We start from the raw sequence: 115343 nt of genomic DNA, 5'->3' as shown, positions 1-115343 counted from the left end.
CGTTGGGTCGGCACCGAAGAACGCGGTACCGACGATGGCCACGGCGGTGGCACCGACGATGCACAGGAACATCCAGAAGATACCGATGCGACGGCCGTTCTTTGCCTCGTGGGTGTTGGTCAGCGCCATGTAGCGCACCACGATGTGTGGCTGGCCAAAGTAGCCCAAGCCCCACGCCAAGTTACCGATAATCGCGGCGATGGACACACCGGAAATCATGTTGAAGTAGTCCGGGTTGCCGTTGTCCCAAGGGCCGTAAGCCTGGGTGGTGGCCCAGTCAGTAAGCGATGCGGTGTCCGACAGGGTGAAGTAGGCAACCACTGGAACGATCAGCAGCGCCAAGAACATGATGGTGCCTTGCACCACGTCGGTGTATGCCACAGCCATAAAGCCACCGATGAAGGTGTAGGCCACGGTAACGAATGCCACCAGCATCATGCCGGTCAGGTAGTCGCCACCGAAGGTCGATTCGAAGTAGCGGCCACCGGACACCATGCCGGAGGAAATGTAGAAGGTGAAGAACACCAAAATAATGACCGCCGATGCGACACGCAGAACGTGCGTTTTGTCGTCTAGGCGGTTTTCAAAGAAGGATGGCAGCGTAATCGAGTTGTCTGCAATCTCGGTGTAGGAGCGCAGTCGCGGAGCAACCAGCTTCCACGATGCCCAGCAACCGATCAGCAGACCGATGGCGATCCACAGTTCCGACATGCCGGTAACAAACAGGGCACCAGGAAGACCCATGAGCAGCCAGCCGGACATATCTGATGCACCGGCCGACAGGGCGGCGGTGAATGGTCCGAGCTTACGGCCAGCGAGCATGTATTCGTCATACTCGTCGGTCTGGCGATAGCTCCAATAGCCAATTGCGAGCATCGCCAACATGTAAATAATGATGGCGAGGATGAACCAGTTACTTTCCGTCATCCTTGTCCTTTCCTCGGGCAGCAAAACCGCACGCGGTCCAGCGCGCGGGCACCCTTATTCGGTTAATTTTCCATAAATAGGGTGTCTACACAGGATAAGAATTGCAAAGAATAAGCGCTGGAAAACGGAAAATTTGAAACCCCACGGAAATCTAACAAGCGCGATTTCGTGGGGTTTTGCCGGAAATGTGACAATTAGGTCACAATATTTCCAGCTGCATCGTTTAGGTCACTTTCTTCCGAAAGTTCCGCTAGGCACATTGCTGCTGCGCATAAGCGAAAATTTACGCCAGCTCGTCCGTAATGGCCTTATTAAAGGCCGGTAGATCGCCTGGGTTTCGGGAAGTAATCAGGGTGTAGCCGCCATGCTGACAGATGCGGACTTCTTCATCTGCCCAGTCGGCGCCAGCGTTGGTCAAGTCCAGTTCCAGCGATGGATAGGACGTGAGCATTTTTCCCTTTGCCAAACCGGAATTAATCAGTAGCCATGGTCCGTGGCAGATGGCGGCAACAGTTTTGCCAGCATCCGCAATGCCCTTGACAACTCGCTGCGCATCCTTATCCATGCGCAACGTATCCGCGTTGAGCGTGCCGCCTGGGATGACCACTGCGGCAAATTCGGTTGGGTCGACGTCGGCCAGCTTCGCATCGGCGGCTACTTCTGGGCCTAGTTCCTTGTCGGACTTCAGGGTTTGGATCGTGCCGCCATTTGGGGTGGCGACGGTGGTTTCGAATCCGGCTGCCTGCATCGCTTCGATGGGCTTAGTCAGCTCATCGGCCTCGGTGCCGTAGTTGGTGGAGATGATCAGTGTTTTCTTTACAGTCATGTTTACTGCTCCTCTCTGATCCCGACGATACCCATCCCCAGCAATCTCGCCAGCACCACATGTACTACCGCAGCAGCCGCCCCAATTCGGCCGCTAGCGCACTGAGTTGCTGCTCACTATGGCTTGCCATCACAGTTATCCGCAGAATCGCTTCACCCCGTCGCACCGTCGGATAGCGAATTGCCGGAATGAAAAACCCCGCGGCCCGCAGCTGCTCCGCCACCGTCATGGCGACAGTTTCATCGCCGATTGGCACCACGATGATTGGCCCATCCCCGGCTGCCGAAGGCAGCACGCCAACGTCATAAAGCAACTGCCGCAACCGAAGTGCATTGTGCTGCAACCTGCCGACGTGGCTTGGTACTAACCGCAGTGCCGCACGAACTGCGGCGGGGACGGCGGCGGGTGCGGCGGTGGAGAAAATATAGCTGCGGGCCCGGTTGCGAAGCAGGTGCGCAACCGGCGCGCTGGCAAGCACAAAACCGCCCTCCACGCCGAGGGCTTTGGATGCGGTCCCCACCAAAATGTCCGGTAGGTCAGTGCCGAAATGTTCCGCAATGCCGCGACCAGTTTCCCCGAGGGTACCGACGCCGTGCGCGTCGTCAATCATCAACCAAGCGCGATGCACCCGCGCTAGTTCCTGTAGTTTCGGCAGGTCAGCGACGTCCCCGTCCATAGAAAACACGCCGTCGGAAATAATCAGCGCGCGCCCTAGGCCACGGCTTGCAAGCTGCTCCGCCAAGACGTCGTAGTTGCGGTGCGGGAAAATTTTTGTGCTTATTGACGCCACGGTGCGGCTGGCCATCCGGCAGCCATCGATGATGCTGGCGTGGTTCAGCGCGTCCGAGAAAATCGTGACGGGCTCGTTTGTGCTGGCAGCGAGTTCGGCGAGCACGGTGATGGTGGCCAGGTTTGCCTGATAGCCGGTGGTGAAGAATACGGCGGCGGGGGCACCGAAGATGCTGGCAAGGTCGTGTTCTAGTGCTGTGTGTTGGCAGGTGGTGCCAGTGGTGAGCCGGGAACCGCCGGATCCAACGCCGTAGCTGTTGATGGCGTCGATGGCAGCCGCTGTGACCTGTGGATGTTCGGCGAGACCGAGGTAGTTCGAGGAGGAGAACAGCTCGATTTCGCGGCTTGGCGCATCGGTAGAAGACAGCGTCGTGTGCGCGGTCTGTGCGGCGGCGAAGGTCGCGGCGTTGCGCTCTAACCCAGCTTCGCGCCAGCGGGCGTTGCTCGCTTCCGCAAGCGCGGTGAGGTCAGCGCTGGGTGCAGTGGGCCCAACACTCATGGGATGCGTGCTTCCAGCTGGTCAAACCCTTCGACGACGACGGGCGCGTTTTCCAGCCAGTCAATAGTGTCGGCGACTGTTGCCTCGTCGCGCGGACCGTTATAGATGAAAACGCGGGTGCCGATCGCTTCTCCGGCCTGTTTGATATTCGGCAGGCTGTAGAAGTGTGTGGCGTCAGCGGCGTAGCCGATGGTGAAGTCAATGTCGTCGCTAATGCACAGTTCAGCAAGGATATGTGGGTGCGCCGCCACCTTGGAGGCCAAAGCCATCGCTTCGGCGCGGTGCTGCTTTTCGGGGCTGAGCTGTGGGATGGCATGGTCCATGGTGCTGACGCGGACGCCGCGTTCGAGGTCTGGTTCCAGGTGCTCGCCGGTCATTGCGTCAATAAGCATTGCCCCGCGCAACCCCGTGACTGTCCGCAACTTTTCCAGGATGACCTCGTGGTTGGCGCGGACGCCGAGGTCGGTAAGGAGGCGGCGGATGAAGTCATCGGCGGTGGCTGGGGTGGCGTTGCCGGTGCGGTGCAGCGGTAGGCAGGGCACGCGGGTGATGTCGGTGTCGGCGAGCGCTGTCAGGGAAATGTTGACGGCGTCGGGGCGGCCGTTGGGGTGGCCGAGGGCGCGGGTGGTCATGGCCTGGACGATGCTGGCGATGTCGTGAGCTGCCACGATTCTTTCGGCGCCGGAAATGTGGCGGCTGCCCGCACTGGCCCTCATTTTGACGCTAAAACTACTCATGAAGCAAAACTTTAACACTGTTCAAGTGGAAAGTTGAACACTGTACAATTTTGACATACCCCCACCTACACACCGCCACGAAACACGAAAAAGCGCCTGCGCGAAGAGTTTTCACTCAACACACAGGCGCTCGACGCGGAGACGAGAGGATTCGAACCTCCGGCCCGCCGCAAAGCAGGCAACTCCTTAGCAGGGAGCCCCATTCGGCCACTCTGGCACGTCTCCAATTGCATTCAATTATGCAGTTAGTACAGGTTAGGAACCTGCCAGGAAAGTCTACACAACCACTGCCCTAGCCACCAAAATGCCCCGCCCGAAACCGGCAGGGCACCTCAGCACACATGGTTAACCAGCAGCAACCGTTAACCAGCAACAACTACAGCATCTGGCCGCAGCGCTTGCAGCGTCGTCATACCACCAGATAGGGAGGACGAATCAAAGCCAGCCTGGTCCAGAACGCGGTGTGCAATCGCCGAGCGGATACCCGCGGCACAGAACACGCGAATTGGACGACCAGCAGCAGCTTCCCGCACTTCGTCAATGCGGTCTCGCAGCTCAGTGTGTGGAATATTCAGCGCGCCCGGAAGCCCGGTTTCTGCTACTTCCTCCTCGGTTCGCACGTCCAACATCAGCGCCTCTGCCCGCGCCGTATCCAGGTCCCGCGCGTCCCAAATCTTCACGGTACCGTCCAGCACATTCGAGCCGTACATACCGACAAAGTTCACCGGATCCTTCGCCGACCCATATGGCGGAGAGTAAGCCAGATCCAGGTCAATAAGCTCTGGTGCAGTGGCACCAAAGCGCATCGCGGTAGCCAAAACGTCAATACGCTTATCAACGCCATCGGGCCCCACACCCTGCGCGCCGAGCAACTTGCCGGTCTGCGCATCGACATGCACGGCCAGGTGCATACCTTCCGCACCTGGGAAGTAGCCAGCATGCTGCAGTGGGTGCAGGTGCAGGGTGAAGTAGTCAATGCCCGCCGCGTCCAGGGAACGACGGTTTGCGCCGGTCATTGCCGCAGTGAGCTTGCCGACGCGAACAATTGCTGTGGCCAGCGGCTGCGGAATCTGATGCGCTGCTTCCCCGCGAACGATAAAGTCCGCAACTTGACGGCCAGCACGGTTCGCCGGGCCAGCTAGCGCCACTGGGCGACGAGCGCCGGTGACTGCGTCAGTGCTTTGGGTCGCGTCACCAACAGCAAAGATATCCTCCAGGTTGGTGCGGCCATGCTGGTCAACGACGATGGCACCGCGTTCGGTTTTCACGCCAGCTGCTTCAAACACTGCAGTGTCTGGGCGCACACCAATTGCCATGACAATAACGTCGGCTGCTACTTCAGTGCCGTCGGCCAGCACCACAGTGTCTTCCTCGGCACCGACCTTAATCTTTTCGGCGGCCACACCGGTGTGTAGCTTAATGCCGAGACGCTCAGTTTCTGCAGTGATGAACGCAGCGAGTTCGTCATCTAGTGGCGGCACAACATGCGGCGCCATTTCCACGATGGTGGTGTCCAGGCCTTCCATGGCGAAAGCTTCAGCAGCTTCAATGCCGATGAAACCGGCGCCAAGGACCACGGCCCGGCGCGCACCGGATTCCACTTGGTCGCGCAGCGCAATGGCATCGTCGACGGTGCGCAGAGTACGCACGCGAGGGGAATCTAGGCCTTCAATTGGCGGCTCGAAGGCTTTCGCGCCCGGGGACAGCACCAGCTTGTCGTAGCTGATTTTCTGCTCACCGTCTGGGGTTTGGACGGTGACTTCCTTGGCTTCAGCGTCAACGCCGGTGACGTCATGGAATGGGCGAACATCGAGGTTCAGCGACGCTTTGAGGTTCTCTGGGGTTTGCACTAATAGCTCAGCTTTGTCGGTGATTTCACCGCCGACGTAGTACGGCAAGCCACAGTTGGCGAAAGATACGTGTTCGCCACGTTCTAGGACAATGATTTCCGCTGATTCATCAAGGCGGCGGGCACGAGCTGCGCAGCTCATGCCACCTGCAACACCACCGACAACAACAATGCGCATAGACAATCTCCATTCGAGTTGGTCGCTTACAATTCTGCCCTAGTTAGCGCTGGAGCTACCGGGTTTTATTGCGCCGGATGGCCTGAGTCACTCGTTTCAACCAAATTCGGGGGTATACCCTGGCCGGTATCCCGCTGTGTGGCACTGTCCGAGTGGATACCCTTCTGAGCTGCCCACTTGTGGCGCTCCGCATCCGAGCGACGCTTATTCCGCAGCATGCTGATACCGATAGCTAGGCCAATGACCACCGGCACCCAGACCTTGGAATAGGTGATGAGGAAGTCCAACCACGCTGGTATCTCTGGCAGACTCCACGACGGCCAAGAAATCTCTGGCACAGGCAGCGTCATCTGCGGCAAGGTCGGTGTCGGCAACTCCATTTGCGGCCATGCGGGCCTCTGTGGCCAGTTGATTCCCCATTCCGGCAGGAAACTGAGCAGCCACTCAATGAACCGACCTATAAGCGGGCCAAGCACAATCACCGCCAGAGCCCAGCCACCTTTACCCATCCCCGCCATCAGCGGGAACAGCACCCGCTTCACCGCACTGGACTTCATCGCCTGATTGCGCTTTTCACCGCGGCTACCTTTCGGCGGGATGAACTCAACCACCGTTGATCCTTGGCGGAAATTGATATTGGTGATGTCGCCGAAAGTGTTCTTATACAACCGCAGGTGCGGCTTTTCCCGGTCGACAGTCCCAGAGCCATCATGCAGCTTGCTCAGCGTTTTCTGCTTCCGCAGCGGAACCTTGCCATCCAGCACTCGGTCCCCACGGAAATAGACTTCCCCACCAGCTTTGATCTGCATTCGCGACGGTGGGTCCTGCAGCCGCGCTTTGGCCCGTTCCCGCATGCCCGCGCTTAGCGACGGAGCTTCCGCGCGAATCACTTCGCCATCGTCATCAAGCTTCGGTTCGCCCGGCCAGTCCGGGTATTTTTCCAGAAACTCCCAGTCAAAGCCGCGCTCTACCTCAATCAAGCCCAGCTTCGGATGGTCCAGCTGCCAAACCTCCATCAGCTCGCCGCCTTCGCGCCGAGCCAACCACCGATTGCGCACAGCGGCACCAGACCAAGCAGATAAATCCAGGCCGCGTCGTTGTAATACATTTTCACCGACAGCCAGAAGGTCACACCCAGCAGAATCGGATACATCCAGGTTTGCCGGAACACATATCCGTCAATAAGCCCACAGACCAGGGCCATCACCGGCAACAGCACCACCATCATTGGGGCCGCGCCGCCACCGCCCAACACGCCGACGAAATATGGCAGCACTAAAAACCCCAGCAGCATCGGCAGGTAGGTGAGGTGTTGCTTGGCGGTGCGCTCGTCGTCACTGTCCTTCTTGACGTCGGTTTCGTCCGCAAGTTCTTCTAGTGTTCTCGCATTCTGCGCCGCTTCGGTCATGCAACAACCATACGACAAAAACCCCAAACCGCAGCAATAACTGCAGGTCAGGGGTTAATTTGCGGAAGTGGAGGGATTTGAACCCCCGGATAGTTTCCCATCGCTGGTTTTCAAGACCAGTGCATTCGGCCGCTCTGCCACACTTCCTTGCGCGTTCATGCGTCGGCTCATTCTAAACGATCTACCCCAGCCATGACTAATTCCCCGCCACCGCGCCGTCCGCTCACCTACGCTGGAAGCCATGAAGGCAATCGTCCAAACAGACATTTCTGATAAAACTGCCCTGAACTGGCAGGAAACTTCCGATCCGATCTGCCGCCCTGGCGAAGTGATCATCGATATCCACTACACCAGCGTCAACCGCGCGGACCTCCTGCAGGCGATGGGCTACTACCCGCCACCGCCAGGCACCACCGACATCATCGGATTGGACTGCTCGGGTGTCATTTCGGAGGTTGGCCCGGATCAGCCGGAGGGCAGCAATTGGCAGGTCGGCGACCAGGTGTGTGCCCTGCTCGCGGGCGGTGGTTATGCCGAACGCGTTGCCGTTCCTGCAGGTCAGGTCATGCCGCTGCCGGAGGGCTACGACCTAGAAAAAGCCGCTGCTGTCCCCGAGGTCGCCTGCACCGTGTGGTCGAACCTCGGAATGCTCGCCCAGCTCAGCGCCGGTGACACAGTCCTCATTCATGGCGGTTCCGGCGGTATCGGCAGTTTCGCCATCCAGGTAGCGCACCTCAAGGGCGCCACAGTTGCCGTCACCACAGGCACCGCAGAGAAGCTGGAGTACTGCAAGCAGCTCGGCGCGGATATCCTCATCAATTACCGTGAGGACGATTTCGTCGACATCATGCAGGAGCACGGCGGCGCCGACATTATTTTGGACATCATGGGCGCCAAATACCTCGACCGTAATATCCGCGCCCTCGCGAAGGACGGCACCATCGTCGTCATTGGCCGACAAGGCGGCAACAAGGCCGAACTCAACCTGGGCCTGCTGCATGACAAACGCGCCTCCATCCGCACCACCAAACTCCGCGACCGCAGCGTCCCCGACAAGGCAGAAATCTGCCGGGAGACGGTGGCCAATGTATGGCCATTGCTTAATGACGGAAAGATCGACCCGAATTTGCACACTGTGCTGCCGATCCAAGAGGCATCAGATGCGCATAAGCTACTGGCGTCCGGCGGTGTCACCGGCAAGATCGTGTTGCAAGTTCCGCGGACCTAACCCGTTGGCATAACTCTTAAGGAGCATTGTGTTGCGTTTTCTTTGGAATTTCTTCATCCGCACTGCCGGCACCGCATTGGCATTGTGGCTGGTCACTCTGATTTTCTCTGGGGTGCAAGTCAGTGCGCCGGACGGTGCTAGCAACCAGGAAAAGATTCTGGTGTTCCTCGGCATCGCCTTGGTCATTGGGTTCTTGAACGCAGTGGTCGACCCGATTTTGAAGGTGATCGGCTTCCCAATCACTTTCCTCACTTTGGGGCTATTCGCCCTGGTGATTAACGCCATTGTGTTCTGGCTGGCCGAACCGGTGTCGAATGCTTTCGGTCTTGGCCTAGAAGTCAATGGTTTCTGGGCAGCGCTTTGGGGCGCCATCCTGTTGTCGCTGGCGCAGTGGCTGATCAGTCCGCTGACCGGCGCACTACGCAGCAAGGAGTAAGTCACTCCCAGCGGCGGGGCCAGTGAACCTAAGCCAGCGAAGCTACCGCGCGGAGCAAATGATCAACGTCATTGGTGGTGTTAAAGACAGATAGCCCCACCGTGACGGCTCCGCCAACATCCCCGGCCCCCATTGCGTCAATAAGCGGGTTTGTGCCGGGACCACTGACCGTCGCAACCAATCCATTGTCCAGCAGTCGTTCTGCAACGCGGTCGGCTGGGACGCCGCGGACAAGGAAACTGATGCGTGGGATGCGTTCCAAGTTCGCCGGATCGGTGCCGGTAACTTCAACGTCGCCGTCAATGCCGAGCAGGTACACCACGCCGAGGCTGCGAAGCCCATCAATCAGGTAGCGGTCCAACTGCGAGAGGTAGCGGGTTGCCGCAGGCATCGACAGTTCCAGACGACGACGGCGCGTACCGCGAGCATCCGGGTTCAGCAACGCCAAATGGTCGATGCTGGTAGCAACCGCACCAAGCAACGTTGGCGACAGTCGGCCCAGCTCCAGCTTCCGCGCACCTTCCACATTCGGAGCAATCGCCCGGGACTTCATCCGGCGGAACACCGCAGGGTCACGGAAAATCAGCGCCGCAACATCCGGGCCGCCCCACGCCGCAGCATCCACTAACACCGCATCGGCGCCCAACCCGGCCAAACTAATCAACCGGTATGGCGCCACCGCCGACGCGTCGACCAGCACCAACGCCTGGCTACGGGCGCGCACCACATCAGCAGCCGAACGCACCGCAGTCAGCGCGCCAGTCAAACTATGCGCCGCTGGGATAGACACCAGGCGCGTGGACTCGTTCACCAAATCTTCGTACTGCCAATGCGGCAACGTGCCGGTCGACAGGTCAGCTTCAGCCATCCGCACCCGGGAACCGTACAGGTCGGCGGCGCGGCGCAGCGGCACCTGCACCTCAGCGTCGTCACTGCGGGAGAGCACCATTTCGGTGCCCATCCCCAGCCGCAACTGCATCGCATCAGCGAAATCAGCCATCAGCTGCTCACGGGAATGGCCCAGCACCACACCTTCGGCACTGGCACCAACCAAATCCGCGAACGCTGCCCGAGCCGTGGCATCCATGGATGCGCCAGCATGGTCCCCAGCAATAGGGGCCCGAGAGTGCAGGCCGGTCGCGGGTTCCGGGGCTAAGGTACGGCGTGACGTGCGCACAGAAGTCGAAACAACGGAGGACACCCGTTCCGGGGTCTGCGAACGTTCCTGCGCATTCAGGTACGTCCAGCCGTCAGCCAGCGAGACATAAAGCCCGCGGACAGCGGCAACGTCAAACACCACAAATACCCTTCTTCCACTCTCTAAAACTCACCCGAAAGGTTATCTCATTATCTCCCTAGTATGCCCGCCTCATACAACCAGTGCACTGTCCCAGGTAGGTTTAATGCCGTGACTGTTTCAGAAGACAACTCTTCCTCCGACACCGGCAATGGAAAAGCGCCCGATACTGGGCACCCATCCGCTGGTGGCGGTCAGGAAGCAATCGCCGCAATGGTCGCGCGCATGGTCAGCGATGTTGACACCGCAGAAGCCCCACCATCAAAGTCAAAAACTTTCGGGGCGGCCTGGCGAGACCTCGTCCGCGGCGTACAACAACGCCAACTCTGGATTGAGTTGGGTCTGCAAGACATTAAACAACGCTACCGCCGCTCCACGCTAGGCCCCCTCTGGATCACAGTTGCTACCGGCGTGATGGCCGCCGCTTTGGGCCTGCTGTACTCGGTACTGTTCCAGATTCCGCTGGGCGATTTCCTGCCGCATGTGACCGTCGGCCTGATTATTTGGGGCTTCATTTCCGGCTGTGTCAAAGACGGCTCGGAGATTTTCATTGAGAACGAAGGCCTGATTAAACAGCTACCGAGTGCCCTGTCGGTGCACGTCTACCGCTTGGTGTGGCGCCAGCTGCTGTTTTTAGCGCACAACATGGTCATTTGGCTGGTGCTGATTTTGGTGTTCCCACGACCATTCGGCATCGAACTATTGCTGGTCATCCCAGCAATGTTGTTGCTGCTGCTGAACGGCGCGTGGGTCACCATGTTCTTCGGCATTGTGGCGACCCGCTACCGCGATATTGCACCGCTGTTGGAGTCGCTGATTCAGCTGGCGTTTTACGTCACCCCAATTGTGTGGACCACCGAAACGCTCTACGCCCAGGGCGGCGAAGTTGCGCAGCGCGCCAAAATCGCGGAGCTCAACCCGCTGTACCACTACTTGGAGATCATTCGCGCGCCGCTTCTGGGTAACTCAACTGCCGCCTACCACTGGTGGATTGTGCTGGGCTGCACCGCTTTCGGCGTACTCATTACCTTGGTTGCGATGCGGCAGTGGCGTTCCCGCGTTGCCTACTGGGTTTAGTTCCGGGTCAAGTTTCGGGTTCAGGAGGACTCCACTTTCATGGTCAGCATTGACACCTACAACGCATGCGTCGACTTCCCTGTCTTCGACGCAAAAACCCGGTCCCTGAAGAAGGCATTCCTCGGCGCTGCCGGCGGTGCCATCGGCCGCAATGAACACAACCTTGTCGTTGTCGAAGCGCTGAAGAACATCAACCTGCATCTGCAGGAAGGCGACCGCGTCGGGTTGGTCGGCCACAATGGTGCCGGTAAATCCACACTGCTGCGACTGCTGTCGGGCATTTATGAGCCAACCCGTGGCTCTGCCCGCATCCGTGGCCGCGTCGCCCCAGTCTTCGATTTGGGTGTCGGCATGGACCCAGAAATCTCTGGCTACGAGAACATCATCATTCGCGGCTTGTTCCTTGGGCAGACCCGCAAGCAGATGATGGCGAAAATCGACGACATTGCGGACTTCTCTGAGCTCGGCGAGTATCTGAACATGCCGCTGCGCACCTACTCCACCGGTATGCGAATCCGTCTGGCCCTAGGCGTAGTCACCTCGATTGAGCCAGAGATTTTGCTTCTTGACGAAGGTATCGGCGCTGTGGACGCGGCCTTTATGGCCAAGGCCCGCGGACGTCTTAAAGAGCTGGTGGAACGCTCCGGCATCTTGGTGTTCGCTTCGCACTCCAACGAGTTTTTGGCGCAGCTGTGCGACACCGCCATGTGGATTGACCACGGTGAACTCCGCGCTGCAGGTTCCGTGGCCGATGTGGTCGGCCAGTACGAAGGGCCAGAGGCCGCGCAGCATGTCCGCAATATCCAGGCGGGTCTGAACTAGCTTCTCCCGCAACCGCCAAAAATAAGACACCAAGTCGTTCGCTGCTCCGCCGCGCTAACCGAGTTTTCGGGCGGCGGTGTGCCAGACTATTGGCATGAATTCAGGTTCTTCCGCACCGTCACAAAGCAACAAAATCGCAGCGGTGATTGTTACCCATCAGCGGGCTGAACAACTGCGCGATTCACTGGAAATTGTGTGCCGCCAAACGCTGCCCGTCGACTGGGTCGTTGTGGTCGACAATGGTGCGGAAAAGCAGGTTGAGCAGCTAGTTCGCGACATCGCTGGTGACCGCGGTGTGTACCTGCCGTCAAAACGCAACCTCGGTGGGGCCGGCGGCTTCGCCTACGGTTTCCTGCAAGCCCTCGCCCTTGGCGCGGAGTGGGTGTGGTGCGCCGATGACGATGGCCGCCCAGAAGATGAGACGGTGCTGGCCACCTTGCATGCGATGGCCGAGGCGAAGAACCTGGCGGAAGTCTCCCCAGTGGTGGTCAGCCTGAATGAGCCAGAGCGGCTGGCATTCCCGTTGCGCCGTGGCCTGCAGTGGCGTCGGATGCGTGCGGAGCTGACCCCAGAGGGCACGGAGGTTTTCCTGCCGGGCATCGCCAGCCTGTTTAACGGCGCCCTGTTCCGCGCCAGCACCCTCGACCAGCTGGGTGTGCCGGACTATCGTCTGTTCATCCGCGGCGACGAAGTGGAGTTCCACCGCCGTCTATCCCGTTCTGGTTTGCCGTTTGGCACTTGCCTGACCACGGCATACCTGCACCCGGATGGTGCCGACGAGTTCCGGCCGATTCTGGGCGGCAAAATGCACACGCAGTACCCAGACAATGAGTTCAAGCGCTTTTTCACCTACCGCAACCGCGGTTTCCTGATGAATCAGCCAGGGATGCGGAAGCTATTGCCGCAGGAGTACGCCCGGTTTGCGTGGTTCTTCCTGGTGCAGCAGCGCGATGTTGCCGGGTTCAAGAATTGGTTGCGGCTGCAGACGATGGGCCGCCGCGAGCATTTCCGTCGGCCACAGAATTAGGCGTGGCAACGAGGCCGTGGCCAAAGCCTTAGCGCACCTTGAAAATGACGGTGCGCTGCACGATGAAGTTCACAACCGTCGCTACGCCCTGCGCAATGACGAAGGACACGGTGTCTTTCCATACCCCGTCGAGCCCGAGGTCAATCAGCGGCTGGTTGGTGAATTTGTATAGCCCAACCTGCACGGCGAAGGTGGTCAGGTAGAGCACCGCCACGGCCGCGGCTTTCTTCCAGGATCCGTCGGATTGAAAGGTCCAGCGGCGGTTCATCAGGTACGCGGCGATGGTGCCGAGCACCCAGCCCATGGCTTTGGCCCAGGTGCGCTGAATCCCGAATGCTTGGAAAATCAGGGTGGAGCCGAAGTCGATGACGGCGGCGCCGATGCCGGTAATCAGAAAGCGGGTGGCTTGCACCTGCAGCGACAGGCCAGCGCCCTGCTGGGTGGTCTCTGGGTTATTCACAAACAGTCAGGCTACCGTGTGGCTGCTTAGCGTGTTGCTGCCGCGCTTGGCGAGTCCAGTTCCGGGTTGCGGAACACTTCCCGCAGCATCGCTACCCGGTCGACAGCCGCTGCGGGCTCCGGCCCGATGCACCCCAGGTCGATTAGTTTCTGCAGGGTGTGTGGGCACAGCGCGTCAATTGCTTGTTGACGTATTGGGGAGCCATCGTCTTCTACCCACCCGAGCGCAGCCATGGCGTATTCGGTGATTTCGGCGCGGTGATTCTCATCCGTCAGCGCGGCAAAACACAGCATATTGATGAACGCGGCGTCCCGGCCCGCCTGGTCGGAGGCATCTTCTAGGGGCAGTTCGGCGCATTCGTGCGCCAATTCCGGTGCGATATCTGATTCGCGGCGCAGGTCAAGGGCCTGCAGCAGCGGGATGAAGTCGAAAATGCCGGAGCGGGAAATCACGTCCCGCACTTCCGTCCTGGTGCTGTCCAGCACGGAGCGGATGGTGCGTTCACCGGTCAGGTTCGCGTTGATTTCGGCGATATCCGGTGCGGCGTCGAGGTCCGCGTAGGCAAGGTCGTCCAGGGTGCCTGAGAGGGTGCCGGTGAGCATGCCAGCGCCGCCGACGCAGAGTGCGTCTGGGGTTGCGCCGTCACGGGGGATGCTGTCGGAAACAAAGAGCTCAGCGTGGTGGCGCCCCCAGTGCCACACACCGGACATGTCCGTGTCGGGGAATACTTCACCGATCTGGGCATCATCGTCGACCTGCATATCGTCAACAAGCACGGCGCGCGGTAGGTCTGCGGCGGTGGGGGTGCTGGGTTGAGTATCGAAGGCTACTTGGAGGACGTGGCTGAGTTCAGCGATGGTGAGTTGGTTGTTGATGCCAATTTGGCGGTAGATTCCGGATGAGTTTCGAATGGCAGCGCTGATGATGAGCGTGGCCGGATCGAGGTCCGCGCGCACGCCGGGGAAGGCGATGACGTTATTTCGCGGCATGCCCCCAGCGTAGCTAGTTATCGGCGCCGAGGCCGCCCGCAAGTGGGTTGACCTGCGTTTTCTTCGGCATGCGGAGTACTTCGCGGAGAAATTCACGTCGAGTCCGCGACAATGGGCCACCCAAAGTCAGGCCATCTTCACCCACAATGCCAAGCTCCCGCAGCACTGTGGATGTCAGTGGCGTCGGCAGCGGTTCGCGCGCGGCCGCTGGGTCGGTGGTTGGGTCGGTGTCGGTGTCGTTGGACCAGCCGGCCCACGCCAGGCCTTCCATCGACAGGATGCGGGCAGGGCCATAGGGCAGCCCAATCAGGCTGAGGAGTTTCAGCCAGGCGGCGTCGTTAGCTCGGCCGGAGCGCTCTAGTGGCAGTTTCCGGGCGATGTGGCGCAGCAGGCGGCCAGGTTTGCGGTGCAGTTGCGCGCCCAGTGGGGTGAAGGCGCCGGTGTCGTCCAGCAGGTCCATGGCGGTCAGCGCGGCCTGGACGTCAGATGGGATGCGCACGCCGGAGCCTGCTTGTTCCAGGGCGCTGCGCAGTGGTTCGACCAGGGTGGCGCGTTGTTNTTTGGTGGCGTGGGCTTTGCGGCCGGGTTCGACGAAGGAAATGAGCTGTGCCAGTTCCCACATTCCGGTGCGCAGTACGAGGTCTTGCAGGCCTGGTTTGGTCGATTGCAGGGTTTCCATGACCCAGCGTTCGGCGTCGAGTTCGCGGTTGACGCTGGCGATGTCGAAGGGCATGCCGCCTTTGTGGGCTGGGATGTCGCCGGCTCCGTCAATAAGCAGGGTGGATGGTTGGCCGGCGGTGACGTTGGCTACGTGCACGGTGATGGTGGCGCGCAGTGGTTCGTCGAAGTCGTGCAGGAAGGTGAGGCTGTCGCCGGGTTGGGCGAGGAGTTCGCCGACGGTGAGCAGTTCGGAGGGAGTGCCGGAGGCTTGGTGGCGCTCGAGGGAACCAGCGGGCATGACGGTGGCGTCGGCGGCGGGTTCGCAGTCGTGGCACGGTTGCCGGAAGGCGTGGGGTGCGGTGTCGGCGAGGGAGAGGACGGTTTGCACGATGCGGCCGAACCGGGTCATGGTCATGCCGATGGGTACCCGCAGTCGGCGCCACACTTTGTCGGTGACGTCCTGCCCAAGAGTGCTGGTGTCGACTGCGATGTGCAGGACGATGGCGTTTTGGGCGTCGTCGGGCGCGGCGGCACTGTGCATTCGCAGTGCGCGCTGTGGCTGGTTGTCACTTACCGGTGACCAGCCATTGGGGTTGGCCCCCGACCCGTTCTCTGTCATGTGTTGAAGTTTAAAGCCGGTTGCACGAGTTGGCAGTTCGGGTGTGTCGTGTTAGCGCCGTGGCCGGGGGTACCCAGGTTGGTCACAGTGCAGTTACGACGCGGTGACCAGCGGGAAGTATTCCGGTTCATCGGGCCGGGCGGGGCCAAACTCTGCCAGGTACTTCCGGCGGCGCCGCACGGACACAATGTCCAACCAGGTGCCGATGAGCTCGCGCCATGCCATCGCCCACGCGTGTGCCGTTTTACCTGCCGCTTCACCGTGGTACGCGGCGTCGAGTGGTGTTAGGTCTGGCACTTTCGGGAATCGTGGCAGCGAAATCGCGTTGCCCGATTCCTTGTAGTTTTTCGCCGCCGCCGTCATGTCGTCGATGTAGGTGCGCAGCGCCGCGACGGTAGCCACTGGGTCCACGAAGTCCAGCTCCGGCAGCGCATCTGGTTGCGTGTCTGTGAGGTCAGCCAGTGCGGTGTGTGCGGCGTCGGTGGCATGTACTGGCGTCAGTGTCAGTAGGTCCTTGAGCTTTGTGACGTTATCGGCCCCAGCTTGTGCCCCTGATGCTTCAAGCGGCGGAGCATCGATGGTGAGCAACCAGGCGCCGGAGAGCCGTCCGGTGGTGATGTCGGTGGTGAGCTCGATGTGCCAGACCGCGAATGTGGTGGCACCGGTGCCGCTGTCGGTGGCGTCGATGACAGCAAGGGTGCGTGGCGTGTCGAATTCGAGTGCAGGCACGGACTAGCTTTCAGTGGTTGCGGTGTACTCGTCGAGCTTTTCTTCTAGGACGAGCAGCCCGTAGGTGGCCGCGGCGTAGCCAAAGGCCATGAGGGTGTGGGGTTTGTGGACACCTCGGCGGCGTAGCTTCTTGGCAATGGCGGTTTCGGCTTTTTCTTCCAGCCACATCATGCCGGTGGTGAAAGCTGCGATGGAGCCACCGAGGATGGTGAGGGTGGCGGCTGGGGAGAGCTGGTCCGCTTCGAGGGTGCCGGCAGAGGTGTCGAGAACGCTGTCGATCGCTTCTTTGAAGTCGCTGTCGCCATCCCCGTCGGAATCTTCGAATGGACTGAATTGGGTGGCAGCGTAGGCGGCGGTGAATACGGCCAGCAGGCCAACCCGAGTCAAGCGCTTGGCGGTCTTGTTCTGGACGTAGTCAGGAACTGCTTCGTACAGGCCACTGATGACGGAAGTAGCCAGGTACGTCGCGTGGCGGGCCAGTGCAGATTTCGCGGGCGGGTTAGCTGCTGGAGTGGTGTTACCAGGGTTTCTCATAGCCCTAATAGTAACGTCATTTCCATGTTTGGATTTTTCAAAAAGAAGCAGGCTGAGCCGCAGCATATTGCCGCACAGCGGACGAATACGCCGCTCAGCGGTGAGCTGACTCGAATGGTGGCCCAGGAGTTGCCGTTGCTCGATTCCGCAGACCGGGGCCGTGTGTATCGAATTTTAGAGGAGTACGAGGGGCCGACGATTACTGCTCAGGAAGATTTGCCAGCTGAGCTGCGGGAGATTCTCGGGCTGGACTAGGCGACTAAGGTTTAAGCATTGCATAGAGCAAAAGTCCCAGCACATGGCTGGGGCTTTTGGTTGCGGTACTTGCCTCGACAAGAAATGCGGTTGCTTGTACGCAACAGCTCATCAATTGCTAGCCATGTGAGCAGACCACTCTGGCAGCAACTGGATATAGCAAAACCCTAATAGCCGTAGCTATTAGGGATTTTAAGCGCTCAACTTAAGCAGCGCCGGACAGCAGGCCCTTGACAGCATCCCACAGGCCGGTGACGCCGGTGGACAGAACGTCGGCAATGGACTTGATGAATTCGGTGATGTTTTCAAGCATGTTGAATCCTTTCGAAAGGTGTTACCCCATCCGGTTTCGGTGGAGCTCTGAATAAATACAACCAAGCTCAACGTTGAGAAGCAAACGCCGGATCTTGATGTAACAGACGCTTAATTGTTATCGATGCAACTCGATTAACTTCCGCACCACTAGCCACAGACAACTCCTCTATCTGCAACTTTGTCCCAAAAGCCCCGATATTAGCCGAGCAAGACAGTCTCACAGCCGCCACAAACGAAATTAGAAAAGCTTGCTGACCAAAATAATCGAACATCCCGAAAACATGCAGGTCACTATACGTAAATGCACTCGATGCAATTATTCTATGAAGAATCTCACAGTCATGACTGAAGAGCTAATTCTTAGCCGCCAAATAGACTTCGGAAACAACTTTTCCACAAAGAAAAGGCCCTAATAGCCGTCAGGCTATTAGGGCTTAACCCAGCTCGTAATTAGGAGAGCAGGTCCTGCAGTGCGTCCCACAGCTCGTCAACGCCGGTGGACAGCAGGCCGAAAACTTCATCAACGAATGCAACGATGTTGGAGATCATAATAATCCCTTTCAAAAATAGACTCCCCCAGCCGAGGTTCAACTGGGCTTCACACCTATAGAATCAAGTTATCGTCACACATGCAAATACAAAAAAGCCCTAGCGTACAGCTAGGGCCCCTATTTGCGGTACTCAAGTCGACAAGCGCTACTGCCTAGCAGACCAATTTAGCAGCATCTGACATAACTCAGCCCCAATAACCCGAGGGTTATTGGGGCTGAGTTATTTAGCCTAGGAGACTACCTTAGGAGAGCAGGTCACCCAGTGCACCCCAGACGCCTTCGACGCCAGAGGTCAGCAGGCCCCACAGGCTTTCAATGAATTCAACGATACCAGTCAGCATAGCATTTACCTTTCGTAATTTTCTTCCCCAGCAAGCTTCCCGCTGGGCTTGACACCGATAAAACCAAGCTTTGCAAAGCGACGCAACTGCCAAATCCCAAGGTAACGCCACCGCGACATCTATCGATGCAACACATTTCTCACCCTTAATGACGCCATTTGAAGCACGTCCTACCTGCAGAAACAGAAATGAACTCCATACCCTTTACCCCCAAATAGGACAACACAAGCACTGCTTCTACTTTCAGAATATTAACGGCCATAAACCCTCCACCCCCTCTTGGCAAACATGCAGCTCAAGACGGTTCGCGGCTCACGCAAACGTAATCCTAGTGATATGTATCACACATCTGAGTGTTGGAGGTATTTTCTTCGCGAAAACCCAACTACGTCGCCAATAAATTGCCACAATGCAGACATGCCTATGCGCCTGCCCCTATTTCACGGCCCTGCCTTGCCGGTCGTCACACCACCGGACGCCGCTGGCAGCCCTGCCCCTCGGCCACGAGTCCTTGTCACCGGCGCTTCCTCGGGAATTGGCTGGGCCGCCGCAGAACAGCTCCGCGACGCCGGCTACCAGGTCATCGGCACCAGCCGTCGCGGCGCGGATGCTCCACACCCCAAAGGCATCACCATGCTGCCACTCGATATGGAAGACACTGATTCCATCGAAGCGCTCGCCACGAAGCTTCACTCCCCGGAAGCTCTTGCAGCCCACGGCCCACTTGCCGCCATCGTCGCCAATGCGGGCGAAAGCCAAGTCACCAGCGCCGAAGACATCCCCCTCGAAGACCTCAACCGCCTGTTTCAAGTCAACGTGTTAGGCCAAATCCTACTCGTCAAAAAGCTCCTACCTGCACTAAGGGAAGCCCAGCGCGGACGCATCATCCTCATTGGCTCCATGCTGGGGTGGCTTCCACTGCCTTACCGCGCCACTTATGTCTCCACGAAGGCAGCCATCCGCGGCTACGGTCTGGCGCTGCGTGGGGAAGTCGCAAAATTTGGCATTGGGGTCACCGTCGTCGAACCCGGGGCCATCGCAACTGGACTATCGCAACGCCGCACCATCTACGTGCCGGAAAGCTCCGCCCACTACGCATACGCCCGCACCATGTTGGAAAACCTCGACGCGAACGAGGCGAAAGGGCCACCGCCCGAAGTCATCGCAGAACTGTGCGTCCGAGAAATCCAGGCGAAGCGGCCACTAGCGCTGGCATCACGCGGTTCCATGGCACCAATTATCGGGCCGCTGGCGCGCATTTTGCCGACCCAAACCACGTTGGCACTCATCCGGCGGTTCCACGGGCTCGGAAAATAGAAACGCCACAGTTTCTTAATTAATCCTTATATATAAGGTGCACATGCGGGTACCCCACTGCCCCGCCCTCCACCCGCACTTTGCCGCCCGGCGCGAGTACGATCGACAGCGATGACCAAATCAACGGGCACGACCAGCACCGACGCTTCGACCGGTGCCTACGGGGCCTTGAACACAGAAGCGCAGACCCTGACCGGCTGGGGCCGAACCGCCCCAACAACTGCAGAAGTTCTGTCCACCTCTGACGTAGAAGTCATTGCCAACGCCGTCAAACTCGTCGCCGAACAAAACGACGACAAGCCAGCTCACCTGCGCCGCGGCATCATCGCACGCGGCATGGGCCGCTCCTACGGTGACCCAGCTCAAAACTCCGGCGGCCTCGTCGTGGACATGCAACCACTGAACCGCATCCACTCCATCGACCCAGACACCGCACTGGTTGACGTCGATGGCGGCGTGACCCTGGACCAGCTGATGAAAGCAGCCCTGCCCTACGGCCTGTGGGTTCCAGTGCTGCCCGGCACCCGCCAAGTCACCATCGGCGGCGCCATCGGCCCAGACATCCACGGCAAAAACCACCACTCCGCTGGCTCTTTCGGCGACCATGTGGTGTCCATGGAGCTGCTGGTCGCCGACGGCCGCATCCTGCACTTGGAACCAAACGGCACCAGTGACGACCCAGATGGTTCCCTGTTCTGGGCCACCATCGGCGGTATGGGCCTGACCGGCATCATTGTCCGCGCCGTCATTAAGATGACCCGCACCGAAACGGCCTACTTCATTGCCGACGGTGACCTGACCGGTGACCTGCAGGAAACCATCGACTTCCACTCCGACGGTTCCGAACACAACTACACCTACAGCTCCGCCTGGTTCGACGCGATTTCCCCAGAACCAAAGCTCGGCCGCGCCGCAATTTCCCGCGGTAGCCTGGCCACCCTCGACCAGCTGCGCGAACTGTCGCCGAAACTGGCGAAGGACCCACTGAAGTTCAACGCCCCACAGCTGGTGACCGTTCCGGATATCTTCCCGAACTTCACCATGAACAAGCTGACCATGATGGCCGTTGGTGAACTGTGGTGGATTAAGTCCGGCAAGTACCGCAACCAGGTGCAAAACCTGACGCAGTTCTACCAGCCGCTGGACCTCATCGGCGAATGGAACCGCGGCTACGGTTCCCGCGGTTTCCTGCAGTACCAGTTCGTGGTGCCACGCGAGGCCGTTGACCCATTCAAGGACATCATCCGCGACATCCAAAAGTCCGGCCACTACTCCGCACTGAACGTGTTCAAGCTCTTTGGCGAGGGCAATAAGGCACCGCTGTCCTACCCAATGCCGGGCTGGAATGTGTGTGTCGACTTCCCAATTAAGAAGGGCCTCGGCGGCTTCCTCGACGAGCTCGACCGCCGGGTCATGGAATTCGGTGGCCGCCTGTACTTGGCGAAGGAATCGCGCACCAGCGCCGAGGACTTCCACAAGATGTACCCAGGAATGCAGGGCTGGCTAGACACCCGCCGCGCCATCGACCCAACCGGCGTGTTTGCATCCGATATGTCCCGCCGCCTGGAACTGAATTAGCCCGCGCGCTAGCTAAAAGGAGAAACATGAAAAATGCTGTAGGAAAGCCGCAGACAGTCCTGCTTCTTGGCGGCACCAGCGATATTGGTCTGGCAATCGTCAAAAAGTACCTCGAGCGCGGACCATTCCGCGTAATCCTGGCCGCTCGGGCAAATTCTTCGCGTATTGACGCTGCGAAGGACACCATGACCGCCGCCGGCGCTTCCGAAGTGGACGTTCTGGACTTCGACGCCACCGACTACACATCCCACCCAGCTGTCATTGATGCAGCATTCGCCAAGGGGGATGTTGACGTCGCAATTGTCGCCTTCGGTCAGCTCGGTGACCAGGAAGAACTGTGGCAAAACCAGGCTGCTGCCGTCGAACATGCGCAGACTAACTTCACTGGCCCAGTGTCGGTGGGTGTGCTGCTGGGCAACAAAATGCGTGACCAAGGCCATGGCACCATCATCGCGCTGTCGTCGGTCGCTGGCACCGTGGTGCGCCGCGCCAACTTTGTGTACGGCTCCACCAAGGCCGGTATGGATAGCTTCTACCGACTGCTCGGCGAAGCGCTGCGCGGCACTGGTGTGACCGTCACCGTGGTTCGCCCAGGTCAGGTCCGCACCACCATGACCGAAGGTCTGGAGGAAGCACCACTGACGGTCAACGCGGAAGATGTGGCCGAGGCTGCCGTTCGCGCATCCGACGACCGGAAGCCAGTGGTGTGGGTTCACCCACTATTCCAGCCAATCATTGGCGTACTGTCCCATGTGCCGCAAGCAATCATGCGGAAGCTGCCGTTCTAAGCAGCTACCCAGGGCGACCGCGCTGAGCCGCTTCGGCTCGACGGGAAGGATTGTGCAAATATTGAGCCATGAATTCTTCCCCCGCCAGCGCTGAGCTTTCCGACGGCATCAACCCGAAGCCGCGGGAAGTGACCCCGGAATACACCATTTCGGAACACGACCGGCTGAGCATCCCGCAGTTCCTCACTGCGGTGCTCCTAGCCACGGTCGGCGGCGGCCTGTTGGCGCTCATCGGCTGGTTCGTCCTGAGCAAAACGAACCTACCGTCCTTTAACTCCTCCTACCTCACACGCTCCGTCACCACCGCCTGCCTGTCCATTTTGGTGCTAGCGGTGTCCGTGGTGCTGTACCACTGGGTGAAAAACCGCCCCGGCCACTCCAAGCTCGCGGAGCTGCTCAGTTATGCGGTGCTCTACCTTGCGCCCGCCGCGATGGTCACCATCGTGTTGGGGATTCCACTATCCGGCACCCGCCTGTATCTCGACGGCATCAGTGTCGACCAAGGTTTCCGCACGCAGATCCTCGGCCGGATGACCTCGGAGTTGTCCCTAGCCGACGTAGCGTATGTCGACCTGCCGTCCTTCTACCCGCTTGGCTGGTTCTTCACCGGCGGCCGGTTTGCGAACCTGCTCGGGCTTTCTGGTTGGGAAGCCTTCCAACCATGGGCAATTGTCAGCCTCGCTATGGCCGCCAGCCTGCTAGTCCCGATTTGGCAGCGCCTGACCGGCTCGCTGCCACTGGCCTCCGCCATCAGCTTGACGACCACCGCCATCATGCTGACCACCAACTCGGAGGAACCGTACGCCGCAATTGTGGCAATGGGCATGCCAGCAGCCGCACTGATCGGTGCCCGCGCACTGTCCGGCAGACGCGTCGCCATCGCGGGTATCACGCTGTACCTTGGCATTTCCGCCACTTTCTACACGCTCTACACCGCAGTTGCTGCGCTAACGGTGGTCGTGGCGGCCGCCGCGGTGGCACTGACCACCCACAGCCTCAAACCACTCATCCGCCTTGTGGTCATCGGCACCGGCGCAGTCCTCATCGCACTGACGGTGTGGTTGCCTTTTGTTCTTAAAGTCCTCTCTGGTGCCCCAACTTCCAACGAAGGCGGCGCCACCCACTTCCTGCCCGAAGGCGGCTCCCAGGTTCCGCTGCCAATGTTCGCCTTCTCGGTGCTCGGCATGCTGTGTCTGCTCGGGTTGATTCACCTGATGGTTCGCATGACCGACTGGGACATCCGCGCTCTCGCCACCGCCCTGATGATGCAGTACTTCTGGGTCATCGCTTCAATGATCTCCACCCTCGGTGGCTCCACGTTGCTTGGCTTCCGCCTGTCGACCCCAATCACCATGACGTTGGCGACCGCCGGTGTCGGCGCTGCCGCTGCGCTGCATTACGTTGATTTTCAAAAATTGTGGCCGGACATTGTGCGCCGTCGCGTCACTAAGCCCATTAATGCCGCGCTCTTGGTGGTACTTTGCCTGGCGGGGCTGGGGTACGTGCAATCCATTCCGTCTCGGATTTCCGGGCCAATCGAGTTGGCGTACACCGACTCTGACGGCAACGGTGAGCGCGCCGACAAGTGGCCAGCCGATGCGGCGGTGTACTACGCCGACATCAATAAGGTCATTGCAGAGGCCGGCCTGCCAGTGACCGACACCGTGGTGCTTACCGACGAATACAACTTCGTCGCATACAACCCCTACCGCACCTACCAAGCGTTCACCAGCCATTATGCCAACCCGCTCGGCGAATACGACGCCCGCAACCTAGCGATTAGAAGCTGGGCAAACCTGAAGACCTCCACCGAGCTTATTGACGCAATGGAAGCTGCCCCGTGGCGGGCACCTGACGTGCTCGTGGTTCGCGGGCAAACCGACCAGCCGGAGCAGCCACTGATGCTGGACCTTGGTGTGGACATTCACCCGAACTATCCAAATGTGCGCTTTGAACGCGTGATGCTGCCGCAGACCTTGTTCGAGGGGCATTGGGATGCCACGCAGGTCGGGCCGTTTGTGGTGTTGGTGCGCAAATAGCCGGGCGGCTTGCCGGGTCTGGATTTAGTGCCAAGTGCTCTAGACTCTTACTTTGTGTCAGCACCAACTCAGAATCTCCAGACTAAGGATGACCAGCCACCGGCGCCGCGACATTTCACTGTCACGAAGCCGCCGCGTTGGCTCACCACCACGGCGATCGTCTCTGGACTCGTCGGGTTTTTGTGCTTCATCCTGTTGCCCATCCTGCCGATCAACCAGACGCAGACTTCCTTCACCTGGCCGCAGGACGGCAAGCTGAATGACGTGTCCGCGCCGCTGACCGCCTACGCGCCACAGGAGTTTGACGCTACTGTGCCGCTGGCGCTGGCGAAGGAGCTGCCGGACGGCCAGTTCACGCTGCTCAGTTCGTTGCCGGATGACTCGGAAGATCCAGCGGAAAACGGTCTGCTGGTGCGCTCGCTCGACGAGGGCGTGACCGTGCTTAGCCGCGGCAAAGTCATCCTCGACATTGACTCCGACACCGCCAAAGGCCTGCCCGATGACGCAGTGCTGACTGTGCACTCGGATGTTGATGGCACCCGCGCGGAAGTTGCTGGGGCGACGAATAAAGATGGGCAGCCGCTAGCTGGCGGCAGCGACGAAGATGTCCGCCCAACCCTCACCGGTATTTTCACTGACCTACCGAAAGATAAGGCCGACAGCGCGATTGCGGACGGCCTGAATGTGCAGGTTGAGATTGACTCGCGCTACACCTCCTCCCCGACGGTGATTAAGTACATCGCCATCTGGCTGGGTCTGCTGATGGTGCTGGTGTCCCTGTGGGCGCTGCACCGCCTCGACCTTCTCGATGGTCGTAAGGCTCGCCGATTCCTGCCACACAACTGGTTCAAGGTGTCGCTGCTCGACGCTGTGGTTGTCGGCATTTTGGCGGTGTGGCACTTCATCGGTGCGAACACTTCCGACGACGGCTACCTGCTCGGCATGGCGCGGGCATCGCACGAATCCGGCTACATGGCGAACTACTACCGCTGGTTCGGTGTGCCAGAGTCACCATTTGGTGCGCCATACTACGACCTGCTGGGCTGGATGACGTACATTTCCACCTCGTCGCTATTCATGCGCCTTCCTGCGCTGATTGCCGGCATTTTGGTGTGGTTCCTGCTGTCGCGGGAAGTCATTCCGCGCCTTGGCCGCGACATCGGCCAGCGCAAGGTGCCGTACTGGACTGCAGCGTTCATCATGCTGGCGTTCTGGCTGCCGTACAACAACGGTCTGCGTCCGGAACCAGTCATTGCGCTCGGCGCCCTGCTGACGTGGGTGTCGATTGAACGCGCCCTAGCCACTGGCCGTCTGCTCCCTGCCGCACTGGCCGTGATCTTCGCGACGATTTCCCTAGGCGCCGGCCCAACCGGCCTGATGGCAATTGCGGCGTTGGTCGCTGGCCTGTCCGGTCTGATTCAGATTGTCGTTCGCCGCTTGGCACACTTCGGTGGCGGCGAGAGTACCGGCACCGCGACAAATACTCGTTTGGTGGCCGCGCAGGTCATGCCATTCTTGCCTGCTGGTACTGCAATCTTGATTGCCGTGTTCGGCGACCAGACACTGCGCACCGTGCTCGAATCGATTCGAGTGCGCGGCCTGATTGGCCCGTCGCTGAGCTGGTACGAAGAACCGCTGCGCTACTACTGGCTGGTGCAGCCAAGTGTGGACGGTTCCTTCACCCGCCGGTTCGCAGTGTTGTTCATGTTCGCCTGCGTCGCCATTGTGCTGATGTCAATTCTGCGGAACGGCCGCGTGCCCGGCACCGCTGCCGGTCCAGCATCGCGCCTGATTTTCGTGGTGTTCGGCACCATGTTCTTCATGCTGTTCACCCCAACGAAGTGGACGCACCACTTCGGTGTTTACGCCGGCATTGCTGCGGCCATTGCTGCGGTTGCGGCGATGGCAGTGGCTGCGGAATCGCTACGTTCGTCGCGCACCCGCACTTTCATTTTCGGCGGGCTGCTCGCACTGTTCAGCTTCTGCCTTATGGGCATTAACGGCTGGTGGTACGTCTCCTCCTACGGTGTGCCATGGTTCGACAAGACCATTCAGCTCAAGGGCATTGAAGCAGGCAACGTCCTCATTGGTGTGTCCCTCCTGGTGCTGTTTGCCGGCGCTATTCAGAGCTTTGTGACGGATGTCCGCGGCGAGAAGCGTGCTAAGCGCTCGCCAAATGTGCAACGTCGTATCGCCGCGATTAGCTCCGCACCAATCGCATTGTTTGCCGGTGCCGTGGTGCTGTTCTCGGTGCTGTCGCTGACCAAGGCCGTGGTGTCGCAGTACCCTGCCTACTCCGTGGGTCTGGGCAACTTGCGGGCAGCCACCGGCAATATCTGCCAGCAGGCAGAGTCGGTGCTGGTGGAAAAGGATGTCAACGAAGGCTTCCTGAAGCCAGTGCAGGGTGAGCTGAAGGATTCGTTGGCAACTGACGGTGCCCGCAACTTGGGTCCGAATAATATTTCCTCGACCCTATGGGCCGAAGGTGTGGGCATTAAGCCTGGCCAGGCGAACACCGAGAATCAGAACTTCGGTGGCCCGAAGATTGCGACCGGTGGTTCTTCCGGTACCCAGGGTGGCCGCTTGAGCGAACCTGGTGTCAATGGTTCCTACGCTGCGTTGCCGTTTGGTTTGGATCCGAAGAAGGTGCCAGTGATGGGTACATTCTTCGCCTCCGACCAGCGTTATGCAGCAGGTAACTCCGAGTGGTTTGAAATGCCGGAGCGTAAGGAAGACTCACCACTGATGGTGATTTCTGCGGCTGGCCGGATCAATTACCACGACATTAACGGTGTGGAGCAGTACGGCCAGAAGCTGGTGGTGGAGTACGGCAAGAAGTCCGATTCGCCAGAAGCCGCCGAAACTGGTGGCTACCAAATCACTGGTTTCTACGAGCCGATGGACATTGGTCCGAAGCCGTCCTGGCGTAACCTGCGTATTCCGATGGATGCCATCCCAGAGGACGTGGACGTGGTGCGGATCCGTGTGGAAGACGCAGACCTGAACCAGGATCAGTGGTTGGCGTACACCCCGCCACGAGTGCCGGAAATGCAGTCCCTCAATGAGTTTGTTGGCTCGGATGAGCCAACGCTGCTGGACTGGGCTGTGAGCTTCCAGTTCCCTTGCCAGCGACCATTTACTCACTTTGGTGGTGTTGCTGAAATTCCGAAGTTCCGAATTGCACCGGACCGAGAACTGAAGGTGTCGTCGACCGATACCTGGCAGTCGCGGAAGTCCGGCGGTCCGCTCGGCTACATCGAGGCGAACACCTATGGTGTGGCAATCCCGAGCTACTTGGAGCACGACTGGGCTCGTGACTGGGGTTCGATTGAGCGTCTGGTGCCACGCACCGATGCCGAAGGCGATGAGGCAACTCCGGCGAAGCTGGATGAGCGCCAAGAAACCCGCTCGGGTCTGTGGACGCCAGGCACCATGCGCGTCTACGAAGAATAGGAGCTCACCGGTGAGCAACTAGCTGCCTGATAGGGGTACGAAAAAGCGGCGGTGGACCTGATTGGTCTGCCGCCGCTTTCGTCTCTGAGCTACTGGTTTGGTTGCTGTCCCCAGCCTGGTGCGCCCACAAATTCTGCGTGGTCCGCCTCAGCAATGACGTTGTCCTCTGCCGCTGTATCCATAGCTCGCGCATCACGCAGAGCCCGGCGCCAAGCCAGCACATACAGTGCCAGCGTTGGCACATACACAGTCAGCGGCCAGGCGATGTGCACGTAGCTGTCCGGTTCCACCGGCCACTGAATATTCCAGGCAAAGTGCAGCCCGAACCCGATCAGCCAGCCCAGTGCAATCCGGCCGAACATTTGGCCGCGGTTGGTAGAAGCTAGCAGCGCATACCCAAAGAGGGCGCCAACAATCCCGGTCCACATGGCGTGCATCCCTGGGCCGAGCAGCATGCGCAGTCCCCACATTTGCGCGCCGCCATAAATGTCAGAAGTTGCGTGCGTGTAGCCGCCCATCCCGCCGTAGAGAATGTTCTCCAGCATTTCGAACCCCAGGCCAATGGAGGTACCCAACAGCAGCCCATGCCATGGCCGATTCCAGATCTGTGGGAATGCCAGCATAATGACGATTACGCCGAGGGCTTTCGCGGTTTCTTCCGGCCACGCTCCCGCGAAGCTGTACACCAGCGGCGTTATGTCCGCCCATTCCATAATCGCTTGCCACGCGGTTGCTGATGGCAGCAAAATCACCATTGTTCCGCCGGAACCCCACGCCATTCCCGCCAGCGCAAGCCACACTGCTTTGGCTTTCTTGTCTGGCCACAGCCGGGTTCGGGCCATCAGCCAGAGCACTACTCCACAAATCAGTGCGGCCAGCGCCACGCCCATCGCAACAACGGGGAGAATTGTTGGCACTTCCATGCCAATCAGGACCAGCGCTACAACTGTTCCAATGACCGTCATCAGCCAAAACAGCAGCAGAAATAGCTTATTTGGTTGCCGCTCTTGCACTAGCTCGGCCTGCACTACTTCGGTCTGCATTAGTCCTCCTCCAGTCGCGCGTTAGCAATCAGCAAACTCTCGTGCGAGTTCAGGTCCATCGGATCACCGGACTGCAGCGTCGCGGTGACCACGGAGCCGGGCTTGTCAGTGCGGATAAAGCCCATCACCACGGTGTCTTCTGATTCCATCCCGAACCCGCCAGCCGATGGAATAACTTCGCTGACCAGTACCTTCAGTCGGTCATCGCCGGGTACATCCCGCTGCTCAAATTCAACATCGTCATAGGCATTGTTGTGGGTCAGCGCCCGCAATGTCCGTCGCAGCACAAGTTCGTTGTCCTGCTCGTCAAAGCCTTCGCGCCAATCCGTCAAAAAGCTCCATTTTTCGGTCGGTTTCCCACCGGCGCAGTGCACTCGGCGGTCTTGCAGTACTTCGCCGAGCTGGGTGTAGCACTCATAGCCGGCGTCGCCGAGGTCAACGGAAACAGTCCATCCCGCCGCGATGCCACCGAGCACCGCGACGGAACTTTTGTCAGATTTCGGTTCTTCGGTGTTCACACCCAGCGCATTTTGCAGTGCGTTTGGCCCCAGCAGCATCGCTACGGCCACCGCAACAGTCAGCAAAAAAGCTGGCCACGGCGATTTCTTGGCCTTGCTAGGTTGTTGTATTTGCATAGCCACGACAATACTTACGTTTCCGTCACTAGGCTGTTTGGTATGACTTCCTCGTTAGCTGCAGCCCTGAATCAACCCGCCGCCAAGGATGACCTCTTTCGCGCCGTGAATGGCCGCTGGATTGCCACCCACCGCATTCCTGCTGACCGCGCCGTCGATGGTGCGTTTTATGCCCTGCGCGATGCTGCCGAACTGGCGGTCCGCAAACTCATCGAATCGGCGGGCCCAGAGACCCGCGTCGGCAAGCTCTATGGCTCTTTCATGGACACCGACCGCATTGAGGCCGCTGGAATCAATGTGCTTATTGACGATGTTCAGGCGCTCAGTGACCTTAATGCGGACAGTTTCGCGGAGGTGCTTGGTCGGTTGGACCGCGTCGGGGTGTCTGGCGCGGCGGCGTACTACATTACGAAGGCATCAGACAGTGAGCTAGAGACGCTCTACCTGCTGCAAAGCGGTCTTGGGCTGCCCGATGAGGCGTACTACCGCGAGGAAGCGCATGCGGAAACCGTGCAGAAGTACCGGTCGCATGTGCGCCGGATGCTCACCCATTTTCTTGCGGCTGGCGGCGAGAACATGTTCGCGCTGGGCACCGATGTTGGTGATGCGGCGCAGCGGATTGTGGCGTTGGAGACGAAGCTAGCACACGGCCACTGGGATGTGGTGGCTAGCCGCGATGCGATGCGCACCTACAACCCGACCGATGTCGCGGACCTGCCGGATGGTTTTGATTGGGCTGGTTGGCTGGCGGCCGCCGGTGTCGCTACTGAGCGCATTGTCGTGATGCAGCCGTCCTTCCTGCAGCATTTCGCGCAGCTGGTGCAAGACGTGCCGATGGACGATTGGCGACTGTGGGCGCTGTGGCGGGTGCTGCAGGCGCGCGCCGCCTACTTGCCGGATGTGTTTGTGCAGGAGAATTTCGCGTTCAATGGCAAGGTGCTGTCCGGCCAGGAGGAGCTGAAGCCGCGGTGGAAGCGCGCCGTGGCGCTGTGCGAGGGCCTGATTGGTCAGGACATTGGGCAGGCGTATGTGGAGCGGCACTTCCCGCCGGAAGCGAAGTCGCAGATTGATGAGCTGGTCAGCTACCTGATTGATGCCTACCGCGAGCGCATCACGAAGCTGCCGTGGATGACGGATGAGACCCGTGGCCGCGCGCTGGAGAAGCTGGGCCAGTTCCGGGCGAAAATCGGTTACCCGGATAAGTGGATTGACTACTCCACTTTGCAGCTTAGCGACGATTTGTTGGCAAATGTCCGGGCTGGCAACGCTTTTGAGCATGACCGTCAGGTGCGCAAGCTGGGCAAGCCCACTGACCGTGATGAGTGGTTCGCCACCCCGCAGACCGTCAACGCGTTCTACAACCCGACCGTCAATGACATCACTTTCCCAGCGGCCATTCTGCAGTACCCATTCTTCGACCCGAACGCGGACATGGCGTGGAATTTCGGCGCGATTGGCGCGGTCATTGGCCACGAAATTGGGCATGGTTTCGATGACCAGGGTTCCCACTATGACGGTGCCGGCAACCTGAACGACTGGTGGTCGGAGGAAGACCGTAAGGCGTTTACCGAGCTCACCGATGGTTTGGTCGCGCAATACGAAGGTCTGGTGCCCGCGGTACTTGCGGCGCAGGACCGCACCGATGGTGTCAACGGCAAGTTCACCTTGGGTGAAAACATTGGTGACCTCGGCGGGCTCGGCATTGCCGTGGTTGCTTATCGACGTTGGCTCGCGGCGAACGGTAAGACTTTCGCGGACACGAAGATCATTGACGAGCCTGGCTTCGGGCCAACCAATGGACTGCAGCGATTCTTCCTGTCGTGGGCGCGGGTGTGGCGTACAACAATTCGCCCAGAAATGGCGCTGCAGTACCTGTCGATTGACCCGCACTCGCCAGCGGAATTCCGCTGCAATGTTGTGGCATCGAATGTGGCTGAGTTTTATGAGGCTTTCGATGTTGCCGAAGGCGACGGGATGTGGCTGGCACCAGAAGACCGTGTGGTCATCTGGTAGTTAGTTCACGCCGAACACATCACGGGAGTAGAGCTTGTCGGACACGTCGGCAAGCTCATCGGTGGCGCGGTTGCACAGAATCAGGTCAGCTTCCGCCTTGAACTCTTCAAGGTCCTTCACCACACGGTCCCGGAGGAATTCCTCACCGTCCAGCAGCGGTTCGTAAATAATCATTTCGGCGCCGGTGGCTCGCAGACGTGCCATCACCCCTTGGATGGAGGAAGAGCGGAAGTTATCTGACCCGGATTTCATAGCCAGGCGGTACACACCGATGACCTTCGGCTGACGGCGCAGCACATCCTTTGCAATAACATCCATGCGACGCTCATTGGATTCGACAACGGCGCCCATGATGGACTGCGGGATTTTCTCGTAGTTTGCCAGCAGCTGCTTGGAGTCTTTCGGCAGGCAGTAGCCGCCGTAACCAAAGCTTGGGTTGTTGTAGTGGTCGCCAATCCGCGGATCTAGCGACACACCGTCAATAATTTCGCGGGTGTTCAGTCCGCGCTGCATGGCGAAAGTGTCCAGCTCATTGAAGAAGGACACGCGTAGTGCCAAGTACGTGTTTGAGAAGAGTTTAATCGCCTCAGCCTCGGTGCTTCCGGTAATCAGTACCTGGGTGTCGTCATCAAGCGACGCTTCCTTCAGCAACCCACCAAACTCGGTCGCCAACTCCTGCGGGCCGGACACAATGATTCGGCTCGGGTGCAAGTTATCGTGCAGCGCGCGGCCTTCGCGGAGGAACTCTGGGCTGAATAGGATGGTCAGGCCAGGGAACTTTTGGGAAGTCTCGCCGGTGTAGCCGACAGGGACAGTCGACTTGATGACAACTGCAACTTCCGGGGCGTGTGCTGCGATTTCAGCCAGAACTGCCTCGACGGTGCTGGTGTCGAAGTAGTTGGTCTCTTCGTCGTAGTTCGTTGGGGTCGCAATCACCGCGAACTTTGCGCCCGCCAGGGCTGCCGCCAGGTCAGTGGTGGCCGTCAGATCGAGGTCCTTTTCGGCGAGGAACTGCTCGATCTCGGTGTCCTGGATGGGCGAGCGCTTGGAGTTGACCAGGTCAACACGATTCTGGTCAATATCTACAGCGGTGACCGTGTGACGCTGCGCGAAGAGGACTGCAGATGCAAGTCCGACGTAGCCAAGGCCGACAACGACAATTTTCATGCGCTTCGGATGCCTTTCCAGGGTTGGTAGCGAGTTTTGCCTAATGCCCAAATCTTACCGACCCAGCGAAAAGTGGCATGTCGAACGAAAAATGACCTCCAGTTTTAAGTCTTAAGGCATAGACACCACTTGTCTACATGGATAGACTTTGAGTGTGACAAAGCATAGAGACCTGCTCAAGGTTCAGTAAAAATGTCTACATACACAGCTGCAGCAGAACGTTCTGAGGGCTGGTGGGGCGTCCACCTCGTGGAAGAGCCTGGGCTATATACGCAAACTCGACGTCTGGACCAAATTCCAAAGATGGTTCGAGATGCATTAAAGCTCTTTCCCGAATTGGAAACAGACCCTGATCAAGCAGAAATCATTGTCCGAGTGTTGGGTGATATCGAATCCCAAGCACGATTGGCCCGAGAGAGGATGGAACAAGCCAAGGCGGAACAAGAAGAAGCGATGGCACTAATGCGTCGCACCGCTCGATCACTGCACCAGAAAGGGCTTTCTTTCCGTGACGTCGGCGAGCTCCTAGGGGTATCCCACCAGCGCGCCCAACAACTCGCCGCGTCCTAAACGCCTACATGAACTCAGCACCGAAGACGGAATCAGATTCGCGGATCGGTTCCGTTTCCACGAATGGTTCCACTTCAGTCAGGGTCACTAGCGCGCCGGTCGGGTCAGTGACAATGCACATCCGGCCAAATTCGCTATCCCATGGTTCTCGCACCACTGTCCCACCGAGCTCTGGCACTTGTGCGACTGCCTGGTCGAGGTTTTCTACGCCGAGGTACACCGCCCAGAACGACTGGGTTTCCGCCGCTTCATCCTGGTCGACCCCAGCACCGTCGGCTTTCCACAGGCCAGCAAACGGTGCGCCCATATGCATCGCGGTGGAGTAAGTGAACTCATCGGTCTGCGACATGGTGGCAATTGTCCACTCGAAAAGCTCATGGTAGAAGTCAATGACCTCGGTGTAGTTGCGGTTGGCAGTCAGCTCGAACCACACTGGCACGCCTGGTTCACCAGCACCGAAAAACGCCTCACCAACCGGCTGCAACAGGCCAACTTTCGCACCAGCCGGATCAACAAATAGCGCCATGGTGCCACGCTGCCCCACATCCGTTGGTTCGGTCAGCCCAGTTGCGCCCAGTTCCAGAGCCTTGGCGTAATCGCGCTGCACATCATCGGAACAAAAGAGCAGCTGCCATTGCGCTTTCTCATCGCGGCCCGCTGGCTCCTGTCCGTCACTAAGCGGAAGGTCCACAATGCCGGCCACTGGAAGCCCATCCTTGGTGGCCTGCCTAAAGCCCGGCACCTGTGTGTTGACCTGCCAGCCGAGCAGTGCCTTGTAGAACTTGATGGCGGCGCGGGGCTGCGTGGTGGACAGGTCCATCCAGTACGGCATGCCGGATTCGGCGAGAATTGCGGGCATTACATATTCCTCCACTTTTCGGGATCGAAGTCATCATTCGCGGTGGCTTCGTCAAAGAAGTCATCATCGTCGCCGTCGGCGCCATCACCAGTGTCAGCGCTGGCGGTGGACACCACGCGGGCGCTAGTACCAGCAACCGTCACCACATCACCGTGGTTCAGGCGGCGGCCCCGGCGAGTATCCGGCGTGCCATTGACCGACACGGCGCCCTCGGCAATGAGCTCCTTGCCCATGCCACCGGATTCGACCAAGTTGGCCAGTTTAATAAACTGCCCAAGGCGAATCTGCTCATCGCGAATCGAGACATCGAATGCTTCCATGGCTGCCATCCTACGTTGCACGGCCGCCAGCCCGACACGCTGACCGGCGCGGTCGTTTGACACTCTATTCTGTCCGTTGGATATTTATTAGTTATGTACAGCAGCACTGACTTCAATGCGAAGCCTTCGTTCAGCACGCCCGTCCAACCGGCCGCGCGTTGCCTGCACCAGCTGCGAATCCGGGAAAACCTGACCCGCCCGGAACTTGCCGAAGACACTAACCTGTCGCAGGCAACCGTCACCCGGCAAATTACCGCACTCATCGCCGCAGGCCTTATCCGTGAACGCACCGACTTGGCTGTTTCCGGTACCGCAGGCCGGCCACGCATCCCCCTAGAACTCGCACCATCGCCGTGGATGCACGCGGGCATTCATCTTGGTCTTACCACCTCTCGCGTGGCGCTGGTCGACACCCACGGCCGCATCATCCGCGAAGTTTCACTCGAAATTAAAGTCCGCGGCGCTGACCCACAAGATGTCCTAGAAAAGCTCATCGCCCGAGTGCATCTGCTGCGTAACGGCCTGCCGCTGCCACTGCGCACCGTCGGCATCGCCCTGCCCGGCCAAAGCCGCGAAACCGACGACGGCGTTGTAGTTGACTCCCAGCTATTCGACTGGATTGCGGTACCAGTGGAAAAGATACTTAATGACGAATTGGGGGTGCCCGCGACCATTGCCCCAAACGTCGCCGCGATGGCGGCATCGGAGCTATTCGCCACCCCGCTAAAACCAGGTCACAACCATGATGAAACTGCGGCGCTGTACTTCTACGGCCGCGAACAAATTGGTGTGGCTCTGATTATTTCTGGTGCGGTGCATCTGCCGGTCGGCGGCGACGGTTCCATTGGTCACCTGGAGGCCGCAAAGTCAGATTTGCTCGGCAGTCCAAAGCACACTTCGCTGCAGGAAACCGCCGGAGAAACCGCGGTGTTGGCGGCGGCGCGACGGGCTGGCATCACCGTGGAGAAAATTACCCACTTGGTCAAGTTGGGTGCATCAAATCCTGTAGCCCGGGAAATCCTCAATGAACGGGCCCGAGTGCTCGGCGAAGCTATTGTCCAGGCGGCCGATATTGTCGACCCACACCATGTAGTTTTGGCTGGTAAAGCCTTTACCCAGGACCCAGCGGGCCTGCATATGGTCGCGCGAACGGTGGAACTCGGGTCGATTGTGCACCGCGATTTGCGAGTGTCGCAAACCCATGGCGGTGTCACTTTAGAGGCATGTCGAGCCGTGGCAATGGATGCCCTATATTCCGACCCGCTGATGGTGGCCGGTTTGCAGCCGCTCTAGTAATGGAGTCACACTGGTAGTGACCTGGTTGGGAGCGGAGGGAAAGGCGGCAATTCGACGTGTCCGAACAGTCGCACAATAAACACTCTGCGGAACACGCAGATGAATTCGATTTCACACTACATGGGCACCATTCGCAGGAGCCACGCAAACGTGACAGTGGCCTGAAACGGCTGGAATCCCATGCTCCACCTCGACCGCCCGTCAAAAGCACCCTTGTTATGACTTTGGCCGTGACCACTTGTTTACTCGCCGTCACTGGAATTGGTCTTTTTGCCGAGTATCCCCTATTGCTGCCGTCGCTAGCGGCATCCACTGGATTGATTCTCGGCGCACCCGATACGCCCTTGGGCCAGCCACGCAACGTGATCCTTGGTCACACCGTCTCAGCGGTAATCGGCTTAGCATTGGGCTTGATGTTCGGCGCACATCCCGTGGCCGCTGCAGTCGCCGCAGGCCTGGCTTTCGGTGCCATGTTGCTGTTCCGAGCGGCCCACACACCAGGTGTGGCCACCGCATTGGTGGCATGCCTGACTGGTCCAGAGGAGCCAGCAACGTTTATGGTGATGTTGCTGTTCGCCTCACTGGTGCTGATTGCCATGGGCTGGCTGTGGCACAAGGCGCTGCACACTCATTACCCCGTGTACTGGTGGTAGCTGGCTACTTCACAATCCGGTACACACCTGGCTCCCCAACTCCGGCGTCGCGCAGCATAGGCACGTCCGTCAGGGCGTCTGGAACCCCGAAAGCGTCAACAAGCACATCGGACCACGGCGCGAGGGAGTCGACGAGGTCATTGACGGCGGCGCGGGCGGATTTGATGCGGGTACCACCGAGCATGTTTTGTTCCTGGAACCAGCTGCCGTGCTCGGTGATGATGGACAGTGCCAGTACCTGCCGGACCTGCTCAAACACCCGCTTTGCCATGCCATCTTCCAGGGTGTCCTCCGCCGCAATGATGCTACTGAGCAGCAGCACGTCAATGCTTGCCCACGCCAGCGCCACCATGTGGTCTTGGGTACGGTCAACAATTCTCACAGCCTCGTCCGGCTTCGTTTTCTGCGCTTTCTTCGCCACCCGCAGGCGGTTTGCCAGCGACTTCACCAGCGAATCCTGCCGTGCTTCCAGCAGCTTCACCTGGTAGCCAGGGTGGAAAAGGTCCTTAATATCGCGGTCGGAAACGCTGTCGACCAGGTTCTGTACCTGCGCACCGACACCAATGCGGCGCCGCAGCACATCACCGACGTTTTCGAAACCAAACCGCAGCATATCCAGCGGCTGCAGACCCCCAACCCCGCGGGCGAACACAGTGAGGTTTTCCTTCGCCACCAACTGCAGCAGCACCGTATTGTCGCCTTCAAACGTGGTGAACACATCGGTGTTTTCTTTGTGGTTAGTCAGCAGGTTTTCTTCCATATACCCGGCGCCGCCACACGCCTCACGGCACTGCTGAATCGTGGTCGTGGCATGGGCGCTACCAGCAACTTTCACCGCCGCAGCCATCGCTTCGAGCTGCCGCTGTTTCATGTCCTGGTCTTCAGTTGGCTTCGAAATATCCCACGAACCGTCGGCAATCTGCTGCGTGTGGTCGTGAATATCCGCCACCACCTGGTTCTGCGCCAGCGCCAGCGCATAGCTGCGGGCCAGCGGCACCAGCAGCCGCAGCCGGTGGGTGCGGTGTTGCATAAGGTATTTTTCGTTCCCCGGCATGCCTTCAAATTGGCGGCGTCGGTTGGCGTAGCGGATAGCAATGCTTAATGACGTTCTGGTGGCAGCTCCAGCAGCAGCGCCAACGCTAATCCGGCCGCGGACCAGCGTGCTCAGCATGGTGAAGAAGCGACGGTTTTTGCTCTCAATTGGCGAGCTGTAGCTGCCATCGGCGGCAACGTCACCGAAGCGGTTGAGCAGGTTTTCCCGTGGCACTCGGACGTGGTCAAACATGAGGGTGCCATTGTCGACACCCGGCAGGCCACCCTTATGGCCGTGGTCGCCGATGGTCACGCCCGGCATCGGGTTGCCGGCATCGTCACGGATTGGCACCAAAATGCAGTGCACCCCATGTGATTCTTCTTCCCCGGGGGTGTACAGCTGCGCGAAGACTGCGGCCATGGTGCCGTCTTTCGCGGCGTTGCCAATGTACGTTTTCTGGGCAGCTAGCGATGGTGAGTGCACCACGAACTCTTCAGCATCAGCGTCGTAGGTCATGGTGGTGAGCAGGTTCTGCACGTCAGAGCCGTGACCGCGTTCGGTCATGGCGAAGCAGCCGAGCAGTTCCAGTTCCATTGCCTGGCGGGCGTGTTCCATGTGGCGGTCGGTGCCGAGGTTGTCGATGGCGCCGCCGAAAAGCCCCCATTGCACACCGGATTTCACCATGACAGACAGGTCGCCGTGGCCAAGCATTTCGAAGGCAGTCAGGGTGCTGCCAGCATCGCCGGTGCCGCCTGCTGCGGTGGAGAAGGAGCCGCGGGGCATGCCGGAATCTGCCAGGAGCTGCAGCATAGGCAGGATATCGGCGCGAGCTTGCTCGATGGTTTTGGTGTGGTCTGGACGAAAGCGCGGGTCATCGAGGAACGCGCGCATCTCGGCGCGGGTGTCTTTCCAGCGGCCGTCGAGGAGGTCACGGATGGTGGTGGCGACGTCGTCGCGCTGCTCGGCGGTCATTTCCGTCGGCAGCGTCGGTGGCGCTAGCGGGTCGGGACCCGGGGTGGCCGCAGCGTCCGGTTGAGTGAGAGTCAGCTTAACATCGTTATCCATTGTGTCTTGCGTCACTCTATTTTTAGTCATACCGGCATCCTAGCGAGCTTTCGGCGCCGCGGAGACTTGATCCGTCGGCGTTACCAAAATGGAATCCAGATTGACGTGCGCTGGCCGCGTCGCCACAAACGAAATGATGTCGGCAATATCCGATGCCTGCAGCGACTGCACGCCCGCGTACACTGCCTCCGCCTTCTCTTCGTCTCCGTCAAAACGCACCAATGAGAAGTCGGTGTGCACCCGGCCCGGGTCGATTTCGCAGACCCGCACCCCAAACTCCGCAACTTCCTTCCGCATCACTTCAGTCGCCGCGCGCTCCGCGTGCTTGGCCGCGTTATAACCGGCCCCACCTGGGTAGACCTGGCGGGAAGCAATCGACCCGATGACAATAACCTGGCCGCGGGCCCCCTCTGCTTCCGCCAACTTCGGCAGGAAAGCTTTGGTCATCCGGACCATGCCAATGACATTCACGTCATACATCCATTGCCATTTATCCAGGTCAGCATCTGGCAGCGGTTCCATCCCCTTGGCACCGCCCGCATTATTCACCAGCAGATCGCAGCGCGGCACCTGCGCGGCGAACGCATCAACGCTGTCTTGGTTGGTGACATCCAGTTCAATGGCGGTGGCATGCTCCCCGATTCCAGCGGCGACTGCTTTGAGTTTGTCGGCGCGACGAGCCCCCAGCACCACATCAAAACCAGCGTCAGCCAGGGATTTGGCTGCTGCGGCACCAATGCCAGACGATGCACCAGTAACAACTGCAACGGGACGGGAATTCATATTTGCTCCTTTGGCGGCCGAAAACGTTCTTCTCTTTCCAGTATGCCGACTTTCCGGGCGGCATTCCCCCAGATGCCATTCTGATAAAAACAGCCACATTCCCCAGAGAAATTAGCGACAATGCGACTATGACCCACTTCCCGCACCTGTTCTCCCCCATCACCGTCGGCACCGTCGAATTGCCAAACCGGCTGGTTATGGGCTCGATGCACACTGGTTTCGAGGAGCATCTCGCCGCCATCCCAGCGATGACCGCCTACTTCGTTGAGCGTGCCAAAGGCGGCACCGCGCTCATGGTCACCGGCGGGTTCTCCCCCACCGAATCCGGTCGCCTGATGCCCTTTGGCGGCGAGTTCACCCCAGAATTCGCCGAGGCCCACCAGCCCATGACTGCCGCGGTGCATGACGCGGGCGGTCGCATCCTGCTGCAACTATTGCATTCGGGTCGCTACGGCTACCACGCAGATGTGGTCTCCTGCTCCGCTACACACGCCCCGATTGCCCCGCACCCAGCCCGCGAACTCACTGACACCGAAATCCGCGAGCTCATCGACCACTACGCCGAAGCCGCGCGGCTTGCCACCGAAGTTGCTGGTTACGACGGTGTGGAAATCATGGGTTCGGAAGGCTACCTGCTGAACCAGTTCCTCGCGGCCCGCACGAATCTGCGCGACGATGACTGGGGTGGCGATGCCGAGCGCCGCCGCGCTTTCCCACTGGCGGTTGCCCGCGCGGTACGAGCAGCTATTGGTCCTGACAAAATCTTCAGCTTCCGCATTTCGATGGTTGACCTCGTCGAAGACGGCCAAACCTGGGAGGAAGTCGCCACCTTCGCCCGCGAACTCGAGGCCGCCGGCGTCGACGTATTCATGTCCGGCATCGGCTGGCACGAAGCACGCGTCCCCACCATCGTCACCTCGGTCCCCAACGCCGCCTGGACCAGCTACGCCCAGCGGCTGCGCAAAGAAGTGTCGGTGCCGGTCATTGCCTCAAACCGGATCAACACCCCACAGATCGCCGAAAATTTGCTTATTGACGGACATGCCGACCTCATTTCGATGGCCCGCCCATTCCTGGCAGATCCGGCCTTCGTGCAGAAAGCCAAGGAAGGGCGCGCCGCAGAGATCAATCACTGCATCAGTTGTAACCAGGCGTGCCTAGACCGGACGTTCAGCATGCAGATTGTGTCGTGCCTGGTGAACCCCCGGGCTGGTCGGGAATTGGAGTTGCAGCTCACGCCGGTGAGCGCGGCTACTGATGCGGTCACCGATGGAGCTGCTGCTACTGGTCAGCGCATTGGGGTGATTGGCGCCGGTGTTGCCGGGCTGGCATTTGCAGAAGCTGCCGCAACTCGCGGTCTGAAGGTCGAAGTGTTTGAAGCTGCTGCGGAGGTTGGCGGTCAGTTCCGGCTCGCCGCAGCTATTCCAGGCAAGGAAGATTACGCCGGTTCCCTGCGCTACTTCAGTGCTCAACTGGACACACTCGGTGTGCCAGTGCACACCAGCAGCCGGGTTAGTGCGGACGCACTCCTCGAACAGGGCTTTGACCAGGTGGTTGTGGCTACCGGTGTCGTGCCGCGTATCCCAGACATTGAGGGTATTAACCACCCGAAGGTGATGAACTACCAGGAACTACTGTCTGGCGAACAGGAAGCCGGACAAGTCGTGGCGGTACTCGGTGCGGGCGGCATCGGCGTGGATGTTTCAGAGTTTTTGACCCGGGAGCCGAATACGCCACTGCCGGAATGGTTCGCGGACTGGGGTGTGGTCGGTAACGACAAATCTCCTGGCGGCCTTGGCGAACCGGCGGCGTTCCAGCCACTGCGCGAAGTGCACCTTTTCCAGCGTAAAACTTCCCGCATTGGCAAAGGTCTCGGGGCCACTACTGGATGGGTGCACCGCGCCGAACTTAAGCGCGCCAATGTGCATGGTCACACCGGTGTGGCATACCAACGGATTGATGACGACGGTCTGCATTACTCCGATGAGAGCGGAGATCACGTGCTTGCCTGCGACAGTGTCGTGATTTGCACCGGTCAAGAGTCCAACACCCTCGCGGTCGGCGACACTCCTGCCAACGCGGCTGGGGATACTGCCGCACGGGTACATGTCATTGGTGGCGCTGATGTGGCCGCCGAACTAGACGCCGAACGAGCGATCCGGCAGGCAGTCGAGCTGGCAGCGCAACTCTAGACCTCCTGCTTAGAACTCGTGGTAGCGGTTGCGGTAGAAACGCGATTCCAGTGGCAGCCGGCCGGTGTCGGCTGGCTGCTCTGCTGGTTTACCAACTGCCAGCAGTAGCGCCACAATCGCATCGCTGTCTTCCGCACCAATCGCCTTTTTCACAGCGGCCTCATTGAACCCGGTCATTGGCGAGCTCGCCCACCCGAAGCCTTGCGCAATGACCATCGCAAATGACGCCGCAATCATAGCGTTGCGCAGCGCGAACTCTCGGGTCAAACCAGCATCTTCTCGGACTTGCTGGAAGCTGCTGATTGTTGCCTGTTTCTGGACAGCCGCCGCCTCATCCCACAATCCGGAGGCCAGATTCTGCTTTGCCACCTCGGGGAAGGTGCGCTGCCAACCCGTTGGCTCCGCCAAAAACACCAACGTCATTGGTGCCTGCGCTACCTGTTGCTGCCCATTAGCTGCTGCGGTGAGCACTTCTTTGACCTGTGGGTCATCGACAACAACGACGGCACGGTCCTGCAGGTTAAACGCCGAGGGTGCGCAGTGGACTAGCTCAAGGAATTCGGTGACATCTGCCTCGGGCAATGCTTCCGGTTGGAAGCTGCGGGTCGCCCGGCGCGAGCGAATAATGTCAGTGAACTGGGAACGAAACTCCGAAGTAGTCATATTTTCAGGCTAGTTGGCTTGTCCCTCAAAATGCAGCAACCGCTCTTTGAGCTGCGCACCGCCACCATAATTGCCCGTGCCACCACTGGTCGGAACGACGCGATGGCACGGGATAATAATCGGAATCGGGTTATTAGCGCAGGCACTGCCCGCTGCCCGAGCCGCTTTCGGATTGCCCGCTTCGGCCGCCAATTGCGCGTATGTTGCGGTGTCGCCGTATCCAATCCGCTGCATCGCGGCGAGCGCCCGCGATTGAAAAGGCGGCATGTCCGGCATATCCAGCGGCACCGTGAAGACTCGCCGTTGCCCGGAAAAGTACTGCACCAGCTGTCCTGCGGCTTGATCTAACACAGCCATCGCCCCAGTGTCTGACCTAGCTTCTGCCCCAGCCACAGCCCCTGTGTCGGCGGCGCCCATTTCGTCACTAAGCGGAAGGCTGCCAAATGCAACCGCACGGACGCCGTCGGCGGTGGCGGTGATGGTGAAGTCGCCAAAGGGGGTGGATATGGCGCGGCTACAGGTGGACATCGCCGTAGGCTCGCTCGTCTTCAATCGGCTCCATGTGGCTGGAAATGTGCACACCCGGGAAGCGGTCGCGGATGTCGGTCTCTACCTCTTCCAGCAGGTCATGGGCAAAACTCACATCCCATTTGCCGGGCACCAAATAGTGGAACTCCACGAACAGTTGGCGGCCAGATTCGCGGGTGCGTAGTTCGTGGAAGTTGATTTCACCGCCGTTGGCGTCGCGGTAGCCCTTCAAAATGGTGCGCAAATCCGCCAAATCTTCCTTCTCCATCGACTTATCCAGCAGGCCAGCGACCGACTCGCGGACCAACTTCCCGCCGGTAAAGAGAATATTCACGCCAACTGCCAAGGCTGTCAGGGCGTCCAACCACAGCCAACCGGTCACCCACACCAAACCAATACCGACCAGCACGCCAATCGACGTGATGACGTCAGTCCACAAGTGTTTACCATCGGCCTCCAACGCCATTGAGCGGTACTTCTGCCCGGCGCGGACCAACACCAAACCAACTACACCGTTGAGTGCCGATGCCGCCATCGAAATGGCCAGACCAATGCCTACGGCCTCCAGTGGCTGCGGTTCAAACAGTCGCGGCAGCGCGGTGACCACGATGAACGCCGCGGCAATGAAAATCATGGCGCCTTCAACGCCAGCGCTGAAGTACTCCGCTTTGGAATGACCAAACTGGTGATCGTCGGTCGCCGGTTTCGATGCCGCCGTCAGCGCCCACAGCGCCACCAAGGCGGCAATGAGATTGACGACGGATTCTGCCGCATCCGACAGCAAGCCCACCGAACCGGTGATGGACCACGCCCACACCTTCAACGCAATAGTCGCCACAGCCGCCGCTACCGACAACCAAGCGAACCTAGTTAAATCTGGCATACACCCACGATACCGCTCGAGACCGACAAGGCTTACGATGAAGGCATGAGCTGTGAAACCAGTAAAACCCCAGCATGTAGCCGTCGCATGTTCCTCGCCGGCACCGGCGCCACCGCCATGGCCGCGTTGCTTGCAGCCTGCAGCAGTGGCGAAAAAATGGAAGTGGACCCCGGCGAAATTCCAGTCGGCTCGGCGAAGTTGGTCGGCGACTACATTGTCGCACAGCCGGAGGAAGGAAAATTTGCCGCCTACTCCAACGTCTGCCCACACCAGGGCCGGAAAATTGACCAAGTCGGCAACGGCATTGTCACCTGCACCGCGCACGGTTCCGTGTTCAGCATTGCGGACGGTTCACTGGTCTCCGGCCCAGCGCGCAGCGGCATGGCACCGGCCACCCTGGAAAAGAGTGGTGAAGGCAAACTCTCCGTCGGCTAGTTTGCTGACTGCGGGGCGGTAGCGGCAACAGCTGGCACTGGGCCACGGGGCGGTTCAATCCGGGAGCGTTCCTCCGTCGGCACACCCGGCCGGGCGCTGCGTGCCGGACCCATCCGCCACGCCGCCCACAACAGACCAGCAAAGGCCAACAACCCGGTCCACGCCTGCGCATTACCGACCGCCTGCAGCACTAGGCCATCCGCGGCCTCGCCGCCTGCCTCATCAAAGAGGTACCACGGGGCGAAGTAGTGCGCGCCGAAAAACAGCAGCCACCCAATCCGGCCGGACCAGGACCGCAGCACCAAAATCAGGGGCAGCGCGAGCAACACCGACGCCCAGTGGTGCGTCACGGTGATTGGGGACGCCACCGCAATAGCGGTCGACGCGGTGAACAGTGCAATGACTGGGCGGTGCTGCGCCAACATACGGTGCGCCGCCCACCACGTCGCTAGCGCAGCGAAGATGAAAAATGCGTACGTTGCGACGGAAGCGATATTCTCTGGAACCTCCGCGCGTGCCAAAATACCGGAAAACGCCTGGTTAGGGGCGTAACTTGGGGCGCCGCCGCGGTCGGTTTTTGAGAACTCCTCGGTCCAGAAGAACCACGCGTCATGTGGCCGAATTAGGAAACCGACCACCACACTGACCAGGAACGTTGCGGCAGAGCGCAGCAGCGGCTTCCATTCTCGGCCAGCTAGGAACAAGATGGCGTACGCCGCCGGGGTCACTTTAATTGCGGCAGCCAGCCCAATGCCGACGCCGCGGAAGCGCCGCGGAATCACCCCGAGCACATCGGCGGTAACTAGCGCCACCAAGAAGACATTAATTTGGCCAAACCGCAGATTCTCGGTAATGGGGTCAAGCATCAGGGCTGGCCCCAGGCATGCTAGCCCGACCCACACTGGGTGCGGCAGCTTCAATGAGCGGCTGACGGCAAAGCAGATGAACCACATTGCCGCGATGGTGGCGGCGTTCCACGTCAGTTGTAGTTCCGCCTGCCCAAACCAGGTCAGTGGGGCGAAAAGTAGCGCGGCAATCGGCGGGTAGATGAAGCGGAAACCGGAGCGGGTTGGGAAATCTTCGTACAGGTCATCGCCGCGGACAAAGGCGAACCCCGCGTCCTGGAAGACTTGGACGTCCATGAGGAACGTTTCTTCGGACAGCACTAGTGCGCCGAAGATCTTGTAGATGCTGAAGCAACTCAGTGCCACCAGAAGGATGTACATCAGTGGTTTCGGCAGGAACATCAGCAGCGGCCAGTCGCTACGCCAGCGACGGTGGTGCTGGCGTTGGGGTGCGGCGGCCATGCCGACACGGTCCTGAGATTGCTCTCGGGTCATCAGATTCATAGCTGCAGGGTGTCACCATTTCGGCACTGCCGCAAAGCACATTCCGCGCCCCACCTGCAGTTATAGCGGTTTCTCAGCAAAGTTTAGGCCGTAGCCAAGGCGCCCCTAAGCCGCAGATACGCTAAAACCTAGTCACCCGGCCCGACGGGGAGCCACCCAGCCGGTACCAACGCTGCGCATTAGTGTGCACAATCGCCCGCGCCGCCGAATACCCATGTTGCGCCACCACCGCCGCCAGCACCTGCGGCAGCACAGTCACCGAAGTCCGAAAATCCGCGCCGCTGCCCAACATAAAACGTTCCGTCAATCCGTCAATAAGCCGAACAAAATCCGGGACCAACGCAACCGGGTCGCCATCCTGGTGGAAAGAAACGCCGGTGACCTTAATATTGACCCCGGAATATGCGAGGTCTCGGAGGAACTGCGGCGGGTAGGCGGCAATATTCGGGCATTCCAGGGTCGCGGCGGGCAGGCTCAGCAGCAGTTCGGCAAGTTCAGTCAGCAGCCCGGGCAGTGGCATCACCCCAGGTGTCGGGGTGGCCAGCGCAATAATGTCGTCCGCGACGTGAATGTCACAGACGCAGTTCGCCAGCTCAAACGCCAGCGCCGCGGAAGTCTGCACATCGTAGGGCGCGGCGAGTTCATTCGGCCCGAGGCGGTAACCAATGGCGCGCATCCCCAGCCGCGACAGGTACAGCAACCGGTCGGCGGCAATCGGTTCGGTGAACCGGCCCAACCCCACCCAGTCGCAGTCTGGGCGCTGCTGCCGGAGTGATTGCAGCACATCGCCGAGGAAATCATTGCCGCCGGGTTGGCCCACCACTACCCCGCCGTCAGTAGCCAGGCCGATGCTGGTGGGGTTGGCGCCCGCAGTGAAGTCGTCCTGCGGAAACGGCGCCGCAAAGTCGCTGACGAGGTAATCGCGCACCGTGGTGGCGGCGACATGTGCATCAGCAAAACGCAGCTGCCCGATGTGGTCCATGCTCGTGAGGTTACTCGTCTAAGGCACACTTGTTCCATGCAGCATTTCGATTTGCCCACCATTGGTGCTGGTTTACCGGTCGCGGAGGCGCTGGGTCGCTTCGCGTCGGCCGCTGAGCGCGGCGCGGTGGTGGTGCAGGCACCGCCGGGTACGGGTAAAACGACGCTGATTCCGCCGGCGGTCAGTGAAATGGTTTCCGGCACAGTGCTTGTCACGCAGCCACGGCGAGTGGCGGTGCGAGCGGCGGCCCGCCGGCTGGCGCAACTGTCCGGCACTCAGCTTGGCCGGGAGGTCGGCTACACGGTGCGCGGTGACCGGAAAGTCTCCGCGGCGACAGTAGTGGAGTTCGTGACGCCCGGTGTGTTGCTGCGGCGGTTGCTGCGCGACCCAGAGTTGCCTGGGGTGGCTGCGGTGGTGCTCGATGAGGTCCACGAGCGCCAGCTGGATACCGATATCGCCCTAGGTATGCTCGCTGACCTGCGGCAACTGCGCGAGGATTTGCTGGTCGTTGCTATGTCCGCGACTGTCGACGCCCCGAAGTTCGCTGCGTTGCTCGGCGATGGCCACAGCGCCGCCCCCGTCGTGGACACCCCCGCGGTACTGCACCCCTTGGCAGTGTTGTGGCGCCCGGCACCAGGCCCTCGGCTCGGTGCGTTTGGCGTTGAAAAGAGCTTTTTGACGCATATTGCCGACGTGAGCACTGAAGCGCTCGAGTCCGCGGCAGGCGATATTTTGGTATTTCTGCCGGGTGCCCGGGAAGTCGATGCTGTGGTTGGGGAGCTCCGGCGGCGAGTCGGTGGCGGTGATGTCGAAGTGTTGCCGCTGCACGGTGGATTAACGCCTGCGCAGCAAGACCGCGCCGTATCTGGTGGCAGCGCTGCTGGCCGTCGCATTATTGTTGCCACGGACATTGCCGAGTCCTCGCTCACGGTGCCCGGCGTGCGCACCGTTGTCGATGCCGGGTTATCCCGCCAACCGCGGCTAGACCTGATGCGTGGCATGAGCGGATTGGTCACCGTGTCCGAGGCGCGGTCCTCCGGTGAGCAGCGTGCTGGCCGTGCTGCCCGTCAAGGCCCCGGCCAAGTGTTCCGCTGTTTCAGCGAATCGGAATGGACCCGCTTCCCTACGCACATCACCCCAGAGGTCGCGGCGGCGGATCTCACCGAGGCCGCGCTGCTGCTGGCCTGTTGGGGCACCCCGCGGGGAGCTGGCCTGCGGCTCATTGACCCACTGCCAACTGCGGCGGCTGATGCTGCAGAAAAAGTGCTCCGCGCTTTGTCCGCTATTGATGACGACGGCGCTGCTACCGAGATGGGCCACCAGATCGCGGCCATGCCGACATCGCCACGGCTCGCACGAGCACTGCTGGTCAGCGCGCCAGAAGTCGGTGTGCGCACTGCCGCAGAAGTTGTCGCATGTCTGAGTTTGGATACTCGTCACGACGGCGGCGATCTTGGTCGCACGTTATCGGCGCTGCGCCGTGGGGCGCATTCAGCCACCAAGCAGTGGCGCCGCGACACCGAGCGCTTGGAAAAGATTGCGCAGCGCACCAACGTCACAAAGCCCACCGGCGCCCACTCCACTACGGACTCCATTACCGCAGCTGCCAACACGGACGCACTGGTTGTTGCGGCGGCGTGGCCAGACCGACTCGCCCAGCAGCGCGGCACCAGCACCGAATACCTACTGGCCAGCGGTACCGGCGCTGCCCTGCCACCAGATTCCGGGCTGTCGGGGCAGCCGTGGCTTGCCGTTGCCGACGTCACGCGCGCTGCGGGGAAAGCAGGCGGTGCCTCCGGCGCGATTATCCGCGCCGCCATCGTCATTTCGGAAGACGATGCCCTTGCAGCGGGAGCTGCGCTGCACACCGATGAGGTCAGCGCCGACTACTCAGGCGGAAAAATCCGCGGTTACCGGCGCAGCGCACTCGGCGCCATCGAACTAGGCCGGGTCACCGTCACCCCAACCCCTGCTGCTGCCCAAGCTGCAGTGCAGCGCGCGCTGACCACCGTTGGCCTGGGCACCGACGACTCCGGTGACTCACTGCGTCGCCCCGGCGATAAAGCCGCCGCGTCCGGGCAGGTCACCGGCATGTTCCGGTTTTCTGCTGAAGCCGAAACCCTCCGCCGCCGCATAGCACTGCTGCACAATCAGCTAGGCGCGCCATGGCCAGCGGTCGACAGCGCTTCCCTGATTGCTGCCGCCGACCTCTGGCTTGGCCCCGAGTTAGACGCGGTCGCACGCGGCACGGACCCGAAAAAATTCCCGATGCTCACTGCGCTGCAGCGGCTACTGCCATGGCCAGAGGCCGCGCGCCTCGACGAGCTCGCACCGGAACGATTGGAAGTGGCATCGGGATCGACTGTGCGGCTGCACTACCCACCGATTGATGAACCAGATGGCCAACCCGTGTGCGCGGTGAAGTTGCAGGAGTGTTTCGGGTGGGCGGAATCGCCGACGGTAGCGGATGGGCGCGTACCGATTGTGTTCCACTTGCTGTCACCTGCGGGGCGAGACCTGGCGGTGACAGCGGATTTGGCTAGCTTCTGGGAAACCGGGTATCCGCAGGTCCGGGCAGAAATGCGCGGGCGCTACCCCAAGCATCCATGGCCGGAAGACCCATGGTCAGCGGAAGCTACTGTGCGGGTGAAGCACCCGAAGCGGCGCTAGCACTCACGCGCGGCGGGCCGACTGTCGCCTGCTAAGCCCCGACAGGTGGGCGGGCGCCGAACAGCCCGCGGCCAATCCGCACTGTCGTTGCGCCTTCAGCAATTGCCCATTCGAAATCGCCGGACATGCCCATCGACAGCTCTGCCACGCTCATGCCATCCGGCAGATTCGGGGTCAAAGATTCCCGCAACTCGCGCAGCCGCGCGAAGCTCCCACGCACTACAGCTTCATCCGGGGAGAACTTCGCCATGGTCATCAATCCGCGCACCCGAAGCTGCGGGAACGCCGCCAGGTCATCCAACAACTGCGCTGCTTCTTCCGGTGCCACGCCAGACTTCTGCGCTTCCCCACTTGTGTTGACCTGCACAAAGACGTCCAGCACCTTATCGTCAATAAGCCTATTGTTGAGCGCTGTCGCCAAGCGGACCGAATCCAATGCGTGGAACTCGGTGGCAAACGCCGCGGCATCACGGGCCTTATTGCGCTGCAGCGGACCAATTAAACACCAGGTCACGTCGGTGTCTGCCAAGTCCGTGGCTTTCCCCGCCATTTCCTGCACCCGGTTCTCCGCCAGCTCCGTCATCCCGGCAGCAATCGCCAGGCGCAGCCGCTCGGCAGGCACCGTTTTACTGACCGGCAGCAGCCGCACCTCATTCGGGTCACGGTCGACGGCGCGGGCGGCATCCGCAATCCGGCCCAAAAAGTGCTGGTAGACCTCCTGAAACTCCTCAACCGACTGCGGTGACGGGTTGAGCGGCGGCTGTGCATTACTCATGCCACCATCCTAGGCAGAGGCCCGGCGCGCCCGAAAATACCGACGCCCGCTCAGGCGCTCGCGCCGATGGCTGCACTGACGCCTGCCCCAACAGCACACCTGATAACAGTTCTTCCGATTTTGCTGAAACTGGCATAAAACGCGCAGCAATATGGTTACCGTCGCAGCTGAACCTGTCCGAATCGGCCACCGCCGACCCCGACGAAACCAAGAGTGACATGACTACGACAGCACCGAGCCCCGAAAGTCCATCCGACTCCGACGACACAGTCCGGCGCCCCGAACCGAAGGGCATGCTGGCCACGCTCGAAAAAATCGGCAATAAACTCCCGAACCCGTTTTGGCTATTCGTCGTCCTCGCGGGCGTCGTCATTTTCTCCTCCTGGGTCGGCGCGAAAATCGGCATGGAGGCCACCGACCCCGCCACCGGCGACACCATCAAAGTCGAAAGCCTCGCCACCGCCGAGTACCTGCAGAAAATGGTCACCGACGCGGTCACGAACTTCACTAGTTTCGCGCCGCTTGGCCTGATTTTGGTGTGCATGCTCGGTGTCGCAGTCGCGGAATACTCGGGCTACATCGGTGCCGCTATCCGTTGGTCCATCGGTGCGGTCCGCTCGAAAGTGCTGCTGACCTTTGTGTTGGCGCTTGCGGGCGTGACCGGTTCGGTTGCCTCCGACGCGGTGTATGTCATCTTGATTCCGCTGGGCGCCGCGGCGTTTAAGGCGGTTGGCCGCAACCCGATTGTCGGCGCGATGGTTGGTTTCGCCGCGTCATCTGCCGGGTTCAACGCTTCGTTGGTGCTGAATATTACCGACGTGCTGCTGGCCGGTATTTCCACCCAAGCCGCCGCTTTCGTGGACCCAGAGCATGTGGTGTCCCCGCTGGCGAACTACTTCTTCACAGTCGCATCGTCGGTAATTTTGGCGCTCATTATTACTGCCGTCACAGAACTGTTTGTGCTGCGCTACACCGAGCGCACCATCCACCCAGACGACATCAACCACGAAGAAGCGTCCTTCACCAAGGTGCGGACGCGCGATGACGATGAGCGTGATGACGAATCGGCTGACGCAACTTCCAGTAACGACACCGACCGCGATGAACTGCAGCTATCCCCACGGGAAAAGCGCGGCGTTGTCTGGGCCAGCCTCGTCGGTGTGGTGCTGCTGGCTGTCTGGTTCGCGCTGCTGCTCATCCCATCCTCACCATTCCGCGGCCCCGAAATTGATGCGCTGAGCTCGCCGCTGCTGAAGAACATTGTGGTGTCGATTGCGCTGCTGTTCGCCGCCATCGGTATTACTTACGGCCTGGTGGTTGGTTCCATCCGCAACTCGGCCGACATCCCAGGTTTCATGGAAAAGGGCTTGGGCACCTTGACGAATATGATGGTGCTCTTTTTCGCGGTGTCCCAGTTCACGGCATATTTCGGCTGGTCCAACCTGGGTCAGTGGACCGCAATTACCGGCGCGGAGTTCCTCACTAAGGCTGATTTGCCGCCATTGCTGCTCTTCGGCGCACTGGTGTTGTTGGTGGCGTTGATTAACCTGCTGGTCACCTCCGGTTCGGCGCAGTGGGCGCTGATGGCGCCGGTGGTGGTGCCGATGCTGATGTACGTCGATGTGCAGCCGGAAGTGTCGCAGATGCTGTTCCGTATGGGTGACTCGCCGACGAATATCATCACCCCGATGTCGCCATACTTCGCACTGGCATTGACCTTCCTGCAGAAGTACTACAAGCGGGCTGGCATCGGCACATTGATGTCGCTGGCCATCCCGTATGCCATGGCGATGCTCGTCGGCTGGTTCCTGTTCTTCTGCCTGTGGTACCTGGCCGGTATTCCACTGGGCCCAGGCGTGCCGGTGCGTTAGGCCGACAGCACCACGGCAGCGCTACGGCAGTCTTAGGGCGCCAGCTACTTTCGCTGGCTCAGTTCCACCCGCGGCCGCACAGCGATGTCGGTCAGCTGGGTGGTTTCCCCGGCATCGACAGCCAGCCGCACCGCACGAGTTACTTCCGCCGGTTCGATGTACCATTCCGGCCGGTAGTCGGTGCCAGCCTGCGCCATCAGGCCTTCCAGCATCGGGGTGTCCGTTGGACCTGGATAAATCGTGGTCACGCGCACTCCATCAGTGGCCACTTCCTGCCGCAGCGAATCAGCCAGGCCGCGCAGCGCATGCTTGGTCGTGGCGTACACCGCATTACCGCCAATGCCGTGCAGCCCGGCGCCGGAGTTAATGAAGACGACGGTGCCGCGCCGCGTCCGCAGTCCCGGCAGCAGGTGGCGGGTCAAAAGTGCCGGTACCAGAACGTTGAGGTCCAGTTGACGCCGCCATTCCCCGTGGTCAGCGTCGGCAACGCTGCTTCGTGACGCAACCGCTGCGGCGTGAATCAGCACGTTAACCTCTAATCCGGTCAGCTCCGGCGGAAAACCAGTGTCTAGGTCGGTCAGGTCCGCGGCAATCGCGGTGACGTTTGCCAGTTCGCGGAGCTGGGCAAGGGTCGCTTCATTGCGTCCTAAAGCAAAAACGCGGTGATCGGCCACTAAATCTGCAACGATGTCGCGGCCCATCCCACCGGTCGCACCGGTTACAACGGCAACGGGCAGGGTGGATTTATCAGCAGGAGTAGTCATGCTTTTACGCTACCCGGTTCGGATGTAAGGCAAACGGGTATGGTTCTAAGGTGTGAAAAGCCCGAATCTGTTAACCAAACTCCTCCGCCGCCTCGCTGATCGCGCGGGCGCGTCGCCGACGAAGGCGCGGCGACTGTTGAATATGTACCCGCCGCTGTTCGGGTCCGGCATTTATATCACCGATATTGCGCCCGACTGGAGCCGCGGACGACTGGAACTGCGCCTGAACCCGCTGATTGCGAATATGCATGGCGCGGCCTTCGGCGGTTCGCTGTTTTCAATGACGGACGTGCTCTTTGGCACGTTGGTGATGCAGCGACTGGGCGTGGAGGAATACGAAGCGTGGACCCGAACCGGCAGCTTCGAATTTATTCGTCCAGGTCGGCGTGGCACCTACCTAGAGGTGGAGGTCACCGACGAGCTGATTGACCAGATCAAGGCTGAGGTCGACCCGGGCTATTCCACGGTGGTGTCCTATACGTCGGTGGTCCGGTCGAAGGACGGCGGCGTCGTCGGCATTGGGCAGCAAGACCTGTATGTGCGTCGACGCGGCGGCGAAAAGCCGAAGCCAAACCCGGCGCAGCTGGAAGGTGTCCGCGGGCAGAACCTGATTGCGGCGGCGCGCACATTGGCGCGGCTGGGGCTGCGGGAGCCAGAACGGCGCGAGCACCTAGTGGAAAATGAGCGGGTGGCACGTCGCTGCATCCGCCCGGAGGCACAGGCGGTGGCGTGGCTCGTTGATGTGTTGCCGCTGGGCTTTACGTCGTTGGCGGAGTACAAGGCGGCGGGCCTGCCAGCGGAAGTTATTGAGGCCTTAACCGAAGAAAACCCCGGCGCAGTAGCAAAGTCGTTGCTGGCCGAGGTAGCCGAGGCGAAGGAATCGCTGAAGAAGTACTAGGCTTCCGCAGCCGCTTCACTGCGGTTGGCGTCCGCGTCTTCGGCTGCCGCGTCGCCCTTCCTGCCGGCGAGTGCATCGACAATCTTCGCAATCGCGCCGTCACCAGTGACGTTGGTGGCGGTGCCGAAGCTGTCCTGCGCAAGGTACAGCGCAATCATCAGCGCCAGCATCGCTTCATTGAAGCCGAGCACGGACTGCAGCGCGCCGAGGGCAGTCATCACGGCGCCGCCTGGTGCACCTGGTGCGGCGACCATCATGACGCCGAGTACCAGAATCAGCGGAATCATTTCGGTGAAGGACGGGTCGCGGTGCTCAACCATGGTCAGCACCGCAACGGCGCAGGCGGTGATGGTGATCATCGAGCCGGACAGGTGAATGTTGGCGTTCAGCGGGATGGCGAAGTCCGCGATCTGCGAGCGCACACCAGCCTTCTTCGCCGACTGCAGCGTCACCGGAATCGTTGCCGCGGACGACTGGGTGCCGATGGCGGTGAAGTACGCCGGCATCATGTCTTTGAGCATGGCGAATGGGTTGGTTTTGCCGACCGCGCCGGCCACGGAGTACTGCACCAGCAGCCACACCCAGTGCAGCACAATCACCATCAGGAACACCACGGCGAAGACCTTCAGGATGGTGGCCACGTCGCCGCCGTAGGTCATATTCGCAAACACACCGGCAATGTGGATTGGCAGCAGCGGAATAATGACGCGGTTCAGCAGCATCTCAATGATGTCGCGGAAGTCTTCCGCTAGGTGCAGCAGGCGCTTATTCGGCAGGGCGGTGATGCCCAGGCCAATGACGAAGGCGAGCACCAGCGCGGTGGTCACAGCCAGCGGCGGGTCGACTTGAAATTCCAGGTAGGGCGCCAGCAGCGCGTCTTCTGGGTTCGCGGCGGTGGACAGGGACTTGCCGTCCAGCAGGATTGGGTACAGCAGCAGGGCGCAGGTCACCGCAAGTGCGCCGGCTAGGACGGTGGAAACGTACGCCAGACCGACGTTAATGCCCAGCAGTCGGCCAGCGCCTTGGCTCAGCGATCCGATGCCTGGGGTGATGAACCCGAACACGATCAGTGGGATGGCGAAGCTTAGGAAGGACCCGAAGATGGCGGAGAAGGTCGCCAGGGTCCGCACTGGCCATTCGATGTCGTTGCTCTGGGCGATGAGGCCCAGCACGATACCGACGGAGATGCCGATAATCAGGCGAACCAGCAGCGGCACGCGCGGCTTTTTGCGGTCTGTGGTGTCCATCGAGCCCGGGGTTTCCGGGGCGGTGACGTCAGCTCTCATGGGTGCTCCTTGCTGGAAAAGCGGCTTTCTCAGCACAGATTACGGCACATCTTTGCTGGTTCCTAAACTGGTATGTATGCCAGAAGGACACGTTATTCACCGCCTTGCGACCGCCCTGACCGACCGCTTCGCCGGTAGCAGGTTGCAGGTCACCTCACCGCAGGGCAGGTTTGCCGCGTCCGCTGAGCTTATTGACGGTTACCAGCTCCGTGTTGCCGAAGCCTGGGGCAAGCACTTGTTCCTAGACTTCGCACCGGGTGGTTCGGAGGGAGCAACCGATGCGGACGGGGAAGCTGACGCGGACACGCAGCCCGAGCACATTGTGTATATCCACCTTGGGCTCATTGGGACCATGCAGTTTGAGGCGCTGAGCGGTGCTGATGAGATCAAAGGGCAAGTGCGGTTGCGGATTTCGGATGGCGTGACTGCGGTGGATTTGCGGGGCCCGCAGTGGTGTCGCCTGATTACTGACCATGAAAAGGAAGCCGCGATCAATCGTCTGGGCGCGGATCCGCTGCGCGCGGATGCGGATTGGGAGTCGGTGCGCGCTCGGGTCATGCGGTCAAAGCGGACGGTGGCGTCACTGCTGATGGATCAGAAGCTCTTTGCTGGGGTGGGCAATATTTATCGGGCGGAAACGCTCTTTCGCCTGGGGATTGCGCCGGATACGCCAGGAAATCAGCTAACCGCCTCGCAGTGGGATGCCATCTGGGCTGACCTTGTTGAATTGATGTCCGATGGAGTACTCGCAGGACGCATTGATACTGTGCGGCCAGACCACATGCCGGAGGCGATGGGCCGCGCCCCACGCAAGGACGACCACGGCGGCGAAGTGTATGTCTACCGCCGCGCGAATGACCCTTGTTATATCTGTGGCACCCCGATTGCGTTTCGCCCTTTCGAAGGCCGCAACCTGTTTTGGTGCCCGAGCTGCCAGCGGCGCTAGTTCTTCTGCGAATCGCGCAGCATGATGGCACCCAGCGCCAAGAATGGGGTGGCAATGAACATCAAGGCGTGGACGCGAGGATCATCACCAGAGAAGGACATGCCGGTCAGACCAGCGAAACCCCAGGAAGTTGTTTCAAGTTGTTTCAACACCCCAAAACTCGGCAACAACCAGCCGCTACACTTCCCGCTCCGCACCAAATCGCACGGTCTCTACTTCACCAGCCATGACCAGCTTGCAGTGGTCAATCAGGCTGGTGAAGCGCGGGCTCATTTCCGGCAAGTCCGCCAGCTTGAACCAGCGCACCTCGGAGTTTTCCCCATCAGCCGGGTATGCCGCACCATTACCCGGCGCCAGCGTCGCCAGGAAGGCGTGGTCCAGGTAGAGCGATTCATCACCGTTGTCGTAAGTCACCGGCCCCACGGTGCGCACCCACACCAGCTTCTCCAGACGAATATCCAGGCCAGTTTCTTCCTTCGTTTCCCGCATCGCCGCGGTGTCCGGCTCTTCGCCTGGGTCAATAATCCCGGTCACCGGAGTCCATTCACCATTGTCGGCGCGCTTGACCAGCAGCACTTCCATCTCGTCACCGCCGCCGCTGGTCACGACCACGGTGCAGCCTGGCAGCCATAGCTGACGGGTACCGACATACTTGCGCAATTCGAGAATGAACTCTGGAGTCATGCGCCTAGCGTAAGCCCATGCGCGCAGCTTCAGCCAACGCCTGCACCCCAAATCGGGCCTTCACATGCGCTGGCACCCGAATCCGCTGCGTTCGGATCTGCGCCACAGTCGCCGCATCCAGGCGGTCGGCCAAGTCATTAAACAACAGCCACGCCATCAGCACACCGGTGCGCGCCGCCCCCGGCAGGGCAGGTATCGCCTGCTTTGCGACGGAAAGATCAGCCCTAATTTCGGCAATAATCTCTGATTTTTCTGCGTCGGTCAGGACGCCAGCTTCTTTACACGGGAAGTATTGCCGTCCCAGTTTTTCGGAGTCTTCGCGCAGGTCCCGCAGGAAATTCACTTTCTGGAGTGCCGCGCCAAAGCGACTGGCCGCGGCTTCAGTGGCAGCCAGATCGTCGATGCGGTTTCCGTCAATAAGGAAAATGCGCAGGCACATCAGTCCGATGACTTCTGCGGAACCGTGCACATATTCGTCTAGGTCAGTGGCGGCGGTGTAGGTGTTTTGGTGCAGGTCTCGGCGCATCGCCGCGAAGAAATCGGTGACGTACCGGTGTGGAATATTGGCCTGCCGGGCGGTGTGCGCCCACGCATGGAGCACCGGATCGGTGTGGAAGTCTCGCCCCGGTGCCGCCAATACCGCGGATTCATACTCGTCCAGCAGTTTTGCTACCTGGTCTGCGGGTACCCCCGCTGCTGTGGCGGTGCCGTCGACGATCTCGTCTGCAATCCGCACCATGGCGTAGAGGTTGCAGATGTGGGAGCGCACTGGTTGGGCCAGCAGCCGGGTCGCCAGTGAAAATGATGTGGAATATTCAGCAATGACCTGCCCTGATGCCCGAGTCGCCATTCGGCTGTAGCGCCGAAGGTAGGCGGGCTGGCGAGGCGAGGAAGTCACGGCGGCTCCGAATTCTAGTAGTTCTATTGCTAGTAGATTACCGTGCAGGCCAGTGCGGGTGGACGGCCCCATCAGACTTGCCGAACCCAGATAGTTTTCAGCATGAAAGTTCACAACCTGCTTGAATAATGCGCGTGGGTAAGCGAGAAGATAAGCGCAAGGACAAGTCGGCCCGCGTCATCGCGGCCGGGCGAAAACTATTCGCAGACCGGCCATTTGACGAGGTCACGACTGCAGAACTAGCCAAAGAGGCCGGTCTGACGACCGGCACCTTCTTCCGCTATGCCGGTTCAAAAGCGGAGCTGCTCATCGCGGTGTACTCCTCCGTCATTGAAGAAGGTTTGGCTAATGAAGCGGCATTGGATGATGACGCTGACCTGCGAACCCGACTCTTGACTCTCTTTGATCCGATCGTTGTTGCAGCTGAGCAGTATCCAGATAATTTAGTGGCGTTTCAGCGTGAAGTGCTCTTCGGTTACGGCATGGGCCCGCACCGAGAAGCTGCGATCGAGTCGGTTATCAATATTGAGCGGCGCATCAAAAAGCTCATCCCAGACGACACGCAGGCGGCAAATTTTCGTACCGAAATCGGCGGAATTTTGTACGCGTCTGTGTATATGAGTTTGGTGCGGCTGACCGTCAATACGCTCCAACGCGCTGACCTGCGGGAACACATTGCAAACATGGTGGATTTCCTGCTGCCGCGCATCGTTTCGGAAGCAGAGAAATAGTTCTATCCGTAGATAGTTTTCCGGGACTAACTACCCCTGCAGGGCCGTGACTTGCCGTCGGCTAGGTAGTTTTGTAGAAGAAATCTGGCTAGACTCCTCAAAATAGAGCGCGCTCCGTTTTGCGCGCATGCAACTTGAGGAGATACATGCTGTCCAAAATTCTCGTGGCGAATCGAGGCGAGATTGCCGCCCGCGTCATCCGAACGATTCACGATCTCGGCCTGACGGCCGTCGCCGTCTACGCGGACCAGGACATCGATTCCACCGCGGTCGCCCTCGCCGATGAGGCCTACTCCCTCGGCGGCGACACCATCGCCACCACCTACCTAAACGGCGACAAGATTCTGGAAATCGCCAAGGAATGCGGCGCCGACGCCATCCACCCTGGCTACGGCTTCCTGTCCGAAGTCACCGACTTCGCCAAGGCTGTTGCCGACGCCGGCATCACTTGGATCGGCCCAGAAGCCGCCACCATTGAAGCGCTCGGTGAAAAAATCGGTGCTCGCCGCACCGCAACTGCCGCAGGCGTCAACCCAGTACCGGGCACCAACGACCCGCTCGACAGCATGGACACTGTTCGCGCGTTCGCAGCGGAACATGGCTACCCAATCGTGTGTAAGCGTTCCGACGGCGGCGGCGGCCGCGGCATCGAAGTCATCAACAAAGACTCCGACATCCGCGAATTCGAGCAGCGCCACGCCTTCCCCGGCGGCGACCTCGACAAGTTCTTCCTGGAAAAGTTCGTCACCGTTGCCCGCCACATCGAAACCCAGTGCATGCGTGACTCGCACGGCAACTTCGTGGTGTCCTCCACCCGTGACTGCTCCGTGCAGCGCCGTAACCAGAAACTCATCGAAGAAGCACCGGCCCCATTCCTGCCGGAAGGCGTCGAAGAAACCGTCACCGCCTGGTCGAAGGCACTGTTTGAGCACACCAACTACGTTGGCCTAGGTACCTGCGAATTCCTGCTCACCCCAGAAGGCGATGTCTACTTCCTTGAAGTGAACCCGCGCCTGCAGGTCGAGCACACCGTCACCGAAGAAGTCACCGGCCTGGACCTAGTCGCCGAGCAGATTGCTATCGCCTCCGGCCACGAATGCTCCGCCAAGCCAGAACTGCGCGGCCACTCCATCGAACTGCGCATCACCAGTGAAGACCCAGGCAACGACCTGGTCCCAACCGCAGGCATCATCTCCCGCCTCGATTGGCCAGTCGGCAACGGTGTCCGCGTCGAATCCGGTGTCCGCGTCGGCGACACCGTCACCCCAGACTTCGACTCCATGGTCGCCAAGCTCATCATCACCGGCTCCGACCGCGACAACGCCATCGCCCGTGCCCGGCGCGCCCTCCAGGAATTCACCATTGAAGGCCTGGCCACCCCCGCGCCACTATTCCAGCAAATCCTGGCTGACGATGACTTCGCCAAGGACTTCACCATTGGCACCCGCTGGTTCGAAACCACCTTCCTGCCAAAGGCCACCTTGCCGGAACCATTCGAAACCGAAGGCGACATCGGCTCTGGTGGTTCCACCCGCGCCTTCACCGTCGAAATCGATGGCCGCCGCCACCAGGTCACCGTCCCAACCGACTTCTTCACCGCCGCTGGCATTAACGCCCAGCCACTGAAGACGCAGCCACGCCGTTCGGCCACCCGCACCAAGGCACCGCAGTCCAACGACATTGTCATCACCGATGGCACCCTGGTTTCCCCAATCCAGGCCATTGTGGTGCGCGTTGCGGTTACCCCAGGTCAGAAGGTGGAAGAGGGCGACATCCTCATGGTTCTGGAAGCCATGAAGATGGAGAAGTACGTCCACGCCCCAGCTGCTGGCACCGTCGCCGAAGTCATGGTCGAGGCCGGCAAGAACGTGCCTGCCAACACCCCACTGCTCAAGTTTGAGGAGGCCTAACTCATGGGAATCTCGGATCTACGCACTTTTGTGTCCCGCGCGCTTCCCAAGCGCACCAAAACCCAGCCGGTGAACCCGCACCGCATCGACTACGCCCAGGTTGCTGAGGCCGCCGAAGAAAAGGCGAAGAAGGTTCAGCACCCGAAGGGTAAGTACACCGCCCGCGAGCGCATCAATATGTTGCTTGATGACGGTTCCTTCGTTGAAATCGGTCAGTTTGCTGGCGGCAAAATTGCCGACGGCTTCTCCGGCGCTGGTGTTGCCACCGGTTTCGGTGAAATCAACGGCCGCCAGGTCGCGGTCTACTCGCAGGACTTTTCCATCCGTGGTGGTTCCCTTGGTCAGGCCGAGGGCGTGAAGATTTGCAAGCTGATTCAGCGCGCCATTCAGCTGCGCATCCCAGTTATCTCCATCCTGGACTCCGGTGGTGCCCGCATCCAGGAAGGTGTCGCCCCGCTGGCCGAATACGGCCGCATCTTCCGCCAGATCTGTGAAGCTTCCGGCCTTATCCCACAGATCGCGCTGGTGCTTGGCCCAACTGCTGGTGGTGCGGTGTACACCCCGGCGCTCAATGACTTCGTCGTCATGACCAAGCAGAACTCGCACATGTTCGTCACCGGCCCGGATGTCGTTCAGGCTGTCACCGGTGAGCAGGTCACCGCCGATGACCTTGGTGGCGCGGAGCTGCACAACACCCAGTCCGGTGTGGCGCACTACATGGGTGAGGATGAAGAGGACGCCATGGACTATGTGCGTTCCCTGCTGAACTACCTGCCAAGCCACTGCAACGAGCTGCCACCGCACTACGACTACACCCCATCCCCAGATGATGAGCAGGCCGCAGCCGATGTTGCGAACTTGGTGCCAAGCGAATCCCGCATGCCATACGACATGGTGGAAGTCATCCAAGCGCTTGTGGACCACGGCGAATTCGTCGAGGTGCAGGAGTACTGGGCACAGTCCATCGTCATCGGTTTTGCCTGCATTCACGGCAAAACGGTCGGCATCATCGCGGACCAGCCAAGCCACAATGCCGGCACTTTGGACGTCGACGCGTCCGAGAAGGCCGCTCGATTCGTCCGCTTCCTCGACGCCTTTGGTATCCCAATCGTGACGCTTGTTGACGTTCCGGGCTACCGACCTGGTGCAGAGCAGGAAGCTGCGGGCATTATTCGTCGCGGCGCCAAGCTGATTTACTCCTACGCCAACGCCACGGCCCCAATGATCACCATCATTTTGCGTAAGGCTTACGGCGGCGCGTACATCGTGATGGGTTCGAAGGGTATCGGCGCGGACTTCAACTATGCCTGGCCAGATGCCGAAATCGCTGTCATGGGTGCCGAGGGTGCGGTCAACATTATTAACCGCCGTGACATCAAGGCCGCCGGGCCAGATGAAAAGGCCATGTTGGCCAAGCGCGACGAATTGGCTGCCGACTACCAAGTCAAGAACATCAACCCGAATCTGTCGGTGGAAAAGGGCGAGCTCGATGGCGTCATCGAACCGGGCCACACCCGCCAAGCCATCGCCGAGGCTCTGGAAGTGCTGCGCAACAAGGACCGTTCGCACCACGGCCCGAAGCGCCATGTCAACGGCCCACTGTAAACCCACTTTCGCTTAACCAAAGCTCATTCTTCGCCACTCAGTTGGCACACCATTTTTAGAAGGAATAATGGCAACTAGTTTCATTTCCAAGCTCACCGCTGGTGAACCGTACGTACTTCTCTTTGCCGGCCAGGCATCGCCATGGCGCGAAACCCTCGCCGAAATCCTGGAAGACCCAGCGCTGACCGAGCAAATCACGCAGCTCATTGCACAGTCCGACAAGCTGCTTGCTCCAGTCGCAGCTCAGCTCGCCGCCGTCTTCCCTGGCGCACTGACCATCGACAACCTCTCTGACAGCAATGACCCAGCACACTCTGTGCCAGGCATTGTCGCCACCCAAGTTGCCCTGCTCCAGGGCCTGGCCGATGCTGGCCTGGACATCACCGAGCACCCACCAGTTGCCGCCATCGGCCACTCCCAGGGTGAACTCGCCGCTGCCGTCGCCCGCGCATGGCAGGCCGGAAACCGCGAAGACATTGCCCGCATTTTCGCCATCGCACGCCTCATCGGCGCTGCCGGTTCCCGCGAATGCCGCACCCTTGGTCTGTCCAACGCCAAGCGCACCCCAATGCTGGCCGTCGCCAACGTTGACCCAGCTCAGGTCGAAGCGGCACTCGAAGGCACCGACGCTGCTATCTCCCTGACCAACAGCCACCGCCGTGTCATCGTTTCCGGTACTCCAGCTGACCTGGAGCGCGTGGAACGGCACCTCGAAGAAGCTGCCGATGCTGACAAGGCCGAACTGGCGTCGAAGACTCGTGGCGGCGCACCATTTAACCCGACCACCTACTACCTGCAGGCCGAAGCACCATTCCACCACCCATCGATGCAGCCAGCTGTCGACCAGGTCGTTGCCTGGGCTGAGCGTTGCAACATTGAAGGTGCCGAAGAGCTCGCCGCAATCGTTCTAACCGATCCAATGAACTGGATCGAGCGGACCCAAAACGTCATTAAGCAGGGTGCGGAATGGGTCCTGGACCTTGGCCCTGGTGACCAGGCCGGGAAACTGACCGCCGAAGTCTTGGACGGCACCGGCGTGGGCATCGCGCCAGCGCATTCGCTGCGGGACATTTACGCACTGGCGGCGCCAAACCCAGAACCAGCACGCCTGACTGACTGGTCGAAGTTCGCACCACGCCTGCTGAACCTGCCGGGCGGCACTTTCGTCGAAACCAAGTTCACCCGCCTGACCGGCCACTCCCCAATCCTGCTGGCTGGTATGACCCCAACCACCGTCGACCCGGAAATCGTGGCGGCGGCATCGAACGCTGGTTACTGGGCGGAGCTCGCCGGTGGTGGTCAGGTCACCGCGCCGGTGTTCGCGAAGAACCTGGCGTCGCTGAAGGAGCAGCTGGAACCGGGCCGTTCCGCGCAGTTCAACGCCATGTTCATGGACCGCTACCTGTGGAACCTGCAGTTCGGTGCGCAGCGCATCGTGTCGAAGGCTCGTATGTCCGGCGCGCCGCTGGATGGTGTCGTCATTTCTGCGGGCATCCCGGAGCAGGACGAAGCACCGGAGCTCATTGCCGAGCTCAACGGCCAGGGCTTTAGCAACATTGCCTTCAAGCCAGGCACCGTGGCGCAGATCCGCCAGGTGCTGAACATTGCCCGCGCAGTGGACGCCACCATTATTCTGCACGTCGAAGACGGCCACGCCGGTGGCCACCACTCGTGGGAAAACCTCGATGACCTGCTGCGTAACACCTACGCGGAGATTCGCAGTACCGACAATGTGGTGCTGTGTGTCGGCGGTGGTATCGGTACCCCAGACCGCGCCGCAGATTACATTTCCGGCCAGTGGTCCGAGCAGTACGGTCTGCCACCGATGCCGGTGGACGGTGTGCTGATTGGTACCGCCGCGATGACCGCGAAGGAAGCCAAGACCACCGACACCGTGAAGGAACTGCTGGTCTCCTGTGAGGGTATTGACCCTGCTGACCACGGCGGATGGGTCGGTGCCGGCAAGTCCAAGGGTGGTATCACCTCTGGCCTGTCGCACCTGCGCGCCGACATGTACGAAATCGACAATGATGCCGCTGCCTGCGCCCGCCTGGTTGCGGAGGTCGAAGGTAAGCCGGAGCTGCTGCGTTCCCGCCGCGCCGAAATCATTGAGGCCCTGAACAAGACCGCGAAGCCATACTTCGGTGACCTGGAAGAAATGACCTACGCCGAGGTCGCCCGCCGCTTCGCGGACCTGTCCTTCCCATGGGTGGACCCTTCCTGGTCGCAGCGTTTCTGGGAGCTGCTGCAGCGCTTCGAGGCGCGCCTGTCCGACGCCGAATACGGCCCAGTGGAAACCCTGTTCCCTGAGCTTGATGACGTTGTGGAAGACCCGCACGCAGCTGCCGATCAGCTGATTGCGGCTTACCCAGTTGCTGAGCAGGACACCCTGACTCCGCTGGACTCCGCATGGTTTGTGGCACTGTGCCGCAAGTACCCGAAGCCAATGGGCTTCGTGCCAGCTATCGACGATGACCTGCTGCGCTGGTGGGGCCAGGACTCCCTGTGGCAGGCACAAGATGAGCGCTACGACGCAAACTCCGTCCGCGTTATCCCAGGTCCAGTGTCCGTCCGCGGTATTACCTCCGTCGACGAGCCAATCGCCGACATTTTGGGTCGCTTCGAAACTGAGTGTGTGGAGCGCCTGAATGACGCTGGCGCCGACAAGGTCGACGCCTACGCACGACTCGGTTCGGCAACCGACGCTGCTGCCCTGGTGGTCGCCGCGCCATTCATCTCTTGGACCGGTCACCTGATGGACAACCCGGCACACAACCTGCCGGCTGACCAGTACACCCTGGAAATTGATGACGCCGAAGAAGGCAAGGCTGCTGCGGCAACCCTGACCATCAAGTTGGACACCTACTGGGACGACTCCCCAGCATCGGTGCACGCTGTGCGCGAGCTGGTTATCCCACTGCTGCTGCCGACCTCCGTGCAAAACGGTGGTCTGCCAATTGTCGACGAAGACCGCCTGCCAAAGTCCATGTTTGACCTGCTCGCTGGCACCGCCGGTGTTGGCAACGTCGCAGTTCAGGGCGATGAAATCACCGGTCTGCCAACCATGGCAGATTCCGAGCGTTCCGAATACGGTGAAGCGCGCTACTCCTTCACCTTTGCTGACTCCCTCGGCTCTGACCACACCGCAGTCACCGGTGCGGCGCTGCCAGGCGCCGATGTCACCACCATCGTTCCGGACGCCCTGCTCGGTACCTGCTGGCCAGCGATTTACGCGGCACTGGGCTCCGCGATGGTCAACGACTACCCAGTCATTGAAGGCCTGCTCAACGCGGTCCACTTGGACCACACCGTCCGCTTCATTAAGCCAGTGGCTGAGCTGAAGGCTGCCGGCGTGGCCGGCAAGGCCATCGACAAGATTGATGTCACCTCTTGGGCTGACTCCATCCAGGAATCCTCCTCCGGCCGCGTCGTCGAGGTCGACCTGGAACTGTCCGCGAACGGTGAAGTCATTGGTCACATGGCCGAGCGCTTCGCGATTCGTGGCCGCGCCTTCGGCGATAACCCACCGGCTGACCCGCCATACGCTGGCGGCACCGACCAGGAAATCACCGACACCCCACGCTCGACGCTGCTGCGCACCAAGGTGACTGCACCGTCCGACATGACCCCATTTGCGTGGGTGTCCGGTGACTTCAACCCAATTCACACCTCGCACAACGCGGCGAAGGTCGCAGGTCTGGAAGCACCACTGGTGCACGGCATGTGGCTGTCCGCCACCGCCCAGCACGCAGCCTCGGCTGCTGGCGCTGATGGCCGCCGCCACAACCTGACCGGCTGGACCTACCGCATGTTCGGTCTGGTCGACCTGGATGCTGAAATCGAAATCACCGTCGAGCGCGTTGGTCGCCTCGCCGGTGGCGGCTTGGTACTCGAGGTGGCCTGCAAGATTGGCTCCGAGCTGGTCTCCATCGGTACTGCCACCACCGAAGCACCAACCACCGCTTACGTTTACCCAGGTCAGGGCATCCAGTCGAAGGGCATGGGCCTCAATGAGCGCACCAAGTCCAAGGCTGCCGCTGACGTGTGGGACCGCGCCGACAAGCACACTCGCCAGGCGCTGGGCTTCTCCATTCTCACTCTGGTGCAGGACAACCCAACCGTCATTAAGGCGCAGGGTAAGACCTACCACCACCCAGATGGCGTCCTGAACCTGACCCAGTTCACCCAGGTGGCGCTGGCTGCGCTGGCCTTCGCACAGACCGCTCGGATGCGGGAAGCTGGCGCTGTCGTCGATGGCGCTTACTTTGCTGGTCACTCCCTTGGTGAGTACAACGCACTGGCTGCCTACGCCGGTGTCATTGACCTGGAAACCGTGCTGGAGCTGGTGTTCCACCGCGGCTCGACGATGCACTCCCTGGTGCCGCGTGGTGACGATGGCCGCTCCAACTACCGGATGGGTGCGCTGCGCCCGAACCAGTTCGGTGTTGGTGATGACGGCGTGCGCGAGTACGTCGCAGAGATCGCGGAGAAGTCCGGTGAGTTCCTCGAGATTGTGAACTACAACCTGGCTGGTCAGCAGTACTCCATCGCCGGTACCGTCGCTGGCCTGGAGGCACTGGAAGAAGACGCCAACGCCCGCGCGAAGGCTGCTGGTGGCAAGGGTGCCTTCATGCTGGTGCCAGGCATTGACGTGCCATTCCACTCCTCCGTGCTGCACGCCGGTGTCCCAGACTTCCGGGAGAAGCTCACCGAGCTGCTGCCAGAAGACATTGACTTTAAGGTGCTGGTCGGCCACTACATCCCGAACCTGGTTGCGGTGCCATTCGAGCTGACCCGCGAATTCCTGCAGGCCGTCCTCGACGTTGTTCCTTCCGAGCCGGTTGAAAAGGCGCTGAAGAACTTCGATAAGGAGCTGGAGAACCCACGCAAGCTGGCCCGCATGCTGCTCGTGGAGCTGCTGTGCTGGCAGTTCGCCTCCCCAGTGCGCTGGATTGAAACCCAGGAAATGCTGCTGGCCGCGGACAAGCTTGCCGTCGATGAAGTCATCGAAATCGGTCTGGGCTCGGCCCCTACCCTGGCGAACTTGGCTGCCAAGACCCTGAAGCTGCCAGAGTTCACCGATGTGTACGTCGCCGTGCGGAACGTCCAGCGCGATGAGCAGCTGGTTTACCACGAGGACGTCCAAACCATTGAGGACGAACCGGAAGAAGAAGCAGCGGAAATCCCATCCGCACCGGGCCACGTTGCGGCCGCTGAACCAGCACAGCCAGCACCAGCACCGGTGCCAGCGAATGAAGCAGCAGCAGCGGCGGGCGCCCCAGCGGCCCCACCAGCTGCCGCCCCTGCCCCAGCCGGTTCCGTGGAACGCCCAGCTGACCTGCCATTCCGCGCATCTGACGCGATTCGGGTGCTGCTGGCGTACGCAAACAAGGTCCGCCCAGACCAGATCGGTGGCGCTGACACCACCGGCACACTGACCAACGGTGTGTCTTCCCGCCTGAACCAGCTGCTCATGGACTTCTCCGCGGAGTTGGGCTTGGCTTCTGTCGAAGGTGCGGCGGAAGCAGACGTCGACACGCTCTCTGTCACCGTGGACAAGGCCGCGCACAACTACAAGGCTTTCGGCCCGGTTCTGGGTGAGGCTGTGAAGGACCGCGTCCGTAAGCTCTTCGGTGCCGCTGGTGAGAAGCAGTCCGCGATTGCTGACCGCGTGACCGGCACCTGGCAGCTCGGTGACGGCTGGGTTGACCACGTCACCGGCCAGATTCTGTTGGGTACCCGTGAGGGCGCGTCCACCCGTGGCGGCGACTTGGCCACCATGGCGACCGAGGCGTCGTCGAAGGCTGATGTTGCTGCGCTTATTGACGAAGCGGTCCAGCAAGTCGGTGCCGCCCATGGGATTCCAGTGGCGATGCCATCTGCTGGTGGCGCCGGCGGCGGCGCAACCGTGGACTCCGCTGTGCTGGATGCGTTTGCGGAAAACATCACGGGTGAAGCTGGTGTTCTGACCACCACCGCCCGCCACATCCTGCAGGTCCTTGGCCACGAGGAAACCCCAGCTGCGGACTTCGACCATGAAGAAGCCCGCGAAACTGAAGCGCTGATTGAAGCTGTGAACGCCGAACTGGGCGCGAACTGGCCGAAGCTGGTTGCCCCATCCTTCGACGAGAACAAGGCAGTGCTGATTGACGACCGCTGGGCAACTGCCCGCGAAGACCTCGGTCGCCTGTGGGCTGGCGAAGACCTGGCCGACACGGTCCGCTTCGAAGGCTCCGGTGAAGCTGTCGCCAACATGGCTGACTGGTGGGCTGCAAAGGCTGCGGCTGCCGATAAGTCCAAGCTGGCTAAGCGCTACGAGAAGATTGCGAAGCAGGCTCGGAAGGACGCCGAAGGCAAGCACCTCGGTGAGGTCGCTGTGGTGACCGGTATGGCACCAGGTTCCATCGCTGGCGGCGTTGTCGCTGGTCTGCTGGCTGAAGGTGCCACCGTCGTGGCGACCGCATCTCGTGTGTCTGCATCCCGCCTGGCCTACGCCAAGCAGCTGTACCGCGAGAACGCCATCCCGGGTGCCGCCCTGTGGCTGGTGCCAGCGAACCTGTCCTCCTACCGCGACGTCGATGCGCTCGTGGAGTGGATTGGTGGCGAGCAGACTCAGACTGTCGGCTCGGAACTGCGCGTGCTCAAGCCTTCCCTGGTCCCAGACATGTACTTCCCATTCGCTGCCCCACCAGTGATGGGCTCGCTGGAAGATGCTGGCGCTGCCGCAGAAAACCAGACCCGTCTGCTGCTGTGGTCGGTGGAGCGGTCCATGGCTGCGCTGGCGAAAATCGGCGCGGACATTGACGTTGACCGCAAGCTGCACGTGGTGCTGCCAGGTTCGCCAAACCGCGGCACCTTCGGTGGCGACGGTGCATATGGTGAGGTCAAGGCTGCATTCGACGCCATTGTGAACAAGTGGCATGTCGAGCCATGGGCCGAACGCATCACCTTGGCACACCCACGCATCGGTTGGGTTGCCGGTACCGGTTTGATGGGCGGAAACGACCCGCTTGTCGACGCTGCCAAGGAAGCCGGGATCAAGGTATGGACCCCAGACGAAATCAAGGGTGAGCTGCTCGATTTGGCTTCCGCCAAGGCCCGTAAGAAGGCCCGGAAGAACCCAATCGATGCCGACCTGACTGGCGGGCTGGGCGAAATCTCCATCGCCTCGTTGCGCGCAGACACCGAAGCCGACTCCCACAACGTCGATAAGCAAAAGGACGCTGCCGCAACGGTTATGGCCCTGCCGTCACCAGTGCGTTCCGTCCAGCCGACCGCACAATGGGGCAAGGTGGACACCTCGCTCGACGACATGATTGTCATGGTGTCCGTCGGTGAAGTCAGCCCATGGGGCTCCGGCCGTACCCGCTTCGAAGCCGAATACGGCCTGCAGTCCGACGGCACCGTCGACCTGACCGCAGCCGGCGTGCTGGAACTGGCATGGATGACCGGGCTGCTGACCTGGCGCGACACCCCAGTTGCAGGCTGGTACGACACCGACGACAACATCGTTGACGAAGCGGACATCTACAACCGCTACCGCGACGAAGTCGTCGCCCGCTCTGGTGTGCGTACCTTCGTCGATGACGCCGCAATTGAAGACGTCTCCAGCCCACTGGGTGTGGAAATGTTCCTCGACCGCGACATCACCTTCACCGTCGACGATGAAGCTGCCGCAAAGTCCTACGTCGATGCCGACCCAACCTTCACCCGCGCGGCGGAAGTTGACGGCGAATGGCAGGTCACCCGCGTTGCTGGCGCTCGGGCTCGCGTGCCACGCAAGGCAACGCTGGCGCGGAAGGTCGGCGGCCAGTTCCCAACCGACTTCGACCCAACCCGCTGGGGCATCCCGGCATCCATGGTCGAATCCATCGACCGGATTGCTGTCTGGAACCTGGTCACCGCCGTCGACGCTTACCTGTCGGCCGGTTTCACCCCAGCCGAGATCCTGCAGGCCGTGCACCCATCCGACATTGCGATGACGCAGGGCACCGGTTTCGGTGGCATGACCTCCATGCGCAAGCTCTTCCTGGACCGCTTCCTGGCGGAAGAAATTCCGTCGGACATCCTGCAGGAAACTCTGCCGAACGTTGTCGCGGCACACACCATGCAGGCGTTCATCGGCGGCTACGGCTCCATGATTCACCCAATTGGTGCGTGCGCCACCGCGGCGGTGTCCGTGGAAGAAGGCGTGGACAAGATTGCGTGCGGTAAGGCGGACTTCGTTGTTGCCGGTGCGATTGACGACATTGCTGTGGAGTCGATTACCGGCTTCGCCAACATGAACGCCACCGCCGACAGTGACGTTATGGCTGGTAAGGGCATTAACGAGCGCTTCTACTCCCGCGCCAACGACCGTCGCCGGGCTGGCTTCGTGGAGGCGCAGGGTGGCGGTACCATCTTGCTGGCGCGCGGTAGCGTGGCGGCGAAGCTGGGTCTGCCGGTTGCTGCGGTGGTTGGTTTCGCACAGTCCTACGCCGATGGTGCGCACACCTCGATTCCGGCGCCGGGGCTGGGTGCGCTGGCTGCGGGCCGTGGCGGTACCGAGTCGCGTCTGCTGAAGAACCTGCAGAAGCTGGGTGTGTCCGCCGATGACATTGCGGTGGTGTCCAAGCACGACACCTCCACCAATGCCAACGACCCGAATGAGTCGGAGCTGCACACCCGCCTGGGCCGTGCGCTGGGCCGCACCGAAGGCAACCCGCTGTTCGTGGTGTCGCAGAAGACGCTGACGGGCCACGCGAAGGGTGGCGCCGCGGTGTTCCAGGCAGCTGGTCTGGCGGATATGTTCCGCACCGGTCGGATTCCGGCGAATAAGTCGCTGGACTGCGTGGACCCTGCGATGGCTTCCTCGCCTGGTCTGGTGTGGCTGCGCACTCCGCTGCAGCTGCCGGAGACCATCAAGGCGGGTCTGCTGACCTCCCTCGGTTTCGGTCACGTCTCCGCACTGTTGGCGCTGGTCCACCCAGCGGCATTCCACCAGGCAGTGAAGCAGGAGCTTGGTGACGAAGCGGCAGCGGCGTGGCTCGACCGTGCGGTCGGGCGTCTGCGTGCTGGTGTTCGCCGTCGCGAGGCCGGCATGCTGGGTCACGCGCCACTGTTCACTGTGGTCGAAGGTCGGAACTTCGGTGAAGATTCCGAATCTTACGACGCGCATGAGGTGGAAGCCGAAATGCTGCTGAACCCGGATGCACGCTTGGGTGAGTCCGGGGTGTTTGAAGGCGGCTGGGCTTAATTAGCCCTGGTTAACCCCGGTTATCCCAGTGGGCCGCCGCAGTTTGGCCAGGCTCCGGCGCCCTGGGAAGCCAGCACCTTCTCGGCAATTTCAATTTGCTGAGCCTTTGTTGCCTGGTCCGCGGTCGGCGCGTAGGCGCCACCACCGTGGCCGGTCCAGGTTTGGGCGGCGAACTGCAGGCCGCCGTAGTAGCCGTTACCAGTGTTGGTCTGCCAGTTCCCGCCGGATTCACAGGCGGCGACCTGGTCCCACTGCCCCACAGTCGCCGCGGCTGCTTCCGGTGCGCCGATTCCGGCACCGGCACCAGCGCCGCTGCTGATAGCGGCTGGCGCAAGGAGGGCGGCAGCGGCAATGCCGAGCCCGGCGGCGATTCGAGCGGTCATGTTGGTAGCGGTCTTCTTCACGGTAGAGAGCATCAAGAAGGTAATCTCCTTCAATTGTTGTGCTTCTTTTCGCTTGGAAAGCGGGCACCAACTCCAGTCGGAGCAAGCACCGAAGTAGTTCTTCGGCAACCCTCGGGCACCAACCTGGAGACCAGTCTGGCGACCCATGGGCGCCCAACCTACCGGCGCCCTCCCCGGCTTTGTCAAACGAGCCACGCCGACCCCCTTCGTCAACAAGCAAAATCTTTTAGGCTATGGGCATGGGCATTGCTGACATTGCACGCAAGACTGAACGCGCTTTGGTGCGGTTTGGCACGGAGCGGAAGGCGGCGCAGGGTTGGCTGCCGTCGATTATCGGGTATTACGGTTTCGGTGATTCGACGCAGGTGCGGGTGCTTGGGCGTGTGGTGATGGCCGACCCGAACGCACCGGCGCCGACCCCGGCAAATAGGAAGTCGCAGCGGGGTTTTCAGCAATTCTTCACTCTGCAGGTGCCGAATCATCAGGTGACGGTGCGCGTCGGCGACCAAGCGGTGGAAACCCGCACGAATGAAAACGGCTACATTGATGTGCTGATCCGCGATCATGGGCTGGACACGGGCTGGCAGGAAGTGACCATTGAGGCCAGCGGCGCCGACCCGATTCAGGCGCAGGTGCAGATTGTGGCGCCGGGTACGACCATCGGTTTGGTGTCCGACATTGACGATACGGTGCTGGTCACGTGGTTGCCGCGGTCGATGATTGCGGCGTACAACTCGTGGTATCTGCCGACTGACATGCGCAAACCGGTCCCGGGGATGGCCGATTTTTATCAGGATTTGCTGCGCAAGCATCCCGATGCGCCTGTTTTTTACTTGTCGACGGGGGCGTGGAATACGTTTTCCTCGTTGACATTGTTCCTCGCGAAGCATGGTTTCCCGAAGGGCCCACTGTTGCTGACGGACTGGGGGCCAACGCCGACTGGGTTATTCCGCAATGGGGTGGAGCACAAGCGGGTGCAGCTGCGGAATCTGATTATTGACTTCCCGGATATCAACTGGATTTTGGTGGGTGACGATGGCCAGCATGATCCGCTGATTTTCGGCAACATTGCCGGGGAGCACCCGGACCGGCTGGCGGGGATTGCGCTGCGGAATTTGTCGCCGCAGGAGCATGTGCTGTCGCATGGTTCGGCAACACCAATTGACCCTGCAAATATGGCGCAGCGCAATGATGTGCCTTATGTGCAGGGTAGCGATGGTTTTGAGTTACTTGCGGAGTATCAGCAGCATCCGTTTCCGCGGGAAGTCACAGCGGACATGCCCGCGGACGTCGCGGCAGAAGTTGCTGCCGACGCCGCGGCGGACGATTAGAGGTCGAGGGTTGTCGAGTCGCCGCTTTCGTGCTTGTCGGTGAGGATGTGCACTGGTAGCGCACTCGTGTACTACGCTGGACGCATGATTTTGGGCGTGGGCGTGGACTTGGTTGACATCTCGACTTTCGAGGAGCAACTAGCAGCGCCAGGCACCACTTTTGGCGCCGCCTTCACCACCCAGGAACGCCTCACCAGCAAGCTCCGCGCGGAAGTGTCGGGCTCCATTGCTTCCCACATGGCAGGCCGTTGGGCAGCGAAGGAAGCCTTCGTCAAGGCGTGGAGTGCCGCCCTGATTGGCACACCACCGCCGCTGAGCGTCGAAGATATGGTGTGGCCAGCTGTTGAGGTTCGCGCCGATACGTGGGGTCGCCCGCTGTTACATATTCATCAGCCGCTGGCGTCGCACGTGGCGGAGTCACTGATGCAGCATTGCGCTGGTTCGCTGCCCCGGATGCACCTGTCGATGTCACATGATGGCCGCTTCGCCACCGCCACTGTGGTGCTGAGCGCTTAGTTCCGCACGGACGCGAGCACCCCGAGGTCGCGCACGGCGTCGTCTAGCTGCGCAAATGTGCGTACGCGCTGCGGGAATCGCACCAGCGTGAGCTGCATGAACCCGGTGCGCAGTTCCATCAGCAGCAGCCCAATTTCGGAGATGTCGGCGATGAATACGGTCTTGCGGTGCCGGTGCGCGCATACTTCAGCGCGCGAGGTCATAGCTACGCCGAGGATTTCTTTGGCACGCACGCCGTCGGCAAGTTGCCGCAGTTGGCGCTGTGTTAGCCGCCCGACCACGTCGCGCGCTCGTAGTGCATCGGTGTCGATTTCAGGCAGGTTCAGCGCGCTGGCCAGCATTTCGTCGTAGTCGAAGCCGATGGGGTTGCCGGCGCCATGCATAAATACGCGGGTGAGGTGGATGACGCCGTATCGCAGCGACCCCATGGTGTCTTCCCACTGCAGCTGCCCGACGGCCTCTAGGTTGGCGGCGACAATATTGACGCAGAATTCGGGCGCCACGGTGCTGATGCTCAGTCGCACGGCGCCTTCCGGGCTGCCGGTGGTTGATTGGAGGTCGCAGGCGACGATGAGTCGTCCGAGGTGGTCCAGTCCATGGGCGACCACTTGGTACACGGCCACGTCACCGTCTGTTTCGCAGTTCGCGGCGCCGTAGGTGGCAAGTTCAACTATTCCGGCACCGGTGAGCATGCGTGCGCCTTGGCTGAGCGCTACTTCTGTGGTCATGTTTCCCTCCACCGTCGCATCTAACAAGGTAAGGCTAACCTAACTTCGCTTGCGGTGGCCGTCAACCTTCCTCCCCCACACCGGGTAACCTCACGGGTATGACGGCAAACTACCCACCAGTAACCACCCCGTGGGGCACTTTCCACCGCGCCACTGCGCTTTTTGACGGATTGGTGCAGGCCTACGACTTTTACCAAGCCGACGCGGAACCAGGCGGCGCGGCTGAGCCCGAACTGTACATTTTCGCGGAATCGACAGAAGAGGCCACCGCCACCGCCAAATTCTTGGACGCCTTCTTCAATAATGAGGCCACCTGGCGCCAGCGCGCGGTCACCGCAATTGTGTCTCCCGATGGCGCTGAAGCACCAACTCCGGAGCAGCTCGAATCCGCAATGGACGACTTGGCGCTCACTGAGGTGGAAGCACACCCAGAAGGTGCCGTAGTACTGAATTTTGAGGATCGCTCCGAGTTCGGCGTCGATGGCTACTGGTTCTCGGTCCGTTTCGACCAAGCTGGCAAAGTCCAAGAAGTCACATTCGAGCATTAGCCCTCAGAAAAAAGTGTGCACATCCCTGTAACAACTCCCGCGTAGCTGTCACAAGCCAAGTGAAGAGCAAAGAAAACCAACCGCTTCCAAGGAGTGATGGAAATGTTCCAGAAGAAAATGATGCAGAAGGCCGGTGCCATTGCCGTGGGTTCGGCAGCGCTTGTCGCTTTGGGCACGGGTTCCGCCGGTGCGGCAACCCTGTCCAGCACGATGGCTGATCAGATTGGCAACATCCCGGGTGCCGCCAAGGTGCTGTCCCAGTTGCCAGCAGGGTGGGCAACGTCCGCTGCTTCGGCGCTGCCAAAGCCGGCTGTCACCATCCACGATGACTTGAAGCCAAACGCTGAAATCATGATTTCCTCCCCATGCCTGGCAGGTGACCTCCGCGCCACGGTGACCACCAGCTTCGGCGCCAAGGCAACCATGTCCCCAGCTGCGGATATGCCGGAACTCATCGGCTACGTCAAGGCACCGAATAACATTGGTAAGGGCCCAGCAAATGGCTACCACACCGCAACGGTGACCTGCCATTCCGGCGTGACGAACACCGTCACCTTCAAGGACGCGGGCAACGGTAACACCATGATCCCACGCTAATCCCCTAACCCCCAGAGCGCGCAACGGTGGCAATCGACACAAAAGAACAGTTCAGCACGGTATATCGCACTAATTATGCGGCCGTGCTGGCCTACCTCCGACGCCGGTCGGAGCTGGAAACAAGCGAAGATCTGGCGGCGGAGGTCTTTTTGCGTGCTTGGCGACGCAAATCGACCTGTCACGGCGAACCACTGCCCTGGCTCTACGGCATCGCACGGAACGTGCTGCTGGAGCACTACCGGGGCAGGCAACGCCGCGAGGCTGCCGTCATGCAGGCCGAGGCCAAGGCCGCTGCAGAGCTGCAATTAGAACAGACGTCACCAGAGCGCGGACCGAAAACTGTTGTGGCCGCTGCGCTGGACATTCGGCAAGCACTCAGTGAGCTCAGCGAGACTGACCGCGAAGTTCTCACCCTGTACACCTGGGAAAACTTGGGTTACGAAGAGCTTGCCACCGTGCTGGACATCAGCGCCGCCACTGCCCGAGTTCGAGTTCATCGCGCCCGTAAACGCCTTGCGGAGATTGTAGAGAAGGAATCCAATGTCTAACCAAGACGACACTTACCGGGACGATGCACGCCGAGACGACGCACATCGGGATGATATGCATGACCCGCTCTTGGCGCAGTTGCGCGCTGCGAACCCGCAGCCTGATGACTCCTTGACGGAGCTCGAGCAGGCTCGTTCCGAACGCACCCTCGCCAACATTCTTGCCGACGACACAGCAGCCAAGACCGCGGAACCGCCGGTGGCACACCCACGCACGCAGCATTGGTTCCGCCGTCCGGCATACCTGACCGGTGCAGTTGCCGCCGTTGCGGCACTGGTCGCGGGCATTATTGTGATTCCTGGCCTGCTCAACCCCACTGCCCCAACTGCGACAGCCGAGGAGATTCTCACGCAAAGCGCTGAAGCTGCGCAGCGCCAACCCGCCACCTCTGATTTGTCGGTCACCAGTGCCGACTATGTCCGCCGCGTCGACAGTGTGGGCGGGTCCAGTCCAGCCGACGCTGATGCGGCAGTCACGCGAAGCTACCAGACCAATGCTGGTGGCGCGACGGAAGTAAACGTCAATAAGCACGGAGATTTACCTCCGGAACTCGCTGCCATTGCTGACCACCCGGAACCACGCTTCCCGGCCGCGGAATTGCAGGGGCTGGGCACGGATAAGGAAGCGCTGCGCGGATTCGTGGATGAGCACTGGGCTGGGGAAACGGCGGTCGGGATTGTTGATTTGTTGCTGATGCCGGGTCTGAATGGGGACCAGGAGGCGGCGCTGTATGAGATTTTGGCGACGTTGGAGGGGTCCAGCGTCGGCACTGTGGAGCCGTCACCGACGGGTGGTGAGGACACCCTGGTGACCATTATTCGGGATTCGGACCGGATGAGCTTCACGATTGTTCCGGAGAAAGGCCAGATCACACGGGTATATGGGTTGGTGGGGCCGGATGTGACCACCACGGTGGATGCCGCCGGGATTGTCGACTGCGTGAACGTTGCGGGTGTCAGCGGGCCGGAGTTCATTAGCCTGGCCTGCGCCGACAATAACTACACCGTGTCGGAGCTGAAGTGGAAGAACTGGGGTGCGCCGGAGGCGGAAGGCAGCGGTGTCGCGTGGCTGAATAACTGCGACCCAGATTGTGCGCGCGGTGAATTCGGGCAATTCCCAGTGAAAGTGACGGCGCGGGAGAAGAAGCGCTGCGGCTACAACCTCGATGTGTACACCAAGTTGGACTTGGACTATGGCGCGGCGGGCGCCGATGGTCGCGCTCCGGAGAACGAAACCATCGAGATGCAGTGCCTGTAGCGGCTACTTCGCACCAAACTGCGTTAGCGCGTCGCCGGTGAGGCGGAAGGTGTCCCATTCGTCCATCGGGAACGCGCCGACCCTGTGGTAGAAGTCAATCGACGGCTTATTCCACTTCAGCACGCACCACTCCAACCGCTGGTAATCCCGCTCGACACAGATCTGCGCCAGTGACTGCAGCAACTGCTTGCCCAACCCCTTCCCGCGCAGCTCAGGGCGCACATACAGGTCCTCGAGGTAAATACCGTGGGTGCATTCCCAGGTGGAGAAGTTCAGGAACCACAGCGCCATACCGGCCAGCTGCACTGACGCGTCGGTGCCGTCCGCAGCGTCGGCAGAGATTCCGGCCTTTTGCTTATTGACGATTTCAATGACCGTCCCGAACAGCGCAGGGTTCTCACGGAAGAGGTGGTCGTGGAGGGATTCTTCGGTCGCTTTCACGGCGTCCGGCTCTTTTTCATACTCCGCGAGATCTTTGATGAGCTGCAGAATCTGCGGCACATCTTTCGGCTCGGCCGGTCGGAGGATGAATTCTGCGTTGTCAGGAAGCGTGAAAGTCATTCTTTAAATGTAGTTCGGCACTTCCAGTTGCAACAGCGCCGTGCCACTTGCAGCAAGCTTGAACATCAGCGGTCGCTTAGAGGTCTCTTCGACATACCCCAACGTCACGAGGTGCGCTTCATCAGTGCGCAGCGTTTGCGGTGAGACCTCTAAAGCGGTCGCTAGCTTTTGGTGCTCTTCACCTTTTGGCCACCCAAAAAGTGAAACAAAGCCGAGAAGTTGCAAGAGATCATAGGTCCGCGCGTTTGCACCCGGAAGCGCCTCAGCGTCCTTCAGCTCCTTGATGCGCTCCACTAGGCCTGCGATCTGTGCGATTCGTTGGTCGAGCTCATCATGGAACTGCAGTTGTGCTTCGGAGAGCAATTGCAGCAGTTCAAGTGCAAAGAAAGTGCCATCGGCATAGTTCAATGGTTTTTGAACCTCAGCGAAGGCACGGTAGTAACGCTGCTTTTGCTCATTTAGTTTCTTTGACATAGTCAGCGCTGTAGGCACTGACAGGCATTCGGAGAGCCCCTGCACCAGCAGGAATCGACCTATTCGGCCATTTCCGTCGTAAAAAGGGTGGATGGTCTCAAACATGAAATGCGCCATAATGTGCGAAATTAGGTGGGAAGTGCGGTCCGGATGCATCGCAGCGAGGGCAGTGTTGAGACCAGCCACAATGTCGGTTTCCGTTGCGAAACCTCGGTGAATCTCTTTGGTGCCGGTTGTAATAATGACGGGGCCGAGGCGGAAATATTCGCCGTCCAATTCCGTATTTGCATCCAGCTCTCCTGCAAGCAGCCTGTCGTACAAGGCCCGAACTTCGCTTACGGACAACGGCATGTCAATTCTTCCCAACGAAAGTTCGGAGAACTGCTTCACCATTTCAGCAAAACGGCGCTTATCTGTGTGCCCCTGACGTTCGACGGCTTCCAGCACAGCACTGAGTTCTTGGCGGGTGCTTCTGATGCTCTCGATTTCGTTAGTGGCTTGAATCTCGTCAATAAGCAAAGTGCGCAGGTAGTATTTCTGCGCCTCCCGCGGCAGCACTGTCCATTTCTTTTCAAGCTGGGACTGCTCACGACCAATCGATTCGACCTGCCTTAGCAGCTCCGGGGTACACAATACGAATAGGTTGTGGTCGCCGACTGGGAAATTCCAATGAAGCGCTGCCTCCGAGTTTCGACGCGTCTCCAACAACTCTTTGGCGCGCGCTTCGTCGAATTGATGGAAGACAGATTTCAGGGTTCGGTAACTTGCCATGACTCCCCTAGGCTCAGCCGCTAAATCATCACAACGGTGCTTTCCATCATTTTCGGAACGCTACAACACACTCTAAATCATGAAAACCGCACTTTTCATCATTTAGCTCGACGGAAAGCGGTCCGATTATTACAAAAATCCCGCTTTTCATGATTTAGCGGCTCAATGGCGCAGGCTGCACATGTTCCACGTGAAACATCGACCACTCATCGACTCCCCATCAGCTACTCCCAGCCGTTGAGCACAATCTTCCCGAGGGTGTGGCCAATTTCGATGTCAGCGTGCGCTTGGCGCAGGTTCGCAGCGGAAATCGGGGCGTAGCTATGTGAAATCGTCGGAACAATCAGGCCGGAATCGGCCAGTTCAGCAATCTTTTCCAGTGCCTTATGCTGCTGGTCCATGTCTTCGGTTTCATACATCGACCGAGTGAACATGAACTCCCAGTGCCAGGTAATGCTCTTCTGCTTCAGTGCAATAATCTCCCGCGGCCCACCATCGATCGCCACAATCTCACCGAAAGGCGCCACAACCTCCGCGTATGTGTCGATATTGCCTTCGGAGTATGCCGAAAACAGCCACTGCACCCCATCCGGCGCGACCTGTTTCACCTGCTCAGCCAAGTCGGCTCGGTGGTTCACCACATGGTCCGCACCCAGGCCTCGCACAAACTCCGCCCGCTCTGAGTTCGAGGCCGTTGCAATAATCTCCACCTTCGGCAGCAACGCTTTGACCAGCTGAATCATCATCGAACCTACCACGCCCGTCGCACCGACAATCAACAGTTGCCCTGCACTGTCAGCGGTCAGTCGCAGCCGGTCAAAGAGGCATTCCCACGCAGTCAATGCGACCAGCGGAATCGATGCCGCCTCGGTCATAGAAATCTGCTTCGGCCGGTGCGCCACAATCCGCTCATCCACAGCTTGGTAGCGCTGGTTCGTACCTGGACGGTTCAGGGTGCCAGCGTAAAACACCTCGTCACCCGGTTGGAATTGGGTGACATCCTCCCCCACCTGCTTCACCACCCCAGCAGCATCAAACCCGAGCACTCGAAACTCCCCTGCGGGAGCAGTTTGCCGAGTTTTCATGTCAATGGGGTTCACGGACACGGCATAAACGTCAACAAGCACATCTTTTGGCCGTAACTCCGGCATAGCGGTTTGCCGTTCTACCAGGCAGTTTGGGTCGCTGACGGGGAGGTTCTCGGTGTAGCCAATGGCGAAGTTGGAAGTCATACTTCGACGTTAGCTGATTAGGACGCCTACTCAGCCCCCTCCGGCGGATAGGTAATCTCGCGCCCATCAACTTTCGCGAAGCTCGTCAGCTTTTCCGGAGTCGCTTTCGTCGGGCTCATAATGTCGAAAACGTCATACCCGCGGACCAGCAGCGCATCGCCAATCATGGATCGGTGGCAACGCCATGGCACCGCCTCCGCGCACATCACCACTGTTTTGCCTTCGGCTGCCCAGAACATCAGGTCATCCAAACCCGCGACGAATTCCGGTGTTTGCATGTAGTCGGCGTAGCCGCGGAAAGACGCGTTGCGCCAGCCGGTGTTCGTCGAGTCTTTCTTCGCGTGCCGCAGCCCACCAAGCTGCTTGAACCAGCGGTAGTCAATATCAGCTTCCGCCAGTGTTTTCGCTAGCTCATCGGTGCCAAACTGCGGGTTGTGCCGAGACTTGGGCACAGTCCGCACATCCGCCACCTGAACAATTTCATAGTGTTTCAGCAGGTCAACGAACTCGTCGGCGCTGCGGGTCGAATGGCCAATGGTGCACAACGTTTTGTCACCCATACCTCCACCGTACAAATGTGGTTACGCTTTCGGTATGCCTTCCGCTGATTTCACGCCACTTGAAGCCTTCGCGGCGCTCGACCTGCGCGTCGCCGAAATCCTTGAGGTTCGCGAGTTCCCCGCCGCCCGCAAACCAGCATTCCAGCTGGTCCTTGACGTCGGCGAGGTTGGAACGTTGCAGACCAGCGCACAAATCACCCGCTACGACCCCGCCGACCTAGTCGGCCGAAAGGTCATCACCGCGGTGAATTTAGGTACCCGCCGCATCGCCGGTTTCGAAAGCCAGTGCTTGGTGCTCGCCGCGCTTGATGACGGAAACCAGCCGCATCTTTTGTCAGTTGACCCGGGTGCACGCCCCGGCGATCGGGTCGCTTAGCCACATAGACTGCGGGTATGACCCGTACTGACATCACTTTCAGCTCTGGTGAGACCTACTGCGCTGCGTGGCTCTACCGACCGCAGGGCGTCGCAGCGGATTCCGCCCCGCGGCCCATCATTGTGATGGCGCATGGCGTAGCTGGTGTCCGAGAAGCACGCCTTGACGCTTTTGCTGAGCGGTTCACCGCCGAAGGCTATCTCTGTTTGGTGTTTGATTACCGCTACTTCGGGGCTAGTGGCGGCGAGTCCCGGCAACTATTAAGTACCGCCCGCCAGCGCGAAGACTGGACGGCAGCTATCGCATATGCCCGCACCATCGACGGCGCGGACCCGAACAAGATCATCGTCTGGGGCACGTCCTACGGCGGTGGCCACGTTATCGTCGCGGCAGCGGAGGACCACCGAATTGCCGGCATGATTGCACAATGTCCGTTCACCGACGGCTTTGCCTCTGGGACTAACTTGCCCATGCTCACTGCTCTGAAAGTGGGCGCCCGAGCTGTTGCCGATATCGTCGCCGCCAAATTTGGCCGCGGTCCCCTCCTCATTCCTAGTGCTGGCGAGCCCGGTGATGTCGCCCTCATGGTTTCACCGGATACCTACGCTGGCGTCCACAAACTAAACCCCCACGAGCTGCCCATCGATATCGATGTGTCCGCTCGGTTTGCCCTGGACATCATCCGGCAATTCCCTGGGCGTCACGCAAAGAATGTCACCTGCCCTGCCCACTTCGCGCTGTGTGCCCGCGACAGTGTGGCTCCCGCCGCGAAGAGTTTGCACTATGCGCAGCAAGCTCTGCGCAGCGAAATCGCGGTCTATGACGTCGGCCATTTCGACATTTATGTTGACGATGCCTTCGAAGCCAATATCGCGGACCAGATTCGCTTTCTCCAGCACCACTTCCCCATCGAGTAACTAGCCTGGTGTCAGCTACTGCCCGTTAACCTACTTCCCGTTAACCCCGAACCTTTGCCTGATGCGAAAGGAATCTCATGGCCAAGATTGTTGTTCTCGGTGCCACTGGATATGCCGGTGGTCTCGCCGCGCATGCGCTGGTCAATCGCGGCGCCCGACCGGTACTTGCTGGCCGCAACGAGGCCGCACTCGCACAGCTCGCGTCCGAGTTAGGCGACTTGCCGTATCAAGTTGCCGATGCCACTGACCTCGCCAGCCTCCATCTGCTTGTTGACCCCGGCGATGTCCTAGTCACGACCGTTGGCCCCTTCCACCGCCTTGGAAGCCTTGTTGCACAAGCCGCCGCCGATCGTGGCGCGCACTATATTGACTCCACCGGCGAGGTCGGCTTTGTTCGCGACGTCCTGGAAAAGCATGGTGAGCAGGCACAAGCCCGCGGCGCCGTCATGCTGCCCGCCTTCGGCAACGACTACGTCCCCGGCATCCTCGCCGCCGGTTACGCCCTGCAGGAGTGGGGTGAGCAGGTCGCTAACCTCCAGGTCGGCTACTTCCTTTCCGGAGAGACCAGCGGCAATAGCGATATGAGCCAGGGCACCCGCACCACAATGTTAGAAAGCCTCACCTTCCCCACCCTGACCTGGGAAAAGGGGCGCATTCAGGAGCAGCGCACGGGCAGCCAAACCGAAAAATTCAGCATCCACGGTGAGCAGCGCGCCGCAATTTTGGTGTCCGGCACCGAGGTCCTCTTCCTGCCGCGCGAGTTCCCACAGCTGCAGTCCGTCACGGTGTTTAATGGCTGGTCGCCGGGCGCAGAACGCGTCGTCCCGCTCTTCTCGAAGGCTCTCGGCGCACTACGGTCCACCAAGTTTGGCCGCGAGAAAATCGATGCGGCGTTGCAGAAAACCGCTGGCCCGTCCGGCGGCCCGGATGCTGAGCAGCGCGCCCGCACCGGCATCCAGAATATTGCCATTGCCCGCGACCGCACCGGCCGCCCCCTCGGCCAAGTCCTAGTGGAGGGGCCGAATGCGTATGACTTCACCGCCGAGGTGATGGCGTGGGCCGCCACCGAGCTTATTGACGGTCATTTCCGCACTTCGGGTGTGGTTGGTCCGATTGCCGCGTTTGGTTTTGCGGAATTGGCTGCCGCCTGCGCAGAGATTGGGCTGCGCCGCACCGTATAACTGGTCGCGCGGCGCTGTTTGGCTAGCTGGGTAATTCGGTGAGCAGAATTGCTGATTTCGCTGCTCAGCATCGCCCAGACATGTACGGTGAACCTTGAAATCGTACTCCTACCCGAGGTGCATGATGACCACACTAGAAAGCAGCGAAGTAATCGCTGAAATCCGTGGCCACGCAGGGGTTATCACCCTGAATCGGCCGAAAGCACTCAACGCGCTCACCCTCGATATGGTCCGCAGTATGACCGCTGCGCTCTCCGAATGGCGTGATAATGACGCCGTCAAACTTGTCGTTCTGCGCGGCGAAGGCGACCGCGCCTTGTGCGCCGGCGGCGACATCGCCATGCTCTACCGCGCTGCGGAAGCCGGAACCGACGAGGGCGCCACATTTTGGCGCGAAGAGTACGACCTCAACCAGCTCATCGCCGAATACCCGAAGCCTTATGTCGCCATTATGAACGGCATTGTCCTCGGTGGTGGTGTCGGCGTTTCGGCGCACGGTTCCCACCGGATTGTCACCGACGACACCCGCATCGGCATGCCAGAAACCGGCATCGGCTTCATCCCCGACGTGGGCGGAACGCTACTGCTCGCTCAAGCCCCGGACCGTCTTGGCTACCACTTGGCGTACACCGCGCAACATGTCGGTGCCGCCGAAGCTATCGACCTTGGCCTCGCTGACACGTTCGTGCCAAAAGACCAGCTCGAGGCACTTGTTTCCGAGCTCGTCGACACCGGTGACATCGCCACCATTGCCAAGTTTGCGACCGACGCAGGCGAGCCATTCGCCGGTCAACGCGCTGAGATGGTCGATGTGTACTCCGCCGACAGCATCGAGGGTGTCGTCAATAAGCTCACTGCCCTCGCCGAAACGAACGGGGACGGGCACTGGGCGGCGAAGTCCCTGAAGCGGCTGCGTGGCAATAGCCCGACATCGCTGGTCGTGACGAAGGCGGCCATTGACCGAGCGGGCGGCAAAACCCTGCGGCAGGCCCTCGACCAGGAGTACAAAATCGCCAACTACCTGCACTCATACCCAGATTTCCGGGAGGGTGTGCGCGCGCAGATTCTGGACAAGGACTTTGCGCCGAAGTGGCACCACAAAGATGTTGCGGAAGTGCCGAACGACTTCACCGCAACGCTTTTTGACGAATAATGGCAACAAACAACACCGGAGGAAACATGACTGACACCACTAGCTACGAAAACATTCTGGTAGAAACCCGCGACAATGTCGGGCTCATCACCATCAACCGACCAAAAGCACTGAACGCCCTGAACAAGGCCACCATGGAGGAAATCGGGCGCGCCGCAACCGAATTCGACCAGAACGCTGACATCGGCTGCATCGTTATCACCGGCTCGGAGAAGGCTTTCGCGGCGGGCGCGGACATTAAAGAAATGGCCGAAATGACCGGCACCGAAATGTTCCAAGCGGACTGGTTCGCGGGCTGGAATGTGCTGACCGCGACCCGCACCCCGATTATCGCGGCGGTCAATGGCTACGCGCTCGGTGGCGGCTGTGAAGTGGCCATGATGGCGGACTTCATTATCGCAGGTGAGAAGGCAAAGTTTGGCCAGCCGGAAGTGAACCTCGGGGTGAGCCCGGGTATGGGTGGCTCGCAGCGACTGATTCGCGCGATTGGTAAGTCGAAGGCGATGGAAATGTGCCTGACTGGCCGGATGATGGGCGCCGCGGAAGCTGAAACCGCGGGACTGGTGGCACGGGTGGTGGCGCCAGAAGAGCTGCTCGATGAGGCGCTGAAGACCGCCGCTGAGATTGCGTCGAAGTCGCTGGTGGCGACGATGGCCATCAAGGAGCAGGTCAACCAAGCCGAAGAGATGACACTGGCGCAGGGGCTGCTGTTTGAGCGCCGCACTTTCCACGCGCTGTTCTCGTCGAATGACCAGAAAGAAGGAATGGCGGCATTCACTGAAAAGCGTGCCGCCAACTTCACTAACTCCTAGCCGGTGCCGCTACCCGCGTAGGTTCGGGAAATCCGAATCTGCGTACTCGGTAGCGGCTTTTGTCTCGCCACCATCGCCCGCGTGGATTTCCACTTCGCGCTTGCGCAGGTCAACGCGGCGAATCTTGCCAGACACCGTCTTCGGCAGTTCGTAGAACTCCAGGCGGCGAATCCGCTTGTACGGCGCGAGGTTATCGAAGCAGTACTTCAGAATCGACTCTGCGGTCTCCGCGGTCGGCTCCTGTCCCGGCGCCAACGCCACATAGGCCTTCGGCACTGCCAGGCGAATCGGGTCCGGCGACGGCACAACTGCCACTTCCGCAACCGCAGGGTGCTCAATGACCACCGACTCCAGCTCGAATGGCGACAAGCGGTAGTCCGACGCTTTGAACACGTCATCGGCGCGGCCAATGTAGGAAATGTAGCCGTTTTCGTCACGTTCGGCGATGTCACCGGTGTGGTAGTACCCGTCGACGAACACGTCCGCGTTCTTATCCGGGTCGGCGTAGTAGCCCGGGGTCAGGCCAACAGGCCGCGGGTCAGTGCGCAGACAAATCTCGCCGGTATCACCAATTTCACCGGTCGCGGGGTCAATCAGCACCACATCCATGCCTGGCAGCGGCTTGCCCATCGAACCCGGTTTCACGGCTTGACCCGGAGTGTTCGCAATCTGCAGCGTGGATTCGGTCTGCCCGAAACCATCACGAATGTCAGTGCCCCACGCCCGCTTGACAGTATTAATCAGCTCTGGGTTCAGTGGCTCACCCGCCGCCACCAGCTTCTTCGGCGGGTTCTTCAGGTGCGTCAGGTCGGCTTGCACCAGCATGCGCCACACCGTCGGCGGAGCACAGAAACTGCTAACGCCTTCCTCATCCATCTTCGCCATCAGCGCGGCGGCATCGAAGCGGTTGTAGTTGTACAGGAATATTGTCGCCCCGGCGATCCATGGTGCGAAGAAGTTCGACCAGGCGTGCTTCGCCCAGCCCGGCGCGGCCACATTCAGGTGCACATCGCCGGGTTCCAGCCCAATCCAGTACATGGTGGTCAGGTGACCAACCGGGTAGGAGGTGTGCGTGTGCTCGACGAGCTTGGCACGAGAAGTCGTGCCGGAGGTGAAGTAGAGCATTAGCGTTTCATCCGCGGCAGTTGGTTGCGTTGGGGTGAATTCGCTTGGGGCGCTGTGCGAGTCGCTGTAGGCCAGTGTGCGGTGTGCCTGCTGCGCTGGTGCTTCGTCACCGACCTGAATGACGGTGATGTTTGCCTCCACGTCGTCGAACTTCGCGGCGTCTTCCGGGTTGGCAATCACCCATTTCACTTCCGCGCGCTCCACGCGGTCCTGCAGGTCAGCAGCGCCGAGCATGGCAGTGGCTGGGTTAAGCACTAGGCCGGCTTTAATGGCGGCGAGCATGGATTCCCACAGCTCTACCTGGTTGTTCAGCATGAGCATGACGCGGTCGCCGCGCTGCGCGCCGATGCCAAGCAGCCAGTTAGCCAGCTGGTCTGAGCGCGTCGACAGTTCCGCAAAGGTGCGGCGGGTGGAGCTGCCATCAATTTCGGTGATGACCAGCGCTTCCCTATTCGCGGTTTCTGGGTCGGCGGCGAGCTGGTCGAACCAGTCGAGCGCGAAGTTGAAGTGGCTAAACCGCGGCCATTCGAAGTGTTCGCGGGCAGCGTCATAGTCGTTCCGGTGGCGAACCAGCAGGTCGCGGGCTTGGCGGAACTGTTCGGTGGTCGAGGTAACCATTGTCATTGTGCGTCCTCACTCAAATGAATTGTGACCTAAGTCTCAGCTCATCGTAGCGAGGCAAAATCACCGCCGACTAGGGTTTTTACCCTTTGCAATGCTTGTTGACGTTCACATTTGCCAAAAATAGCCAACCGATCTGTACGTTTACATGGTCAAACGTACTGAAACCGAATGTGTTTGTCGACAAATGTTTATTCTGCAAAGGGGTGCAACACTGGGGTGTACGGCTTACTACCGTTGCGCTAACCCACCAAGCACCAGCCGACCAAATGCCGCGTACGCCGCGCCCGTAGGCAGCACATCATGATAAAAGCCCTGCTGAATATCGGTGAGGCTGCGCTGAATCAACTGCGAAGTAAACTCCACCGAATCGAGCGTGAACTCTCCTTCTGCCACTCCTCGGGTGAGCAACCGGTCGACCTGCGCCACCGCCGCCTGCGTATTGACGGAATACACCTCTTGCGCAACCTGCTCCCGCGCCATATCCCGCATGAACGCGGCGCTAGCCGGTTCCAAAGCGCGCGCCATGGCCGTGAAGTAGCTATCCAACTGCTGCGCGCACGACCCGTCCTGCTCAGTAGCTGCGGTCACCTGGCGCGTGACGTCCCGGAAGAAGCTAATCAGCAGCTGACGGAGAATCTCATCGCGGTTTCTACCCAGTGCATAAATCGTCGACTTTGAGCAGTGGTAGTCGCGGACCGCACGGTCAATGGTGAAACCAGAAAATCCCTGCGCGAGGACGTCACGGAGCAAGTGATGGAACAGTTCCTGCTGCCGCGGCGTGAAATCGTTGGGGTCCATGGCCCTAAGCGTAAGGCGATAGCCCCCAATACGGGAACACTGCCTGACTTGTTTTCGACAATGCCGGGTGTGGCCGCTCCGCCAGCACCCGCTTCGGATCAAAATTCAGGATGGAACGGTCCACGTTCTCGTCACCAAGCGTCAAGGACGTTGCCTCACCCCAGTCCCGGGGCAGTCGTGCCGACGCCGCCAACTCCATATCGGCCACCGTCGCCAACAAGTACGTCCAGGTTCGGGCGACCGAATCGCGGTTGTAGCCGCCGCCACCAATCGCCACCCACCGGCCCTCGGCGTACTGCTGCGTCCACTTCCGCAGCGACCGGTACGCCACCGCCATCGCATCCACACTGACCTGCAAGTCCGCCAACGGATCGGCCCGATGTGGATCCGCACCATGCTGACTCAGAATCAATTGTGGCTTGAATTTCTGCAGCAACGGCGGAATCGTCGCGTGGATTGTATGGAGCCACACATGGTCATCGGCATCCTTCGGCAATGCCAGATTCACCGCAGTACCGGCCGCCAGCGGGCCGCCGATATCGTGCGCGAAACCGGTGCCCGGGAACAGATAGAGCCCCGATTCATGCACGGAAATGGTCAGCACCCGCGGGTCATCCCAGAAAATCCGCTCCACCCCATCACCGTGATGGGCATCGAAATCGATGTACACCAACCGCTGCGCACCACCAACATCCAACAGCCACTGCAGCGCCACCGCCGCGTCGTTATACATGCAAAATCCAGACATGGAATCGGCAAAAGCATGATGCAAACCGCCGGCTAAATGCACCGCACGGTGTGTCCGCCCCGACCACACCGCCTGCGCTGCGGCGACCGTGCCGGAAACAATCGCACTGGCCCCGACCGGCAGCCCCGGAATGATCGGATTGTCTTCAGTGCCCAAACCGAACCGCTCATCGGCTTCATTGCGCAGCACAGCCTCGATGTACTCCGGGGTGTGCACCAGTTCCAGCAGGCCCGGCGCAAGACCTGGCGGGCGCTCCTCATCGAAATAGTCCAGCACCCCGAAGTAGCGGGCCAGCGACAGCGCCAGCTGAATCCGATCGCTGCCCATCGGATGCGTGTTGCCGAGGTCGTAAGAAAAGATATCCGTTCCGTCAATAAGCAACGGTTTTGTGGTGGGAAGGTTGGTCATGGGGTCACCGTCAGGTAATACGTCGGGCACGCGGATCACGGTGCGGGTTCAGCGGCGCAACGCGCAGGCGGGCACCGAAAATGTGCGTGGCCTGCGCTGATGCAATGACGGGGTGCAGCTCCACCTCCACCACCGACGGGATATCATCCGCGAGGCAAGCCAGGCGAAGCAACACATCTTCAATGGTCTCCATCCGGGCGGCGGGCATGCCGCGGTAGCCCTGCAGAATCGTCGCGGACCGAAGCTGCTCCAACATTCGGCGCACATCATTGCGGCGCAGCGGCGGCACCGCATAGGACACATCGCCCAGCACCTGCGACGGCACCCCAGAAATACCAACGGACACCATTGGCCCCATCGTTGGGTCTTCGGTGCTGCCAATGGTCAGCGATGTGCCCGAAACCTCCGCCGACGGCGACACTTCAATGCCATAGGCACCCAGAATGGCGTTTGTTTCCGCATCGGTGGCCCAGCGGCCCGCCGGGTCAGTCGCCAGAATCTGCTCCACCACCGCGAGCGCATCGGTCGCACCGGACGGGGCGGTGTCATCATCGGGTTGAGTGCGGATCGCTGCGCGGGTGCGTTCCGTGGCCACAATTTTGGCGAAAGCTTCCAGCGCGTCGGCATAGTTCGCGAACAACGCCAACTGTCCCTGCTGCTCCGGGGCACTATCGACGGGGTCCGGCGCGGCAAACCCCACCAAAGACGCGGCCAATGGAATGTCGCCGTCGGCGGCCAATTCGGTGAGCACCGTCACCGCCTCGGCGAGCATCGGCTCCCCAGCCTCCACCACCGTGACCAGCACAGCATCGACATCAGCGGCCCGTGCCGACTGCACCGCCCCCGCAATCCCCTCCACCGGCGAACCCGTAATCAGCATCGGTGTTGGCTGCAAACCAAAGCGCAACGCCGACTGCTCCATCTGCGCCGCCAAACCAGTCGAATTCGACAGCACCGCCACCCGCGGGCCCTGCGGCACCGGCTGCCGCGCCAACAACCGCGCCACATGAAACATGGTTTCGCGCCGCGACACCACCATCGCACCAGTACCCTCAATCACCGCGTCCAACGCCTGCGGGGCCGCCGAGACCAGCTGCGCACCAGCCGCATCGGTATAACGTGCCGACGCCAACGCCCGCGACGGCAAGAACACAATCACATGCTTGACCAGCGCCAAGCGGCGCAACACCCGGAAAAACTTCCGCGGGTTACCAATCGTGTCTAGCGACAGCAGGCAAATATCGGTCTGCTCATCGGTGCTCCAGTACTGAATAACGTCATTGCCGGTCACATCCGCGAACCCACCGGCCGCGATAAAGGAGCTAAGCCCCAGCCCATGCTGCATCGCGTGGGTCAGCATCACCATCGCCACACCCGCAGACTGCGTGAACAGCCCAACACTGCCTTGCCGTGGCATCGGCGCCGGCGCTGCGTTCAGCCGCACTTCCGGGTCAGTATTAATCAGGCCAAGCGCGGCCGGACCCAACGCCCGTAACCCGTGGTCCCGCGCGGTGTCGACCAGTTGCCGTGCGTGGTTGCGGCTGATGGTTGGGCTGAGGTTGTTGGCAAGGACCACCACACCAAATGCTTGTCGACGGGCCGAAGCAGCCAAAACTGCATCCAAGCTCTCACTGAGATTCGCGGTCTGCGGGATGATGACGACATCAATATCAGCGCCGATCTGGTCAATGACCTCGGCGATGGCTTGCCCGTCATCTTTCGCGGTGACGATCCGGATGTCCCCGGCGAAGTCGCTCGTTGCCAGCGACGGCACAATCGGCCGGACACCGTCAATGGGTCCGACGACGGCCACCGAGTGCGGCCGAATCAGCCGGCGCAGCGAGTTCGCTTCGGCACGTTGTTCGCGGCGCTCCATCACTTCGCGGGAGGTGCGGCTTGCGGCAATAGTGAAATCGACGCTGATGAATCCGTCAGCAAGCTCTGGTTTGGCGCTGTACCCAGCACGGACGAAGGTCTGCACCATCTGGCGGTTATTCGGCAGCATCTCCGCAACAAAGCGATCAATGTCGCATTCGCGGCCGATTTCGGTCAGGTGCTCCAACATGATGTTGCCGACACCGCGGCCCTGGTGGGAATCTTGGACGAGGAAGGCGACGTCAGCGACGCGGGCGGGCGCTAGGTGCGGCAGCAGTTTGAAGGTGGCGACACCAACAATGTCATTGCGTTCGACAACCACAAGGGTGGCATTGTCGCGGCCATCAGTGTCCAGCCAATGCTGCAGGTCTTCATCGGTGAGCTCAGGGTGCGTGCCAAAGAAGCGCAAGTACTTCGACCGGTCGGAAACGCGGGCGTAGAAGGCATGCAAGGCGTCACGGTCGGCGTCGGTGACGGGCCGGAGGGTGGCGATGCCGCCGTCGTTCAAGATGACATCGGCTTCCCAGCTGTGGTGGTCGGTCATGGTTCCTCCAAAGGCTCCACTGGCCTGGCGGGCGGCCGGCGGGTCGATTCCTTGCAAACTAGCAGCATTTACGCAGGTGAACGCTATGCACCCCAATGGCGAAACAGTTTTCCTGGCAAATACACAGCGTGTTGGCGCTGCCGGGGATGCCAGCTAGGGGTGAACCGCATTTGCTCTGACTTTACTGGCCCGGAGCAGCACATTCGCCTGTTAGCGTGATTCCCATCACATTAAACCAAAGTTTTGCCCCACCCTTTGCCAAGGAGTTTCCCATGCGCAAGATTCACCACTACGTCAACGGCGAACAGTTCGACGGCACCTCCGGCCAGTACCAGCCGGTCCTGAACCCATCCACCGGCCAGGCCCAAGCAGAAGTCGCACTGGCCAGCACCGACGACGTCAACTCCGTCATCGCCGCGACCGCTGCAGCCCAGCCGGCTTGGGCGGCGCAGAACCCACAAAAGCGCATCCGCGTCATCATGAAGTGGATTGCCCTGATTCACGACCACATGGATGAGCTGGCGGAACAGCTCTCCCTGGAACACGGCAAAACCTTCCCAGACGCCAAGGGCGACATTCAGCGCGGCGTGGACGTGCTGGAGTTTTCCCTCGGAGCGCCGCACCAGCTCAAGGGTGAATACTCCAACGGTGTCGGCACCGGCGTCGACACCTATTCCATGCGCCAGCCGCTCGGCGTCGTCGCAGGCATCACCCCATTCAACTTTCCAGCGATGATTCCACTGTGGAAGGCCGGCCCAGCGCTGGCTGCCGGTAACGGCTTCATTTTGAAGCCATCCGAGCGCGACCCATCCGTGCCGAACCGACTGGCAGAGCTGTTTGTGGAAGCCGGCGGCCCGAAGGGCGTCTTCAATGTGGTGCATGGCGGCAAGGAGTCCGTCGACGCTCTGCTGGATTCCGATACCGTCAAGGCGATCGGTTTTGTCGGCTCCACCCCGATTGCGCAGTACATTTACGAGCGTTGCGCTGCCACCGGTAAGCGCGCGCAGTGCTTCGGCGGTGCGAAGAACCACGCCATTGTGTTGCCAGATGCTGACATTGAGGCCACCGCTGACACCATCCTGGGCGCTGCATTCGGTTCCGCGGGTGAGCGTTGCATGGCACTGTCCGTGGTGGTGCCGGTTGGTAGGGAGACCGCCGATAAGCTCCGCGACGCGATTGCCCGCAAGATTCCGGGCTTGAACGTTGGCCACAGCTTGGACCCGAAGTCGGACTTCGGGCCGCTGGTCACCGCCGACGCCCGCGACCGCGTCAATCGCCTCGTCGGTGAAGGCGTCGCCGATGGCGCAGACCTGGTCTACGACGGCCGCAACCTGGACATGTCCAGCGCCGAGTTCGACGGCAACTCCCTGGCAGAGGGCTTCTTCGCTGGCCCAAGCTTCTTCGACAACGTCACCCGCGACATGTCCATCTACACCGAGGAAATTTTCGGCCCAGTCCTGTGCATGGTCCGTGTGGACACCGCGGAGGAAGCTATCGCGCTGCCGAATGAGCATGTTTACGGCAATGGTGTCGCCATCTTTACCGCCAATGGTGGCGCGGCGCGTGACTTCGCCGAGCAGGTTCAGGTCGGCATGGTCGGCATTAACGTGCCAATTCCAGTGCCGATTGCGTACCACACCTTCGGCGGCTGGAAGGCCTCCGGTTTCGGTGACCTGAACCAGCACGGCCCAGACTCCTTCCGCTTCTACACCAAGACCAAGACGGTGACGGTGAAGTGGCCGGATGAGTCGCACGCTGGCCCGCAGTTCACTATGCCAATTATGAACTAACCTGCCCGCTCTCCCGCACGCTCACTTCAATTGGAAGGCAAGACTTATGACCACCGTTGCATTTATTGGTCTGGGCAATATGGGTGGCCCGATGGCCGCCAACCTCGTCAAAGCCGGGCACACCGTTGTCGGTTCTGACCCATCGGAAGATGCTCGCGCCACCGCCACGGAAGCGGGTGTGACCTGCGTTGATTCCGCTGTTGAGGCGGCGAAAGACGCTGAGGTTATCGTCACCATGCTCCCTAACGGCACCCTGGTAAAACGCATCCTTTCGGAGCTTATTGACGCCAACTGCCGCCCTAAATTGTGCATTGACTCTTCCACCATCGCTGTGACAGAGGCCCGCGAGGCAGCGGACTTGGTGACAGCCGCCGGGATTGAGTTTGTCGATGCGCCGGTCTCTGGTGGTGTCGCCGGGGCGCAAGCTGGGACGCTGGCTTTCATGGTCGGCGGTTCCGATGCGGCGTTCGCGGCAGCGAAACCGCTGTTAGAGGCCATGGGCAAGTCGATTACGCACTGTGGTGAGGTCGGCAATGGCCAAGCGGTGAAGGCTTGCAACAACATGATTCTGGCGGTGCAGCAGATTGTGCTGGCCGAAGCGCTGGTGCTCGGTGAGCGCCTCGGCTTGGAGCATCAGGCATTCTTCGATGTGGTGTCGAATGCGACAGGTACCTCCTGGTCGCTGACGACGAATGCGCCGGTGCCAGAGGTCGTGCCGACTTCCCCGGCGAACCGCGACTTCAAGCCAGGTTTCGCGGCGGCGCTGATGCTCAAAGACCTGAAGCTGGCGATGGCGTCAGCGGAGGAGACGAACACCGATACCGTGCTGGGGCGATTGGCGACCGATGCCTTCGCGCAGTTCGTTGACGACGGCAATGGCGGCCTCGATTTCTCCGCCATTATTAAGGACGTGCGCGCGAAAGGTGCGTAGCGGTTACGGCCGGCTCGTTTCGGCAACACCCGTTACGGCCGGCCGTCAATAATCTGCTGGAAGAGTTCCGCGTAGTGCTCTTCCAGTTCAGATTGCTCCCACTGGTTAAACTGCGCATCACCAAAGCGCCGCATCATGGATAATCCCAGAATCAGCGAAACCGCAGTTTGTGCTCGCAGTTCTGGCGACGGGTTCGGGTGCGGCGCCTCGTCACGAATCCGCCCGGCAAGTACTTCCAGCAAGTCGGTGCGAATCCGCTGCCCAATGGCGCTGAGGGTTTCGGCATCACCGCTGGCCACCGAGATGGTCCGCGCCATGGAGTAGTGCGCAGTGTGCGGCGCCGTGAGCGTTTCGACGACAGCGGTGCGGCCTAACTGTTCAAATGGTCCGGCGAACAGGGACGAGGAGGACTTGCTGAAGTCCACAGTCCGTTCGAAAAGCCGCTGCTTGCTTTGGAAATGCTTCACAATTAGCGCAACACTGACTTGTGCTGCCGCCGCAATGTCTTTCAGGGACACATCGGCGTAGGTGTTCTCGCTGAAAAGCTGCCGCGAGCACTGCAAAATGCGCGTCCGAGTATCCCCGGCCTCGCCGGTGACATTGTTATCAACATTGCTTGCCATGGCCCAGATGTTAGCCAGCATTAACTCTGCTGGGGCCAGTTTCAGGAATACTAGGTAGTTTGCTTCTACAGATTCAGACGCGGCTATTCACGTTGGAATGTTCACCCAAACGGAACAACTGACTGTATCAAGCGTCAGCTCGCTCGTTCTGAAAGGCTGATACCGAAGAACCGATGTATCGCAATCTATACCTGAGTTCATCGGACCAAAGAGCGTTCAAGACCCATTTACAATCAGTTTCGAAACCTTTTCCACTTGTTTTTCGTTCGTTTCATTTGTGTGTACGCTTGTACTCTTCCGTCTCGAACACCAGGTTGGTCAGACGGAATGACCTCGTCCGAAATCAGGACCGCGTCTACGTCGCTTTTTGAATCTTCTGCCACTGCGCTAAAAATGCGTCGCCCGGTCATTTCAAGAGAAGTCATTGCTGACTTCAGCAGGGATTCTTGCTCCTTCGTAAGCAAACTTGGCTCAGCACAGAAGTTGTCGACAGCGGTCAGCAACTCCCAACTCTGCTCACGCAGCTGTTTAAGAGTCACTATGTACCCATAATCGATGTATTGGTTGAGCGCTAGGGCGACTTTCGATTCAAGCAAAAGCACGCTTCGCCTACAAGGTAACCACAGTTCACGTCGGTCGATGTCTCTCGAAGTGACGAGTTCTCCGAGCTTAATGCCTAGAACCATACACTCTTCAGCGGCCGTCAACAGAGCGCGGTTTCCCTCATCAATATTGAGCCGTTTCTGCCTTCGCTCTTCTTGCTTTCGGGATAGCAGGTACCCAACGTAGACACCAATGAGCGGTAAAAGCCCTCCACTGGCAAGAACACTGCCCCATTCAGCCACTTGGCTAAGCAACTCGGCCCCCCTTTAACGATTTGCTCACTGCGTACGTTGCGGCAACAAGATGATGAAAACCATAGTCGAAACCTCATATGACTCTTCGCTTCAGAACCACAGAATTGGCACTTGCGTTGCCTCACTTAACCCACTTCTCCATCAACCAAAAAACCGGAGGCCGCATCTCGTTTCCAAGATGCGGCCTCCGGCCTTGTGGTTAGGCAACCACTTGTTGTGCCCGGAAAGGGACTTGAACCCCCACGTCCGTAAAGGACACTGGCACCTGAAGCCAGCGCGTCTGCCAATTCCGCCACCCGGGCGGGCACTTAATTAAGATAGCATGACGCATAAGGAATTAACCAAATCGCCAGGTCAAACCCGCTTTTTCGTAGACTTAACATTTGCTTTGTTGACGTCAACAAGCAAATTACCTGCTGTTGTTATTGCGTTGACCCCGTATACTGGCAAAGATCCTCGGTCTGTCCGCACTCCACTTGTGCAGGGCAAGACCACATAGATGCCACCAGATAGTTATGGGAATGAAAGGGCGGTGACAATGGTTTCGAAGTTGTTCGGCGGCGCACGGCGCGTGGATGCGTGGCTGCAAAATGCGCTGAACAATGGCGTTGCCTACGTCGCCCGGGATGCCATTACACCAGGAGAAGTGCAGGAGTACCTCAAAACTGAGGTGAATAAAAACCTGCGTCGCGACGAAAACCGCACGGTATGGGCCGCGAACCTCTACCGTGTGGAACTTAGTAGGAATGATTTTCAGCGGCTGCGTGAAGCCGACCCGCACCTACCGACCGAACTCGACCAACAGTTGATGCGATACATCCGTAATAACGGTTGGGCTGTGTCGGGAACTGTAACCGTTTCTATTGTCACGAATTCGAAACTAAGCACTGGCCAATTTCACACATCCAGTAGGTTCGTGAAAGATAACGATCGTCCGTCCAAGTTTTTTGACCCGAACTCGTCGACTGATGTACCCGACGCGGAGCCACAAGCCCCGCAGCAGCAGGCGCACCAGTCCGAACCCAAGGAGCAGGAACCCGTGCCACAGTTCCAGAACAATGGCCCACAGTCGAATGACCCATGGGCAGTTCCAGAACCACAGCAGCCAAGCGGCCAGCCTAACTACGGCGATTTCGGTTTCGGTGGCGCGCCGGTGCGTGGCCGCCACGTCACCCTGCAGCCGCGCACCGGCGCTCACCCGGCATATGAGGTCAAGCAAGGCGCCGCCAATGTCATTGGCCGCAGCAAAGAAGCAGACTTGGTTCTCGATGACCCATCCGTCAGCCGCCTGCACGCCGAAATCAGCTTCGACGGTGAATCCGCAATCCTGGTGGATACTCGCAGTTCAAACGGCACGTCGGTCAACGGAATGAAGGTGTTCAACTGGGAGCTTGCTGACGGTGATGTCATTGAACTGGGCCGCTCCATCTTGGACGTGCAGATTCGCTGACCCCGGCGACCACAATGGACACTCACTAAGGAGGTATCGAAATGGGTGAACCAACAATGCTCGTAGCAAAGTACTTGCTGCTCGCCTTGTTATGGCTTTTCATTGCTTGGGCGTTGACCACCCTCGGCCGCGACACCTCCCGCAACTCGGGTGTCCCATCCGCTTCCGTCGGTTTCGGCCCTAGCGGCCCCGGCGGCCCAGGTGGTCCGGGCATGGCTGGCGGCCCCGGCTTTGGCGCCCCGCAGGAACCGCGTCGCCGTTTTGCGCTGCCGAAGTTTTCCAATAAGCCGAAGCCATTGCAGCTGACGGTCGTCGCCGGCCCAGCCACTGGTTTGACCTTGGACCTGTTCCAGCAGGAAACGGCGCTGCTTGGCCGCGCCCGTAACTGCGACATGGTGCTCAATGACGCCGTGACCTCCTCGAACCACGCCCGCCTGATTCGCAATGGCGCGGACTGGTACATCGAGGACTTGGATTCCAAGAACGGCACGGTGGTCAATGGCTACCAGATTCAACAACCTGAACTTGTCGGACCCGGTGCCGAAGTCCGTATTGGCGCGAATACTCTGAGGATTCTGGAACCGTGACGCTTGCACTTGTATCTATTGCCGCCTCAGACCGCGGATTAGTCCGCGAAAATAACGAAGACTGCGCCTTCGCCGGCCAGCATGTCCTCGCGCTTGCGGACGGTATGGGTGGCCACGCCGCTGGTGAAGTCGCCTCCCGCCTCATCATCGAGTCGGTCATGGTGCTGGAGGACATCGCCCCCACCGAGGACGACGCCCAGGCTCTCTACGACGCCATGCTGGAAGGCAACCGCCAAATCGCCGGGGAAATCTCCACCAACCCCACCACTAAAGGCATGGGCACCACCCTCACATCGGTGCTTTTTGACGGTCACGGCCTGACACTATTGCACGTCGGCGACTCACGTGGATACCTCCTACGCGACGGCGAACTGACCCAGATCACCCGCGATGACACTTTCGTGCAGTCCTTGGTCGACGAAGGTCGACTCACCGCTGATGAAGCGTCGGTGCACCCACAAAAGTCGTACATTTTGAAGGCCCTCACCGGCGATCCGGTGGAGCCAACTATCCAGCAGCTGAACATCTTTGAAGGTGACCGGCTGCTGCTGTGCTCCGATGGCCTGTCCGACCCAGTCAGCTTCGACACGATTCAAACCTGCCTGGGGCTGGGCTCTCCGAAGGAAGCGGCGCGCAAGCTCATTGAGATGGCGCTACGTTCCGGCGGCCCAGATAACGTCACCATGGTGGTGGCCGATGTGGTGGCAGCTGATAGCCCTGAGTTCGCTGCGGTCCGGGACCGCAAACCAATGATGGCCGGTGCTATTGACACCGCCCCGCAGGATTCACCTCGACCGGATTCCTCTGCTGCCCGCGCCGCTGCGTTCGCCGAAGCTGCCCGGGCAGCTCGCGCCGCCAAAGCGAAAGAAGCGGCCGCTGAGGACGACGAGGAGCCGGTTACGGGTGCCCACCCGACCGATGACTCCTCCCCCACTCCCGCCGCCCCCGCTGCTGACGATGCTGCCACCGCAGAGAAAGCCCGACGCCTGCGCGGACGCACGCAGTGCACCAGCCGCAGCGGTGTGATTCTCGTGGCGCTACTTGTCGCCGCGATTGTGTTGGGCCTAGTCGCAGCCGGTATCTGGGTATGGCAGAAGAAAAATGACTCCTACTTCGTTGCCGAGCACAATGGCGAAATCTACGTGTACCAAGGACTGAAGTCCTCCGTTTTCGGCATGGATTTGAACTCCGAGTATCAGCGCACCTGCCTTGATGCTGATGGCAATCTCACTGTCTTGGAAATCGGTCAGGCCGATGCCGCGGACCAGCCGTGCAATCCATTTAAAGTTGCCGACTTGCGTCCGTCAGCACGCTCTTTGGTGCCTGGACTGGCTGAAGGCAGCTACGACGACGCCCAACAGCAACTCAAGGAACTGGTCGCCGAAGCATTGCCGGTCTGTGTGCAGCGCACCTCCGACAAGCCGGGTGGGGATAAACCAGAGGCCGATAAGCCAGAGGCGGACAACAAAAAGGGCGAGCCGAAAGACTCCGGAACATCCACGCCGCCCGATGAATCAGACTTAGTGAAACCCGGAGAAAACTGCCGCGAGGTAACCCAGTGATTCTTGACAACTTGCCCGCAACACCAAAACGCCCTGGCCGCTGGCTAGAGCTTGGTCTGCTGGTGCTGGCTGCCATAATCGTGCTGCTGTCCGCCGCTGCGGTTGAGCTTTCCCAAGGCAACACCCTCACCGTCGACCTCATGTACATCTTCGGCGGGTTCCTCGCCATCTTCGGCGTCGCCCACATCGCAGTGCGCATCTGGGCACCGTGGGCTGACGAGCTGATTCTTCCTGTAGTCGCCCTGCTCAATGGGTTGGGGTTGGTGGTCATCCACCGGCTGTACCTCGGTGAGCTTAAGGACGGCACCAGCCCCGATGGGGCAGTTTTCCGGCACCTGTTCTCCAACCCAGGGTTCAGTGTGGAAAAACAGCTGATGTGGACTGTTATCGGAGTAGTGCTCCTGGTGGCTGTGCTGTTGCTGCTGCGGGACTACCGTGCCCTCGGCCACTACGCCTACATTCTGGGTCTGCTTGGTGTGGTGCTCATGGTGCTGCCACTGTTCTGGCCGGCGGCGATTAACGCCGACGCGAAACTGTGGATTTCTATTGGCCCATTTACCGTGCAGCCCTCGGAATTCTCCAAGATTCTGCTGCTGATTTTCATGGCCAAGCTGCTGTCCACCAAGCGGTCGCAGTTCAACACGGAAGGCTACCGCTTCTTCGGACTCCAGTTCCCGCGCATGCGTGACCTCATGCCTATTCTGCTGGTGTGGGCGCTGGCCATGCTGATTATGGCGGTGGCTAATGACTTCGGACCGGCACTGCTGCTCTTCGCCACCATCCTCGGCATGATTTACATCGCCTCTGGCCGCGCCTCTTGGCTGCTCATTGGTGTCGTCCTGATTGGTATCGGCGGCACCGTGGTGTACCAGTTCTCCGACAAGATTCAGACCCGCGTCAGCAACTTCATCGACCCACTGGCTACTTTCGACACCACTGGCCGTCAGCTAGCCGAAGGCCTGTTTGGCATGTCGTGGGGTGGCATGACCGGCACTGGTCTGGGCAATGGCTACCCGCAGGATATTCCGGTGGTCGAGTCAGACTTCATTTTGGCGGCCGTCGGTGAAGAGCTGGGCTTGGTTGGTCTGGCCGCTGTGCTGCTGCTGTTTGCGGTGCTCGTCACCCGCGGTTTTGGTGCGGCAATGCAGGTACCAGATAACTTCGGCAAGCTACTGGCCGCTGGGCTGGCGCTGATTATCGCACTGCAGCTTTTCGTAGTGGTTGGCGGCATCACCGCCATCTTGCCAATGACCGGCCTGACCACCCCATTCATGTCCGCTGGCGGCTCCTCTTTGATGTCGAACTACATTCTGGTGGCTTTGCTCCTGGCAATTTCGAGCTATGCGAATTGCCCACCGGAGCTGCGACCAGGCCAGAAGGAGCTTCAGCGCGACAAAGCATCTGCTCGCAAAGCAGATGCTGCTGATGCGGAGGTGATGAGCTAATGATGAACAAGTCCATTCGCCTCGTTGCCTGGGCGGCGCTGCTGTTGACTTTGGTGCTGCTGGTGAACCTCACCCGCGTGCAAGCTTTTTCGGAGCAAAAGTACGCGCAGAACCCGCTGAATCAGCGCATTGCTAAAGAAATCCGTTCTAAACCACTCGGCGACATCACCACTGGCGGTTTGGTGCTGGCCCACTCCATTGATGACGGTTCCGGCAACTACCACCGCACTTACCAGCACAACCCGCAGGTGTATGCGCCGATTACCGGCTACCGTTCCGAATACAACGGCGCCACCAACCTGGAACAGTCGCAGCTGAACCACCTCAATGGCAGCTCCAGTAACCTGCTGGGCCAAGCCACTCAGGGCTCCAATGTGGAACTCACCATCGTTCCAGAAGCCCAAGAGGCAGCGTTTAAGGCGCTGACCAACAACAACTACGTTGGCGGCGTCACTGCAATTCGCCCATCGACCGGTGAAATTTTGGCGATGGCGTCGACGCCAACCTTCGACCCGAATCAGATGACGAATAATGAGACTGCTGGTCCAACGATTGACCGGCTGTCGAAGGATCGGGACCAGCCACTGCTGAACCACGGCACACAGCGCCCATTGCCACCAGGTTCTACGTTCAAAGTGGTGACCACCGCTGCCGGCTTGGCTGAGGGCTACAACGCCAGCTCGTCCGTGACAGCCGCGTCGAATATTACGTTGCCGAACACCAACACCCAGTTGGAAAACTACGGCGGCAGCCATTGTGGTTCCGGTGGCGGCACCACCACGCTGAGGGAAGCTTTCGCACGGTCCTGCAATACCGCTTTTGTGGAGATGGCAGTAAAGTCCGGCGACAAGGCGATGCGCGAGGCGGCAGCAGGCTTCGGCATTGGCGAGACCTACAACGACCTTGGTTTGCCGCAGGACCCGTCAACTCTTGGCGACTTGCCCGATGCTGCGGCGCTGGGCATCACCGCGATTGGCCAGATGGATGTCACCATGACACCACTGTCCAACGCCATTGTTGCCGCGACCATTGCCAATGGCGGTAAGCGGATGCAGCCATACATTGTGAAGAAGGTCGTGGGTGCGGATCTGCACACCGTTGAGGAGACCAAGCCAAAGGCCGCAAAGCCCGGGATTGATAGCGATATTGCCAAGCAGCTCACTGAGCTGATGCTCGAGGCCGAGAAGTACGCCCATAACTCGCAGGCCGGTATCGCATCGAAGACCGGTACTGCCGAGCATGGCGAAGATTCCCGAAATTCCAAGCCGCACGTGTGGTACATCGCCTTCGACCCTGACAATGACGTTGCCGTTGCGGTGGTTGTGGAAAACGGTGGTGGTCAGGGTGTCGATGCGACCGGTGGTGTCGTTGCCGCCCCAATTGGCCGCGCCGTCATCAACGCCGTCAACAATGCAACGAAGTAACAAAAGTAAGTAAGGAGGAGACACGATGAGCGAGAAAATCCGCGACACGACCGGAATCGATAAGGTCCAGGCCGCACTTGGTTCCGACCGCTACCGCTTGGAGTGGATCCTTGGGCGCGGCGGGATGTCCACCGTTTGGCTTGCCGACGATACCCACAGCGGTGAGCTCGTAGCTATCAAGATTCTGAACGAAGAACTGTCCGAAAACACCGAGTTTCGGGAGCGGTTCCGTCAAGAAGCACGTGCCGCCCGGTCGGTGTCGGGTCCGAACGTGGTCGCAATCCATGACTACAAAGAATCCGTCGTCGATGGGCACGCGTTCTGCTACATCATCATGGAGTACATCCGCGGCGAATCGCTGGCCGATATTCTGGCGCGCGAAAACTTCCTGCCGCATTCCCTCGTGCTTGATGTGTTGGAGCAGTGCGCGAACGGCCTGTCCGCCATCCACGCTGCCGGGCTGATTCACCGCGATATCAAACCTGGCAACTTGTTGGTCACACCAGAAGGTCGCGTTCTTATCACCGACTTCGGCATCGCCAAGGCCGCATCCGCAGTGCCATTGACCCGCACCGGCATGGTCGTCGGTACTGCCCAGTACCTGTCCCCAGAGCAGGCGCAAGGCAAATCCGTCACACCAGCAACCGACATTTACTCGCTCGGGTTGGTCGGCTACGAAATGTTGGCGGGCCGCCGCCCATTTGAGGCGGACTCCACTGTCGCCATCGCCGTGGCCCACATTAACGATGTGCCACCACCACTGGACCGCTCCATTGAAGAGCACATCCGGGAACTCATCGGCATTGTGCTGCGCAAGGACCCCACCCGCCGCTACGCTGACGGCGCCGAATTTTCCCGCGCCATCGCTGCGGTACGCCAAGGGTTGCGCCCACCGCGCCCAGCCGGTGTCGTCCCGACCGAGTATGTGCAACGCACCCCAGATCCACAGCCAGCAACTGCCGCACTGGGCGCCATGACTCAGGTGCCGGCTACTGCTCCGACTCGGACGGCGTTGCACCCACAGGCCAGCGGCTACAACCAGAACTACCCGCAGCAAGCTGGGTATGGGCCGCAGGGCGGTTATGGACCGGCCCCACAACGTCAACAAGCAGCAACAACGACCCGCAGGAAGCCGAAAGGTGCCGCAAAGAAGCGGAAGAAGTCCGGCAGCGGGGCCATGTGGGCGCTCGCGGTGATGGCAGGACTTGCGGCCGCATCCGTGCTGGTCGTGCTGTGGCTCACCTATTTCCAGGACGACGATAACAAGCCGAAACCAACCACCACGCAGCCGACGACGTCACAAACCCAGCCGACGGAAAGCACCACGGAGGACGAGGACACCACCACCGAGGACACGTCCACCGAAGAATCGACGACGGAGACGAGCAGCTCCTCGGAGACCTCCACGTCGGAGACCTCTACGTCCAGCCGGCCGTCCATCCCGTCGCGGCCAACGACCCCGTCAACTACCTCGGAATCGCCGTCACAGACCAGCCCAACTATCCCTGATTTCCCGGGAAATAACCCAGGTCCGCAGAACCCACAGCCGGAACAGCCAAACAACCAAAATAATGGCGCCCAGCCTGGTCAGGGCGATGAACCGAGCCCATCTCCTGGAGCGTTTACCTTCTAAAATTAACAAACGGGGGTAATTCCTCACTAACATGGAACTGATGTACTTGACAACGAAGGGATAACTTTGGCTGACGAACGGTTGCTCTCCGGCCGGTACCGCCTTGGCGAAGTTATCGGCATGGGCGGCATGTCCGAGGTCTACACGGCAAACGACACCCTGCTGGGGCGAGATGTTGCCGTGAAAATGATGCGTGCCGATTTAGCGCGCGATGATTCCTTCGTCGAACGTTTTCGTCGCGAAGCCCAGAACGTTGCCAAGCTGAACCACCACGCCATCGTTGCGGTGTACGACACCGGTGTCACCGACGACGAACCTGCTGTTCCTTACATTGTGATGGAGCTGGTGCACGGCGAAACGCTGCGGCAAATCATCCGCAACGACGGGCCGCTGGCGCCGAAACGCGCCGCCCAAATTATGGCCGAAGTGTGCCATGCGCTGCAGTTTTCCCACGAAGCGGGGATTGTGCACCGCGATATTAAACCGGCAAATATCATGCTCACCCGCACCGGCGCAGTGAAAGTGATGGACTTCGGTATCGCCCGCGCGCTCAGCGACGCCACCAGCTCCATGACGCAAACCGCAACGGTCATCGGCACCGCGCAATACCTCTCGCCGGAGCAGGCCCGCGGAAAAGCTGCCGAGCCGCGCAGTGACATTTACTCCGTCGGCTGCGTCCTCTACGAAGTGCTCACCGGCGAGGCACCCTTCACCGGCGAAACACCACTTTCGGTCGCCTACCAGCACGTTGAAGATATGCCGACCCCACCGTCAGAGCTTATTGACGGTGGTGACGCCCGCGAATTGGAGCGGATGGACGCAATTGTGCTGACCGCAATGGCGAAAGCACCGGCGGACCGCTACGACAGCGCCGCGGATATGGGGCAAGACTTGATGCGCCTGTCCCGCGGCGAAGTACCGCTGGCGGCGAAGCAGCACGAAGACGGGTACGGCGCTGGGGCTGCTGCTGGCGCTGGGGCTGCTGGTGGCGCTGCGGCAACCGAAATTGTTGACCGAAACTATCCGCCAACTGCAACCGCACTTGGTGCAGCTGGAGCGGCCGGTGCCGGTGCGGGCGCTGGCATGGCTGGTGCAGGCATGGCTGGCGGCCCGCAGGCTAACTCGCCTTACGGCTTCGACCCATACGAAGACGCCGCGATGCGTGCCTCCGCCGCACAGCGCCGCGACATGGAAGCCTTCGACAATGACTACTACGACCCAGACGACGAGTGGGATGACGACGATGACTCTTACTACGACTCCGACGGTCGCCGGAAGCGCAGCCCATGGATTGTCGCTGCGTGGGTAGTGGTGTTGCTGGCGCTGGCTGGTGCCGGCACCTTTATTGCAACGAATGTGTTTGATGTGGGCAACGGTGGCCGCTCCTCCCAGGCACAGTTTGTGGATATTCCACGAGTGCAGGGCATGTCAGCTTCAGAGGCACGACGCACGCTGGAAGAAGCGGGGCTTGTTGTGGCGGAAGAGGACCGGCCGGACCCGAAAATTGAACGCGGCAATGTCATTAACACCAACCCAGCGCCTGGCTCCCAGGTCAAACAGGGCTCGACGGTGACTGTGCTGGTTTCGACCGGTAAGGAAATCACCGAAGTGCCGGATCTGGCTGGCCTGACCACCTCGCAGGCGGAGAAGAAGCTGAAGGCTGCTGGTTTGACGCTGGACAAGAGCGTCAAGGAAGAATCTTCCGAAGATGTGCCAAAGGGCAAGATTATTTCCCACAATCCGGCGTCGGGCTCCCAGGTGTCGAAGGGCACTAAGGTTGCCATCACTGTTTCCACTGGACAGGAAAGTGTCCGGGTGCCGGTGGTTTCCGGGCAGAGCCTAGAGACTGCGAAAGGCAACTTGGAAGCGGCTGGGTTTGAAGTGCAGGTCACCGAAGTTGACGGCACCGAAGCTATTGACACTGTGCTTGCCGTCGCCAATGAGGGCCAGGAAGTGGAAGCCGGATCCACCATTGAGGTGAAGGTATCCCGCGGTAACCAGCTGGTCATGCCGAATATGATCAACTCCCTGTACACCGATGCGGAAACTTCGCTGCAGGAAGAGGGCTGGATGGGCAAGTTCAACATCACCCGGAAGTCGACTTCTGACCTGGGCAAGGTGGACCGGATTGCGAAGCAGTATCCAAAGATCGGTGAACCGGCCTACAAGGACCAAGACATCGATGTCACCGTGTACGAATTCTCGTTGTTGCCAGACAACTAAACTTCAACCTGCCGCTATGAACTGGTAAATTAGCGGCTGCACAACCATTTTCACTCCCTGCGTACGCAGGGGCACCTTCACGCTGAAGGTGCCGAGTCGTTCAGAAAGCCGAGGATGCCATGCCAAAGGCAAAGGTGACGGTCAATTCTTCCCATGAATCGGCCTCCTCCGGTGTCAGCCGTACGCCGGTAAAAATCAATGTGACCAGCACTCCGATTTGGTACAAGGTCATCATGTTTGGCCTGATGATTGTCGGCTTGGGCTGGCTTATCGTCAACTACCTCGCTGGCCCATCCATTCCTTTCATGGCTGACCTGAATGCTTGGAATTACCTCATCGGGTTCAGCGCCTTCCTCGCAGGCCTGCTAATGACCATGGGCTGGAAGTAGTAGCCAACAGCTTCACAAGCAACCGCCGGTGCCCGAAGGCACCGGCTTTTGTCGTTTCTACCGTAAAAACCGAGACACGACACTATCCACTGTCAGTACCACTACCCCCTAAAGCCAAACTTCAGTGTTGTCCACACTTTTCATAGTTATCCACAAAAATCTGTGTAACACTGTTGTAATTTGTGGATAGCTCAGAAAAGTAGCACACATGTTATCCACAATTTGTGGATGCTTTGTGTAATCACGATGTCATAACCGGTTATCCCCACTCTCCACAGCGTGTGGATAAACCTGTGCACAACCCAAATACGCGTTCGAAACAGTCCGAAAGATCGTGGCTATAGCCTCGCGAAGCATCTGATATTCGTCAATAAGCAGAGTTCTTCACGGCTTTGTGAATGAGATGTGCGGTTTAATTGTGGATAGCTGTGGACAAACACCGGGTGGGATAACTCGGTGGAAAAGGGTGAGAAGAACCGTACTCGGTGTATAAACAGTTATCCACAGGCATGTGGAATTGTGGAAGGAATCCCACATTCAGTTACTGCACGCCAGCGGGCAAAACACTAGAAATACGCACCATAATCGTCGCAATGCTCACTACCGCCAACGTCACAATCGGCGCAACGGTGCGCATCGCTGCAGGTAAACCGCTTCGAAACTGATCTTGCGCCCCATAAGCTGCCGCCAGCACTGCCCCCGCAATGCCGCCCCCAATATGGCCCCAAAGAGACACTCCAGGGGTAATTACAGTGAAAATGATGTTGAGCGCCATAAACACCAGCGTCGGCACCAAGCTCAAGCCTTGACGCAGCGCAACATATCCCTGCAGGCCGATGTAACCGAAAATCACGCCCGAAAAGCCAACAGTCAGCGCGGACGGATCCATCCACAGCACACACGCGGACCAAGCCACCGCCAGCACCAATGTCTGCGCCAGGAATACCCAGCGTCCAAAGAAGCGCTCAATGGGCGGGCCAAGGAACAGCAGCATCACCGTGTTCGACGCCAAGTGCCCTGGGTCCAGATGCAAAAAGGATGCAGTGAGGACGCGGGTGGTTTCCGTGTAGTTCTGCAGCATCGGCCATAGCGCCAACATTCCACGTTCAGCGACCGCCGAATTCGACAGTGGCGCCGCCAATGAGAATGACTGAACCGCGGTCAGAAGGTACATGCCGACCAGCACCGCAGTCAGCGCCAGTACCATCGGCGCGTTCTCGAAATGCACGGCCCACGGATTCGGGCGGCGCGCGTACCCTGCGTACCCAGCGTTGATGTTGCTCACGACCTCAGCCTAGGGAGGGCGCGCCCAAAAATAGCAAAACCCTCACCCGCGGCGTGGCGAGTGAGGGCAAGAAAAGCGCGAGGAAGTTTAGCCTTCGCGGTTAACGGTCACCGATTCGATGACAACGTCATCGTGTGGGCGGTCCATGTGGTCGGTTGGCACGCCAGCGATCTGGTCGACAACCTTTTGGCTTTCCGCGTCGACAACCTCACCGAAGATGGTGTGGTTACCGTTCAGGTGCGGGGTCGCCACAACGGTAATGAAGAACTGAGAACCGTTGGTACCGGAGCCATTTGGCATGCGGCCAGCGTTCGCCATCGCCAGCAGGTATGGGCGGTTGAAGCTGAGCTCTGGGTGGATTTCGTCGTTGAAGGTGTAGCCCGGGCCGCCACGGCCGGTGCCAGTTGGGTCGCCACCCTGAATCATGAAACCAGGGATGACGCGGTGGAAGATAGCGCCGTTGTAGAACGGGCCGGACTTTTCACCGGAAGCGTTCGCTTCGCGGTAGTCGCCGGTGCCGTCAGCTAGGCCAAGGAAGTTTTCAACAGTGTTCGGTGCATGGTTGCCAAACAGCTCAACAACAATGTCACCCTTGTTCGTGTGCAGGGTCGCAGTCGCGGTCTTATTCGTCATGAAACCATTGTAAGGAATTTCACCAATAAAGGTTTGTTCCCGTCACGGCTCGCAAAAGATACATAAGCTGGAAAGTAGCCCCCAACGAAGGAGATGTGAATGAACCCCGCAATCAAGATGGCGTTGGACACCGTCAAGGATGCCCGTAAGAAGGCTGATGCCCGTCGCATTGAAAGCCAGGCTGAACTTTACGAACTGCTCACCCAAGCCAAGGCCGTAGCCGCCGAGCGTGCCGCAGAAGCCAAAGCAAAGAATGTGGACTTCCGCGCTGACCTTGCCGACCGCACCGAACGCGTGAGTGACCTAGTCGGAGAACAGCTGCAAACCGTCGAAAAGCAGGTCAAGGACGCAGCAGCTGACTTGGAAAAGCGTGCCGAAAAGGGCAAGAAGAAGGCCGCGAAGGACAAGAAGAAGGCCGCGAAGGACAAGAAGAAGCTGTTTAAGTCCGCCCGTGGCGATGCCAAGAAGTTGGACAAGAAGGCTCGTAAGCAGGCCAAGAAGCTGGAGAAGAACGCCCGCAAGCAGCAGAAGGCGTTGAAGGCCTCCGCTGCCGACGCCACCAAGCGCGGCAAGGAGCTGCTGGGCGTGAAGGAAAAGAAGAAGAATAAGGGCGCCGCGACAGCCATTGGTTTGCTGGTTACCGCCGCAGTTGCCGCTGTTGTTGGTTACATTGTGTACGGCTTGTTTGCGAATAAGCTGCCGGTGTCCGCCAACGTTCCGCGTGTTGACGATAATAAGGACAACGCGCCGCAGCCGGCCACGCCAGCCGAACCAGCTCAGGCAGCTGAACCAGTACCAGCGACTGAACCGGCCGATGAAGCACCGGAGAATGTGCCTGGAACTCCAGTAGTGGACTCCGAAGTGCCTGCGGACGAAAACCCGGTGGAAACCAAGGAAGCACCTGTTGAGGCTGAAGGTGACGCGGACGCAGAAGCCGCTCAGGAAGCAGCTGACGCCGCAGATGCCGAAGCTGACGCGGAAGCATCCGAGCAGGACCGCGTTGTCACCCCAATTAACAAGGCTGACAAGGATGCCGAAAAGGACACCAAGTAGTAGTCCCGAAAGCGGCCCCGCTGTTCGTGCAGGTTAAATCAACGCGAGCAGCACGGCGCAGGTTACTGTGCCGGACACGATGGACAGCACCGCATTGTGTCGCCACACGTGGATAGCCACTGTCACCAGTGATGCCACACCGTAGGCGATACCGGTGCTGTCCATTTTCCATTCCACTGCATTGAGGCAGTACACCAGCAAAATCAGCATGGCGCCCAGTGGCATCCACCGGCCCAGGTTGTCCAGCAATGCAGAGCCCTGCAGCGCGCCTTTAATACCGAAAGACGCCACCCGCAGACCGAAGGTAATCACAGCGGCAATGCCCACGGCCAGCGCCACGTACACCGGGGTGCTCACGGTAGCTAAGGCATGTACTGCGTAGTCCATTGCTTGGTTCATTGCTGGCCCCTACCCTTTCCGTGCTTTCGCTTCGACAACACCGTGCCGCACAATCAACATGCCGGTGAACACCGCCATGGCGATGAGCAGCAGCTGGGCCTGGCCGAACAGCACGCCGATGGCACCGGCGGCGGCTGCCAGGATGAGAGTTAATGGGTCGCGTTCGGCATTCCACGCATCCAAAGTCAGCACGATAAACAGTGCGATCAGCACAAAGTCGAGCCCTTGGACGCCACCGAGGATGGTGGTGCCTGCGATGGCACCAGCCATACTTCCGCTAACCCAACCCATGTGCAGACCCACCTGGGTGATGAGGGTCCGCGCTTGGCTGCGTTCGTGTGCCGGGGTGGTGGACACAAGCGCGTAAGCTTCATCAATCATCCCGAACATGCTGTACAGCTTGCCCGGTTTCGATGTGATGTCCTGCAGCGGGAAACTAAGCCCGTAAAACAGGTGCCGCGAGTTAACGAGGAAAGTGGTGACCGCAATGGCACTGAGGGGTGCCGCTGCGGCGGTCATGCCGATGAGAATGAACTCCATCGACCCGGCAAACACAACAAGCGAAATCAGCGGGGCGAGCCACCACGGATAACCGTGGTCAACGACCAGGACACCGAAGCCAACGCCGAGGGCGAAAAGGCCGCCCCACACGACACCGGCATGGTGCAGTGCTTGCTGAAACGCACTAGGAGCGTGCGATTGCGTCTGTGTTGCCATGACCGTAACCATATTGCGTATTGACGAAATTGCCTAGTTATTATTGCGTCAAGCAGAAAAGTCGCGCAATATTTAAAACATGGACAAGATTGACTACGCAATCATTGCCGAATTGCAACGGGACGCCCGACAAAGCAACCAGGAACTTGCGCGCAAAGTTGGCCTCACCCCAGCGCCGTGTATGCGCCGAGTCCGAAAATTGGAGAAAGATGGCGTGGTCACAGGCTATACCGCACTGATTAACCCCGACGCCCTAGATCGCGGCTTCGAGGTCATCATCGAAGTGAACCTATCCAATAACGCCAAACCGATCGTCGATGCCTTCGAGCGGCGCGTCGCCACCTTGCCGGAGGTGGTCGAAGCCCGCCGCATGTTCGGCCAGCCGGACTACATTGTCCGCATTCAGATGAAGAACCTGGAAGAGTACCAACAGTGGCTCGTTGACCGACTCATGGCCATCCCCGGCGTCTCCCGCGTCGATTCCCGCATGACCATGAAAGTTATTAAGGCTTCAGGCGCGCAATAAATCCAGCCCGGTCGTCCACATGGACATCTATAGTGCTGACCTGGTGTTCGCCCTGGAAGAGGTCACTGAGCGTGACTGGGCGCCGCGTCGTTAGCCGCACATTAACGTCGCTAAGCACCGGCATCCGCGCCGCACCATCAGCAACCTTCAACGCCCCGCCCTCGCCCGGCGAACACTCGGCAACACTAGCCAACGCCGACCGCGGAATGCTGATCGTCGTGCGGTAGCCGCCCCGCAGCGTAATCACTTCTTCGCTCACCAGATGCGGATGGCGTCCCAATGCACGATAAAACCCAACCAGCATGACAAGACCGTAAAGGCTCACCACCAACACCACCCACTTCGACCAGTGTTCTGCCAGCAGCAAGTGCACCGCAATCATCTCCACCACCGTCAGCCCACCGATCGCATAAACCACCGGTTTCAGCGGCGAATGAGAGGAAAAGATGCCTTCATTTGGGCTTTTTGACGAATTGGAGCCGGCAACTAGATTCCGGAGCATCGTTACTTCTGACACCGCCATCGCTAGTGCAATCCGAGGAAAGCCCGTGCGTGCTGCAACCGAATCGATTGCAGCAGGCCAAGAGTGAGTGCGTCTGGCGATGGGTAGTTGCACGAAAACCAGCGCGAGAATGCCAGCGAAAAGGACTGCTGGGACTGCGAACCACTCAGCTGGAATCTGGTGGCCCAAGAGGCGGACAGTGACCCATGCGATTTCGGCGGCAACAATTGCACCTAATCCCAAGCGGATTCCCAACTTCACTGTCGCGCTCCTTCTGTATGCTCGCGGCCACAGGGTGAAAACCACGAGCAACCTTTGGAGGCAGACATGGCACCCACGAATGGCAACTCATCAAGCTCCGGCAAGCAAGATCCTGGCCCATCCGTCAAGGATAAGGATATGTACGAAGCGCTGCGGGAAGAGGGCAATAGCAAAGAAAAGTCAGCGCGGATTGCCAACGCTGCCGCCAATTCTTCTCGTCATAATGTCGGCGAGCGCGGCGGGAAAGCCGAAAACTATGAAGACCGGACGAAGGACGAGCTGCTAGAGCGAGCCCGAGAGCTGGACATCTCCGGCCGGTCATCGATGACGAAGGATGAGCTGATTAAGGCACTGCGGGAGCACTAGCGGCTCGAGGTGTTTTCCTTCGGTGACTAGTCACGCCACCAGTCGAGCAGACGCAGCAGCGGGTAGCGCTCCTTATCGGATTTACGCTTGCCTGGTTCCGGCTGTGGCTGCGGTTCCGGCTGCGCATCTTCCACTGGTGCAGGTTCTGGACGAGGTTCCGGCTGCGGCTCTGGACGCGCTTCATCGACTGGTGCCGGTTCTGGCTTAGGTTCGACTGGCTTCGTCTTTTCTGGCTGGCGCTCAACCTGGCCACAGTTTGCGTCTTGGCCAGCGGCTTTGCACACTGCTGCCTGGGCATTGACAATGCCTGCTCCCATACCAAACGAGCGTCCACCATCCAGTGGCTGGGCAGTGTCCTTCAGAATCCGCTCGATCTGTGCATCGCTGATGCCCGGGTTCGCATCCTTCATCAAAGCGATAACACCAGAGACCACTGGAGTAGCCATCGAAGTGCCTTCCATGAAGGAGTAGGCAGCCTGTCCTGGGCGGAAACGACCGTTATTTACGGTAGACAGAATGCCGCCCTGAGCGCCGTGCGCAGCCATATTGCCACCAGGAGCCGAGACATCGACTGCGCGGCCGTAATTGGAGTAGGTAGCGCGTTCACTTGCCGGGCCAGTCGCACCGACAACAATGACACCGTCACAGTTCGCTGGTTGGACGTAGTCGGTCCGAGTGTTTTCGTTGCCGGCAGCCACAGCGATGGTGGCACCTCGAGAGTTCGCGGCATCAATTGCGCGCTGGTACGGCTCTGCGCACTTGCGGGACTGGCCACCAAGCGACAGGTTAATCACGTCGGCTGGATTCGCATTTGGCCCCACGCCCGGGACATCGATACCTGCCGACCAAGCGATGCCATCGGCGATATCTGAGGTGTAACCGCCGCAGGCACCAAGTGCCCGCACTGGCAGAATGTTGGCGTCTGGGGCAACGCCTTCGACGCCTTGGCGGTTGTTTGTCGATGCTGCAGCGATACCGGCAACGTGAGTGCCATGCCAGGAGGAATCGCTAGCACGGTGGTAGCCGCCGCAGGCGTTGGCTGCGACCCAGTCACCCGTGTCCGTTGGGTCATTGTCGCGGCCGCCACCGTCTCGGGCCATCAACGCGTTGGAGATCATGTCGACGCCCGGTAGCACCTTGCTCTGCAGGTCTGGGGTGCCGGGTAATTCCAGTGTCTACCACTGCGATAGTCGTGCCACGACCGGTGGTTCCGGTGTTCCAAGCGGCCTCTGAGTTCACGCCTGTGTCGGCAGTCAGGTGCCACTGGTGCTGGTAGTACTCGTCATCGGGCACGCCCAGGCTATACAGCTTGAAGTCGATGTCAGCGTAGGCAATTTCCGCTTTGGATTCGAGGTGACCACGAAGCGACGGCACTTTGTCTGCAGGCACTGGCGGGTCCAGTTCAACCACGTAGGAGCCGTCGAACATCTCACGGACGAAAGAGGCGTCAGAGGAGTGCTCACCGACGATTTCGTCGATTACCTTCATGCGGCGTTCTTTGTTGAGGCCGGTCATGTTGTTGAAGGTGACGATGAATCGTTCGGCAACTTGTTCTTCAGCAGGAACAGCTTCGACAGGCTTCAGTTCTTCAACGGTCTTCGAATCAAGGATGGTCGCATCTTGGGCGATGGCGGGGCTGGTGCCCAGCACAACACTCAGCGCGGAAAGTGCAGCTACCGCGCGGTAGTTTGCGCGGCGGGAACGCCTTTGGTTCATCAATCAATCCGTTTGGGAGGTCGAACTTGCGGACATGCTCTCAGCGAAACGTGAACTAACTTCTACACGTTCCCTAACAAACACTAATGAAGCTCTTGGAAAGCCTTCTCAGTACTGCCGCCGTCGGGGTACAGCATGCGAGCTACTCATTTCGCTGCTGACCTGCGTTCTACCTGTTCAAATAGGAATCGTTGAACGATCCTTGTGTCGCTATCCCGCCTCGGTACGGGTGTAGTGCTCCGAGTTCCACCTAAAATCTGTCACAACGCACTGCCCTAGCTTCCACCAGTCGGGGAAATGCAAAAACTCCCAGGCCGTTTCCGACCTGGGAGGAATTTGTGGAGCTGAGGGGAATCGAACCCCTGACCTTCTGCTTGCAAAGCAGATGCTCTACCAATTGAGCTACAGCCCCTTATTCAGTTCCATGGTGGGCCTAGGAGGACTTGAACCTCCGACCCCTTCGTTATCAGCGAAGTGCTCTAACCGCCTGAGCTATAGGCCCTGGAACCGAGATATAACTTAACCCGTTAACCTGATTTTCACCAAATCGCCTGGTTAAAGCGCTTTCTCGTAACCTTTGCCAACACTGTGCAAGTGTTACTCAGCAGCCTCTGCAACCGGAGCATCTGGGCCTCCAAGCGACAGCTCCACCCCTCCAATGAGGGCCGCAACTGCGTTGTAGACCAACGCCCCGATAACAGCTAACGCAGACATTAGCACGATGTTGACCAGGCCTACCAAACCCGCACTTAGGAGCACAGTTCCGGCGCCAATCGTGGACCCTTCCAGGTCCCCGACCATGCCGTTAATGCTGTCCCAGATGCCAACACCGCCCATAACTAGGTACAGCAGCGCAACTGCCACCATCCAAATGAGGAACAGCACCACATTGACCAGTGCCGCCACTTTTAGCGTCGACATCGGGTCGATGCGCCTAATGGTCACAGTTGTCGCTGCCATCTAGTTACTCCTCGTCCTTAGCTGCATCCAGGGTGCCGGTTTCGGAGACCTTTTCTGCGGTCTCTTCGCCTTCATCTTCGACGTTGCGGTCAATCGCCAGCAGCGTCTGTCCCTTGGCCAAGTTAACCAACCGCACGCCCTTAGTAGCACGCGAGGTGGTCCGAATCTCACCCACGGTGGTGCGGATGACATCGCCGGCGGAAGTAATCGCGAGGATTTCATCGTCCGCTTCCACGACAATGGCGCCCATGAGTCGGCCACGGTTCTTGTCGTAACGCAACGTCAATACGCCCTGGCCGCCACGGTTCTGGGTGGTGTACTCCTTCAGCGGGGTGCGCTTGCCGTAGCCGCCTGTAGTGGCCACCAGCAAGTCCTTGTTGTCTTCCACGACAACCATGGCCAGCAGCTGGTCATCGCCCTTAAAGCGCATACCCAGCACACCTGAGGTCGCCCGGCCCATTGGGCGCAGCGCTTCATCGGTAGCGGCGAAGCGGATGGCTTGGCCTTCCTCGGACACCAGCAGCAGTTCCGAATCGGCGTCGCACAGGCGGGCAGCGACCAGCTGGTCACCTTCTGCCAAGTTGATGGCAATCAGACCGCGGGAACGAGTGGAGTCGTAGTCAATCAGACGGGACTTCTTCACCTTGCCGGATGCTGTTGCCAACACCAGGTATGGCGCGTCCTCGTAGGACTGAATCTGCAGCACACCGGCAATCCGCTCGCCTGGCTCGAACTCGAGCAGGTTCGCCATGTGCTGTCCACGAGCCGCACGCGACGCTTCCGGCAGTTCATAGGTCTTCATGCGGTACACACGGCCGCGGTTGGTGAAAATCAGCAGCCAGTCGTGGGTGGAGCAGACGAAGAAGTGCCGCACCACATCGTCCTGCTTCAGTTCCGCGCCGCGCACGCCTTTACCGCCACGTCGCTGGTTGCGGTAGGAATCAACCTTGGTGCGCTTGGCATAGCCGGTGGAGGTAATCGTCACTACGACGTTCTCTCGCGCAATCAGGTCTTCTTCGGTGACATCGCCGCTGGCAGCCACAATCTGGGTGCGTCGGTCATCGCCGAACTTGTCGGCGATTTCATTCAGCTCATCTTTGACAATCGCACGCTGGCGTTCTGGGCGGGCCAGAATGTCCTTCAGGTCAGCGATGGTGCGTTCGATTTCGGCCAGTTCGTCGATGATCTTCTGGCGTTCTAGTGCAGCCAGGCGGCGCAGCTGCATCGCCAAAATGGCATCGGCTTGCACTTCATCAACGTCCAAAAGCGCCATCAGGCCGGTGCGTGCCTCGTCGACGGTCGGCGACCGGCGAATCAGGGCAATGACCTCGTCCAGCATGTCCAGCGCCTTGACCAAACCGCGCAGAATGTGGGCACGCTTTTCGGCTTCGTCCAGCTTGTACTGGGTACGGCGAACAATAACGTCAATCTGGTGCTTGGTGTACAGGCGCA

The 115343-nt window shown here is 60.0% G+C and carries 101 protein-coding genes and 5 tRNA genes (2 of these 106 cut by a window edge); 49 read left to right on the top strand and 57 right to left on the bottom strand.

The features are described 5' to 3' along the window. The 9 genes from putP to A3EC_RS0110610 all read right to left on the bottom strand — a co-directional run. A protein-coding gene (putP, locus tag A3EC_RS0110650; RefSeq protein ID WP_018025174.1) for a sodium/proline symporter PutP crosses the window boundary here: on the bottom strand, positions 1-927 show its 5' portion. The gene continues 690 nt to the left of window position 1, outside the view; the window shows 927 of its 1617 coding nt (coding positions 1-927); the start codon lies at positions 925-927; its stop codon lies off the left edge, out of view. Between the two features lie 283 nt (positions 928-1210). Further along, positions 1211-1753, bottom strand: a complete 543-nt coding sequence (locus A3EC_RS0110645) for a type 1 glutamine amidotransferase domain-containing protein (RefSeq protein ID WP_018025173.1) — start codon at positions 1751-1753, stop codon at positions 1211-1213. A 64-nt stretch (positions 1754-1817) separates the two neighbouring features. Continuing rightward, positions 1818-3041 carry an aminotransferase class I/II-fold pyridoxal phosphate-dependent enzyme gene (locus tag A3EC_RS0110640; RefSeq protein ID WP_018025172.1) on the bottom strand — a complete coding sequence of 408 codons (1224 nt, stop codon included), beginning with the start codon at positions 3039-3041 and terminating at the stop codon, positions 1818-1820. Continuing rightward, the gene (locus A3EC_RS12625) at positions 3038-3778 is read right to left on the bottom strand and encodes a 6-carboxyhexanoate--CoA ligase (RefSeq protein WP_083880030.1); all 741 of its coding nucleotides are present in this window, start codon (positions 3776-3778) and stop codon (positions 3038-3040) included. Before A3EC_RS12625 ends, A3EC_RS0110640 begins: the two co-directional genes overlap by 4 nt. 136 nt (positions 3779-3914) lie before the next feature. Beyond that, a tRNA-Ser gene (locus A3EC_RS0110630) sits at positions 3915-4003 on the bottom strand. A 137-nt stretch (positions 4004-4140) separates the two neighbouring features. Then, positions 4141-5805 carry an FAD-dependent oxidoreductase gene (locus A3EC_RS0110625; RefSeq protein WP_018025170.1) on the bottom strand — a complete coding sequence of 555 codons (1665 nt, stop codon included), beginning with the start codon at positions 5803-5805 and terminating at the stop codon, positions 4141-4143. 65 nt (positions 5806-5870) lie between these two features. Continuing rightward, positions 5871-6821, bottom strand: a complete 951-nt coding sequence (locus A3EC_RS12195; RefSeq protein ID WP_018025169.1) for a hypothetical protein — start codon at positions 6819-6821, stop codon at positions 5871-5873. Continuing rightward, positions 6821-7213 (bottom strand): hypothetical protein, encoded by a 393-nt coding sequence (locus A3EC_RS12620; RefSeq protein ID WP_018025168.1) that lies wholly within the window; start codon positions 7211-7213, stop codon positions 6821-6823. The genes A3EC_RS12195 and A3EC_RS12620 overlap by 1 nt, the downstream gene beginning before the upstream one ends. Positions 7214-7275: 62 nt before the next feature. After that, positions 7276-7360: transfer RNA gene (locus tag A3EC_RS0110610), tRNA-Ser, on the bottom strand. 94 nt (positions 7361-7454) lie between these two features. Between A3EC_RS0110610 and A3EC_RS0110605 the strand changes: the two genes are divergently transcribed. Together A3EC_RS0110605 and A3EC_RS0110600 are read left to right on the top strand one after the other, a co-directional pair. Continuing rightward, positions 7455-8441: an NAD(P)H-quinone oxidoreductase gene (locus A3EC_RS0110605; RefSeq protein ID WP_018025167.1), complete on the top strand. Its 987-nt coding sequence runs from the start codon at positions 7455-7457 to the stop codon at positions 8439-8441. 28 nt (positions 8442-8469) lie between these two features. Beyond that, positions 8470-8877, top strand: coding sequence for a phage holin family protein (locus A3EC_RS0110600; protein WP_018025166.1), 408 nt, complete (start codon positions 8470-8472; stop codon positions 8875-8877). Positions 8878-8905: 28 nt separating this feature from the next. Here the strand turns inward: A3EC_RS0110600 and A3EC_RS0110595 are convergent, their stop codons facing one another. Continuing rightward, positions 8906-10174 carry an aminotransferase class V-fold PLP-dependent enzyme gene (locus A3EC_RS0110595; RefSeq protein WP_083880035.1) on the bottom strand — a complete coding sequence of 423 codons (1269 nt, stop codon included), beginning with the start codon at positions 10172-10174 and terminating at the stop codon, positions 8906-8908. Positions 10175-10387: 213 nt separating this feature from the next. Here A3EC_RS0110595 and wzm point away from each other — a divergent pair, with 213 nt between their 5' ends. From wzm to glfT1, 3 genes are all read left to right on the top strand, one after another. After that, a complete protein-coding gene (wzm, locus tag A3EC_RS0110590) occupies positions 10388-11251 on the top strand; it encodes a galactan export ABC transporter permease subunit Wzm/RfbD (protein WP_051061080.1) in 864 nt (287 codons plus the stop codon). A 39-nt stretch (positions 11252-11290) separates the two neighbouring features. Continuing rightward, complete coding sequence (wzt, locus tag A3EC_RS0110585; protein WP_018025163.1) at positions 11291-12073, top strand: galactan export ABC transporter ATP-binding subunit Wzt/RfbE; 783 nt, start codon at positions 11291-11293, stop codon at positions 12071-12073. A 94-nt stretch (positions 12074-12167) separates the two neighbouring features. Further along, on the top strand, positions 12168-13100 hold the full coding sequence (gene glfT1, locus A3EC_RS0110580; protein WP_018025162.1) for a galactofuranosyltransferase GlfT1: 933 nt from the start codon (positions 12168-12170) through the stop codon (positions 13098-13100). A gap of 28 nt (positions 13101-13128) precedes the next feature. On the opposite strand, the gene A3EC_RS0110575 is transcribed toward glfT1, so the two are convergent. The 5 genes from A3EC_RS0110575 to A3EC_RS0110550 form a co-directional block, all read right to left on the bottom strand. Continuing rightward, positions 13129-13560 (bottom strand): GtrA family protein, encoded by a 432-nt coding sequence (locus tag A3EC_RS0110575; protein ID WP_018025161.1) that lies wholly within the window; start codon positions 13558-13560, stop codon positions 13129-13131. A 26-nt stretch (positions 13561-13586) separates the two neighbouring features. After that, positions 13587-14549: a hypothetical protein gene (locus A3EC_RS0110570; protein WP_018025160.1), complete on the bottom strand. Its 963-nt coding sequence runs from the start codon at positions 14547-14549 to the stop codon at positions 13587-13589. Positions 14550-14562: 13 nt separating this feature from the next. Next, positions 14563-15750 carry an IS1096 element passenger TnpR family protein gene (locus A3EC_RS12615; RefSeq protein WP_018025159.1) on the bottom strand — a complete coding sequence of 396 codons (1188 nt, stop codon included), beginning with the start codon at positions 15748-15750 and terminating at the stop codon, positions 14563-14565. A 171-nt stretch (positions 15751-15921) separates the two neighbouring features. Continuing rightward, the gene (locus A3EC_RS0110555) at positions 15922-16557 is read right to left on the bottom strand and encodes a DUF6218 family protein (protein ID WP_018025158.1); all 636 of its coding nucleotides are present in this window, start codon (positions 16555-16557) and stop codon (positions 15922-15924) included. Between the two features lie 3 nt (positions 16558-16560). Further along, on the bottom strand, positions 16561-17091 hold the full coding sequence (locus A3EC_RS0110550) for a hypothetical protein (RefSeq protein WP_018025157.1): 531 nt from the start codon (positions 17089-17091) through the stop codon (positions 16561-16563). 24 nt (positions 17092-17115) lie between these two features. Here A3EC_RS0110550 and A3EC_RS0110545 point away from each other — a divergent pair, with 24 nt between their 5' ends. From A3EC_RS0110545 to A3EC_RS0110505, 6 genes are all read left to right on the top strand, one after another. Beyond that, positions 17116-17346, top strand: coding sequence for a hypothetical protein (locus A3EC_RS0110545; RefSeq protein ID WP_018025156.1), 231 nt, complete (start codon positions 17116-17118; stop codon positions 17344-17346). Between the two features lie 1624 nt (positions 17347-18970). Then, the gene (locus A3EC_RS0110525; protein ID WP_245532988.1) at positions 18971-19870 is read left to right on the top strand and encodes an SDR family NAD(P)-dependent oxidoreductase; all 900 of its coding nucleotides are present in this window, start codon (positions 18971-18973) and stop codon (positions 19868-19870) included. Positions 19871-19981: 111 nt separating this feature from the next. After that, positions 19982-21448: a decaprenylphosphoryl-beta-D-ribose oxidase gene (dprE1, locus tag A3EC_RS0110520; protein ID WP_018025151.1), complete on the top strand. Its 1467-nt coding sequence runs from the start codon at positions 19982-19984 to the stop codon at positions 21446-21448. A gap of 26 nt (positions 21449-21474) precedes the next feature. Beyond that, entirely contained in the window at positions 21475-22236 is a 762-nt protein-coding gene (gene dprE2, locus A3EC_RS0110515; RefSeq protein WP_018025150.1) for a decaprenylphospho-beta-D-erythro-pentofuranosid-2-ulose 2-reductase, read from the top strand. 68 nt (positions 22237-22304) lie between these two features. Beyond that, on the top strand, positions 22305-24275 hold the full coding sequence (locus A3EC_RS0110510; RefSeq protein WP_018025149.1) for a galactan 5-O-arabinofuranosyltransferase: 1971 nt from the start codon (positions 22305-22307) through the stop codon (positions 24273-24275). A gap of 54 nt (positions 24276-24329) precedes the next feature. Beyond that, a complete protein-coding gene (locus A3EC_RS0110505) occupies positions 24330-27728 on the top strand; it encodes an arabinosyltransferase domain-containing protein (protein WP_018025148.1) in 3399 nt (1132 codons plus the stop codon). Between the two features lie 89 nt (positions 27729-27817). Here the strand turns inward: A3EC_RS0110505 and A3EC_RS12610 are convergent, their stop codons facing one another. Both A3EC_RS12610 and A3EC_RS0110495 read right to left on the bottom strand, forming a co-directional pair. Further along, positions 27818-28771: a PrsW family intramembrane metalloprotease gene (locus tag A3EC_RS12610; RefSeq protein WP_018025147.1), complete on the bottom strand. Its 954-nt coding sequence runs from the start codon at positions 28769-28771 to the stop codon at positions 27818-27820. Next, on the bottom strand, positions 28771-29406 hold the full coding sequence (locus A3EC_RS0110495) for a hypothetical protein (protein ID WP_018025146.1): 636 nt from the start codon (positions 29404-29406) through the stop codon (positions 28771-28773). The genes A3EC_RS12610 and A3EC_RS0110495 overlap by 1 nt, the downstream gene beginning before the upstream one ends. A 42-nt stretch (positions 29407-29448) precedes the next feature. On the opposite strand from A3EC_RS0110495, the gene A3EC_RS0110490 reads away from it, so the two are divergent. Next, positions 29449-31419 carry a M13 family metallopeptidase gene (locus A3EC_RS0110490; protein WP_018025145.1) on the top strand — a complete coding sequence of 657 codons (1971 nt, stop codon included), beginning with the start codon at positions 29449-29451 and terminating at the stop codon, positions 31417-31419. On the opposite strand, the gene A3EC_RS0110485 is transcribed toward A3EC_RS0110490, so the two are convergent. After that, on the bottom strand, positions 31420-32586 hold the full coding sequence (locus tag A3EC_RS0110485) for a nucleotide sugar dehydrogenase (RefSeq protein WP_018025144.1): 1167 nt from the start codon (positions 32584-32586) through the stop codon (positions 31420-31422). It abuts the gene before it with no gap. Positions 32587-32778: 192 nt separating this feature from the next. Between A3EC_RS0110485 and A3EC_RS0110480 the strand changes: the two genes are divergently transcribed. Further along, the gene (locus A3EC_RS0110480) at positions 32779-33156 is read left to right on the top strand and encodes a hypothetical protein (RefSeq protein ID WP_018025143.1); all 378 of its coding nucleotides are present in this window, start codon (positions 32779-32781) and stop codon (positions 33154-33156) included. 4 nt (positions 33157-33160) lie between these two features. Here A3EC_RS0110480 and A3EC_RS0110475 read toward each other — a convergent pair whose 3' ends face one another. After that, positions 33161-34015, bottom strand: a complete 855-nt coding sequence (locus A3EC_RS0110475; RefSeq protein ID WP_018025142.1) for a VOC family protein — start codon at positions 34013-34015, stop codon at positions 33161-33163. Next, positions 34015-34335 carry an RNA-binding S4 domain-containing protein gene (locus A3EC_RS0110470; RefSeq protein WP_018025141.1) on the bottom strand — a complete coding sequence of 107 codons (321 nt, stop codon included), beginning with the start codon at positions 34333-34335 and terminating at the stop codon, positions 34015-34017. Before A3EC_RS0110470 ends, A3EC_RS0110475 begins: the two co-directional genes overlap by 1 nt. Before the next feature lie 93 nt (positions 34336-34428). On the opposite strand from A3EC_RS0110470, the gene A3EC_RS0110465 reads away from it, so the two are divergent. Continuing rightward, a complete protein-coding gene (locus A3EC_RS0110465) occupies positions 34429-35628 on the top strand; it encodes an ROK family transcriptional regulator (protein ID WP_018025140.1) in 1200 nt (399 codons plus the stop codon). A gap of 59 nt (positions 35629-35687) precedes the next feature. Further along, positions 35688-36284: an HPP family protein gene (locus A3EC_RS0110460; protein ID WP_018025139.1), complete on the top strand. Its 597-nt coding sequence runs from the start codon at positions 35688-35690 to the stop codon at positions 36282-36284. Between the two features lie 4 nt (positions 36285-36288). Here A3EC_RS0110460 and A3EC_RS0110455 read toward each other — a convergent pair whose 3' ends face one another. Both A3EC_RS0110455 and A3EC_RS0110450 read right to left on the bottom strand, forming a co-directional pair. Beyond that, the gene (locus tag A3EC_RS0110455; protein ID WP_245532987.1) at positions 36289-38412 is read right to left on the bottom strand and encodes an acyl-CoA dehydrogenase family protein; all 2124 of its coding nucleotides are present in this window, start codon (positions 38410-38412) and stop codon (positions 36289-36291) included. A gap of 9 nt (positions 38413-38421) precedes the next feature. Then, complete coding sequence (locus tag A3EC_RS0110450; RefSeq protein ID WP_018025137.1) at positions 38422-39165, bottom strand: SDR family oxidoreductase; 744 nt, start codon at positions 39163-39165, stop codon at positions 38422-38424. A gap of 128 nt (positions 39166-39293) precedes the next feature. On the opposite strand from A3EC_RS0110450, the gene A3EC_RS0110445 reads away from it, so the two are divergent. Next, the gene (locus A3EC_RS0110445; protein WP_018025136.1) at positions 39294-41357 is read left to right on the top strand and encodes an NADPH-dependent 2,4-dienoyl-CoA reductase; all 2064 of its coding nucleotides are present in this window, start codon (positions 39294-39296) and stop codon (positions 41355-41357) included. A 9-nt stretch (positions 41358-41366) separates the two neighbouring features. Here the strand turns inward: A3EC_RS0110445 and A3EC_RS0110440 are convergent, their stop codons facing one another. From A3EC_RS0110440 to A3EC_RS0110430, 3 genes are read right to left on the bottom strand one after another with little or no spacing between them, the layout of a single operon-like run. Continuing rightward, entirely contained in the window at positions 41367-42020 is a 654-nt protein-coding gene (locus A3EC_RS0110440) for a nitroreductase family protein (protein ID WP_018025135.1), read from the bottom strand. Positions 42021-42029: 9 nt separating this feature from the next. Beyond that, entirely contained in the window at positions 42030-42548 is a 519-nt protein-coding gene (locus A3EC_RS0110435; RefSeq protein ID WP_018025134.1) for a methylated-DNA--[protein]-cysteine S-methyltransferase, read from the bottom strand. Further along, a complete protein-coding gene (locus A3EC_RS0110430) occupies positions 42535-43431 on the bottom strand; it encodes a cation diffusion facilitator family transporter (protein ID WP_026162423.1) in 897 nt (298 codons plus the stop codon). The genes A3EC_RS0110435 and A3EC_RS0110430 overlap by 14 nt, the downstream gene beginning before the upstream one ends. A gap of 45 nt (positions 43432-43476) precedes the next feature. Between A3EC_RS0110430 and A3EC_RS0110425 the strand changes: the two genes are divergently transcribed. After that, positions 43477-43866: a Rieske (2Fe-2S) protein gene (locus tag A3EC_RS0110425; RefSeq protein WP_156812934.1), complete on the top strand. Its 390-nt coding sequence runs from the start codon at positions 43477-43479 to the stop codon at positions 43864-43866. Here the strand turns inward: A3EC_RS0110425 and A3EC_RS12165 are convergent. Together A3EC_RS12165 and A3EC_RS0110415 are read right to left on the bottom strand one after the other, a co-directional pair. Next, on the bottom strand, positions 43863-45215 hold the full coding sequence (locus A3EC_RS12165) for a glycosyltransferase family 87 protein (protein ID WP_018025131.1): 1353 nt from the start codon (positions 45213-45215) through the stop codon (positions 43863-43865). The genes A3EC_RS0110425 and A3EC_RS12165 overlap by 4 nt on opposite strands. A 121-nt stretch (positions 45216-45336) precedes the next feature. Further along, positions 45337-46197 carry a hypothetical protein gene (locus A3EC_RS0110415; protein ID WP_018025130.1) on the bottom strand — a complete coding sequence of 287 codons (861 nt, stop codon included), beginning with the start codon at positions 46195-46197 and terminating at the stop codon, positions 45337-45339. 36 nt (positions 46198-46233) lie between these two features. Between A3EC_RS0110415 and hrpB the strand changes: the two genes are divergently transcribed. Further along, positions 46234-48867, top strand: a complete 2634-nt coding sequence (hrpB, locus tag A3EC_RS0110410; protein WP_018025129.1) for an ATP-dependent helicase HrpB — start codon at positions 46234-46236, stop codon at positions 48865-48867. Between the two features lie 31 nt (positions 48868-48898). Here the strand turns inward: hrpB and A3EC_RS0110405 are convergent, their stop codons facing one another. Then, the gene (locus A3EC_RS0110405; RefSeq protein WP_018025128.1) at positions 48899-49642 is read right to left on the bottom strand and encodes a YggS family pyridoxal phosphate-dependent enzyme; all 744 of its coding nucleotides are present in this window, start codon (positions 49640-49642) and stop codon (positions 48899-48901) included. A 218-nt stretch (positions 49643-49860) separates the two neighbouring features. On the opposite strand from A3EC_RS0110405, the gene A3EC_RS0110400 reads away from it, so the two are divergent. Then, positions 49861-51513, top strand: a complete 1653-nt coding sequence (locus tag A3EC_RS0110400) for an AbgT family transporter (protein WP_040428566.1) — start codon at positions 49861-49863, stop codon at positions 51511-51513. A 44-nt stretch (positions 51514-51557) separates the two neighbouring features. Here A3EC_RS0110400 and A3EC_RS0110395 read toward each other — a convergent pair whose 3' ends face one another. Then, complete coding sequence (locus A3EC_RS0110395) at positions 51558-52277, bottom strand: SDR family oxidoreductase (protein WP_026162422.1); 720 nt, start codon at positions 52275-52277, stop codon at positions 51558-51560. Positions 52278-52329: 52 nt separating this feature from the next. On the opposite strand from A3EC_RS0110395, the gene A3EC_RS0110390 reads away from it, so the two are divergent. Next, positions 52330-53175, top strand: a complete 846-nt coding sequence (locus tag A3EC_RS0110390; RefSeq protein WP_026162421.1) for a PaaI family thioesterase — start codon at positions 52330-52332, stop codon at positions 53173-53175. On the opposite strand, the gene A3EC_RS0110385 is transcribed toward A3EC_RS0110390, so the two are convergent. Further along, complete coding sequence (locus A3EC_RS0110385; protein WP_018025124.1) at positions 53172-54461, bottom strand: dicarboxylate/amino acid:cation symporter; 1290 nt, start codon at positions 54459-54461, stop codon at positions 53172-53174. The genes A3EC_RS0110390 and A3EC_RS0110385 overlap by 4 nt on opposite strands. A gap of 76 nt (positions 54462-54537) precedes the next feature. On the opposite strand from A3EC_RS0110385, the gene A3EC_RS0110380 reads away from it, so the two are divergent. Then, entirely contained in the window at positions 54538-55407 is an 870-nt protein-coding gene (locus A3EC_RS0110380; protein ID WP_018025123.1) for an Fpg/Nei family DNA glycosylase, read from the top strand. Here the strand turns inward: A3EC_RS0110380 and A3EC_RS12975 are convergent. From A3EC_RS12975 to A3EC_RS0110365, 3 genes are read right to left on the bottom strand one after another with little or no spacing between them, the layout of a single operon-like run. Continuing rightward, positions 55404-55556, bottom strand: a complete 153-nt coding sequence (locus A3EC_RS12975; RefSeq protein ID WP_156812933.1) for a hypothetical protein — start codon at positions 55554-55556, stop codon at positions 55404-55406. The genes A3EC_RS0110380 and A3EC_RS12975 overlap by 4 nt on opposite strands. A 28-nt stretch (positions 55557-55584) precedes the next feature. Then, positions 55585-56091, bottom strand: coding sequence for an NUDIX hydrolase (locus A3EC_RS0110370; protein ID WP_018025121.1), 507 nt, complete (start codon positions 56089-56091; stop codon positions 55585-55587). Positions 56092-56095: 4 nt separating this feature from the next. Continuing rightward, positions 56096-56941: a phytoene/squalene synthase family protein gene (locus A3EC_RS0110365; protein ID WP_018025120.1), complete on the bottom strand. Its 846-nt coding sequence runs from the start codon at positions 56939-56941 to the stop codon at positions 56096-56098. Between the two features lie 182 nt (positions 56942-57123). Here A3EC_RS0110365 and A3EC_RS0110360 point away from each other — a divergent pair, with 182 nt between their 5' ends. The 4 genes from A3EC_RS0110360 to A3EC_RS0110345 all read left to right on the top strand — a co-directional run bounded on the left by A3EC_RS0110360 (position 57124) and on the right by A3EC_RS0110345 (position 70470). Next, positions 57124-57720, top strand: coding sequence for a TetR/AcrR family transcriptional regulator (locus A3EC_RS0110360; protein WP_026162419.1), 597 nt, complete (start codon positions 57124-57126; stop codon positions 57718-57720). 146 nt (positions 57721-57866) lie between these two features. Continuing rightward, a complete protein-coding gene (locus tag A3EC_RS0110355) occupies positions 57867-59630 on the top strand; it encodes an acetyl/propionyl/methylcrotonyl-CoA carboxylase subunit alpha (RefSeq protein WP_018025118.1) in 1764 nt (587 codons plus the stop codon). A gap of 3 nt (positions 59631-59633) precedes the next feature. Next, complete coding sequence (locus A3EC_RS0110350; protein ID WP_018025117.1) at positions 59634-61235, top strand: acyl-CoA carboxylase subunit beta; 1602 nt, start codon at positions 59634-59636, stop codon at positions 61233-61235. Positions 61236-61302: 67 nt separating this feature from the next. Beyond that, positions 61303-70470 carry a type I polyketide synthase gene (locus tag A3EC_RS0110345; RefSeq protein ID WP_018025116.1) on the top strand — a complete coding sequence of 3056 codons (9168 nt, stop codon included), beginning with the start codon at positions 61303-61305 and terminating at the stop codon, positions 70468-70470. A 20-nt stretch (positions 70471-70490) separates the two neighbouring features. Here the strand turns inward: A3EC_RS0110345 and A3EC_RS0110340 are convergent, their stop codons facing one another. Next, positions 70491-70853 carry a transglycosylase family protein gene (locus A3EC_RS0110340; RefSeq protein WP_083880034.1) on the bottom strand — a complete coding sequence of 121 codons (363 nt, stop codon included), beginning with the start codon at positions 70851-70853 and terminating at the stop codon, positions 70491-70493. Between the two features lie 260 nt (positions 70854-71113). Here A3EC_RS0110340 and A3EC_RS0110335 point away from each other — a divergent pair, with 260 nt between their 5' ends. Together A3EC_RS0110335 and acpS are read left to right on the top strand one after the other, a co-directional pair. Next, positions 71114-72205, top strand: a complete 1092-nt coding sequence (locus tag A3EC_RS0110335; RefSeq protein WP_083880033.1) for an App1 family protein phosphatidate phosphatase — start codon at positions 71114-71116, stop codon at positions 72203-72205. An 84-nt stretch (positions 72206-72289) separates the two neighbouring features. After that, the gene (gene acpS / locus A3EC_RS0110330; protein ID WP_051061078.1) at positions 72290-72721 is read left to right on the top strand and encodes a holo-ACP synthase AcpS; all 432 of its coding nucleotides are present in this window, start codon (positions 72290-72292) and stop codon (positions 72719-72721) included. Here the strand turns inward: acpS and A3EC_RS0110325 are convergent. Then, positions 72718-73449 carry a hypothetical protein gene (locus A3EC_RS0110325; protein WP_018025112.1) on the bottom strand — a complete coding sequence of 244 codons (732 nt, stop codon included), beginning with the start codon at positions 73447-73449 and terminating at the stop codon, positions 72718-72720. The genes acpS and A3EC_RS0110325 overlap by 4 nt on opposite strands. Before the next feature lie 98 nt (positions 73450-73547). Between A3EC_RS0110325 and A3EC_RS12605 the strand changes: the two genes are divergently transcribed. The 4 genes from A3EC_RS12605 to A3EC_RS0110305 all read left to right on the top strand — a co-directional run bounded on the left by A3EC_RS12605 (position 73548) and on the right by A3EC_RS0110305 (position 76400). Then, complete coding sequence (locus A3EC_RS12605; RefSeq protein ID WP_018025111.1) at positions 73548-73997, top strand: hypothetical protein; 450 nt, start codon at positions 73548-73550, stop codon at positions 73995-73997. A 102-nt stretch (positions 73998-74099) separates the two neighbouring features. Next, positions 74100-74594, top strand: a complete 495-nt coding sequence (locus A3EC_RS12155) for a hypothetical protein (protein WP_245532986.1) — start codon at positions 74100-74102, stop codon at positions 74592-74594. Positions 74595-74620: 26 nt separating this feature from the next. Beyond that, a complete protein-coding gene (locus A3EC_RS0110310) occupies positions 74621-75142 on the top strand; it encodes an RNA polymerase sigma factor (protein WP_018025109.1) in 522 nt (173 codons plus the stop codon). Then, positions 75135-76400, top strand: a complete 1266-nt coding sequence (locus A3EC_RS0110305; protein WP_018025108.1) for a hypothetical protein — start codon at positions 75135-75137, stop codon at positions 76398-76400. The genes A3EC_RS0110310 and A3EC_RS0110305 overlap by 8 nt, the downstream gene beginning before the upstream one ends. A gap of 3 nt (positions 76401-76403) precedes the next feature. Here the strand turns inward: A3EC_RS0110305 and A3EC_RS0110300 are convergent, their stop codons facing one another. From A3EC_RS0110300 to A3EC_RS0110285, 4 genes are all read right to left on the bottom strand, one after another. After that, positions 76404-76961, bottom strand: coding sequence for a GNAT family N-acetyltransferase (locus A3EC_RS0110300; RefSeq protein ID WP_018025107.1), 558 nt, complete (start codon positions 76959-76961; stop codon positions 76404-76406). Positions 76962-76964: 3 nt separating this feature from the next. Continuing rightward, on the bottom strand, positions 76965-77954 hold the full coding sequence (locus A3EC_RS0110295; RefSeq protein WP_169331410.1) for a Fic family protein: 990 nt from the start codon (positions 77952-77954) through the stop codon (positions 76965-76967). 476 nt (positions 77955-78430) lie between these two features. Continuing rightward, entirely contained in the window at positions 78431-79438 is a 1008-nt protein-coding gene (locus A3EC_RS0110290) for a zinc-binding alcohol dehydrogenase family protein (protein WP_018025105.1), read from the bottom strand. 26 nt (positions 79439-79464) lie between these two features. Then, the gene (locus tag A3EC_RS0110285) at positions 79465-79998 is read right to left on the bottom strand and encodes a DUF488 domain-containing protein (RefSeq protein WP_018025104.1); all 534 of its coding nucleotides are present in this window, start codon (positions 79996-79998) and stop codon (positions 79465-79467) included. 34 nt (positions 79999-80032) lie between these two features. Between A3EC_RS0110285 and A3EC_RS0110280 the strand changes: the two genes are divergently transcribed. The 5 genes from A3EC_RS0110280 to A3EC_RS0110260 all read left to right on the top strand — a co-directional run bounded on the left by A3EC_RS0110280 (position 80033) and on the right by A3EC_RS0110260 (position 84437). Further along, complete coding sequence (locus A3EC_RS0110280; protein ID WP_018025103.1) at positions 80033-80374, top strand: tRNA-binding protein; 342 nt, start codon at positions 80033-80035, stop codon at positions 80372-80374. A gap of 17 nt (positions 80375-80391) precedes the next feature. Continuing rightward, on the top strand, positions 80392-81291 hold the full coding sequence (locus A3EC_RS0110275; RefSeq protein ID WP_018025102.1) for an alpha/beta hydrolase: 900 nt from the start codon (positions 80392-80394) through the stop codon (positions 81289-81291). Positions 81292-81368: 77 nt separating this feature from the next. Next, positions 81369-82472, top strand: a complete 1104-nt coding sequence (locus tag A3EC_RS0110270; protein WP_018025101.1) for a saccharopine dehydrogenase family protein — start codon at positions 81369-81371, stop codon at positions 82470-82472. Between the two features lie 124 nt (positions 82473-82596). Further along, a complete protein-coding gene (locus tag A3EC_RS0110265) occupies positions 82597-83625 on the top strand; it encodes an enoyl-CoA hydratase/isomerase family protein (protein ID WP_245532985.1) in 1029 nt (342 codons plus the stop codon). Positions 83626-83651: 26 nt separating this feature from the next. Further along, a complete protein-coding gene (locus A3EC_RS0110260; protein WP_018025099.1) occupies positions 83652-84437 on the top strand; it encodes an enoyl-CoA hydratase in 786 nt (261 codons plus the stop codon). A gap of 9 nt (positions 84438-84446) precedes the next feature. Here A3EC_RS0110260 and A3EC_RS0110255 read toward each other — a convergent pair whose 3' ends face one another. The 4 genes from A3EC_RS0110255 to A3EC_RS0110240 all read right to left on the bottom strand — a co-directional run bounded on the left by A3EC_RS0110255 (position 84447) and on the right by A3EC_RS0110240 (position 90559). Then, a complete protein-coding gene (locus A3EC_RS0110255) occupies positions 84447-86186 on the bottom strand; it encodes an AMP-binding protein (RefSeq protein ID WP_018025098.1) in 1740 nt (579 codons plus the stop codon). 228 nt (positions 86187-86414) lie between these two features. Continuing rightward, entirely contained in the window at positions 86415-86984 is a 570-nt protein-coding gene (locus tag A3EC_RS0110250) for a TetR/AcrR family transcriptional regulator (RefSeq protein WP_018025097.1), read from the bottom strand. A 4-nt stretch (positions 86985-86988) separates the two neighbouring features. Continuing rightward, positions 86989-88140 (bottom strand): acetoin utilization protein AcuC, encoded by a 1152-nt coding sequence (locus tag A3EC_RS0110245; protein WP_018025096.1) that lies wholly within the window; start codon positions 88138-88140, stop codon positions 86989-86991. Positions 88141-88150: 10 nt separating this feature from the next. After that, positions 88151-90559 (bottom strand): GNAT family N-acetyltransferase, encoded by a 2409-nt coding sequence (locus A3EC_RS0110240; RefSeq protein WP_018025095.1) that lies wholly within the window; start codon positions 90557-90559, stop codon positions 88151-88153. A 272-nt stretch (positions 90560-90831) separates the two neighbouring features. Here A3EC_RS0110240 and A3EC_RS0110235 point away from each other — a divergent pair, with 272 nt between their 5' ends. After that, the gene (locus tag A3EC_RS0110235; protein WP_018025094.1) at positions 90832-92349 is read left to right on the top strand and encodes a CoA-acylating methylmalonate-semialdehyde dehydrogenase; all 1518 of its coding nucleotides are present in this window, start codon (positions 90832-90834) and stop codon (positions 92347-92349) included. Positions 92350-92395: 46 nt separating this feature from the next. Further along, positions 92396-93280, top strand: coding sequence for a 3-hydroxyisobutyrate dehydrogenase (gene mmsB / locus A3EC_RS0110230; RefSeq protein ID WP_018025093.1), 885 nt, complete (start codon positions 92396-92398; stop codon positions 93278-93280). Positions 93281-93312: 32 nt separating this feature from the next. On the opposite strand, the gene A3EC_RS0110225 is transcribed toward mmsB, so the two are convergent. The 3 genes from A3EC_RS0110225 to A3EC_RS0110215 form a co-directional block, all read right to left on the bottom strand. After that, the gene (locus A3EC_RS0110225) at positions 93313-93903 is read right to left on the bottom strand and encodes a TetR/AcrR family transcriptional regulator (RefSeq protein ID WP_051061077.1); all 591 of its coding nucleotides are present in this window, start codon (positions 93901-93903) and stop codon (positions 93313-93315) included. A gap of 233 nt (positions 93904-94136) precedes the next feature. Further along, a complete protein-coding gene (locus A3EC_RS0110220) occupies positions 94137-94748 on the bottom strand; it encodes a hypothetical protein (protein WP_018025091.1) in 612 nt (203 codons plus the stop codon). A gap of 229 nt (positions 94749-94977) precedes the next feature. After that, positions 94978-95062, bottom strand: a tRNA-Leu gene (locus A3EC_RS0110215). A 236-nt stretch (positions 95063-95298) separates the two neighbouring features. On the opposite strand from A3EC_RS0110215, the gene A3EC_RS0110210 reads away from it, so the two are divergent. From A3EC_RS0110210 to crgA, 8 genes are all read left to right on the top strand, one after another. Continuing rightward, positions 95299-96210, top strand: a complete 912-nt coding sequence (locus tag A3EC_RS0110210) for an FHA domain-containing protein (RefSeq protein ID WP_018025090.1) — start codon at positions 95299-95301, stop codon at positions 96208-96210. 41 nt (positions 96211-96251) lie between these two features. After that, positions 96252-96797: an FHA domain-containing protein FhaB/FipA gene (locus A3EC_RS0110205; protein WP_018025089.1), complete on the top strand. Its 546-nt coding sequence runs from the start codon at positions 96252-96254 to the stop codon at positions 96795-96797. Continuing rightward, positions 96794-98359: a PP2C family protein-serine/threonine phosphatase gene (locus A3EC_RS0110200; protein ID WP_018025088.1), complete on the top strand. Its 1566-nt coding sequence runs from the start codon at positions 96794-96796 to the stop codon at positions 98357-98359. Before A3EC_RS0110205 ends, A3EC_RS0110200 begins: the two co-directional genes overlap by 4 nt. Next, a complete protein-coding gene (locus A3EC_RS0110195) occupies positions 98356-99804 on the top strand; it encodes an FtsW/RodA/SpoVE family cell cycle protein (RefSeq protein ID WP_018025087.1) in 1449 nt (482 codons plus the stop codon). The genes A3EC_RS0110200 and A3EC_RS0110195 overlap by 4 nt, the downstream gene beginning before the upstream one ends. Before the next feature lie 2 nt (positions 99805-99806). After that, positions 99807-101228 carry a penicillin-binding transpeptidase domain-containing protein gene (locus tag A3EC_RS0110190; protein WP_026162410.1) on the top strand — a complete coding sequence of 474 codons (1422 nt, stop codon included), beginning with the start codon at positions 99807-99809 and terminating at the stop codon, positions 101226-101228. Between the two features lie 25 nt (positions 101229-101253). Continuing rightward, the gene (locus tag A3EC_RS12600; protein WP_018025085.1) at positions 101254-102861 is read left to right on the top strand and encodes a serine/threonine-protein kinase; all 1608 of its coding nucleotides are present in this window, start codon (positions 101254-101256) and stop codon (positions 102859-102861) included. Positions 102862-102981: 120 nt separating this feature from the next. Further along, positions 102982-105084 (top strand): protein kinase domain-containing protein, encoded by a 2103-nt coding sequence (locus tag A3EC_RS13260; protein ID WP_051061076.1) that lies wholly within the window; start codon positions 102982-102984, stop codon positions 105082-105084. A 119-nt stretch (positions 105085-105203) separates the two neighbouring features. After that, positions 105204-105473 carry a cell division protein CrgA gene (gene crgA, locus A3EC_RS0110175; RefSeq protein WP_018025083.1) on the top strand — a complete coding sequence of 90 codons (270 nt, stop codon included), beginning with the start codon at positions 105204-105206 and terminating at the stop codon, positions 105471-105473. A gap of 541 nt (positions 105474-106014) precedes the next feature. Here crgA and A3EC_RS12145 read toward each other — a convergent pair. Next, positions 106015-106758, bottom strand: coding sequence for a rhomboid family intramembrane serine protease (locus A3EC_RS12145; protein WP_018025082.1), 744 nt, complete (start codon positions 106756-106758; stop codon positions 106015-106017). 87 nt (positions 106759-106845) lie between these two features. Continuing rightward, entirely contained in the window at positions 106846-107391 is a 546-nt protein-coding gene (locus tag A3EC_RS0110165) for a peptidylprolyl isomerase (RefSeq protein WP_018025081.1), read from the bottom strand. A gap of 99 nt (positions 107392-107490) precedes the next feature. Here A3EC_RS0110165 and A3EC_RS0110160 point away from each other — a divergent pair, with 99 nt between their 5' ends. After that, entirely contained in the window at positions 107491-108444 is a 954-nt protein-coding gene (locus A3EC_RS0110160) for a hypothetical protein (RefSeq protein WP_018025080.1), read from the top strand. Between the two features lie 33 nt (positions 108445-108477). Here the strand turns inward: A3EC_RS0110160 and A3EC_RS0110155 are convergent, their stop codons facing one another. Both A3EC_RS0110155 and A3EC_RS0110150 read right to left on the bottom strand, forming a co-directional pair. Beyond that, positions 108478-108843, bottom strand: a complete 366-nt coding sequence (locus A3EC_RS0110155; protein ID WP_018025079.1) for a branched-chain amino acid transporter permease — start codon at positions 108841-108843, stop codon at positions 108478-108480. Positions 108844-108852: 9 nt separating this feature from the next. Next, positions 108853-109560 carry an AzlC family ABC transporter permease gene (locus A3EC_RS0110150; protein WP_026162407.1) on the bottom strand — a complete coding sequence of 236 codons (708 nt, stop codon included), beginning with the start codon at positions 109558-109560 and terminating at the stop codon, positions 108853-108855. Between the two features lie 79 nt (positions 109561-109639). On the opposite strand from A3EC_RS0110150, the gene A3EC_RS0110145 reads away from it, so the two are divergent. Beyond that, complete coding sequence (locus A3EC_RS0110145; RefSeq protein WP_018025077.1) at positions 109640-110086, top strand: Lrp/AsnC family transcriptional regulator; 447 nt, start codon at positions 109640-109642, stop codon at positions 110084-110086. On the opposite strand, the gene A3EC_RS0110140 is transcribed toward A3EC_RS0110145, so the two are convergent. Beyond that, on the bottom strand, positions 110064-110849 hold the full coding sequence (locus A3EC_RS0110140) for a hypothetical protein (RefSeq protein WP_018025076.1): 786 nt from the start codon (positions 110847-110849) through the stop codon (positions 110064-110066). The two genes, A3EC_RS0110145 and A3EC_RS0110140, sit on opposite strands and share 23 nt — an antisense overlap. Before the next feature lie 66 nt (positions 110850-110915). Here A3EC_RS0110140 and A3EC_RS0110135 point away from each other — a divergent pair, with 66 nt between their 5' ends. Further along, entirely contained in the window at positions 110916-111215 is a 300-nt protein-coding gene (locus tag A3EC_RS0110135; RefSeq protein ID WP_018025075.1) for a DUF7218 family protein, read from the top strand. Positions 111216-111241: 26 nt separating this feature from the next. On the opposite strand, the gene A3EC_RS13200 is transcribed toward A3EC_RS0110135, so the two are convergent. From A3EC_RS13200 to gyrA, 6 genes are all read right to left on the bottom strand, one after another. Beyond that, entirely contained in the window at positions 111242-112333 is a 1092-nt protein-coding gene (locus tag A3EC_RS13200; RefSeq protein WP_245532984.1) for a S8 family peptidase, read from the bottom strand. After that, positions 112284-112931, bottom strand: coding sequence for a hypothetical protein (locus A3EC_RS13195; RefSeq protein ID WP_245532983.1), 648 nt, complete (start codon positions 112929-112931; stop codon positions 112284-112286). Before A3EC_RS13195 ends, A3EC_RS13200 begins: the two co-directional genes overlap by 50 nt. Before the next feature lie 339 nt (positions 112932-113270). Continuing rightward, positions 113271-113343, bottom strand: a tRNA-Ala gene (locus A3EC_RS0110125). A 13-nt stretch (positions 113344-113356) separates the two neighbouring features. Beyond that, positions 113357-113433: transfer RNA gene (locus A3EC_RS0110120), tRNA-Ile, on the bottom strand. A gap of 95 nt (positions 113434-113528) precedes the next feature. Next, complete coding sequence (locus A3EC_RS0110115; RefSeq protein ID WP_018025074.1) at positions 113529-113891, bottom strand: DUF3566 domain-containing protein; 363 nt, start codon at positions 113889-113891, stop codon at positions 113529-113531. Between the two features lie 4 nt (positions 113892-113895). Continuing rightward, a protein-coding gene (gene gyrA / locus A3EC_RS0110110) for a DNA gyrase subunit A (protein WP_018025073.1) crosses the window boundary here: on the bottom strand, positions 113896-115343 show its 3' portion. The gene runs 1072 nt beyond the window's last position; the window shows 1448 of its 2520 coding nt (coding positions 1073-2520); the start codon falls outside the window, past its right edge — the gene reads right to left on this strand; its stop codon occupies positions 113896-113898.

This window comes from Corynebacterium ulceribovis DSM 45146 (genome assembly GCF_000372445.1).
GTDB lineage: Bacteria > Actinomycetota > Actinomycetes > Mycobacteriales > Mycobacteriaceae > Corynebacterium > Corynebacterium ulceribovis.
Note: the sequence above shows the minus strand (reverse complement) of the source record. Positions and strands in the feature narration are given on the sequence as shown.

What these genes read in the sequence shown, in the direction of transcription:
- A3EC_RS0110645 (WP_018025173.1), bottom strand. Translation starts at nt 1,753, where the DNA reads ATGACTGTAAAGAAAACACTGATCATCTCCACCAACTACGGCACCGAG.
- A3EC_RS0110640 (WP_018025172.1), bottom strand. Translation starts at nt 3,041, where the DNA reads ATGAGTGTTGGGCCCACTGCACCCAGCGCTGACCTCACCGCGCTTGCG.
- A3EC_RS12625 (WP_083880030.1), bottom strand. Translation starts at nt 3,778, where the DNA reads ATGAGTAGTTTTAGCGTCAAAATGAGGGCCAGTGCGGGCAGCCGCCAC.
- A3EC_RS0110625 (WP_018025170.1), bottom strand. Translation starts at nt 5,805, where the DNA reads ATGCGCATTGTTGTTGTCGGTGGTGTTGCAGGTGGCATGAGCTGCGCA.
- A3EC_RS12195 (WP_018025169.1), bottom strand. Translation starts at nt 6,821, where the DNA reads ATGGAGGTTTGGCAGCTGGACCATCCGAAGCTGGGCTTGATTGAGGTA.
- A3EC_RS12620 (WP_018025168.1), bottom strand. Translation starts at nt 7,213, where the DNA reads ATGACCGAAGCGGCGCAGAATGCGAGAACACTAGAAGAACTTGCGGAC.
- A3EC_RS0110605 (WP_018025167.1), top strand. Translation starts at nt 7,455, where the DNA reads ATGAAGGCAATCGTCCAAACAGACATTTCTGATAAAACTGCCCTGAAC.
- wzm (WP_051061080.1), top strand. Translation starts at nt 10,388, where the DNA reads ATGGTCGCGCGCATGGTCAGCGATGTTGACACCGCAGAAGCCCCACCA.
- wzt (WP_018025163.1), top strand. Translation starts at nt 11,291, where the DNA reads ATGGTCAGCATTGACACCTACAACGCATGCGTCGACTTCCCTGTCTTC.
- glfT1 (WP_018025162.1), top strand. Translation starts at nt 12,168, where the DNA reads ATGAATTCAGGTTCTTCCGCACCGTCACAAAGCAACAAAATCGCAGCG.
- A3EC_RS0110570 (WP_018025160.1), bottom strand. Translation starts at nt 14,549, where the DNA reads ATGCCGCGAAATAACGTCATCGCCTTCCCCGGCGTGCGCGCGGACCTC.
- A3EC_RS0110550 (WP_018025157.1), bottom strand. Translation starts at nt 17,091, where the DNA reads ATGAGAAACCCTGGTAACACCACTCCAGCAGCTAACCCGCCCGCGAAA.
- A3EC_RS0110545 (WP_018025156.1), top strand. Translation starts at nt 17,116, where the DNA reads ATGTTTGGATTTTTCAAAAAGAAGCAGGCTGAGCCGCAGCATATTGCC.
- A3EC_RS0110525 (WP_245532988.1), top strand. Translation starts at nt 18,971, where the DNA reads ATGCCTATGCGCCTGCCCCTATTTCACGGCCCTGCCTTGCCGGTCGTC.
- dprE1 (WP_018025151.1), top strand. Translation starts at nt 19,982, where the DNA reads ATGACCAAATCAACGGGCACGACCAGCACCGACGCTTCGACCGGTGCC.
- dprE2 (WP_018025150.1), top strand. Translation starts at nt 21,475, where the DNA reads ATGAAAAATGCTGTAGGAAAGCCGCAGACAGTCCTGCTTCTTGGCGGC.
- A3EC_RS0110510 (WP_018025149.1), top strand. Translation starts at nt 22,305, where the DNA reads ATGAATTCTTCCCCCGCCAGCGCTGAGCTTTCCGACGGCATCAACCCG.
- A3EC_RS12610 (WP_018025147.1), bottom strand. Translation starts at nt 28,771, where the DNA reads ATGCAGACCGAAGTAGTGCAGGCCGAGCTAGTGCAAGAGCGGCAACCA.
- A3EC_RS0110495 (WP_018025146.1), bottom strand. Translation starts at nt 29,406, where the DNA reads ATGCAAATACAACAACCTAGCAAGGCCAAGAAATCGCCGTGGCCAGCT.
- A3EC_RS0110490 (WP_018025145.1), top strand. Translation starts at nt 29,449, where the DNA reads ATGACTTCCTCGTTAGCTGCAGCCCTGAATCAACCCGCCGCCAAGGAT.
- A3EC_RS0110485 (WP_018025144.1), bottom strand. Translation starts at nt 32,586, where the DNA reads ATGAAAATTGTCGTTGTCGGCCTTGGCTACGTCGGACTTGCATCTGCA.
- A3EC_RS0110480 (WP_018025143.1), top strand. Translation starts at nt 32,779, where the DNA reads ATGTCTACATACACAGCTGCAGCAGAACGTTCTGAGGGCTGGTGGGGC.
- A3EC_RS0110475 (WP_018025142.1), bottom strand. Translation starts at nt 34,015, where the DNA reads ATGCCCGCAATTCTCGCCGAATCCGGCATGCCGTACTGGATGGACCTG.
- A3EC_RS0110470 (WP_018025141.1), bottom strand. Translation starts at nt 34,335, where the DNA reads ATGGAAGCATTCGATGTCTCGATTCGCGATGAGCAGATTCGCCTTGGG.
- A3EC_RS0110465 (WP_018025140.1), top strand. Translation starts at nt 34,429, where the DNA reads ATGTACAGCAGCACTGACTTCAATGCGAAGCCTTCGTTCAGCACGCCC.
- A3EC_RS0110455 (WP_245532987.1), bottom strand. Translation starts at nt 38,412, where the DNA reads ATGACTAAAAATAGAGTGACGCAAGACACAATGGATAACGATGTTAAG.
- A3EC_RS0110450 (WP_018025137.1), bottom strand. Translation starts at nt 39,165, where the DNA reads ATGAATTCCCGTCCCGTTGCAGTTGTTACTGGTGCATCGTCTGGCATT.
- A3EC_RS0110445 (WP_018025136.1), top strand. Translation starts at nt 39,294, where the DNA reads ATGACCCACTTCCCGCACCTGTTCTCCCCCATCACCGTCGGCACCGTC.
- A3EC_RS0110440 (WP_018025135.1), bottom strand. Translation starts at nt 42,020, where the DNA reads ATGACTACTTCGGAGTTTCGTTCCCAGTTCACTGACATTATTCGCTCG.
- A3EC_RS0110435 (WP_018025134.1), bottom strand. Translation starts at nt 42,548, where the DNA reads ATGTCCACCTGTAGCCGCGCCATATCCACCCCCTTTGGCGACTTCACC.
- A3EC_RS0110430 (WP_026162423.1), bottom strand. Translation starts at nt 43,431, where the DNA reads ATGCCAGATTTAACTAGGTTCGCTTGGTTGTCGGTAGCGGCGGCTGTG.
- A3EC_RS0110425 (WP_156812934.1), top strand. Translation starts at nt 43,477, where the DNA reads ATGAGCTGTGAAACCAGTAAAACCCCAGCATGTAGCCGTCGCATGTTC.
- A3EC_RS12165 (WP_018025131.1), bottom strand. Translation starts at nt 45,215, where the DNA reads ATGAATCTGATGACCCGAGAGCAATCTCAGGACCGTGTCGGCATGGCC.
- A3EC_RS0110415 (WP_018025130.1), bottom strand. Translation starts at nt 46,197, where the DNA reads ATGGACCACATCGGGCAGCTGCGTTTTGCTGATGCACATGTCGCCGCC.
- hrpB (WP_018025129.1), top strand. Translation starts at nt 46,234, where the DNA reads ATGCAGCATTTCGATTTGCCCACCATTGGTGCTGGTTTACCGGTCGCG.
- A3EC_RS0110405 (WP_018025128.1), bottom strand. Translation starts at nt 49,642, where the DNA reads ATGAGTAATGCACAGCCGCCGCTCAACCCGTCACCGCAGTCGGTTGAG.
- A3EC_RS0110400 (WP_040428566.1), top strand. Translation starts at nt 49,861, where the DNA reads ATGACTACGACAGCACCGAGCCCCGAAAGTCCATCCGACTCCGACGAC.
- A3EC_RS0110395 (WP_026162422.1), bottom strand. Translation starts at nt 52,277, where the DNA reads ATGACTACTCCTGCTGATAAATCCACCCTGCCCGTTGCCGTTGTAACC.
- A3EC_RS0110385 (WP_018025124.1), bottom strand. Translation starts at nt 54,461, where the DNA reads ATGAGAGCTGACGTCACCGCCCCGGAAACCCCGGGCTCGATGGACACC.
- A3EC_RS0110380 (WP_018025123.1), top strand. Translation starts at nt 54,538, where the DNA reads ATGCCAGAAGGACACGTTATTCACCGCCTTGCGACCGCCCTGACCGAC.
- A3EC_RS0110370 (WP_018025121.1), bottom strand. Translation starts at nt 56,091, where the DNA reads ATGACTCCAGAGTTCATTCTCGAATTGCGCAAGTATGTCGGTACCCGT.
- A3EC_RS0110365 (WP_018025120.1), bottom strand. Translation starts at nt 56,941, where the DNA reads ATGGCGACTCGGGCATCAGGGCAGGTCATTGCTGAATATTCCACATCA.
- A3EC_RS0110355 (WP_018025118.1), top strand. Translation starts at nt 57,867, where the DNA reads ATGCTGTCCAAAATTCTCGTGGCGAATCGAGGCGAGATTGCCGCCCGC.
- A3EC_RS0110350 (WP_018025117.1), top strand. Translation starts at nt 59,634, where the DNA reads ATGGGAATCTCGGATCTACGCACTTTTGTGTCCCGCGCGCTTCCCAAG.
- A3EC_RS0110345 (WP_018025116.1), top strand. Translation starts at nt 61,303, where the DNA reads ATGGCAACTAGTTTCATTTCCAAGCTCACCGCTGGTGAACCGTACGTA.
- A3EC_RS0110340 (WP_083880034.1), bottom strand. Translation starts at nt 70,853, where the DNA reads ATGACCGCTCGAATCGCCGCCGGGCTCGGCATTGCCGCTGCCGCCCTC.
- A3EC_RS0110335 (WP_083880033.1), top strand. Translation starts at nt 71,114, where the DNA reads ATGGGCATTGCTGACATTGCACGCAAGACTGAACGCGCTTTGGTGCGG.
- acpS (WP_051061078.1), top strand. Translation starts at nt 72,290, where the DNA reads ATGATTTTGGGCGTGGGCGTGGACTTGGTTGACATCTCGACTTTCGAG.
- A3EC_RS0110325 (WP_018025112.1), bottom strand. Translation starts at nt 73,449, where the DNA reads ATGACCACAGAAGTAGCGCTCAGCCAAGGCGCACGCATGCTCACCGGT.
- A3EC_RS12605 (WP_018025111.1), top strand. Translation starts at nt 73,548, where the DNA reads ATGACGGCAAACTACCCACCAGTAACCACCCCGTGGGGCACTTTCCAC.
- A3EC_RS12155 (WP_245532986.1), top strand. Translation starts at nt 74,100, where the DNA reads ATGTTCCAGAAGAAAATGATGCAGAAGGCCGGTGCCATTGCCGTGGGT.
- A3EC_RS0110305 (WP_018025108.1), top strand. Translation starts at nt 75,135, where the DNA reads ATGTCTAACCAAGACGACACTTACCGGGACGATGCACGCCGAGACGAC.
- A3EC_RS0110300 (WP_018025107.1), bottom strand. Translation starts at nt 76,961, where the DNA reads ATGACTTTCACGCTTCCTGACAACGCAGAATTCATCCTCCGACCGGCC.
- A3EC_RS0110290 (WP_018025105.1), bottom strand. Translation starts at nt 79,438, where the DNA reads ATGACTTCCAACTTCGCCATTGGCTACACCGAGAACCTCCCCGTCAGC.
- A3EC_RS0110285 (WP_018025104.1), bottom strand. Translation starts at nt 79,998, where the DNA reads ATGGGTGACAAAACGTTGTGCACCATTGGCCATTCGACCCGCAGCGCC.
- A3EC_RS0110280 (WP_018025103.1), top strand. Translation starts at nt 80,033, where the DNA reads ATGCCTTCCGCTGATTTCACGCCACTTGAAGCCTTCGCGGCGCTCGAC.
- A3EC_RS0110275 (WP_018025102.1), top strand. Translation starts at nt 80,392, where the DNA reads ATGACCCGTACTGACATCACTTTCAGCTCTGGTGAGACCTACTGCGCT.
- A3EC_RS0110270 (WP_018025101.1), top strand. Translation starts at nt 81,369, where the DNA reads ATGGCCAAGATTGTTGTTCTCGGTGCCACTGGATATGCCGGTGGTCTC.
- A3EC_RS0110265 (WP_245532985.1), top strand. Translation starts at nt 82,597, where the DNA reads ATGACCACACTAGAAAGCAGCGAAGTAATCGCTGAAATCCGTGGCCAC.
- A3EC_RS0110260 (WP_018025099.1), top strand. Translation starts at nt 83,652, where the DNA reads ATGACTGACACCACTAGCTACGAAAACATTCTGGTAGAAACCCGCGAC.
- A3EC_RS0110255 (WP_018025098.1), bottom strand. Translation starts at nt 86,186, where the DNA reads ATGACAATGGTTACCTCGACCACCGAACAGTTCCGCCAAGCCCGCGAC.
- A3EC_RS0110250 (WP_018025097.1), bottom strand. Translation starts at nt 86,984, where the DNA reads ATGGACCCCAACGATTTCACGCCGCGGCAGCAGGAACTGTTCCATCAC.
- A3EC_RS0110245 (WP_018025096.1), bottom strand. Translation starts at nt 88,140, where the DNA reads ATGACCAACCTTCCCACCACAAAACCGTTGCTTATTGACGGAACGGAT.
- A3EC_RS0110240 (WP_018025095.1), bottom strand. Translation starts at nt 90,559, where the DNA reads ATGACCGACCACCACAGCTGGGAAGCCGATGTCATCTTGAACGACGGC.
- A3EC_RS0110235 (WP_018025094.1), top strand. Translation starts at nt 90,832, where the DNA reads ATGCGCAAGATTCACCACTACGTCAACGGCGAACAGTTCGACGGCACC.
- mmsB (WP_018025093.1), top strand. Translation starts at nt 92,396, where the DNA reads ATGACCACCGTTGCATTTATTGGTCTGGGCAATATGGGTGGCCCGATG.
- A3EC_RS0110225 (WP_051061077.1), bottom strand. Translation starts at nt 93,903, where the DNA reads ATGGCAAGCAATGTTGATAACAATGTCACCGGCGAGGCCGGGGATACT.
- A3EC_RS0110210 (WP_018025090.1), top strand. Translation starts at nt 95,299, where the DNA reads ATGGTTTCGAAGTTGTTCGGCGGCGCACGGCGCGTGGATGCGTGGCTG.
- A3EC_RS0110205 (WP_018025089.1), top strand. Translation starts at nt 96,252, where the DNA reads ATGGGTGAACCAACAATGCTCGTAGCAAAGTACTTGCTGCTCGCCTTG.
- A3EC_RS0110190 (WP_026162410.1), top strand. Translation starts at nt 99,807, where the DNA reads ATGAACAAGTCCATTCGCCTCGTTGCCTGGGCGGCGCTGCTGTTGACT.
- A3EC_RS12600 (WP_018025085.1), top strand. Translation starts at nt 101,254, where the DNA reads ATGAGCGAGAAAATCCGCGACACGACCGGAATCGATAAGGTCCAGGCC.
- A3EC_RS13260 (WP_051061076.1), top strand. Translation starts at nt 102,982, where the DNA reads ATGGGCGGCATGTCCGAGGTCTACACGGCAAACGACACCCTGCTGGGG.
- crgA (WP_018025083.1), top strand. Translation starts at nt 105,204, where the DNA reads ATGCCAAAGGCAAAGGTGACGGTCAATTCTTCCCATGAATCGGCCTCC.
- A3EC_RS0110165 (WP_018025081.1), bottom strand. Translation starts at nt 107,391, where the DNA reads ATGACGAATAAGACCGCGACTGCGACCCTGCACACGAACAAGGGTGAC.
- A3EC_RS0110160 (WP_018025080.1), top strand. Translation starts at nt 107,491, where the DNA reads ATGAACCCCGCAATCAAGATGGCGTTGGACACCGTCAAGGATGCCCGT.
- A3EC_RS0110155 (WP_018025079.1), bottom strand. Translation starts at nt 108,843, where the DNA reads ATGAACCAAGCAATGGACTACGCAGTACATGCCTTAGCTACCGTGAGC.
- A3EC_RS0110150 (WP_026162407.1), bottom strand. Translation starts at nt 109,560, where the DNA reads ATGGCAACACAGACGCAATCGCACGCTCCTAGTGCGTTTCAGCAAGCA.
- A3EC_RS0110145 (WP_018025077.1), top strand. Translation starts at nt 109,640, where the DNA reads ATGGACAAGATTGACTACGCAATCATTGCCGAATTGCAACGGGACGCC.
- A3EC_RS0110135 (WP_018025075.1), top strand. Translation starts at nt 110,916, where the DNA reads ATGGCACCCACGAATGGCAACTCATCAAGCTCCGGCAAGCAAGATCCT.
- A3EC_RS13200 (WP_245532984.1), bottom strand. Translation starts at nt 112,333, where the DNA reads ATGATCTCCAACGCGTTGATGGCCCGAGACGGTGGCGGCCGCGACAAT.
- A3EC_RS13195 (WP_245532983.1), bottom strand. Translation starts at nt 112,931, where the DNA reads ATGAACCAAAGGCGTTCCCGCCGCGCAAACTACCGCGCGGTAGCTGCA.
- A3EC_RS0110115 (WP_018025074.1), bottom strand. Translation starts at nt 113,891, where the DNA reads ATGGCAGCGACAACTGTGACCATTAGGCGCATCGACCCGATGTCGACG.